The 115,343-nt window shown below is 68.1% G+C and carries 102 protein-coding genes, 4 tRNA genes and 1 pseudogene (1 of these 107 running past the window's edge); 81 read left to right on the top strand and 26 right to left on the bottom strand.

From position 1 onward, the window contains the following. From ACQE3C_RS11485 to ACQE3C_RS11430, 12 genes are all read left to right on the top strand, one after another. Positions 1–60, top strand: the end of a protein-coding gene (locus tag ACQE3C_RS11485) for an NADH-quinone oxidoreductase subunit D (protein ID WP_434539337.1). The gene continues 1,269 nt to the left of window position 1, outside the view; 60 of the gene's 1,329 nt are visible here — the last part of the coding sequence; the start codon falls outside the window, past its left edge; its stop codon occupies positions 58–60. Continuing rightward, positions 57–821 carry an NADH-quinone oxidoreductase subunit NuoE gene (gene nuoE, locus ACQE3C_RS11480; protein ID WP_434539312.1) on the top strand — a complete coding sequence of 255 codons (765 nt, stop codon included), beginning with the start codon at positions 57–59 and terminating at the stop codon, positions 819–821. Before ACQE3C_RS11485 ends, nuoE begins: the two co-directional genes overlap by 4 nt. Beyond that, entirely contained in the window at positions 818–2,164 is a 1,347-nt protein-coding gene (nuoF, locus tag ACQE3C_RS11475; protein ID WP_434539311.1) for an NADH-quinone oxidoreductase subunit NuoF, read from the top strand. Before nuoE ends, nuoF begins: the two co-directional genes overlap by 4 nt. After that, positions 2,161–4,623: an NADH-quinone oxidoreductase subunit G gene (locus ACQE3C_RS11470; protein ID WP_434539310.1), complete on the top strand. Its 2,463-nt coding sequence runs from the start codon at positions 2,161–2,163 to the stop codon at positions 4,621–4,623. Before nuoF ends, ACQE3C_RS11470 begins: the two co-directional genes overlap by 4 nt. Positions 4,624–4,634: 11 nt before the next feature. Next, entirely contained in the window at positions 4,635–5,987 is a 1,353-nt protein-coding gene (gene nuoH / locus ACQE3C_RS11465; RefSeq protein ID WP_434539336.1) for an NADH-quinone oxidoreductase subunit NuoH, read from the top strand. Next, the gene (gene nuoI / locus ACQE3C_RS11460) at positions 5,987–6,553 is read left to right on the top strand and encodes an NADH-quinone oxidoreductase subunit NuoI (RefSeq protein WP_434539309.1); all 567 of its coding nucleotides are present in this window, start codon (positions 5,987–5,989) and stop codon (positions 6,551–6,553) included. Before nuoH ends, nuoI begins: the two co-directional genes overlap by 1 nt. Next, on the top strand, positions 6,553–7,368 hold the full coding sequence (locus tag ACQE3C_RS11455; RefSeq protein WP_434539308.1) for an NADH-quinone oxidoreductase subunit J: 816 nt from the start codon (positions 6,553–6,555) through the stop codon (positions 7,366–7,368). Before nuoI ends, ACQE3C_RS11455 begins: the two co-directional genes overlap by 1 nt. Then, on the top strand, positions 7,365–7,664 hold the full coding sequence (gene nuoK, locus ACQE3C_RS11450; RefSeq protein WP_434539307.1) for an NADH-quinone oxidoreductase subunit NuoK: 300 nt from the start codon (positions 7,365–7,367) through the stop codon (positions 7,662–7,664). The genes ACQE3C_RS11455 and nuoK overlap by 4 nt, the downstream gene beginning before the upstream one ends. A 76-nt stretch (positions 7,665–7,740) precedes the next feature. Then, positions 7,741–9,588 (top strand): NADH-quinone oxidoreductase subunit L, encoded by a 1,848-nt coding sequence (gene nuoL / locus ACQE3C_RS11445; RefSeq protein WP_434539335.1) that lies wholly within the window; start codon positions 7,741–7,743, stop codon positions 9,586–9,588. Positions 9,589–9,604: 16 nt separating this feature from the next. Then, complete coding sequence (locus ACQE3C_RS11440; protein WP_434539306.1) at positions 9,605–11,122, top strand: NADH-quinone oxidoreductase subunit M; 1,518 nt, start codon at positions 9,605–9,607, stop codon at positions 11,120–11,122. Then, positions 11,119–12,696, top strand: coding sequence for an NADH-quinone oxidoreductase subunit NuoN (gene nuoN, locus ACQE3C_RS11435; RefSeq protein ID WP_434539305.1), 1,578 nt, complete (start codon positions 11,119–11,121; stop codon positions 12,694–12,696). The genes ACQE3C_RS11440 and nuoN overlap by 4 nt, the downstream gene beginning before the upstream one ends. A gap of 23 nt (positions 12,697–12,719) precedes the next feature. Continuing rightward, positions 12,720–13,694 (top strand): polyprenyl synthetase family protein, encoded by a 975-nt coding sequence (locus ACQE3C_RS11430; protein WP_434539304.1) that lies wholly within the window; start codon positions 12,720–12,722, stop codon positions 13,692–13,694. A gap of 84 nt (positions 13,695–13,778) precedes the next feature. Here the strand turns inward: ACQE3C_RS11430 and ACQE3C_RS11425 are convergent, their stop codons facing one another. From ACQE3C_RS11425 to ACQE3C_RS11405, 5 genes are all read right to left on the bottom strand, one after another. Beyond that, positions 13,779–14,396: a DUF1707 SHOCT-like domain-containing protein gene (locus tag ACQE3C_RS11425; protein ID WP_434539303.1), complete on the bottom strand. Its 618-nt coding sequence runs from the start codon at positions 14,394–14,396 to the stop codon at positions 13,779–13,781. A gap of 119 nt (positions 14,397–14,515) precedes the next feature. Further along, positions 14,516–15,250, bottom strand: coding sequence for a helix-turn-helix domain-containing protein (locus ACQE3C_RS11420; protein ID WP_434539334.1), 735 nt, complete (start codon positions 15,248–15,250; stop codon positions 14,516–14,518). A gap of 499 nt (positions 15,251–15,749) precedes the next feature. Next, positions 15,750–17,294 (bottom strand): hypothetical protein, encoded by a 1,545-nt coding sequence (locus tag ACQE3C_RS11415; protein WP_434539302.1) that lies wholly within the window; start codon positions 17,292–17,294, stop codon positions 15,750–15,752. 225 nt (positions 17,295–17,519) lie between these two features. Beyond that, positions 17,520–18,626 carry a 2-oxoacid:ferredoxin oxidoreductase subunit beta gene (locus ACQE3C_RS11410; RefSeq protein ID WP_434539301.1) on the bottom strand — a complete coding sequence of 369 codons (1,107 nt, stop codon included), beginning with the start codon at positions 18,624–18,626 and terminating at the stop codon, positions 17,520–17,522. Further along, entirely contained in the window at positions 18,623–20,569 is a 1,947-nt protein-coding gene (locus tag ACQE3C_RS11405; protein WP_434539300.1) for a 2-oxoacid:acceptor oxidoreductase subunit alpha, read from the bottom strand. The genes ACQE3C_RS11410 and ACQE3C_RS11405 overlap by 4 nt, the downstream gene beginning before the upstream one ends. A gap of 188 nt (positions 20,570–20,757) precedes the next feature. Here ACQE3C_RS11405 and ACQE3C_RS11400 point away from each other — a divergent pair, with 188 nt between their 5' ends. The 6 genes from ACQE3C_RS11400 to ACQE3C_RS11375 all read left to right on the top strand — a co-directional run bounded on the left by ACQE3C_RS11400 (position 20,758) and on the right by ACQE3C_RS11375 (position 25,931). Continuing rightward, positions 20,758–21,168, top strand: coding sequence for an NADH-quinone oxidoreductase subunit B (locus tag ACQE3C_RS11400; RefSeq protein WP_434539299.1), 411 nt, complete (start codon positions 20,758–20,760; stop codon positions 21,166–21,168). Next, complete coding sequence (locus ACQE3C_RS11395; protein WP_434539298.1) at positions 21,165–21,788, top strand: NADH-quinone oxidoreductase subunit C; 624 nt, start codon at positions 21,165–21,167, stop codon at positions 21,786–21,788. Before ACQE3C_RS11400 ends, ACQE3C_RS11395 begins: the two co-directional genes overlap by 4 nt. Positions 21,789–21,925: 137 nt before the next feature. Further along, positions 21,926–22,336 (top strand): NADH-quinone oxidoreductase subunit I, encoded by a 411-nt coding sequence (locus ACQE3C_RS11390; RefSeq protein WP_434539333.1) that lies wholly within the window; start codon positions 21,926–21,928, stop codon positions 22,334–22,336. Beyond that, positions 22,333–23,868: a polyprenol phosphomannose-dependent alpha 1,6 mannosyltransferase MptB gene (gene mptB, locus ACQE3C_RS11385; protein ID WP_434539297.1), complete on the top strand. Its 1,536-nt coding sequence runs from the start codon at positions 22,333–22,335 to the stop codon at positions 23,866–23,868. Before ACQE3C_RS11390 ends, mptB begins: the two co-directional genes overlap by 4 nt. After that, entirely contained in the window at positions 23,865–24,866 is a 1,002-nt protein-coding gene (locus tag ACQE3C_RS11380) for an enoyl-CoA hydratase/isomerase family protein (RefSeq protein WP_434539296.1), read from the top strand. The genes mptB and ACQE3C_RS11380 overlap by 4 nt, the downstream gene beginning before the upstream one ends. Positions 24,867–25,016: 150 nt before the next feature. Next, positions 25,017–25,931, top strand: coding sequence for a ribokinase (locus ACQE3C_RS11375; RefSeq protein WP_434539295.1), 915 nt, complete (start codon positions 25,017–25,019; stop codon positions 25,929–25,931). A 140-nt stretch (positions 25,932–26,071) separates the two neighbouring features. Here ACQE3C_RS11375 and ACQE3C_RS11370 read toward each other — a convergent pair whose 3' ends face one another. Next, positions 26,072–26,959, bottom strand: coding sequence for an exodeoxyribonuclease III (locus tag ACQE3C_RS11370; protein WP_434539332.1), 888 nt, complete (start codon positions 26,957–26,959; stop codon positions 26,072–26,074). 80 nt (positions 26,960–27,039) lie between these two features. Here ACQE3C_RS11370 and ACQE3C_RS11365 point away from each other — a divergent pair, with 80 nt between their 5' ends. Further along, the gene (locus tag ACQE3C_RS11365) at positions 27,040–28,008 is read left to right on the top strand and encodes an L-lactate dehydrogenase (RefSeq protein WP_434539294.1); all 969 of its coding nucleotides are present in this window, start codon (positions 27,040–27,042) and stop codon (positions 28,006–28,008) included. Positions 28,009–28,019: 11 nt separating this feature from the next. On the opposite strand, the gene ACQE3C_RS11360 is transcribed toward ACQE3C_RS11365, so the two are convergent. After that, the gene (locus ACQE3C_RS11360; RefSeq protein WP_434539293.1) at positions 28,020–30,581 is read right to left on the bottom strand and encodes a M66 family metalloprotease; all 2,562 of its coding nucleotides are present in this window, start codon (positions 30,579–30,581) and stop codon (positions 28,020–28,022) included. Positions 30,582–30,747: 166 nt separating this feature from the next. Between ACQE3C_RS11360 and ACQE3C_RS11355 the strand changes: the two genes are divergently transcribed. Both ACQE3C_RS11355 and ACQE3C_RS11350 read left to right on the top strand, forming a co-directional pair. Then, positions 30,748–33,447, top strand: a complete 2,700-nt coding sequence (locus ACQE3C_RS11355; RefSeq protein WP_434539292.1) for a helix-turn-helix transcriptional regulator — start codon at positions 30,748–30,750, stop codon at positions 33,445–33,447. 33 nt (positions 33,448–33,480) lie between these two features. Further along, positions 33,481–34,143 carry an SGNH/GDSL hydrolase family protein gene (locus ACQE3C_RS11350; RefSeq protein WP_434539291.1) on the top strand — a complete coding sequence of 221 codons (663 nt, stop codon included), beginning with the start codon at positions 33,481–33,483 and terminating at the stop codon, positions 34,141–34,143. 169 nt (positions 34,144–34,312) lie between these two features. Here the strand turns inward: ACQE3C_RS11350 and ACQE3C_RS11345 are convergent, their stop codons facing one another. Both ACQE3C_RS11345 and ACQE3C_RS11340 read right to left on the bottom strand, forming a co-directional pair. Next, positions 34,313–35,173 (bottom strand): class II fructose-bisphosphate aldolase, encoded by an 861-nt coding sequence (locus tag ACQE3C_RS11345; RefSeq protein WP_434539290.1) that lies wholly within the window; start codon positions 35,171–35,173, stop codon positions 34,313–34,315. Positions 35,174–35,342: 169 nt separating this feature from the next. Further along, on the bottom strand, positions 35,343–35,834 hold the full coding sequence (locus ACQE3C_RS11340; RefSeq protein WP_434539289.1) for a YajQ family cyclic di-GMP-binding protein: 492 nt from the start codon (positions 35,832–35,834) through the stop codon (positions 35,343–35,345). A 53-nt stretch (positions 35,835–35,887) separates the two neighbouring features. Between ACQE3C_RS11340 and ACQE3C_RS11335 the strand changes: the two genes are divergently transcribed. Next, a complete protein-coding gene (locus ACQE3C_RS11335; RefSeq protein ID WP_434539288.1) occupies positions 35,888–36,385 on the top strand; it encodes a hypothetical protein in 498 nt (165 codons plus the stop codon). Between the two features lie 99 nt (positions 36,386–36,484). After that, positions 36,485–36,569 (top strand) — tRNA-Tyr (locus ACQE3C_RS11330). 61 nt (positions 36,570–36,630) lie between these two features. Here the strand turns inward: ACQE3C_RS11330 and deoD are convergent. Beyond that, on the bottom strand, positions 36,631–37,341 hold the full coding sequence (deoD, locus tag ACQE3C_RS11325) for a purine-nucleoside phosphorylase (protein ID WP_434539287.1): 711 nt from the start codon (positions 37,339–37,341) through the stop codon (positions 36,631–36,633). Between the two features lie 79 nt (positions 37,342–37,420). After that, positions 37,421–37,972: a hypothetical protein gene (locus tag ACQE3C_RS11320; RefSeq protein WP_434539286.1), complete on the bottom strand. Its 552-nt coding sequence runs from the start codon at positions 37,970–37,972 to the stop codon at positions 37,421–37,423. Between the two features lie 279 nt (positions 37,973–38,251). On the opposite strand from ACQE3C_RS11320, the gene ACQE3C_RS11315 reads away from it, so the two are divergent. The 3 genes from ACQE3C_RS11315 (at position 38,252) to rpmG (ending at position 38,658) form a co-directional block, all read left to right on the top strand. Beyond that, positions 38,252–38,324: transfer RNA gene (locus ACQE3C_RS11315), tRNA-Thr, on the top strand. Between the two features lie 51 nt (positions 38,325–38,375). Next, a tRNA-Met gene (locus ACQE3C_RS11310) sits at positions 38,376–38,451 on the top strand. 36 nt (positions 38,452–38,487) lie between these two features. Beyond that, entirely contained in the window at positions 38,488–38,658 is a 171-nt protein-coding gene (rpmG, locus tag ACQE3C_RS11305; RefSeq protein ID WP_434539285.1) for a 50S ribosomal protein L33, read from the top strand. Positions 38,659–38,794: 136 nt separating this feature from the next. Here the strand turns inward: rpmG and ACQE3C_RS11300 are convergent, their stop codons facing one another. Beyond that, positions 38,795–41,308: a polysaccharide lyase family 8 super-sandwich domain-containing protein gene (locus tag ACQE3C_RS11300; protein WP_434539284.1), complete on the bottom strand. Its 2,514-nt coding sequence runs from the start codon at positions 41,306–41,308 to the stop codon at positions 38,795–38,797. 181 nt (positions 41,309–41,489) lie between these two features. Here ACQE3C_RS11300 and ACQE3C_RS11295 point away from each other — a divergent pair, with 181 nt between their 5' ends. The 15 genes from ACQE3C_RS11295 (at position 41,490) to ACQE3C_RS11225 (ending at position 59,837) form a co-directional block, all read left to right on the top strand. Further along, positions 41,490–41,912 carry an FAS1-like dehydratase domain-containing protein gene (locus ACQE3C_RS11295; protein WP_434539283.1) on the top strand — a complete coding sequence of 141 codons (423 nt, stop codon included), beginning with the start codon at positions 41,490–41,492 and terminating at the stop codon, positions 41,910–41,912. Beyond that, positions 41,909–42,322 (top strand): MaoC/PaaZ C-terminal domain-containing protein, encoded by a 414-nt coding sequence (locus ACQE3C_RS11290; RefSeq protein ID WP_434539282.1) that lies wholly within the window; start codon positions 41,909–41,911, stop codon positions 42,320–42,322. Before ACQE3C_RS11295 ends, ACQE3C_RS11290 begins: the two co-directional genes overlap by 4 nt. Before the next feature lie 5 nt (positions 42,323–42,327). After that, positions 42,328–43,476 (top strand): UDP-N-acetylmuramate dehydrogenase, encoded by a 1,149-nt coding sequence (locus tag ACQE3C_RS11285; RefSeq protein WP_434539331.1) that lies wholly within the window; start codon positions 42,328–42,330, stop codon positions 43,474–43,476. A 74-nt stretch (positions 43,477–43,550) separates the two neighbouring features. Then, a complete protein-coding gene (locus ACQE3C_RS11280; RefSeq protein WP_434539281.1) occupies positions 43,551–44,825 on the top strand; it encodes an aminotransferase class I/II-fold pyridoxal phosphate-dependent enzyme in 1,275 nt (424 codons plus the stop codon). 111 nt (positions 44,826–44,936) lie between these two features. Further along, positions 44,937–45,009: transfer RNA gene (locus tag ACQE3C_RS11275), tRNA-Trp, on the top strand. A 207-nt stretch (positions 45,010–45,216) separates the two neighbouring features. Next, positions 45,217–45,744, top strand: coding sequence for a preprotein translocase subunit SecE (gene secE, locus ACQE3C_RS11270; RefSeq protein ID WP_434539330.1), 528 nt, complete (start codon positions 45,217–45,219; stop codon positions 45,742–45,744). Between the two features lie 39 nt (positions 45,745–45,783). Next, positions 45,784–46,632: a transcription termination/antitermination protein NusG gene (gene nusG, locus ACQE3C_RS11265; RefSeq protein ID WP_434539280.1), complete on the top strand. Its 849-nt coding sequence runs from the start codon at positions 45,784–45,786 to the stop codon at positions 46,630–46,632. A gap of 159 nt (positions 46,633–46,791) precedes the next feature. After that, complete coding sequence (gene rplK, locus ACQE3C_RS11260) at positions 46,792–47,223, top strand: 50S ribosomal protein L11 (protein WP_434539279.1); 432 nt, start codon at positions 46,792–46,794, stop codon at positions 47,221–47,223. A gap of 107 nt (positions 47,224–47,330) precedes the next feature. After that, positions 47,331–48,038: a 50S ribosomal protein L1 gene (gene rplA / locus ACQE3C_RS11255; protein WP_434539278.1), complete on the top strand. Its 708-nt coding sequence runs from the start codon at positions 47,331–47,333 to the stop codon at positions 48,036–48,038. A 123-nt stretch (positions 48,039–48,161) separates the two neighbouring features. Further along, a complete protein-coding gene (locus ACQE3C_RS11250) occupies positions 48,162–49,256 on the top strand; it encodes a winged helix DNA-binding domain-containing protein (RefSeq protein WP_434539277.1) in 1,095 nt (364 codons plus the stop codon). A gap of 338 nt (positions 49,257–49,594) precedes the next feature. After that, positions 49,595–50,422: a C40 family peptidase gene (locus ACQE3C_RS11245; RefSeq protein WP_434539276.1), complete on the top strand. Its 828-nt coding sequence runs from the start codon at positions 49,595–49,597 to the stop codon at positions 50,420–50,422. A gap of 592 nt (positions 50,423–51,014) precedes the next feature. After that, positions 51,015–51,671 carry a 50S ribosomal protein L10 gene (gene rplJ, locus ACQE3C_RS11240; protein WP_434539275.1) on the top strand — a complete coding sequence of 219 codons (657 nt, stop codon included), beginning with the start codon at positions 51,015–51,017 and terminating at the stop codon, positions 51,669–51,671. A gap of 15 nt (positions 51,672–51,686) precedes the next feature. Next, the gene (rplL, locus tag ACQE3C_RS11235; protein WP_434539274.1) at positions 51,687–52,088 is read left to right on the top strand and encodes a 50S ribosomal protein L7/L12; all 402 of its coding nucleotides are present in this window, start codon (positions 51,687–51,689) and stop codon (positions 52,086–52,088) included. Between the two features lie 275 nt (positions 52,089–52,363). Continuing rightward, positions 52,364–55,840 (top strand): DNA-directed RNA polymerase subunit beta, encoded by a 3,477-nt coding sequence (gene rpoB / locus ACQE3C_RS11230; protein ID WP_434539329.1) that lies wholly within the window; start codon positions 52,364–52,366, stop codon positions 55,838–55,840. Between the two features lie 103 nt (positions 55,841–55,943). After that, on the top strand, positions 55,944–59,837 hold the full coding sequence (locus ACQE3C_RS11225; RefSeq protein ID WP_434539273.1) for a DNA-directed RNA polymerase subunit beta': 3,894 nt from the start codon (positions 55,944–55,946) through the stop codon (positions 59,835–59,837). A 190-nt stretch (positions 59,838–60,027) separates the two neighbouring features. Here ACQE3C_RS11225 and ACQE3C_RS11220 read toward each other — a convergent pair whose 3' ends face one another. After that, the gene (locus ACQE3C_RS11220) at positions 60,028–60,861 is read right to left on the bottom strand and encodes an endonuclease domain-containing protein (protein ID WP_434539272.1); all 834 of its coding nucleotides are present in this window, start codon (positions 60,859–60,861) and stop codon (positions 60,028–60,030) included. Positions 60,862–61,413: 552 nt separating this feature from the next. Between ACQE3C_RS11220 and rpsL the strand changes: the two genes are divergently transcribed. The 4 genes from rpsL to tuf all read left to right on the top strand — a co-directional run bounded on the left by rpsL (position 61,414) and on the right by tuf (position 65,938). Further along, positions 61,414–61,785 carry a 30S ribosomal protein S12 gene (rpsL, locus tag ACQE3C_RS11215; protein WP_434539271.1) on the top strand — a complete coding sequence of 124 codons (372 nt, stop codon included), beginning with the start codon at positions 61,414–61,416 and terminating at the stop codon, positions 61,783–61,785. Next, positions 61,785–62,255, top strand: coding sequence for a 30S ribosomal protein S7 (gene rpsG, locus ACQE3C_RS11210; RefSeq protein ID WP_434539270.1), 471 nt, complete (start codon positions 61,785–61,787; stop codon positions 62,253–62,255). Before rpsL ends, rpsG begins: the two co-directional genes overlap by 1 nt. A gap of 128 nt (positions 62,256–62,383) precedes the next feature. Further along, a complete protein-coding gene (gene fusA, locus ACQE3C_RS11205) occupies positions 62,384–64,486 on the top strand; it encodes an elongation factor G (RefSeq protein WP_434539269.1) in 2,103 nt (700 codons plus the stop codon). 258 nt (positions 64,487–64,744) lie between these two features. Continuing rightward, positions 64,745–65,938, top strand: a complete 1,194-nt coding sequence (gene tuf / locus ACQE3C_RS11200) for an elongation factor Tu (RefSeq protein ID WP_434539268.1) — start codon at positions 64,745–64,747, stop codon at positions 65,936–65,938. 82 nt (positions 65,939–66,020) lie between these two features. Here tuf and treY read toward each other — a convergent pair whose 3' ends face one another. Further along, positions 66,021–68,315 (bottom strand): malto-oligosyltrehalose synthase, encoded by a 2,295-nt coding sequence (gene treY / locus ACQE3C_RS11195; RefSeq protein ID WP_434539267.1) that lies wholly within the window; start codon positions 68,313–68,315, stop codon positions 66,021–66,023. A gap of 45 nt (positions 68,316–68,360) precedes the next feature. Here treY and gltX point away from each other — a divergent pair, with 45 nt between their 5' ends. Continuing rightward, entirely contained in the window at positions 68,361–69,863 is a 1,503-nt protein-coding gene (gene gltX / locus ACQE3C_RS11190; RefSeq protein ID WP_434539266.1) for a glutamate--tRNA ligase, read from the top strand. On the opposite strand, the gene ACQE3C_RS11185 is transcribed toward gltX, so the two are convergent. Continuing rightward, entirely contained in the window at positions 69,860–70,618 is a 759-nt protein-coding gene (locus tag ACQE3C_RS11185) for a siderophore-interacting protein (RefSeq protein ID WP_434539265.1), read from the bottom strand. The two genes, gltX and ACQE3C_RS11185, sit on opposite strands and share 4 nt — an antisense overlap. A 178-nt stretch (positions 70,619–70,796) precedes the next feature. Here ACQE3C_RS11185 and ACQE3C_RS11180 point away from each other — a divergent pair, with 178 nt between their 5' ends. Next, positions 70,797–72,491 carry a glutamine--tRNA ligase/YqeY domain fusion protein gene (locus ACQE3C_RS11180; protein ID WP_434539264.1) on the top strand — a complete coding sequence of 565 codons (1,695 nt, stop codon included), beginning with the start codon at positions 70,797–70,799 and terminating at the stop codon, positions 72,489–72,491. Here the strand turns inward: ACQE3C_RS11180 and ACQE3C_RS11175 are convergent. Then, a complete protein-coding gene (locus tag ACQE3C_RS11175; RefSeq protein ID WP_434539263.1) occupies positions 72,488–73,174 on the bottom strand; it encodes an exonuclease domain-containing protein in 687 nt (228 codons plus the stop codon). The genes ACQE3C_RS11180 and ACQE3C_RS11175 overlap by 4 nt on opposite strands. Positions 73,175–73,178: 4 nt before the next feature. Next, on the bottom strand, positions 73,179–75,056 hold the full coding sequence (locus ACQE3C_RS11170) for a DUF294 nucleotidyltransferase-like domain-containing protein (RefSeq protein ID WP_434539262.1): 1,878 nt from the start codon (positions 75,054–75,056) through the stop codon (positions 73,179–73,181). 45 nt (positions 75,057–75,101) lie between these two features. On the opposite strand from ACQE3C_RS11170, the gene ACQE3C_RS11165 reads away from it, so the two are divergent. From ACQE3C_RS11165 to rplO, 23 genes and pseudogenes are all read left to right on the top strand, one after another. After that, positions 75,102–75,926, top strand: a complete 825-nt coding sequence (locus tag ACQE3C_RS11165) for an SGNH/GDSL hydrolase family protein (RefSeq protein WP_434539261.1) — start codon at positions 75,102–75,104, stop codon at positions 75,924–75,926. Positions 75,927–76,227: 301 nt separating this feature from the next. Next, on the top strand, positions 76,228–76,539 hold the full coding sequence (gene rpsJ / locus ACQE3C_RS11160; RefSeq protein WP_259809982.1) for a 30S ribosomal protein S10: 312 nt from the start codon (positions 76,228–76,230) through the stop codon (positions 76,537–76,539). A gap of 14 nt (positions 76,540–76,553) precedes the next feature. Continuing rightward, positions 76,554–77,210: a 50S ribosomal protein L3 gene (gene rplC / locus ACQE3C_RS11155; RefSeq protein ID WP_434539260.1), complete on the top strand. Its 657-nt coding sequence runs from the start codon at positions 76,554–76,556 to the stop codon at positions 77,208–77,210. Then, on the top strand, positions 77,207–77,905 hold the full coding sequence (gene rplD / locus ACQE3C_RS11150) for a 50S ribosomal protein L4 (RefSeq protein WP_434539259.1): 699 nt from the start codon (positions 77,207–77,209) through the stop codon (positions 77,903–77,905). Before rplC ends, rplD begins: the two co-directional genes overlap by 4 nt. Then, entirely contained in the window at positions 77,902–78,210 is a 309-nt protein-coding gene (gene rplW, locus ACQE3C_RS11145) for a 50S ribosomal protein L23 (protein WP_434539258.1), read from the top strand. Before rplD ends, rplW begins: the two co-directional genes overlap by 4 nt. A 29-nt stretch (positions 78,211–78,239) precedes the next feature. After that, positions 78,240–79,076 carry a 50S ribosomal protein L2 gene (gene rplB, locus ACQE3C_RS11140; protein ID WP_434539257.1) on the top strand — a complete coding sequence of 279 codons (837 nt, stop codon included), beginning with the start codon at positions 78,240–78,242 and terminating at the stop codon, positions 79,074–79,076. An 18-nt stretch (positions 79,077–79,094) separates the two neighbouring features. Further along, entirely contained in the window at positions 79,095–79,376 is a 282-nt protein-coding gene (rpsS, locus tag ACQE3C_RS11135; RefSeq protein WP_434539256.1) for a 30S ribosomal protein S19, read from the top strand. A 26-nt stretch (positions 79,377–79,402) separates the two neighbouring features. Then, positions 79,403–79,879 carry a 50S ribosomal protein L22 gene (gene rplV / locus ACQE3C_RS11130; protein ID WP_434539255.1) on the top strand — a complete coding sequence of 159 codons (477 nt, stop codon included), beginning with the start codon at positions 79,403–79,405 and terminating at the stop codon, positions 79,877–79,879. 2 nt (positions 79,880–79,881) lie between these two features. Beyond that, entirely contained in the window at positions 79,882–80,697 is an 816-nt protein-coding gene (gene rpsC, locus ACQE3C_RS11125) for a 30S ribosomal protein S3 (RefSeq protein WP_434539254.1), read from the top strand. Positions 80,698–80,700: 3 nt separating this feature from the next. Then, positions 80,701–81,120: a 50S ribosomal protein L16 gene (gene rplP / locus ACQE3C_RS11120; protein WP_434539253.1), complete on the top strand. Its 420-nt coding sequence runs from the start codon at positions 80,701–80,703 to the stop codon at positions 81,118–81,120. Beyond that, entirely contained in the window at positions 81,120–81,347 is a 228-nt protein-coding gene (rpmC, locus tag ACQE3C_RS11115; protein ID WP_434539252.1) for a 50S ribosomal protein L29, read from the top strand. The genes rplP and rpmC overlap by 1 nt, the downstream gene beginning before the upstream one ends. 2 nt (positions 81,348–81,349) lie before the next feature. Then, positions 81,350–81,640, top strand: coding sequence for a 30S ribosomal protein S17 (gene rpsQ / locus ACQE3C_RS11110; RefSeq protein WP_434539251.1), 291 nt, complete (start codon positions 81,350–81,352; stop codon positions 81,638–81,640). Between the two features lie 328 nt (positions 81,641–81,968). Further along, positions 81,969–83,321 (top strand): FG-GAP repeat domain-containing protein, encoded by a 1,353-nt coding sequence (locus ACQE3C_RS11105; RefSeq protein WP_434539250.1) that lies wholly within the window; start codon positions 81,969–81,971, stop codon positions 83,319–83,321. Between the two features lie 859 nt (positions 83,322–84,180). Then, entirely contained in the window at positions 84,181–84,549 is a 369-nt protein-coding gene (gene rplN / locus ACQE3C_RS11100) for a 50S ribosomal protein L14 (protein ID WP_434539249.1), read from the top strand. A gap of 1 nt (position 84,550) precedes the next feature. Continuing rightward, positions 84,551–84,922: pseudogene (gene rplX / locus ACQE3C_RS11095) on the top strand (50S ribosomal protein L24); the annotation flags it as partial. A gap of 71 nt (positions 84,923–84,993) precedes the next feature. Further along, on the top strand, positions 84,994–85,641 hold the full coding sequence (rplE, locus tag ACQE3C_RS11090) for a 50S ribosomal protein L5 (RefSeq protein ID WP_434539328.1): 648 nt from the start codon (positions 84,994–84,996) through the stop codon (positions 85,639–85,641). 14 nt (positions 85,642–85,655) lie between these two features. Beyond that, positions 85,656–85,841, top strand: coding sequence for a type Z 30S ribosomal protein S14 (locus ACQE3C_RS11085; protein ID WP_434539248.1), 186 nt, complete (start codon positions 85,656–85,658; stop codon positions 85,839–85,841). A 160-nt stretch (positions 85,842–86,001) separates the two neighbouring features. After that, a complete protein-coding gene (rpsH, locus tag ACQE3C_RS11080) occupies positions 86,002–86,409 on the top strand; it encodes a 30S ribosomal protein S8 (protein WP_434539247.1) in 408 nt (135 codons plus the stop codon). Positions 86,410–86,432: 23 nt separating this feature from the next. After that, on the top strand, positions 86,433–86,975 hold the full coding sequence (gene rplF, locus ACQE3C_RS11075) for a 50S ribosomal protein L6 (protein ID WP_434539246.1): 543 nt from the start codon (positions 86,433–86,435) through the stop codon (positions 86,973–86,975). A 2-nt stretch (positions 86,976–86,977) separates the two neighbouring features. Next, positions 86,978–87,361 carry a 50S ribosomal protein L18 gene (gene rplR, locus ACQE3C_RS11070; protein WP_434539245.1) on the top strand — a complete coding sequence of 128 codons (384 nt, stop codon included), beginning with the start codon at positions 86,978–86,980 and terminating at the stop codon, positions 87,359–87,361. A 25-nt stretch (positions 87,362–87,386) separates the two neighbouring features. Then, complete coding sequence (rpsE, locus tag ACQE3C_RS11065; RefSeq protein WP_434539244.1) at positions 87,387–87,992, top strand: 30S ribosomal protein S5; 606 nt, start codon at positions 87,387–87,389, stop codon at positions 87,990–87,992. Beyond that, positions 87,992–88,174, top strand: a complete 183-nt coding sequence (gene rpmD / locus ACQE3C_RS11060; RefSeq protein WP_207475407.1) for a 50S ribosomal protein L30 — start codon at positions 87,992–87,994, stop codon at positions 88,172–88,174. The genes rpsE and rpmD overlap by 1 nt, the downstream gene beginning before the upstream one ends. A 1-nt stretch (position 88,175) precedes the next feature. Beyond that, positions 88,176–88,631: a 50S ribosomal protein L15 gene (gene rplO / locus ACQE3C_RS11055; protein ID WP_434539243.1), complete on the top strand. Its 456-nt coding sequence runs from the start codon at positions 88,176–88,178 to the stop codon at positions 88,629–88,631. Positions 88,632–88,697: 66 nt separating this feature from the next. On the opposite strand, the gene ACQE3C_RS11050 is transcribed toward rplO, so the two are convergent. From ACQE3C_RS11050 to ACQE3C_RS11015, 8 genes are all read right to left on the bottom strand, one after another. After that, on the bottom strand, positions 88,698–89,387 hold the full coding sequence (locus ACQE3C_RS11050; protein ID WP_434539242.1) for a lysoplasmalogenase family protein: 690 nt from the start codon (positions 89,385–89,387) through the stop codon (positions 88,698–88,700). 102 nt (positions 89,388–89,489) lie between these two features. Further along, complete coding sequence (locus tag ACQE3C_RS11045; RefSeq protein ID WP_434539241.1) at positions 89,490–91,085, bottom strand: hypothetical protein; 1,596 nt, start codon at positions 91,083–91,085, stop codon at positions 89,490–89,492. A gap of 24 nt (positions 91,086–91,109) precedes the next feature. Next, on the bottom strand, positions 91,110–92,498 hold the full coding sequence (pntB, locus tag ACQE3C_RS11040; RefSeq protein ID WP_434539240.1) for a Re/Si-specific NAD(P)(+) transhydrogenase subunit beta: 1,389 nt from the start codon (positions 92,496–92,498) through the stop codon (positions 91,110–91,112). 6 nt (positions 92,499–92,504) lie between these two features. Continuing rightward, positions 92,505–94,058: a Re/Si-specific NAD(P)(+) transhydrogenase subunit alpha gene (locus ACQE3C_RS11035; RefSeq protein WP_434539239.1), complete on the bottom strand. Its 1,554-nt coding sequence runs from the start codon at positions 94,056–94,058 to the stop codon at positions 92,505–92,507. 365 nt (positions 94,059–94,423) lie between these two features. Continuing rightward, positions 94,424–96,223 (bottom strand): ABC transporter ATP-binding protein, encoded by a 1,800-nt coding sequence (locus ACQE3C_RS11030; RefSeq protein WP_434539238.1) that lies wholly within the window; start codon positions 96,221–96,223, stop codon positions 94,424–94,426. After that, entirely contained in the window at positions 96,223–97,485 is a 1,263-nt protein-coding gene (locus ACQE3C_RS11025) for an ABC transporter permease (RefSeq protein WP_434539237.1), read from the bottom strand. The genes ACQE3C_RS11030 and ACQE3C_RS11025 overlap by 1 nt, the downstream gene beginning before the upstream one ends. Next, positions 97,482–99,044, bottom strand: coding sequence for an ABC transporter permease (locus ACQE3C_RS11020; protein WP_434539236.1), 1,563 nt, complete (start codon positions 99,042–99,044; stop codon positions 97,482–97,484). Before ACQE3C_RS11020 ends, ACQE3C_RS11025 begins: the two co-directional genes overlap by 4 nt. A gap of 400 nt (positions 99,045–99,444) precedes the next feature. After that, on the bottom strand, positions 99,445–101,139 hold the full coding sequence (locus tag ACQE3C_RS11015; protein ID WP_434539235.1) for an ABC transporter family substrate-binding protein: 1,695 nt from the start codon (positions 101,137–101,139) through the stop codon (positions 99,445–99,447). Positions 101,140–101,598: 459 nt separating this feature from the next. Here ACQE3C_RS11015 and secY point away from each other — a divergent pair, with 459 nt between their 5' ends. From secY to map, 3 genes are read left to right on the top strand one after another with little or no spacing between them, the layout of a single operon-like run. After that, a complete protein-coding gene (gene secY, locus ACQE3C_RS11010; protein ID WP_434539234.1) occupies positions 101,599–102,906 on the top strand; it encodes a preprotein translocase subunit SecY in 1,308 nt (435 codons plus the stop codon). Continuing rightward, on the top strand, positions 102,903–103,484 hold the full coding sequence (locus ACQE3C_RS11005; RefSeq protein ID WP_434539233.1) for an adenylate kinase: 582 nt from the start codon (positions 102,903–102,905) through the stop codon (positions 103,482–103,484). Before secY ends, ACQE3C_RS11005 begins: the two co-directional genes overlap by 4 nt. A 5-nt stretch (positions 103,485–103,489) precedes the next feature. Beyond that, a complete protein-coding gene (map, locus tag ACQE3C_RS11000; RefSeq protein WP_434539232.1) occupies positions 103,490–104,317 on the top strand; it encodes a type I methionyl aminopeptidase in 828 nt (275 codons plus the stop codon). A 7-nt stretch (positions 104,318–104,324) separates the two neighbouring features. On the opposite strand, the gene ACQE3C_RS10995 is transcribed toward map, so the two are convergent. After that, positions 104,325–105,476, bottom strand: a complete 1,152-nt coding sequence (locus ACQE3C_RS10995; protein WP_434539231.1) for a GNAT family N-acetyltransferase — start codon at positions 105,474–105,476, stop codon at positions 104,325–104,327. A 522-nt stretch (positions 105,477–105,998) separates the two neighbouring features. On the opposite strand from ACQE3C_RS10995, the gene ACQE3C_RS10990 reads away from it, so the two are divergent. From ACQE3C_RS10990 to ACQE3C_RS10955, 8 genes are all read left to right on the top strand, one after another. Beyond that, positions 105,999–107,423 (top strand): DEAD/DEAH box helicase, encoded by a 1,425-nt coding sequence (locus tag ACQE3C_RS10990; protein WP_434539230.1) that lies wholly within the window; start codon positions 105,999–106,001, stop codon positions 107,421–107,423. A 136-nt stretch (positions 107,424–107,559) separates the two neighbouring features. Continuing rightward, entirely contained in the window at positions 107,560–108,576 is a 1,017-nt protein-coding gene (locus tag ACQE3C_RS10985; RefSeq protein ID WP_434539229.1) for a zinc-dependent alcohol dehydrogenase family protein, read from the top strand. Further along, on the top strand, positions 108,576–110,723 hold the full coding sequence (locus tag ACQE3C_RS10980) for a prolyl oligopeptidase family serine peptidase (protein ID WP_434539228.1): 2,148 nt from the start codon (positions 108,576–108,578) through the stop codon (positions 110,721–110,723). The genes ACQE3C_RS10985 and ACQE3C_RS10980 overlap by 1 nt, the downstream gene beginning before the upstream one ends. Beyond that, positions 110,720–111,391, top strand: a complete 672-nt coding sequence (locus tag ACQE3C_RS10975) for an IMPACT family protein (protein ID WP_434539227.1) — start codon at positions 110,720–110,722, stop codon at positions 111,389–111,391. Before ACQE3C_RS10980 ends, ACQE3C_RS10975 begins: the two co-directional genes overlap by 4 nt. An 81-nt stretch (positions 111,392–111,472) precedes the next feature. Beyond that, on the top strand, positions 111,473–111,844 hold the full coding sequence (locus tag ACQE3C_RS10970) for a DUF1707 SHOCT-like domain-containing protein (protein WP_434539226.1): 372 nt from the start codon (positions 111,473–111,475) through the stop codon (positions 111,842–111,844). 7 nt (positions 111,845–111,851) lie between these two features. Beyond that, entirely contained in the window at positions 111,852–113,138 is a 1,287-nt protein-coding gene (locus ACQE3C_RS10965) for a neutral zinc metallopeptidase (protein WP_434539225.1), read from the top strand. 32 nt (positions 113,139–113,170) lie between these two features. Further along, positions 113,171–113,953 carry a hypothetical protein gene (locus ACQE3C_RS10960; RefSeq protein WP_434539224.1) on the top strand — a complete coding sequence of 261 codons (783 nt, stop codon included), beginning with the start codon at positions 113,171–113,173 and terminating at the stop codon, positions 113,951–113,953. A gap of 184 nt (positions 113,954–114,137) precedes the next feature. Continuing rightward, positions 114,138–115,343: IS110 family transposase (locus tag ACQE3C_RS10955; RefSeq protein WP_434538698.1), on the top strand; the 1,206-nt coding region annotated here is incomplete at its 3' end.

Here is a 115,343-nt window from a genome sequence, read left to right as displayed (position 1 = left end):
TCCGACGTGGTGGTCGCGGTGGCGTCCATCGACCCTGTTCTCGGAGGTGTTGACCGATGAGCGGTCACGAGTTCCAGTCCCACTTCGACGACCCCCAGGTGCCCGGCACGGGCGGGGTCGACTACGCCGACACCAGCTCCAACATCGACGAGACCACCATCGAGGAGATGCGCCAGATCGCGGCCCGCTACCCGCAGCCGCGCTCGGCGCTGCTGCCGATGCTGCACCTGGTGCAGAGCGTCGACGGGCGCATCTCGCCGCGCGGCATTGAGGTCTGCGCCGAGGTGCTCGGCATCACCACGGCCCAGGTCTCGGGCGTGGCGACGTTCTACACCATGTACAAGCGGCGCCCGGCCGGCCAGCACCACGTCGGTGTCTGCACCACGGCGCTGTGCGCGGTGATGGGTGGCGACCTGCTGCTCGAGCACGTCGAGAACCGGCTCGGCATCTCCGAGAACCAGACCACCCCCGACGGCAAGATCAGCCTCGAGCGCCTCGAGTGCAACGCGGCCTGCGACTTCGCCCCGGTGATGATGGTCAACTGGGAGTTCATGGACAACATGTCCCCCGAGAAGGCCGACGACCTGATCGACAAGCTGGTCAACGACGAAGAGGTGCACTCCACCCGCGGGGCCCGGATCACCTCCTGGCGTGAGGCCGAGCGGGTGCTGGCCGGCTTCCCCGACGGGCGCGCCGACGAGGGCCCGACCGCCGGGCACGCCTCCCTGGTCGGTCTGGAGATCGCCCAGCGTGAGGGCTGGACCGCTCCCGCCGCCGACGCGGTGCGTGAGCCTGCCTCGCCGAAGGAGGAGGGCAAGTGAGCATCGACAAGCTGACCCCGGTGCTGAGCGCCAACTGGGGCGAGGACCGGGCCTGGAAGCTCGAGAACTACGAACGTCGTGGCGGCTACCAGGCGTTGCGCAAGGCGGCCACGATGGCCCCCGACGACATCGTCAACGAGGTCAAGGCCTCCAACCTGCGCGGTCGCGGCGGGGCGGGCTTCCCGACCGGCATGAAGTGGAGCTTCCTGCCCAAGGACAACCCGAACCCCACCTACCTGGTGGTCAATGCCGACGAGTCGGAGCCGGGTACCTGCAAGGACATCCCGCTGATGATGGCCAGCCCCCACACCCTGGTCGAGGGCGTGATCATCTCGGCGATGGCCACCAAGGCGGTCTATGCCTTCATCTACGTGCGCGGTGAAGTGCTGCACGTGATCCGCCGCCTGCAGCAGGCCGTGCGCGAGGCCTACGCCGCCGGCTACATCGGCAAGGACATCCTCGGCTCGGGCCGCGACCTCGAGGTCGTCGTCCACGCCGGTGCCGGTGCCTACATCTGCGGTGAGGAAACCGCCCTGCTCGACTCCCTGGAGGGTCGCCGGGGCCAGCCGCGGCTGCGTCCCCCCTTCCCCGCCGTGGCCGGCCTGTACGCCAGCCCGACGGTGGTCAACAACGTCGAGTCGATCGCCTCGGTGCCGGCCATCATCGCCAACGGTGAGGGCTGGTTCAACGCGATGGGCACCGAGAAGTCGCGTGGCCACGTGCTGTACTCGCTGTCCGGCCACGTCAAGACCCCCGGCCAGTTCGAGGCCCCGCTGGGCACCACCCTGCGTGAGCTCATTGACCTGGGTGGCGGCATGCGCGAGGGCCACCAGCTGAAGTTCTTCACCCCCGGTGGTTCCTCGACCCAGATCCTGACCGCCGACAAGGTCGACCTGCCGCTCGACTACGAAGAGATGGCGGCGGCCGGCTCGCTGCTCGGCACCCGCGCCCTGCAGATCTTCGACGAGACCACCTCGGTGGTGCGCACCACGCTGCGCTGGGTCGAGTTCTACAAGCACGAGTCCTGCGGCAAGTGCACCCCCTGCCGTGAGGGCACCTGGTGGCTCGTCCAGACCCTGCGCAACCTCGAGGCCGGTCGCGGCACCGAGGGTGACGTCGACAAGATCCTCGACGTCTGCGAGAACATCGGCGGACGATCGTTCTGCGCCCTGGCCGACGGTGCCGTCGCCGCGGTGACCAGCGCGGTCAAGGAGTTCCGCAGTGAGTTCGAAGCCGGGTACACCACCCCGGCCTGGGAACTGTTCCCCTACGAGAAGAGCGCCCTGTTCGCCAAGCCGGCTGCCGCCGCCGCGGACACCCAGAAGGAAGGTGCCCACGCATGAGTGTCGACGCGAAGTCCACGACCGAGGCCACCGAGGTCGACAAGCGCGAGGACCTGGTCACCCTCACCATCGACGGCATCGAGGTGAGCGTGCCGAAGGGCACCCTGGCCATCCGTGCGGCCGAGGCCGTCGGGATCGACATCCCGCGCTTCTGCGACCACCCGCTGCTCGACCCGGTCGGCGCCTGCCGCCAGTGCATGGTCGAGATCCCCGATGCGGGCAACGGGCGCGGCTTCCCGAAGCCGCAGGCCTCCTGCACCATCGAGTGCGCCCCCGGGATGGTGATCAACACCCACCTGACGTCCCCGGTCGCCAAGAAGGCGCAGGAGGGCATGCTCGAGTTCCTGCTGATCAACCACCCACTCGACTGCCCGATCTGTGACAAGGGCGGCGAGTGCCCGCTGCAGAACCAGTCGATGAGCCACGGCCACGGCGAGAGCCGCTTCGAGGGGGTCAAGCGCACCTTCCCGAAGCCGGTCAACGTCTCCGCGCAGATCCTGCTCGACCGGGAACGCTGCGTGCTGTGCGCCCGCTGCACCCGCTTCTCCGAGCAGATCTCCGGTGACCCGTTCATCGCGCTGGTCGAACGCGGTGCCCTGCAGCAGATCGGCACCTACCAGGACGACCCCTACGACTCCTACTTCTCGGGCAATGTCATCCAGATCTGCCCGGTGGGGGCGCTGACCAGCACCTCCTACCGCTTCCAGTCGCGTCCGTTCGACCTGGTCAGCACCACCACCACCTGTGAGCACTGCGCCGCCGGTTGTGAGCTGCGCAGCGACCACCGCCACTACCAGGTCAAGCGCCGCCTGGCCGGGAACCTCCCCGAGGTCAACGAGGAGTGGAACTGCGACAAGGGTCGCTTCGCGTTCCTGTCGGGGCGTGGGGACGACCGGCTCACCGCCCCACTGGTGCGCCGCGACGGTGAACTGGTGGTCTCGAGCTGGCACGAGGCGATCGACGCCGCGGTCGCCGGCCTGCAGGCCGCCGGTGATTCCGTGGGCGTGCTGCCCGGTGGCCGACTGACCCTGGAGGCCGCCTACGCCTACAGCCGGTTCGCCCGCGCGGTGCTCGGCACCAACAACATCGACCACCGCTCCCGAGTGCACACCACCGAGGAGGGCCAGTTCCTGGCCAACCGGGTCGCCGGGCGCGACCTGGCCGACTCGGTGACCTACGCCGACCTCGAACGGGCCAAGCGCGTCGTGCTGGTCAGCTTCGAACCCGAGGACGAGTCCCCGATGGTCTTCCTGCGGCTGCGCAAGGCCAACCGCAAGAACCGCACCGAGGTGCTCACCCTGGCCCCGTACCTGTCGCGCGGCTCGCAGAAGCTGAACGCCCAGCTGGTCGCGACCGTGCCCGGCACCGAGGCCCAGGTCCTGGGCACCCTCAAGGACCAGGGCCTGCTCGACGCCGACACCATCGTGCTGGTGGGGGAGCGGGCCAACCTGGCCCAGGGCACCCTCACCGCCGCCGCCCACCTGGCCGACGAGACCGGGGCCCGGCTGGCCTGGGTGCCGCGTCGCGCCGGTGAGCTCAGCGCGATCGAGGCCGGCTGCCTGCCGCACCTGCTGCCGGGCGGTCGTCCGGTCAGCGACCCCAGCGCCCGCGTTGACGTGGCCGCTGCCTGGGGCACCGCCTCGCTGCCCTCGTCCGAAGGCCTGGACGCCGACGCCATCGTCGCGGCCGCGGCCGACGGCGGGCTGAAGGCGCTGGTCGTCGCCGGTGTGCAGCCGGAGGACTTCCGCATCCCCGCCGCCGTGCTGGAGGGACTGGAGGCCGCCGACTTCGTGATCAGCATCGAGAACCGCCGCAGCCAGGTCAGCGAGCGCGCCGACGTGGTCTTCCCGGTGGCGCTGCTCGAGGAACACGCCGGTACCTTCCTGAACTGGGAGCACCGGCGCGGGCGGGTCAACACCGTCATCCGCCACCAGGTCGCCCCGATGACCGACATCCGGGTGCTGGCCGCGCTGGCCGATGCCCTCGGCAGCGACCTCGGCTTCCGCGGTTCGCGCGACGCGCTGGCCTCCCTCGACGAGCTCGGCGGCTGGGACGGGGAGCGGGCGCCGCTGGCGCAGGCCCCGGCCACCCCCTATGAGCCGGCCGGTGAGGGCGACCTGACCCTGGCCACCTGGCGGGTGCTGCTCGACGAGTCGGCCGCCAACGACAACGAGCCCGACCTGATGGCCACCGCGCCGCGCCCGGTGATCCGGCTGGCGCCGGCGACCGCCGAGGCCCATGGCCTGGCCGGGGCCGGGCAGGCGACCCTGGTGCTGACCGGGGGCGAGCTCACCCTGCCCCTCGAGGTCGTCGAGGGCATGGCAGAAGACGTGGTGTGGGTGCCGCTGCACAGCGCCACCGACCCTGGCGGGTCGGCTGGGCAGGACGGCACCGTGACGGCCAGCGCGCTGGGCGCTGTCGCCGGTGACCGAGTCCGACTCGTGGGAGGTGCGGCATGAACCCCGTGGAACTGATGCCGTTGGAGGCAGTGTTGCCACCCGACCCGTGGTGGATCATCCTGATCAAGGTTGTCGGGATGTTCGTGCTGCTGCTGGTGTGGACGATCTTCAACGTCTGGTACGAACGGCGCGTGGTGGCCAAGATGCAGCACCGCCTCGGCCCCATCATGAACGGTCCCTTCGGCCTCGGCCAGGCGCTGGCTGACGGTGCGAAGCTGATCTTCAAAGAGGACTTCCGCCCCACCAAGACCGACAAGTGGGTGTTCAACCTGGCCCCGCTGCTGACCGGCATGGCGGCCTTCACCGCCTGGTCGGTGATGCCGCTGGGCGGCCAGGTGCGGATGTTCGGCGTCGAGACCCGGCTGCAGCTGACCGACCTGCCGGTCGGCATGCTGTTCATGTTGGCGATCGCCTCGATCGGCATCTACGGCATCGTGCTGGCCGGGTGGGCGTCGAACTCGACCTACTCGCTGCTCGGCTCGGTGCGCTCGGCCGCGCAGATGATCTCCTACGAGGCCAGCATGGGCCTGGCATTGGTGGGCGTGTTCATGTTCGCCGGCTCCATGAGCATGTCGAACATCGTCGAGAGCCAGGCGCAGACCTTCACTATCGCCGGTTTCAACACCGGCCTGCCGCAGTGGAACGCGGTGCTGCTGCTGCCCGCCTTCGTGATCTACCTGATCTCGATGGTCGGCGAGACCAACCGCGCCCCCTTCGACCTGCCCGAGTGTGAGTCCGAGCTGGTCTCGGGCTACCTCACCGAGTACTCCGGTTTCCGTTACGCCATGTACTTCCTCGCCGAGTACATCAACATGGCCACCGTCTCGGCCATCGCCACCACCTTGTTCCTCGGTGGCTACCGGGCGCCGTGGCCGTTCAACCAGGTCGAGTGGCTCGATTCCGGCTGGATGGGCCCGGTGTGGTTCATCCTCAAGGTGCAGCTGCTGATCACCGGCTTCGTGTGGCTGCGCGGCACCCTGCCCCGCTTCCGTTACGACCAGTTCATGAAGCTGGGCTGGAAGTGGCTGATCGAGATCGCCCTGGCCTGGATCGTGGCTGTCGCGCTGCTCAAGGTGGGCCAGCGTGAGGGCTGGTTCTCCGGCCCGGTGTTCTTCGTGATCGTCGGTGTGATCGCGGTGGCGCTGCTGGCGCTGATCCTGTGGGGCGGCGGCACCCAGGAAGAGACCAAGCCGGCGCAGGTCGACCTGAGCGAACCGTTCGACCCGTTCGCCGGTGGTTACCCGGTGCCCCCGTTGCCCGGCCAGACCCTGCCCGAAATGGCAGGCGTGCTGAGCGGCTCGACGGTGGCTGAGGACGAACCCGACACGTCCGAGGCGTCGTCGGTGAAGGGAGACGAGTCCTGATGGGCTTCAAAGAACAGTGGGGTGGTTTCGGGATCACCTTCAAGACGATGTTCCGCAAGACCTTCACTCAGAACTACCCGCACAAAGGTGAGAAGGTCACCGCACCCCGGTTCCACGGCCGCCACCAGCTCAACCGCTGGCCCGACGGGCTGGAGAAGTGTGTGGGCTGCGAGCTGTGTGCCTGGGCCTGCCCGGCCGACGCCATCTACGTGGAGGGCGCCGACAACACTGAGGAAGCCCGCTTTTCACCCGGTGAGCGCTACGGGCACGTGTACCAGATCAACTACCTGCGCTGCATCTTCTGCGGCCTGTGCATCGAGGCGTGCCCGACCCGCGCGCTGACCATGACCAATGAGTTCAAGCTGGCCAACACCAGCCGCGAGTCGTTGATCTACACCAAGGACGAACTGCTCGCCCCGCTGCTGACCGGCATGGAGGAACCCCCGCACGCCCGCCGGCTCGGGCCCGACGAGCAGAGCTACTTCCTGGGCCTGCCGCCCACCGGAAAGCCCGACAACCGCACCCCCGTCCAGACCCCCGATGCACCGAAGGGAGGCGACAAGTGATGTTGCTCCCACTCGTGAGTGGCCAGGCAGTGGCCTTCTGGATCGTGGCCCCGATCATGGTGATCTGTGCCCTGGGCATGGTGATGAGCCGCAAGGCGGTCCATTCGGCGATCTGGCTGGTCGGCATGATGATCGGCCTGGCGGTGCTGTACGCCTCACTGGCCTCACCGTTCCTGTTCGTCGCCCAGATCATCGTCTACACCGGCGCCATCATGATGCTGTTCCTGTTCGTCGTGATGCTGATCGGTGTCGACACCTCCGACTCGGTCATCGAGACGATCAAGGGCCACCGCATCGCCGCGACCTTCGCGGCCATCGGCTTCGGCCTGCTGCTGGTCTCGCTGGCCGGGCGGGCCGTGAACACCCCGCCGCAGGGGCTGGACGCCGTGATCTCGCGGTTCCCGAGTTCGGTGCACGCCCTGTCCGACCTGCTGTTCGGCCGCTACGTGGTGGTCTTCGAGGCCACCGCCGCGCTGCTGACCATCGCTGCGGTTGGTGCGATGGTGCTGGCCCACGGTGAGCGCCTGATCCCCAAGCTGGGGCAGAAGGAGACCGCCGACAAGAAGATGGCGGCCTACGCCAAGGACGGCACCCACCCCGGCCCGATGCCCAATTCCGGTGTCTACGCCCGCTTCAACGCCATCCACGCCCCGGCGCTGCTGCCCGACGGCAGCGTGGCCGAGACCTCGGTCTCGAAGATCCTCAGCGAGCGCGGCGCCTACGTCGATGCCAACGAGCTGCGCGCCCCGTCCGAGGCGACGTTCAACGCGATCAGCACCGACAACTCGCCGAACAACCGGGAGGAACTCGAATGAGCACCAATGCCTACCTGATCCTCTCGGCCATCCTGTTCACGATCGGGGTGCTCGGCTTCCTGGTGCGACGCAACGCGCTGGTCGCATTCATGTCGATCGAGATCATGCTGAACGCCTCGAACCTGGCCTTCGTCAGCTTCGCCCACCACCACGGTGGGCTGGACGGGCAGGTCGCCGCCTTCTTCGTGATGGTTGTCGCCGCCGCAGAAGTCGTGGTCGGCCTGGCGATCATCGTGACCATCTTCCGTACCCGCCGCTCGGCCTCGGTCGACGACGCAAACCTGCTGAAGTTCTGAAGGGGTAGGCGTGTATTTCCTCGAAACCGTCACCGAGCCGGTCGCTGCCTCGGGATTGTTCGGCCTGGCCTGGCTGATGATTGCCATTCCGCTGGTGATCGCCGGCCTGCTGCTCGTGGGTGGCAGGGCCACCAACGGGTGGGGCCACTACCTCGCCACCCTGGCGCCGATCGCCTCCTTCGTCATCGGCGCACTGCTGTTCGTCGACCTGCTGGGTCGCGACACGTCCCAGCGGGCCGTGGAGGTCCCGGTCTACCAGTGGTTCACCACCGGCAACTGGACCTTTGAGGTCAGCCTGCTGGTCGACCAGCTGTCGATCCTGTTCGTGCTGCTGATCACCGGCGTGGGTTCACTGATCCACATCTACTCGATCGGCTACATGGCCCATGACGAGAACCGTCGCCGGTTCTTCGCCTTCCTGAACCTGTTCATCGCCGCGATGCTGCTGCTGGTGCTGGCCGACAACTACCTGCTGCTGTTCATCGGCTGGGAAGGTGTGGGCCTGGCGTCCTACCTGCTGATCGGCTTCTGGCAGCACAAGGACTCCGCGGCGAAGGCCGCGAAGAAGGCCTTCGTGGTCAACCGTGTCGGTGACCTCGGCATGATGATGGCGATCGGGCTGATGCTGGCCCAGGTCGGGTCGGTGAAGTTCACCGACGTCGCCGAGGGCATCGGTGCGGTGGAGCCCGCCTGGGTGGTCCTGCTGGGCTTCCTGCTGCTGGCCGGTGCCTGCGCCAAGTCGGCCCAGGTGCCGCTGCAGTCGTGGCTGCTCGACGCGATGGAGGGCCCGACCCCGGTCTCGGCCCTGATCCACGCCGCCACCATGGTGACCGCCGGTGTGTACCTGATCGTGCGCAGCCACCCGATCTACGCGCTGGCCCCCGAGGCCGCGCTGGCGGTGGCGATCGTCGGCACCGTGACCCTGCTGTTCGGTGCCTGGATCGGTACCTCGAAGGACGACATCAAGAAGGTGCTCGCCGGCTCGACCATGAGCCAGATCGGCTACATGATGCTGGCCGCCGGCATCGGCCCCGCCGGTGCGGCGTTCGCCATCTTCCACCTGATCACCCACGGCTTCTTCAAGGCCAACATGTTTCTGGGTGCCGGTTCGGTGATGCACGGCATGCACGACGACGTCGACATGCGCCGCTACGGTGGCCTGGCGAAGTACATGCCGATCACCTTCGTCACCTTCGGCCTGGGCTACCTGGCCATCATCGGGTTCCCGTTCACCAGCGGTTTCTACTCCAAGGACCACATCATCGAGGCGGCCTGGGACAAGCACCTGGCCTTCGGTGTGCTGGCCCTGCTCGGTGCGGGCATCACCGCCTACTACATGACGCGGTTGATGATGATGACCTTCTTCGGCGAGAAGCGCTGGAAGGACGACGTGCACCCGCACGAGTCGCCCTGGGTGATGACCGTGCCGCTGATCGTGCTTGCCGTGCTCAGCATCGGCGCCGGTGTGGTCATGAACGGCTGGATCACCACCTGGCTGGCCCCGGCCGTCGGCGACGACCACCCGCACACCACCGGCCTGCTGCACATCACCCCCGTCGGCTGGGCCACCATGGCCACCGTCGCCGTGGGTGTGCTGATCGGCTGGGTGCTGCACCGCCGCGACATCCCCTGGACCGAGCCCCACACCCGCAACCCGCTGGTGCTGGCCGGTCGTCGGGACCTGTTCGGTGATGACGTCAACCTGTACGCGTTCCAGCGCCCCGGCGAGAAGGCCGTCGAAGGCCTGGTCGCCTTCGACGACGTGGTCGTCGACGGTGCAGTGCGCGGCAGCGCCGGGGTGTTCACCGGCCTGTCGACCGCGCTGCGGCGCGTCCAGAACGGCTACGTGCGCAGCTACGCCCTGACCATGATCGTTGGTGTGCTGCTGCTCGCGGCTGCCCTGTACCTGGGCCACCTGGCCTGAGGGGGAGGAAGAAGAAATGGGATTCCCCTTGTTGACCGTCCTGGCGCTGCTGCCGCTGGTCGGGTCGCTGGTCACCTTCGCGCTGCGCGGCGCTGCCGCGCGGTACGCGGGCCTGGTGTTCTCGCTGGGCACCCTGGTGCTCGGTGTCTGGGCCTTCATCGCGGCGCGGGGCACCGACCTGTCCGAGACCTACGTCTGGATCAAGTCGATCGGCGCCTACTACGCGCTGGGTGATGACGGCCTGACGATGACCATGGTGCTGCTCACCGTCATCGTCGTCCCGATCGTTATGCTCGCCGAGTGGCGGGTCGGTGACTCCTCGCTGGCCCACGGCAAGGACTCGAAGTGGGGTTCGGGTGTCTTCTTCGCCCTGGCCCTGATGCTGGAAAGCTTCGCGCTGTTCTGCTTCATGAGCGTCGACACGCTGCTGTTCTACCTGTTCTTCGAGGCCACCCTGATCCCGATGTACTTCCTCATCGGTGGCTGGGGCGGGCCCAAGCGTGGTGCGGCCGCGATGAAGTTCCTGCTGTACTCCTTGGCCGGCGGCCTGGTGATGCTGTTCAGCGTGGTCGGTGTCGGCGCCGAGTCGGCGGCCCAGGGCAAGCTCAGCTTCCTGGTCAGCGACCTGGCGGCGCTGGACTTCGACTCCACCATGGGCACGTGGCTGTGGGCCGGGTTCTTCATCGCCTTCGCGATCAAGGCCCCGATGGTGCCCGTGCACACGTGGCTGCCGGACACCGCCGAGCAGGCTCGTCCGGGTGCCTCGACCCTGCTGGTCGGCATCCTCGACAAGATCGGCACCTTCGGCATGCTGCGGTTCTGCCTGCAGATCTTCCCGGAGGCGAGCAAGTGGGCGACCCCCGCGATCCTGGTGCTGGCGCTGGTCAGCATCATCTACGGCGCCATGATGGCGATCGGCTCGAAGGACCTGCTGCGCCTGATCAGCTACACCTCGATCAGCCACTTCGGGCTGATGGTGATGGGCATCTTCGCCTTCACCACCACCTCGATCACCGGCACCGGCTACTACATGCTGGCCCACGGCTTCTCGACGGCCGCCCTGTTCCTGGTCATCGGCTTCCTGGTCGACCGCCGGGGCAGTGCCCTCATCCGCGACTTCGGCGGCGTCCAGAAGAAGGCCCCGCTGCTGGCGGGCACCTTCCTGGTCGCCGGGCTCTCGGCGCTGTCCCTGCCCGGTACCGCCAGCTTCGTGGGTGAGTTCCTGGTGCTGGTCGGCACCTGGCAGCGGCACCCGGTGATCGCGGCCATCGCCTGCCTCGCCATGGTGCTCTCGGCGCTGTACGTGCTGCTGGCCTACCAGCGGACGATGACCGGGCCGGTCACCGACCAGGTGGAGGCGACCATCACCAGTGACCTGGGGGCGCGGGAGCGCACCGTCGCAGGTCTTCTCATCGCACTGCTGCTGGTCTTCGGGTTCTATCCCAAGCCCGTCACAGACGTGCTCGACACCTCATCGAAGGACACCATGTCGCAGATTGGCATGACCGATCCCAGCACGGGAGGCAACCGATGATCACCATGCTCGAGGTGCAACTGAACTACGGTGCACTGGCCCCGCTGATCATCCTGTTCGCCGCTGCTGCGGTGGGGGTGCTGATCGAGGGCGTGATCAAGCAGGGCCTGCGCGACGAGGCCCAGATGATCGTCGCGGCCCTGGGCCTGCTCGGGGCGCTGGCGATGACCATCCAGAACTGGCGCAACGAGGTCTTCGGAGTGCGTGCGCTGGGGTCGGTGACCACGGATGGGCCGACCTACTTCATCTGGGCGCTGCTGCTGGTGGTGACCATCCTGGCGATGCTGCTGATGAGCGAGCGCCGGCTGAACAAGGGGACGACCAACTTCACCCCGATGGCCTCCTCGGTGCCGGGTTCGGCCAATGAGGCGAAGGCCTTCGAGGTCAAGCACGAGCACACCGAGGTGTACCCGTTGGTGCTGTTCTCGACCTTCGGCATGATGCTGTTCGCCTCGGCGAATGACTTCATCACCATGTTCGTCGCGCTGGAGGTCTTCTCGCTGCCGCTGTACCTGCTCTCGGGGATGGCTCGTCGTCGTCGCCTGCTGAGCCAGGAAGCGGCGCTGAAGTACTTCCTGCTCGGGTCGCTGACCTCGGCGATCTTCCTGTACGGCACCGCGCTGCTGTACGGCTTCTCGGGGTCGCTGCGCCTGAGCGACCTGGCCACTGCGATCCAGAACAACCCCGACTCGAGCCCGGCGCTGCTGTACGGCGGCACCGTGCTGGTGCTGGTGGGCCTGCTGTTCAAGATCGGCGCCGTGCCGTTCCACGCGTGGACCCCCGACGTGTACATGGGTGCCCCCACCCAGATCACCGCCTACATGGCGGTCGCGACCAAGGCGGCTGCCGTCGTGGCGATGCTGCGGGTGCTGTTCGTGGGTCTCGGGGCCATCCGGTGGGACTGGCAGCCGGTGGTGGCTGCGCTGGCGGTGCTCACCATGCTGGTGGGTTCGGTCGTGGCGCTGAGCCAGTCCGACATCAAGCGACTGCTGGCGTACTCGTCGATCGCGCACGCGGGCTTCCTGCTGGTGGCGATCGCCGGTGCGGTGACCCCGGAGACCCACCCGAACGCGTCCGTGGGTTCGGTGGCGTCGATCCTGTTCTACCTGACCGCCTATGGCCTGGCGACGCTGGGTGCGTTCGCCATCGTCATGATGGTGCGCAAGGCCGGTGGTGAGGCCAACAACCTGGCGGCTTGGACCGGGCTGGGGCGCAAGCACCCGTTTATCGCGGCGCTGATGACGCTGTTCATGCTGAGCTTCGCCGGCATCCCGCTGACCGGTGGGTTCATCGGCAAGCTGCAGGTGTTCCTGGCCGGGTGGGCCGGTGGCTACGCCTGGCTGGTGCTGGTGGCGGTGCTGATGAGCCTGGTCGCGGCGTTCTTCTACCTGCGGGTCGTGGTGGTCATGTTCTTCCGTGAGCCCGGGGTTGAGGCCGAGGGTGTGACCGTCGATTCGCCGAGCTGGATGACCTGGACTGTGATCATCGTGTGTGCGCTCGGTACGCTGGCCCTTGGCCTGTGGAGCGAACCCCTGGCTGAGCTGGCGATCAGCGCTGCCGAGTTCCTCCGCTGAGGAACACCTTCGAAAGGAATCCTGTGACCGAATCGGGCGACGAGGCGTTCTCGACCCTGGTGGCCGAACGCCTCGCCCTCGTGGAGCAGCGGCTGGAGGAACTCGCCGGGGCCGACACCCCGTTCGTGACCGAGGCCGCGAACCACATCATTGCTGCCGGCGGCAAGCGGTTCCGTCCGCTGCTGGTGGTGCTGGCCAGTGCCGTGGGGAATGAGCCCGACGTCGAGGACCTGGTGAAGGCTGCGTGCGTGGTGGAACTGACCCACGTGGCGAGCCTGTACCACGATGACGTCATGGACGAGGCCGACCTGCGCCGTGGGGCGGCCTCGGCCAACGCGCGGTTCGGGAACTCCGTGGCGATCATGGTGGGGGACTACCTGTTCGCCCGGGCGTCCACCACGGTGGCCACGCTCGGGGTGGAGTACGTCACCCTGCAGGCGGAGACCTTCGCGCGGCTGGTGCAGGGGCAGATCGCCGAGACCCGTGGGCCCGGTGAGGGGGAGGACCCGCTGCAGCACTACCTGCAGGTCATCGCCGACAAGACCGGGTCGCTGATCGCTGCCTCGGCGATGTTCGGCGGGATGGTCTCGGGGGTGTCGCCGGAACACCTGGAGTCGCTGCGGCTGTTCGGTGAAGAGATCGGGCTGGTGTTCCAGCTCTCGGACGACGTCATCGACATCACCAGTGAGGTGACGGGCAAGACACCCGGGACTGACCTGCGTGAGGGGGTCGAGACCCTGCCGACGCTGCTTCTGCGGCGCTCGGACGACCCGGCTGACCGTGACCTGGTCGCCGCGATCGACGCTGACCTGAGTGATGATGCCGAGCTGGCGGCGGTGCTGGAGCGGCTGCGGGCGCACCCGGTGATCGACCAGGCTCGCGACGAGGTGCGCCGGCGGGCGGAGGTTGCTCGTGGGCACCTGGCGGGGTTGCCCGAGGGGAATGCAAAGCGGGCGCTGTTGAAGGCGTGTGACGACATCGCCACGCGCGTGGCCTGAGGTTCTTCGGGGCAGTGGCCCGGGGCCGTGCGGGCTCTGTGGGTCTGTGGGTCCGTGGTCTGTGGGTCAGCCCGGGACTGTTGATCAGTCGTCGTCCTCGACCTGACGGATCACCTCGACTGCGCCCATCAACGCGACCCCGTTCACGGTAACGACCGGAGCGTCCGGGGCCAGTTGGTCGGGGTCGACCGGGTCACCACCGGTGCCGACGGCGCCCAGCACGGGGATCCCCTGGACACGGACTCGGACGTCCGGCGGGACGACGATACGGATGCCGCCCATGATCGCGACGGCAGTGATGGTGACCTCCCGAGAGGCGAACCTGGCCTCGCGCAGGTCGATGGTGACCGCACCCCAGAAGGCAAAGGCGACGTGCTGGGGGGCGAGGGTCCAGTCGCCACTCTTGACCGCGGCGGACAGGATCGCGAGAGACACCGGGCTGCCGCTGGCCGACGAGGTGGTCGGTGCGGGTACGCGCTGACGTGGTGGCGGCAGCGGAGCCAGTTCGGTGGGAGGAGTGAGCGTCAGGTCAGCCACGAGCGGCGCCAGGTCTGAGGCGTGGACGGCGACCAGGGCCTGGTCGGTGCGCTCAGAGTGTTCCTGGTGGGTGAGCTGGCCGGCCGCGTAGGCCTGGTCGAGTACCCGGGTCACCTGGGCACGTTCTGCGTCGCCGACGCGCATGGGTGGTGACTGTGGGTCCATGGGGCCAACGTACCGTCCTCAGCCGTTCACCGGTTCGCACTGGCAGGGACAGTCGGTGGGACAGCCCGGGGTGACGGACCTCCGAACGTGGTTCCCCGGGCCGAAGCACTCGTGGGTTCTCAGCCGTTCACCGGTTCGCACTGGCAGGGACAATCTGTGGGACAGCCGGGGTGCTCGTGGCATTCCACCGTGCAGAAGCACGGTTCTGGTGGAGTGATCGGCCAGCGAAGTAGGCGAGCCCTCGTGCGGGCGCGCATGTCGGACGTGAAACAGTCTCGCCAGTGTTGGAAGTCGCGCAGGGTGGGGATGTCATGACAGCGCCGATGCGCCAGGACACCGTGGTAGGGGACGTGGCCGGGCGCGCCCACGACGGGAACGCCGTGGTCGGCCAGCCACTGGCGGTGCCGATCTCGAGTTACACGACGTGGGGCGTGCACGGAACGGGTGGTGTATCCCCAGTTGCCGGAGTCCGTCAGGCCCCAGATGGTTTCGTGCCACAGGTGGACGTCGAGGTGGGCAGGGACGCGTCGCCCAGCCCGGTCACGAAGTGGCTCACTGGGGGCTGGCTCGATCGGCTGGTCCTGGTCGTCGACCATGGCGAGGCGGTAGCCGGCCAGTGCCACCACGGCCGCCAGGACATCGGCAGGAGGCATCCGGGTGCCGTTCTCCCAGCGAGCCACGGTGCTGGGAGAGACCTGGAGCAGGGCAGCGAGGTCCCGCTGTGACAGGTCGGCGACACGTCGGCAGCGCAGCAGGATGCCGATGACGTCGAACTGCGCGGCGGGTGATGCTGGTGATGCGGATGATCCGCCGTCCGGCGTTGTCGGAGCCGAATTCGCCCAGTCGTCTCGCATGGTCGCCCTTACTCCGCGGCCTGCCCAGTGGCCTTCGGTCACCAGCAGCACTCGAGTTGTCATTGGTGGTTATCGGTGGTTCTCGGTAGCCATCGGTCGTCGGCGACCGACGGTGGTGACATCATCCTGCCGCCCGCCACTGACAAGACTTGCGCCCGCCGATGGTCGACGGGATCAGGAGGCCTGCCCCGCCAGCTGGAACCTGGTCAACACCCGGTGAGCCGTGCTGTGCAGCGGGACCCACGAGGCAGAGCGCCACCCCAGGCATGCCCGGCGACCCCTCCTTCCGGACACTCTGCGTTTGCTGACTCTCTGTCAGCAAACACAGAGGAAGCTGACGTAGCCCCCAGAGAGGGGGTCGGGAGGGTCGGGGCTGGTGGTCCGGTGAGCTGGCAGTCAGGGGAGTTGGTGGTCAGGGGAGTTGGTGGTCAGGGGAGTTGGTGGTCAGGGGAGTTGGCGGTCACGGGAGCCAATAGGTCGTGGTGGCTCGGCCCAAACGTCAGACGTTGCGCCACTCGATCTTGATCAGCGACTCATTGGTCACTGTCATCACCGCGGTGGCGATGGCGCGTGACTCCACGGGGCTGTTGTTCAGTCGGCCCTGGTCGGTGAACACCAGTGACAGGGTGAACGATGCGTTGACCGTCACCTCGGCCTTCGAGAGGTCGGTGGCCACCAGTCCCGAGCGCGCCGGGGTCACCGGGTCCCCGTTCAGGGTCCAGGTCACGGTGCCAGGCACCACCGGCTTGGACGAGCCGTAGTTCATGGGGCAGTTCGCCGGGGCGAGTTCCTTGCGCGAGGTGCACTGGGTCAGCGAGGTGGTGACAGCCTTCTTGAACGCCGCCGTGCCCGCCTCGGTGAGCAGCGGGGTCACCGGGTGGCTGGTGGTGTCGGAGTAGCCCAGGTGCAACACGGTCAGTGAGTCCGTCGCGGCGAAGCTGATGAAGGGCAGCCCCGTGGTGACCTGGTAGGCGCCGGGGAACAGTTCCAGGGGCGTGTCCCAGTCCAGACGTACTCCATTGACGATCAGGGGCACGTTGGTGACGCTGGTTCCCTGCATCCGGAACGTGACGGTCGTCTGGGCCATCTCCCAGGAGCCGGAGTCGAGCTTGCGCACCCGGAACCGGGTCGAGACCTCCTGGTCACCCAGCTTGTAGGTCGCCGGGATGTCAGTGGCATTCTCGTCGGTGGTCGGCACGTTCACCTCGGTGATGGGTGCCGCCTTCAGCGCCTCGGCGTACGCCTCCCGGGTCATCAGGGCGGTCGACCCTGCACCGCCCAGCGGGCCGAGGCTGCGGGCCGCATCCACGTCACCGGCAGCCAGCGCCTGCAGGTACTGGCGCACCACTTCGTCTCCGCGCACCACCTGCACGGACGCTGTCTGGGTGACCGGGACCTTCACCGCCTCGTCCTCGACCGGGGTGCGGAAAAAGCTCACGTAACCCACGCCCGCCGCCACGGCGAGCAGGACCACTGCGAACGTCCACCCGAGCACACGGGTGATCGGCAGCTTCGGCCGGGTGCGTTGGCGCACCTCGGGTGGTGCCTGGAAGCGGTCTTCGGGCAGGGAGTAGGCCGAGTAGTCCTGCGGGAACTGCTGGCTGTCGAACTGGGGGAAGGTCGGCACCTCGGAGGCACTGATCGGGGGGATCGACGACGGCGTGCCCGTCTGCTTGGCCCAGTTCGCGTCGTTGACCCAGCTCGCCGGCGGGGTGGTCCCGGACGCGGGTGGGCGCCCCACCAGGTGGGTGGCCTCCCCATCACCGTCGTCGGGGACGGGCGCCGGTGCCGCCGGGCGGGGACGAAGAACCGTCGCGTCATGGGCCGGGGGAGCGCCGTGGGGGCTGGCGCCCGAGGGGGGTGTCTGGGGTCGGTAGACCGTGGCATCGTTCGCCGGGGGTGCGCCGTGAGGATCAGCCCCTGAGGGACCGGGGGCCTGGGGCCGGTAGACCGTCCCCTCGTCCGGGCCGGGCCCGCCCTGCGCTCCAGCAGCCTGGGGGCGGTAGACCGTGGCGTCGTCAGGTCCAGTCTCGCCGTGCTGCATCGACGTCCTCTCCGCGGGTGGGTACTGCGGTCAGGTTACCCGAGCACCTGACCATGGGCTCCCAAGTGGATGGGTCCACCAGCCCCGCGGGCCCCGGCTCCTGCCACGGTTCCAAGCAGACAGGCCCCCAGCCCACTCCCAGCCCAGGAGAGCAGCCCCGGGAGCTCAGCACGGGAGCTCAGCCCCGCGACACCCGCCCCGCACCGGGAGTCAGCGCACCGGGACTCAGCGCACTGTCCAGGTGTCCGAACCCGCCAACAGCCCCTGCAGCTCCGCCGCATCATCGTGTTCGTCACCACCACGCGCCAGCCGCACCTGGTCACGAGCCTGGTCGTCATAGGCCGGCCGCTCCACATCGCGGAACACCCCGATCGGCGCCTGGTGGATCACCCCGGTGTCAGTCAGTCGCGACAGCTGGAACGCCAGCCCCGGGTCGTCGCGGTGCACGTCGTGCCGTAGCACCGCGTCCAGCCCGACATCGGCAACCTGCTCCACCCGCAGCTGCCCGTCAGCACCCATCACGACGCCCTTGGACTGCTCCTGGCCGAAGAGGATCGGCTCCCCGTGCTCCAACGGGATCACCGCATCCGCCGCCTCCGGGCCCTTCAGGTGCTCGAACGCACCATCGTTGAAGATCGGGCAGTTCTGGTAGATCTCCACCAGCTTCGCCCCACGATGGTTCGCGGCAGCCTTCAGCACACTGGTCAGGTGCTTGCGGTCGGAGTCGATCGTCCGGGCCACGAAACTCGCCTCGGCACCCAACGCCAACGACACCGCATTGAACGGCGCATCCAACGACCCCAGCGGGGTCGACTTGGTCACCTTGCCCAACTCCGAGGTGGGGGAGTACTGCCCCTTGGTCAACCCGTAGATCCGGTTGTTGAACAACATGATGGTCATGTTCACGTTGCGCCGCAGCGCATGCATCAGGTGGTTCCCGCCGATCGACAGCGCATCGCCGTCACCGGTCACCACCCACACCCCGAGGTCCGGACGAGCCGTCGCCACCCCGGTGGCGATCGCCGGCGCCCGGCCATGGATCGAGTGCATCCCGTAGGAATCGACGTAGTACGGGAACCGGGCCGCACACCCGATCCCGGAGATGATCACCGTGTTCTCCCGCTTGATCCCCATCTCGGGCATCAACCCCTGGAACGCGGCCAGGATCGCGTAGTCACCGCACCCGGGGCACCAGCGCACCTCCTGGTCACTGGTGAAGTGCTTGCGGGTCAACGGCTCCAACTGCAGCGGCACCCCGGCCAGGCCCTTGAACCGGGCTTCGACCTGGGCGGCTCCAGCCGCATCGTCAGTGTGTCGATCAGTGGCGGTCACGCCGTCTCCTTCGGGGCTTCGGGGCCGAGCGAGTCGATGCGCTCGGTCAGCTCGGCGGCCAGGTCACTGGGCGAGATCGGCAGGCCACGCACCCGGCTGACGCATTCGGCGTCCACCAGGTACTGCGCCCGCAGCATCATCGTGAACTGGCCGAGGTTCATTTCCGGCACCACGACCTTCTCGTAGCGCCGCAGGATCTCGCCGAGGTTCGCCGGCAGCGGGTTCAGGTGCCGCACATGGGTCTGGGCGACATGCCGGTGGCTGGCCCGCACTCGCCGCACAGCCGCGGTGATCGGCCCGTACGTGGACCCCCAACCCAGCACCAGCACCCGGGCCTCACCGGTCGGGTCGTCCACCTCGAGGTCGGAGATGTCACGCACCACCCCGGCGACCTTCTCGGCCCGCGCATGGATCATCGCCTCGTGGTTGGCCGGGTCATAGGACACATTGCCGGTCCCGGCAGCCTTCTCGATACCACCCAGGCGGTGCTCCAGCCCCGGCGTCCCCGGGATCGCCCACGGCCGGGCCCCGTTCTCGTCGCGCAGGTAGGGCAGGAACTGCTCGGTCCCATCAGCGGCCACCGAGTTCGGGCCGGTCGCGAACCCCGGGTCAATGGGCTCAATGCTCGCCAGATCGGGCACCTGCCACGGCTCGGCCCCATTGCCCAGGTACCCGTCGGACAACATGATCACCGGCGTGCGGTACTTGATGGCGATCCTGCACGCCTCCAGCGCCGTGTCAAAACAGTCCGACGGCGACTTGGCCGCCAGCACCGGCACCGGCGCCTCACCGTTTCGTCCGTACATGGCCTGCAGCAGGTCAGCCTGCTCGGTCTTGGTCGGCATGCCCGTCGACGGCCCCGCGCGCTGCACGTCGACCACCACCAGCGGCAGCTCAGTCATCACACCCAGGCCGATGGTCTCACCCTTCAGCGCCAGGCCCGGGCCGGAGGTGGTGGTCACCCCCAGCGCACCGGCGAACGAGGCACCCAGTGCAGCGCCCACGCCCGCGATTTCGTCCTCGGCCTGGAAGGTGATCACATTGTGGGCCTTGCGGCGGCTCAACTCATGCAGGATGTCCGAGGCCGGGGTGATCGGGTAGGACCCCAGGAACAACTGCAGCCCCGCCTTGTGCGCGCCGGTGATCAACCCGTAGGCCGTGGCCAGGTTCCCGGTGATCTGGCGGTAGTCACCCGGCGGCATCGGCGCCGGTGAGACCTCGTAGCGCACCGCGAACTCCTCGACCGTCTCGCCGTAGGCGTACCCGGCCTTGAACGCGGCAATGTTCGAGTCCCGCAGCTGCTCGCGGGTGGCGAACTTCGTCTGTAGGAACCGGATCGTCGAGGCGGTGTCGCGGCTGTACAACCAGGTCAGCAGTCCCAGCGCGAACATGTTCTTCGCGCGGCTGCCGTCCTTGCGGCCCAGGCCGAACTCGCTGACCGCACCGATCGCCAGGCCGGTCAGGTCGAGCGCCACCAGGTGGTAGCCCTGCAGCGAATCGTCCTCCAGCGGGTTGGTCTCGTAGCCCACCTTGGCGAGGTTCCGCTTGGTGAACTCAGCAGTGTCGACGAGCAACAACCCGCCATGCACCAGGTCGGCCAGGTTGGCCTTCAACGCGGCCGGGTTCATCGCGATCAGCACATCGGGACGATCCCCGGGGGTCACGATGTCGTAGTTGGCGAAGTGCAGCTGGAAGCTGGACACCCCCGGCAGCGTGCCCTGCGGCGCACGGATCTCAGCCGGGAAGTTCGGCAGGGTCGAGATGTCATTGCCGAAGACCGCCGCCTCTGCGGTGAACCTGTCCCCGGTCAACTGCATGCCGTCGCCGGAGTCTCCCGCGAAGCGGATCACCACCCGGTCCAGCGTGTGAACGCTGTGGGGACGGCGAAGGTGGGGTGCGACGTAAGCGTCCTGCGTCACGGCTCTTCTTTCTCGACGACTCATCGGTGCACCGGGTCTCCGGGCGCACTCGCCAAGACTACCCGCTGGAGAATTGGCCGCCACGCCTGTCGTCCGCCCGCTGTCGTCGGGTCTGCGCGACGCCCCGACCACCCGGACGAACACCCCGGCGCCGCTGCCGGACCTCGCCCGGGGCGAACCCAGGAACGGGCGTCCCGGCTACGCTGGGGCGCGTGCAGATTGTGGACTGGTACTCGGACGCCTCGGTGGTCGTGGTCGACCTGGCGTTGGCGTGCTGCGCCGTCGAGTCGGAGTTCGCCGTCCCCGAAGGCGCCCCGCAGCTGAGTGAGGTGCCCCAGGGAGCTCTCGTCGTCGCCATCGTCTCGGGGACCCTCACCGATGCCGTCGCGCCGCTGGTGCACCAGACCATCCTCGACCTCGGCCCCGACGTGCACGTGGTCAGCTTCGGCGCCTGCGCCGCAGCCGGCGGACCCTACTGGGACTCCTACTCGGTCACCAAGGGCGTCGACCAGTTGGTGAAGGTCGACCACTACATCGCCGGCTGCCCACCACCCCCGCACAGCCTGGCCGCACACATCGACACCCTGCGCGCCGGTCTGGTCCCCACAGGCGGACGACCATGATCACCAGCCCGACCGGCGGCGTCGGGCCCGGGATGGGACCCGACGACGAGGTCCGCCAGGTCGACCGCGCCCAGTGGACCACCGCCGTCGCCGACGCGCTGGCCGGCGGCCACGACTGGTTCGACTCCCTGCACGCCGTCGACGAGATCGGACGACCCCGCCCCGACGGTGAGCACCTCCGCGTGGTCTGCCGGTTGGTCCGCTGGGACGACGGGGTGCCCACCGGCCTGCAACTGCACACCACCGTGCCCCGCGAGGCGCCGGTGCTCGACTCCCTGGCCGGGGTCGCTCCCGGCGCCGTCTGGCACGAGCGGGAGGCCCACGACTTCTTCGGCATCAGCTTCCCCGGTGGGGACGACACCCCTCTGTTGTTCCACCAGCCCGCCGGCGTCGAGCCGCTTCGTCCGATGTTGAAGGACGCGGTGCTGGCCGCCCGCGCCGTGCAGCCGTGGCCCGGGTCGAAGGACCCCGACGACGCCGCCGGCGCCAGCCGACGTCGGATGGCCCCGGCCGGAGTGCCCGACGCCGAGGTCTGGGGCCACCGGGAACCCGGCGACCCCGCACCGGCGGGCGAGGTCGCCCAGGCGCTGACCGGCGGACGAGTCCGGAGACGCCGATGAGCGCTTTTCTCCCTGCGGGGGATGACCCCCTGCACCCCCACGGGCACCCTGCGGGGGATGACCCCCTGCACCCCCACGGGCACCCTGCGGGGGATGACCCCCTGCACCCCCACGGGCACCCTGCGGGGGATGACCCCCTGCACCCCCACGGGCACCCTGCGGGGGATGACCCGCCGGCGCACGGCTCGATCAGGCTCATCGAGGACAAGTGCACCTCCTGCATGATCTGCGTGCGGGAATGCCCAACCTGGTGCATCCACATCGAGTCACACAGCGAGGAACTGCCGCCGACCGCACCCGGCCACCCCAGCCGCGGGCGGGAACGCCGCCACAACGTGCTCGACAGCTTCGACATCGACTGGTCACTGTGCATGTACTGCGGCATCTGCATCGAGGAATGCCCCTTCGACGCCCTGGAGTGGGCCGGTCCGCACGTGCCCGGGGTGGATTCCCGCCAGGCCCTGGTCCATGACCGTTCCATCCTCACCAGCACCCACCAGCTGCACACCCAGCCGCAGCCCGACCCCGCCCCGGGGCAGCAGCCGTGAGCGCAGCAACCGACGTCGGCCGCAGCGCCGGTTGGCTGCGTCGCCAGGCCGCCGCCCGCTGGGACCAGCTCATCTCCGCCTGGCGCATCGCCCCCGTCCGCCGGGGATTCGTCGGCACGGTCCTGATCACCATCGGCTCATTCACCCCCGCCTACCTCCCGCAGGCCTCACCGTTCTGGCCGCTGATGCGCTGGGCCCACCTCGACAACCCCGTCTTCAAGGTGCTCGGCACCCTGCTGGTGCTGGGGGGCGTCGGCCTGCTGGTCTCGGCCTGGTTCCGGCTGCGCCCCTGGGGCGACGACCGCGACGTCGAGCTGTACCGCCACGTGCGGCACTGGGCGGTGCTGCTGATCTGGGGCGCCCCGTTCCTGCTCGCACCCCCGATCTTCAGCCACGATGCCTACTCCTACGCCGCGCAGGGCTGGCTGATCCACAACGACATCAACCCCTACGAACAGGGCCCCGGCGTGCTGCCCGGCGGGTTCGCCGACCAGGTCGCCTGGGTGTGGCGGTTCACACCCGCGCCCTACGGCCCGTTGGCACTTCAGCTCAACCACCTGCTGGTCGACCTGAGCGGCTTCGACCCCTACATCTCGGCGCTGATGATGCGGATCCCCGCGATCATCGGGGTGGCCCTGATCGGGATCTTGCTGCCGCGGCTGGCACTGCTCTACCGCGTCGACCCGGCCCGGGTCGCCTGGTTCGGCACCCTCAACCCCGTGCTGGTCATCGACTTCATCGGCGGCGCCCACAACGACTCACTGATGATGGGCCTGGTCGTGCTGGCCATCTGGATCACCCGGGTCGTCGGCTGGGGCTGGGTGCTCGGTGCCGCGCTGGTCGGGGTCGCCGCCGCCATCAAGCAACCCGCCCTGCTGACCGCCTACGCGCTGCCGCTGATCCACCGGCCCTGGCGCAAACTCGAGATCGGTGACACCCTCGACGTCATCGCCCGCGCCATGGCCAGCCTCGGCCTGGCCATCGTCACCTTCTCGCTGATCTCCTGGTGGACCGGGCTCGGGTTCGGGTGGCTGAACGCGGTCAACGTGCCCGGCCTGGTGGTCACCGTCAGCCCCTTCACCGTCATCGGGCAGGCCCTGTCCTTCCTGTTCGAACTGCTCGGCTGGACCAGCGGCGCCGAACTGGCCGTGCGCATCTCCCGCTCGATCGGCCTGATCCTGGCCGCCGGCACCGTGGCTGTGCTCGCCGTCACCGTCGCCCGCCGCAAACCGATCAACTTCCTCGCCTACTCCTACCTCGCCGTGGCCTTCGGCGCGCCCGCACTGCACTCCTGGTACGTCCTGTGGGGCGGACTGCTGCTGCCGCTGACCAAACCCTCGGAGCGCACCATCCGCGTCGCGGTGTGGACCACTGTCGTCCTGCTCAGCTACGCCGCGGTGAACCTGGCCGTCCGCAATGGCTTCCTGTCGTTGGGCGTGGCCGCGATTGGGCTGTACTACTGGCTGAGCCACACCGAGGACCGCAGGGCCCGCCGACGCCTGCGCCGACAATCCACGAAGGAGCGCCCATGAGCACCCCGACCACCCCCGGTGGGACCACCCCCGGTGGGACCGACCCCGAGGTCATCACCCCCGAGGTCATCACCAGCGTGCAGAACGGCATCGGACGTATCGAACTGAACCGCCCCCGCGCCATCAACGCCCTCACCCGCGACATGCTGGTCACCATCCAGCAGGCCGTCGACGCCTGGCGCGAGGACGACGAGGTCACCCGCATCGAAATCACCGGACGAGGGGAGCGTGGGCTGTGCTCCGGCGCCGACGTGCGGGCCCTGCGCCAGCAGCTGGTCGACGGAGACCTGGCCGGCGCGGTCGAGTTCTTCGACATCGAGTACCCGCTCAACGCCGACCTCGCGACCTACCCCAAGCCGGTCTGGTCGGTGATGGACGGCATCACCATGGGCGGTGGGATGGGGCTCACCCTGCACGGCACCCGCCGCATCGGCACCCACACCACCCAACTGGCGATGCCCGAGGTCGGGATCGGCCTGTTCCCCGACGTCGGAGCCACCTATGAACTGTCCCGGATGCCCGGCGAAACCGGCACCTGGATGGCACTGACCGGCAACCCGGTCGATGCCTCGTCCGCGTTGTGGGCCGGGCTGCTGGACGAGACCGATGAACTGCGCACCCACCCGGACGACTCGTGGCTGGCCACCAACCGCAGCTGGATCGACGAGTGCTTCGCCGGCGACGACCCGGTGGCCATCCTGGAGCGGCTCGAGGCCCACGACCACCCGGAGGTAGCGGCCACCCTCCAGGTCATCCTCGGACGCTGCCCGCTGTCGGTGGCGGTCGCCCTCGAACTGGTGCGCCGCGCTGCCCACCAGCCCAGCGTGGCCGACGTGCTGCAGATCGACCGGGTGCTGGCCGGCAACTTCTTCGCCGACACCGAGTTCATCGAAGGCGTCCGGGCACAGCTGGTCGACAAGGACCGCAACCCCCGCTGGCGCCACGCCCACGTCGGTGAGGTCACCCGGGCCGAAGTGCTGGCCATGTTCGGCGAGTAAACCCACGCGCTCAGCCGGACGCGGCGCTCGGATCGCTGACGCCATCCGCCAAGTGGGTGTCCAACTCCACTCTGTCCCCCCTGCCGCGACCCCGCCGGCCCGTGCCAGACTGAGGGCGGCAGAGGTTCATGAACAAAGGAGTGGAACCAAATGACTGCAAAGATCCTGCTCGTCGGCAGCGTGATGATGGACCTGATCCTCAGGTGCGAACGGGCTCCCGAACCGAGCGAGAGCGTCCTCGGTCACGACTACCGCAACGCCCCGGGTGGCAAGGGCAGCAATGCGGCTGTCGCCGCCGCCCGCGCCGGGGCCCAGGTCGCGGCCTACGCATCGGTCGGCAATGACAGCAACGGCGACTACCTGATCGAGCGCTGGCAGGAAGCCGGCATCGACACCACCCACACCCTGCGTCGCGACGGCAACACCGGATTCGTGGCGATCACCCTCGAGGACAACGGCCAGAACCGGCTGATCATCTTTCCCGGCGTCAACATGGAAACCCCGCCCGACAAGCTGGAAGAGGCCTTGGACGCGGGTGCCGATGCGATCCTGCTGCAGTTCGAGATCCCGGACGCCACGAATGCGCGCGCCATCGAGCTGGCCAACGAACGCGGCATCATCACGGTGCTGGATGCCGGTCCCGCCCGTACGGACGGCCTCCACGGTCTGCCTCCGGTGACGGTCCTGTCGCCCAACGAGACCGAGACCAAGGCTCTGGTCGGCATCTACCCGACCGATGAGGCGTCCTGCCTGGAAGCCGCGCAGAAGCTGCAGGAGAAGAACGGCTGCAAGTACGTGCTGCTCAAGCTCGGTGAGCGTGGGTCGTTCGTCTACGGCGAGGGCATCGCCCAGCTGGTACCGCCGTTCCAGATCGAGAATGTCGACCCGACCGCTGCGGGCGATGCCTTCACCGGCGCTTTCACGAAGGCCTTCGTCGAGACCGGCGACATCCTCGAGGCGGCTCGCTACGGCAATGCCGCCGGTGCGCTCACCTGCACCAAGCTCGGCGCCCAGCCGTCGGTGCCGACCGCCGAGGAGATCGACGCCCTCCTCGCCAGGGGCTGACACCCACCCACACACCCGCATGCCCTACAACGGTGCACTTGCCCCTGTTCTGGAACAGGGGCAAGTGCGCCGTTCAGGGGCAATTGGAGGGTGGATGGCGGGTTCTCAGCAGCCACCACGGGGCCCGGGACGCCCGGCCCTCAGCCGATCACGGCCGGGTCGTAGACCACCGTCACGGGGGCGTGGTCACTGATCCGGGCCTCGTAGCTCGCATCCCTCTCGGTGCCGGCCTCGAGCGCCAGCTTCGCCAGGCCGGGGCTGGCCAGGTGGTAGTCGATCCGCCAGCCCTTGTCGTTGGTGAAGGCCTGCCCGCGCCACGACCACCACGACCAGGGGCCGGCCACCCCCGGGTGCAGGCGACGCACCACGTCGACCAGTGACCGCGACGAGACGAAGCCGTCCATCCAGGCCCGTTCTTCCGGCAGGAAGCCGGGGTTCTTCACATTCCCTTTCGGGTTGGCCAGGTCGTCGGCGGTGTGGGCAATGTTGATGTCACCCATCAGCAGGTACTCCCGGCCCCGCGCCTTCGCCTCGCGCCGGGCCCGGGTGACCTGCCGGACGAAGCCTTCCAGGAAGGCCATCTTCGCCTCATAGGCCGGTTCGGTCTCGTCGAAGGGGCTGCCGCCCTTGGGCACGTACACCGAGGCCACCGTCAGCGGCTGGTCGGCCAGGTCCACCTCGACATAGCGGCCGTGGCCCGCGAAGTGCCGCAATTCCCGCGCCAGGGCCCCGACCGGCTGCTCCACCTCGGTCAGGCCGGCGCTGGTGGCCAGCGCCACCCGAGGTTCCCACGAGCGGACGGATGCGACCGGGCGGCGGGTGAGCACCGCGACGCCGTTTCGTCCGGGGATGGTGCCGCTCTGGTAGGCCAGGTGACGATCACCCAACCACTCCAGCGGCAGGTCGGCCAGTGAGCAGCGCATCTCCTGCAGGGCCACCACATCGGGGTTGGACCGCTCCAGCCAGGCGGTCAGCCCCCGCCGGGTCGCCGCCCGGATGCCGTTGACGTTCAGGGTCGAGACACGCAGGGCAGCCGAGAGCATGACCGCGACCATATCGCCTGATCCCCGAAGCCCGGGAATGGGGGGGTCGGCCATAGGCTGGGGGCGTGGACACTACCTCGAAGCTCACCAAGCTCAGCGTCGTCGGTTCAGGTGCCGTGGGCACCGCGGTCGCCTACGCCTCCATCATCCGCGGTTCGGCGAACCGGGTCGCCCTCTACGACATCAATGAGGCCAAGGTCACCGCCGAGGCCAAGGACATCGCCCATGGCACCCAGTTCACCGACATCACCGATGTCACCGGCAGCAGCGACCCCGCCGTGGTCGAGGATTCCGATGTCGTCGTGATCACTGCCGGCGCCAAGCAGGACCCGGGGCAGACCCGCCTCGACCTGGCCACCCAGAACGTCAAGATCCTGCAGTCGATGCTGCCCGCCCTGCTCGAGCACGCCCCCGACGCGGTCTACGTGCTGGTCACCAACCCCGTCGACGTGCTCACCTACGAGGCCCAGAAGATCTCGGGCCTGCCGGTGGGCCGGGTGCTCGGCTCGGGCACCCTGCTCGACACCTCCCGGCTGCGCTGGATGCTGGCCCGCAAGGCCAAGGTCGCCCAGTCCAACGTGCACGCCTCGATGCTGGGTGAACACGGTGACACCGAGTTCCCGGTGTGGTCCTCGGCCACCATCGGCGGCATCCCGCTGCGCGAGTGGGAGGAGGACGGTCGTCCGGTGTTCACCGACACCGTGCTCGACGAACTGGCGAAGTCGGTCACCAATGCCGCCTACGAGGTGATCGAGGGGAAGGGGGCCACCAACTACGCCATCGGGCTGGCCGGTGCCCGCCTGGTCGAGGCGATCGTGCGCGACGAACAGGTCATCCTGCCGCTGTCGACCGTGCTCAGCGACTACCGCAGCATCTCCGACGTGGCGCTGTCGGTGCCATCCCTGGTCGGACGAGGTGGTGTCAGCGAGGTCTACGAGGTGCCGATGTCGGTGGCCGAGCGCAAGCAGCTGCACCACTCGGCGGCCACCCTCAAGGCCGCCATCCAGCAGGTGAAGGCGGACCTCGAGGGCTGAGGCGGGGACCACTACCCGCAGACGGTGGCCACCCTGGGCCCGGTGCCCGGGTGGCCGGGGTTGCCGGCATACCCGTCAGCGGTGCGGACCACGATGATCGAGCTGAAGGTCCCAGTGGTGGTCGAGCCCTTGGAGGCCAACGTGTCGACCACCAGGACCCCCATGTAGCTGGGCACCTGGCTCGGCGGCTGGCCCGAGTTGCCCGGCGCCCCGGTGAATGTGGTGCCGCAACTGGTGACCGGCGTGGTGGTCGGGAGAGTGTTCACCGTGGGCACGAAGCCCTTGAAGGATGAGTTACCGCCCGACTGCTGGTTCGCCGTCGTCCACGAACTACTCCACCACGTCAGGTTGTTCGGTGTGGCCTCGAGTGCGCTCGCGCTGACCACGAAGGCACCATCGGCCGGGAACGCGAACACGATCACCTCGGCCGATGCCTCCGAGGGTTCGTAGTAGGTGTCCCCGGCGAAGGCCGCCCTCAGGGTGGTCGGGCCGAGGCTCGAGGCGGGCACCGACGTCAGGGTGCACGAGACCGCACCGGACGACGCGACGGTGCCCGTGCAGGTCTGGGCCCCGAGGGTGAAGACCACCTGCTGGCCCGACGGGACGGTGGGCACCACCCCGTCCTCCAGCAGGGTCGCGCTCAGCGTCACCGCCCCCTGCCCGGCCAGGATCGCGGTCGGCGTGGTCAGGCTCGTCGCCGTCTGCTCCCGGGTGACGGTGAACGTCGCGGAGTCACTCGACTGCTTGAGCAGGTCATCACCGGCCCAGTCGGCGGTGACCGTGGTGCTCTTCGGGGCCTGGCTGATCGTGATCGTGCAGGTCGCCACCCCGGACGGGTCAGTCGTGCCGGTGCACGAGTCCGCGGTCACGCCACCGATCCGGAAGACCACGTCGCGGTCGGCGACCGGTTCGGTGCCCCTGGTCAGGGTGGCCGTCATGGTGGCCTCGTCGTGGTAGTCGGTGCTGGTCACCCCGGTGTAGGTCAGCGTGGTCTCCAGTGGCAGGGTCAGGATCTTCAGGCTGTCGGTCACCGTCAGCTCATGGCCCCCGGGTTCGATGCCGGACCCAGGGATCGTCACCAGGTCCTTCGCGATCGCGCCCCGGCCCACCCCTCCGGTGAGGAAGTTGATCCGTGACCAGTCCGACGGGCTGCCGGCCAGCAAGCCCTGCTCACCGTCACCGTTGACGTCGAAGCCGGTGCCACCATCGGAGGTCTTGAAGTTGCAGCTGAAGTCGACCGGCCGCAGGGCTGCCTGTTGGTAGGTGGTGTCCCCGCAACGATAGGCGGTGCCGGAGCCGCTGGAGTTGGTGCCCAGGTTGATGCCATCGGCTTCGGTCAGCCCCGTCTCGATGACGCTGAGAGTCGTCTCGCGCGAGTAGTCCCAGACGAACGACCCGTTGCGCAGCACCCCGGACATCTGCCAGGCGTAGTTCATCACCGACGGGTAGTTGGGCTTGTAGTTGACCTCGTCCTCGCCGCCGTGCGGCAGCCCCAGGATGTGGCCGAGCTCGTGCATGAACGTGCCCGTCTGCTGGTTCTGGCCGCCCGCCCCGCCGCCGCTGGTGAGGGTCACCATGAACACGAGTTTGTTGCCGAGCGCCAGGCCGCTGGTGAGGTCATCGCTGACCGGGTCGGTGGTGACGTCCTGGGCCAGGACGGCCCCGGCGATGGCGTAGTGGAAGATCGATAGTCGTCCGGTGGGCACGAACTCGTCGCGCGTCAGGGTGAGCGCATTGGTGGCGTCGTAGTCGCCGTCCGGGTTCATGGTCAGCAGGTACTTGCTCCAGGGCAGTTGGGTGGACCGGGACAGCGAGCCCCACAGGGCACCGCCCGGGGTGATCGTCGAATCAGGTCCGGCGTCGACGATCAGGGTGATGCCCGGACGAGTCGCCCCGCGGTAGGTCACCGGGGACTGGTCGAAGGCCCGGATGACATCGTCGATGGCTGCCTGCCGCAACGACTGGTCGCGGGGGGCGGCCGGGTTGGTGTCGACCATCCGGTCCATGTGCACCAGCACATTCGGACGATCCAGGGTGACGCCCATCTGGGGCAGGTTGATGAACTGGGGAGCCATGCCACCGCCGGGATCGATGGTGACCCCGTTCTCCTTCCAGGCCCGGGGAATGCCGTCGCAGGCCGAGTCGCAGGCCAGGGTGACCCGGCGGTCCTCGATGACGCCGCCGGACTGCGCGACGTACCCCGCGGGTGCGGTCTCGTTGAAGGTGTCGGCGCCGACCAGCGGGTTGGAGTAGAACAGGGTTCCCGTCGTCTGGCTGATCTCCATCCGGAAGTTGATCCTCAGCTGGGTGTCCAGGCTGAGGTCGCAGTCCTGGGTGGCGAAGTGGATGGCCTGGTCGGGCTCCACTGTGTGCGGGCCGGCGCCGCCATCGGTGAAGCAGCCGAGTACCTGCGCCGTCATCTGGATGGTCTGGTCGGTGCGGTTGAAGATCAGCAGGCTGATGGTCTCCAGTGCCGCCCGCGCCGGCACCGCGGTCAGCGTGAGCGAGCCGACCAGGCTGACGAACAGGGCCAGGACCGTCAGGATCGGGCGAGGACGTCGTTGGGCATGCATGGTGGTGCCTCCTGTGGTGATGTGGCCACACTGCCCACGGCCCGGAAAAAGAACATCCCCCGTCCGGGGGAGCGGAGTTATCCTGAACCCATCCCCCCACCCATCACCCATCCCCCCACCCATCGTGGCCACCGGTCGCGGTGTACCCCGGCGCAGGAGGGGTGCCATGACACGGCGCCACGCACCCGCGACCATCGGTCGTGGGACGACCATTGCCCAGGTCTGTGGCTGGTTGGCCGCCGGTGGTGACCTGGTGACGCTCACCGGGCCCGGCGGAGTGGGCAAGACCCAGGTGGCCGCCGACGTGGTGGCCAGGCTGCACAGCCGCGGGTGGCTGGTCTGGTGGCGCGACCCGGTCGAGTGGGGTGGGGGCCGGGTGCTGGCGCGGATGCTCGACCGGCTCGGCGATCGGGAGCGGGCCGCGCCCAAGCTGCTCGTCCTCGACGGTTGCGACCACCACCTGCCCCAGGTCCCCGACTGGATCCGCCAGGTCCCCGGGCGGGGGCCGCAGGGTTGGGCGGTCCTGGTGACCAGCCGGACGCCGCTCGGTGCCCCCGGCGAACGGGTGGTGCCGCTGTCACCACTGACGCAGGACGAGGCGGTGCAACTGTTCCAGGAACGCTCCAGCGGCTGGGGCGCCACCCTGCGACGCGACGCCGCCGAGGACGCACTGACCCGGGAACTGGTCAGGCGACTCGACGGCCTCCCCCTGGCCATCGAACTGGCCGCGGCCAGGTGCCGGTCACTGGGGGTGGGGCAGGTCCTGACGGACCTCTCGTCCGGCCTGGGGGTGCTGTCCGGCAGTGACGTCGGCGGCCCGGTGCGCCACCGGACGATGCAGGCCACCATCGCCTGGTCATGTGATCGGCTCGGCCGCGACGAGCAGGTGCTCCTCCGGCGGCTCGCGGGCCTGGCCGCAGGGGCCCGGATGAGCGACATCGAAGCAGTGGCGGGCCACGACCTGGGTGCCGGACGGGTCCACGACGCCGTCGACGGGCTTGTCCGGCAGTCGCTGCTGGTCGCCGAGGAGGGTGGCGGCGCACGCAGCTACCGCATGCTCGAGGTCATCGGACTGTTCGCCCGCCGCCAGCTCGAACGCTCCGGCGAACTGGGTGACGTGCAACGACGCCACGCGCTCCACTTCCAGCAGGTGGCCGCCGCCGGGGCATCGACGGACTCGCTGGGCAACATCGAACGGGCCATCGACACCCTGCTGGCCGGTGGTGACCTGGACCTGGCTGCGCGGGTGCTGTGGGACACCCAGCACCTGTGGGGCAACGCCCGCCCCGAACTCGCCGAGGCGATGCTGGCCCGGGTGCTGCCCGCGTTCAACGAGGACACCCACCTGTTGGTGACCGGTACGGCCGCCGCCACGATCCACCTGGACTGCGCCGACCTGCCGGCCGCCATGGCCGCAGCCCGGACCGCACTGGAGGCGGGCGACCGGCTGGCCGGTGCCCCCGGTGACCCCGGTGACCTCGTGCTGCGACAGGCCCACGCCAGGGCAGCGACCTACGTGGCCGCCCTGCCGGCCGTCAGGGCGCCGGTCACCGCCGAACGGGAACTCGCTGCGGCCCATGCACGTTGCCTCGCCGCAGACGATGCCTACGGGGCCGACTTCGCGCAGGTCTGGCGGGCGGGCAGCGTCGGCATCTTCCAGGGACGGATCGCTGAAGGCATGGACCTCGCCCGCCAGGCACTGGACCGGGCGAGGAGGTCGGGCCAGCCCACCCTCATCGTCTGGGCGGCCAGCGTCCTGGCCGAGGGGTCCGCCCAGCGCGGCCTGCTGGACGAGGCAGAGGCCCACGCCGACACCGTCGAGGCGGTCCTGGACCATGCCCGGCCACCCGGCCGGGCGCCGACGCCGTCCCTGCCCCGGATGCTGGCCGCGCTGGCCCGCGGGTACGCCAACCTGTTGCGCGGCGCCGAGCCGATCCCCGGCGCCGACCTCGCCGCCCTGTCCAGGGCCAGTGAGCAGGACGGGAACGCGTTCGAGGCCTACCGCTACCGCTACCTGGGGGCCCTGGACGGGCTGCGCCGCCGGGACATCGGGGCAGCAGTGGCCGACCTCCAGGTGGCGGCGCGACTGACTGAGCACTCCGGTGGCTGGTTCCACCCGATGACCACTGCCGCCGGGGTACTGGTGAGCGTGGCCGGTGACGACCTCGAGGCTGCCGACCAGTGGTTGGCCCGGGTCGGCGAGCACGCCTCGGCGACCGCCGACTTCGGCGTCCGGGTCGCGGTGGGGCGCTGCCTGCTGGCGCTGTGCCGCCAAGACTCCGCCCGGGCCGAACAGGTCGCCCAGGAGGCCCTGGGCTGGGCCGTGGGGGAGGGGCTCGCCCTCGAGACGGTGCAACTGCTGGAACTGCTCGCCCTGGCCTGGGGAGAACCCCGCGCCGTGGACGCCGTGCGCCTGGTCGGTGCTGCCACCCACCTTCGTCGATCCTCCGGGATCAGATTCGGGCCGCCCGTGATCGGCGACCGGGTCAGCACACAGGTGGCCCACTGGCGTGACGTGATCGGCCCCGAGGCGTTCGCCGAGGCCTGTGCCGAGGGTGCCCGGCTGGACGCCCGTGCCGCCCACCAGTTCGCGCATCGCCGGCGGGGGCGCCGGCAACGACCCGGCCACGGCTGGGATGCGCTGAGCCCGGCGGAGCTGGCGGTGGTGCGGGCCGTCGCCGAGGGGCTCACCAACCCGCAGATCGCCACCCGGCTGCTGGTCTCCCCCGAGACGGTCAAGACCCACGTCAGTCACGTGTTCAACAAGCTCGGTGTCTCGCGGCGCGCGCAGGTGGCGGCGATGGCGGCCGACCACCAGCACGACGTGGCCGACGTCAGTAGGGTCAAACCAAGCAATGAGGCTTGACCCGCGAGCAATGACGCTTGACCTGGAGGAAATGTGACCACCAAGAACATCCTGTGTTTCGGAGACTCCTTGACCTACGGCTGGGTGCCCGTCGCTGAAGGCGTGCCCACCACCCGCTACGACCCCGATGTCCGCTGGACCGGTGTGTTGGCGAAGGCCCTCGGCGAGGGCTACAAGGTCATCGAGGAGGGCCTCAGTGCCCGCACCACCGCCGTGGACGACCCGACCGACCCGCGGCTCAACGGCTCGAAGTACCTGCCCTCGGCGCTGGCCAGCCACCTGCCGCTCGACCTGGTCATCATCATGCTGGGCACCAATGACACCAAGCACTTCTTCCACCGCACCCCGCAGGACACCGCCGTCGGCATGTCCCTGCTGGCCGGCCAGGTGCTGGGCAGCGCCGGGGGAGTGGGCACCGTCTACCCGGCCCCGAAGCTGCTGATCATGTCACCGCCGCCGCTGGCCGAGCAGATGGGCCACCCGTGGTTCAGCGTCATCTTCGACGAGGAGTCGGTGGAGAAGTCGAAGGAGCTCGGCCCGCTGTACGCCGCGCTGGCCGACTTCATGAAGGTCGACTACTTCGAGGTCGGGGCCGTGCTGACCACCGACGGTGTCGACGGCATCCACTTCACCCCCGAGAACAACAGGGTCCTCGGTGAGGCGCTGGCCGACAAGGTCAAGGACATCCTGGCCTGATCCACGTCCCAGCGCACCACGGCCAGGTCGTCCGGGGTGGGCCGCGGCACCGTACTCAGCCGCCGCACCCGGCCCACATCGCTACTTGCCCTACAAAACTGCACTTGCCCCCGTTCCGGAACGGGGGCAAGTGCAATTTTCAGGGGCAAACAGCCACTTCGGACGAAGGTCAGGCGACCTGGCCCTCGTAGAGGCACTGCACCAGCTCGTCCACGTTGTTCTGCACCGCGTTGCGGGCAGCCACGGTCACCGGGGCCATCACGTAGGTGCTGGGCTCATCGACCAGCAGCTGCTTGACGGCCTCCAGGGCGGCCTTGTCGGCGTAGGTGTAGTAGTTGATCTTCTGCACGCCGCGGTTGATGCACTCGCGGTACTCGGCCGGGCTGAGCCCCGAACCACCGTGCATGACGATCGGCACACCGGCGCGCTCACGCAGGGTCGAGATCAGGTCGTAGTTGATCTTCGGCTCGGCCTTGTACAGCCCGTGCACGGTACCGAACGAGCAGGCCAGCGCGGTCACACCGGTTTCGGCCACGAACTCGGCGGCCTGGTCGGGGTCGGTGTACAGCGAGGTGTCCCCCACACCCTCGGCGCTGTCCACACCGTCCTCACGGCCGGGCATGACGCCCAGTTCACCCTCGACGCCGTGGCCGTACTCGTTGGCCAGCTCGACGACCTCCTTGGTCTGGGCCAGGTTGTCCTCGAAGGGCAGCCGCGAGCCGTCGAACATGGCCGAGTTGAACCCGATCTCGAAACCACGACGGACGAAGTCGATCGACTCACCGTGGTCGACGTGCACCACCAGCGGGGCGCTGGAGCGCTTGGCCAGCTCGAGCATCGCCGGGCCGATGTCGTCGATGGAGACCACCGGGTCGTGCACCTCGGCGTGCTGCAGGATCATCGGCACACCGTGCTTCTCGGCGACCTTGATCGTCGCCAGCAGCAACTCGAGGGTGGGGGTGTTGATCGCGGCGATGCCGCAGTTGTTCTTCTCGCCATAGGCGAGGGCTTCCTTGAGGCTGATGAGCATGCTGAATCCTTGTCTGGGGACGGCGTAGCGCAGCCGGCACTGGGCTCGGCCACGCAGTTGATTCTAGGGGGCGCAGGTGGGCGCGCCCGGGCCGGGGGCAGGGCTGGTCGGGGGCGCGCCAGGCCGGGCGGGCCGACCTGGTGGTGCGCAGGCCCACGGGCAGCCGACCTCAGCGGTAGTTGGTGAACTGCACCGCGAAGTCGTAGTCAGCGGCCTTGATCATCCGCTGGACCTCCTGCAGGTCGTCACGCTTCTTCGACGAAATGCGCAGCTCGTCACCCTGGATCTGGCACTTGACGCCCTTGGGGCCCTCATCGCGCACCAGCTTGGAGATCTTCTTCGCGTTCTCCTGGCTGATGCCCTCGCTGGTCGTGGCAGTGATGTGCCACTGCTTGCCCGACAGTCGCGGTTCGCTGGCGTCGACGGCCTTGAGGTTGATGCCGCGCTTGATGAGCTTGGTCTGGAACACGTCCCAGATCGCCTTGACCCGCTCCTCACCGTTGCTGACCATTTCGATCGCATCGCCGGACCACTTGATGGTCGAGTCGGTGTTCTTGAAGTCGAACCGCTGGGAGATCTCCCGGGCGGCCTGGCCCAGCGCGTTGTCGACCTCCTGCCGGTCGACCTTGCTGACCACGTCAAATGAGCTTTCCGATGCCATGCAGGCCATGCTAGCCATTCGCCTCGTCGCAGGCCCTTGAATAGGCTGTGAGCATGACCCGGATCACCTGGAAGACCGTCGACCACGCGGCCACGAGGTGGTCAGCCGTGATGGCCGTGGCCTCCGTGATCGCTGCCATCGTGGTGGCGCTGCGGTTCGTGGCCGGTGAGCTGATCGAGGCCATCTTCGGCACCGTCCTGCTGCTGGTGATCCTGATCGGCTGGTGGGCGATGAACCAGTTGCGTGATGCCCGGGTCACCATCGACGAGACCGGCATCCGCCGTGAGGGGCGCGGCGGCTTCGCCTGCACCTGGGCCCAGATCACCAAGGTCGGCGTCGGCGCGGGCATGGTCGGTGGGGACGCCCCCTACCTGCTGATCGGCACCACCAAACGCCGCAGCCACAACAGCATCATCCCGGCGGCCGGGGCGGGCTACGGCAAGGCCACCGCCGCTGCACCCATCGACCCCCCACTGGTCGACCAGGTCGAACAACTGCTGGCCGCCAAGGGCGTGCTGCGCACCGAGGAACAGTGGGCCGCAGGGGCCTGACCCGGCGCTCGCCCGCCCCGTCCGAAGTCGAGCGGCGCGTGAATTGTTCCCCTCGGCGTCGATGGGCTATCGTTGTCGATCGCTGGGCTTGCCCAGCACGGCAGGTTGCCCGAGCGGCCAATGGGAGCGGACTGTAAATCCGTCGGCTTTGCCTACGTAGGTTCGAATCCTACACCTGCCACCAGCCCCCGAAATCGAATGGATTCCGGGGGCTGTTTGCTTGCCCAGGGCGCCGGACGAGCGGCTCAGGCGAGCAGTGCGGCAGCGCCCAGGGCCAGGGCCCGCTGGAAGTTGTTCTCCCGCTCCTCGGCGGACATGTCCTGGGAACTGTCGAACAGGTGGTCGGAGACGGTCAGCACGCTGAGCGCCTCGCGCCGGTGCCGGGCGGCGGCGAAGTACAGGCCGGCGGCCTCCATCTCGACACCCAGGGTGCCCAGGTCGGCCAGCGTCTTGACGATGTCGGGCCGGGTTCCGTAGAAGAAGTCGGACGAGAAGACTGCGCCCACCTTGGCATCGATGCCGGCGGCAGCTGCCGCCTCGGCCGCGCCGCGGACCATCGGGTAACTGGCGGCCAGGCTCAACGTCAGGCCGGGGGCCTGGATGGTGGCGACCTGGGAGTTGGTGTGGGCCGACAGCCCGATCACCACGTCGCGCACCTTGACGTCGTCGGCGATACCGCCGCAGGTGCCGACCCGGCAGATGCGCTGCACGCCGTACTCCCGGTAGAGCTCCTCGGCGTAGATCGAGATCGACGGGATGCCCATGCCGGAGGCCATCACGCTCATCGGGGTGCCGTACCAGGTGCCGGTGAAGCACTCGATGCCACGCACCTCACTGACGACACGGAAGTTGTCGAGGTGGCCCTCGGCGATGCGGCGGGCCCGACGCGGGTCGCCGGGCATCAGGACCAGCGGGGCGATCTCACCTGGCTGCGCGGTGATATGGGGAGTGGGCATCGGGGTCCTTTCGGCGGTGGTAACAGCACTTCAGCTTAGGAGCTCCGGGGCGGCTGGGCGACGGGTGACGCCGGGAACTTCAGCCGATGTTGTGCCGCTCTGTATCAGGGGAAGGCTGCATCCACGGTCCCAGTGCAGAGAAGAGAAGTAGTACGAAGCCGGCGGTGACTCCCGTCCAACCCGCGCTGGCCGCGCTGCCGGTGACCAGAGCCCCGATCGCGCCGGCGACTCCGACGAGCATGAGACAGAGTGCGAGCCACCGGAAGACTGGAAGGCGGAACGCGCTGGCGAACGGCAGGAAGTGCGCGCCCACGACGAAGACGACCCAGGGAAGCACGAGTTGGGGCAAGGAGAGAGCGTTCGTCAGCAGGGACGCTCCCACCGGGATGGCCAGGGCCATGGCGGCGACGCAGATCCCGTAGGTGCGCATCGCGGTGCGACTGGGCGGTCCTGCGCCGGGCGCGGTCCGACGAATGACGGCGACCGCGATCACGGCGAGGAATCCCAGGGCGGCAAGGATGCGCCACACGAGGGTGCCCGGGACCTCGGCGGCGTTCACGAGTACGAACACCAGCCCACCCACCGCGCCGATGATTGAGCCGATGGGTATGGGTCGTGAGGGTTCCGCCATGCACTCAGGCTACTCACAGCGAGTGCAACAGCGATCCGTGGATCCAGATCGTGACGAGTTTGTCGAGGAGGGACACAACCTTCCACTTAAGGCCGGGGTCGGCCAATGAAACGCTGTTGTGCGGCTTTGGGTGGAGGTTCTGCACCAGGGGCCCGCGCGGCGGCTCTCGATTTCCCATCCGGGCCACCCACCCACTAGCCTCATCTCGCAGCACGCTTCGCCCCAAACGAACGCGTTTTGCACAGCGGCCGAGGGTCCGGTAAGGTTTTTCTTCGGCTTGCCCCTATAGCTCAGTAGGCAGAGCGTCTCCATGGTAAGGAGAAGGTCTGCGGTTCGATTCCGCATGGGGGCTCGGAACGGAAGTGGCCCCGGGTTCTGGTCCCGGGGCCGGTTCCATCCAAGCGGCGGGGTAGCTCAGGTGGTAGAGCAAGCGGCTCATAATCGCTGTGTCACGGGTTCAAGTCCCGTCTCCGCTACCACACCAAGGCAGTACACCAGCATCGAAGAGGGACATCATGGCCAAGAAGTCGTCGGACATCCGTCCGAAGATCACGCTCGCTTGCGTGGACTGCAAGGAGCGCAACTACATCACCAAGAAGAACAAGCGCAACGATCCTGATCGTCTGGAGCTGAAGAAGTTCTGCCCCAAGTGCCACGCGCACACTGCGCACCGCGAGACCCGCTGAGTCCCGCACCCAAAGGCTGAGAAGGGCCGCCCGCGTTGCGCGGGCGGCCCTTCTCGTTGAATCGGACGACGCGGTCGCCGGCGCCTGCGAGACTTCAGGCTACGGGCTGCGCAGCTGGTTCACCGGTGCCGTGCGCTCAACGCTTCTGCAGGGTCGCCACGTGACTGGCCCCGTGGGACTGGAAGGTGTTGACCTCGAGGCGGGTCTTGTTCGGCTTGGCGTCGATGCTCACCGTGTCGTCACTGCCGGCCGCGGCGAACCTGCCGTCGATCTCGACGGTGATCGAGCGCTGGTTGAACACCGGGTCGCTGACCGCGACCTGGACGCTCGATCCCTGGTCATGGACGACCACCGACGCGGCCCCCTTCACGCGCAATCCCGCCACCTGGTGGGAGCGGCCGTCATAGGTGTTGATCATGGTCAGTCCGAGCCCGGTGTGCCGCACGGCCTGGGCGACGGTCGAGTTGGTGACCACCTCGATCGGACGAGCAGCTGCCGTCTGGGCCGCGCTCGCCCCGGGCAGCAACATCCAGGCGTAGGAGGCGAACCGCCCGGCCGGGGTCACGCTGCCGAGGGAGAAGACCTGCTTGGTCACCGCGGTGGCCGCGCTGCCGGTGCGCACGTCCCGATGGGTCCCTGAGCGTGTGGCCAGGGACACCTCGGCGTCAGTGGGGGACAGGTACCGGTAGCCGACCTGGGCACCGGTGGTGGCGTTGTGCCAGTGCGCCCAGTCCAGGCCCTGGTGGGCCCCGACCCCGACCGCCCCGCCCCGGGCCCCGCCCTGCACGCTCACCCGGTCACCGGTGGCGGCGATGCGGGCGTCGACGGTGCTGGTCACCGCCCGGGTCCGGTCACCGATGCCGGCCGAGAGCACCACGATCTCGTCGTCGAACATGAACCATGATCGACTGCCCTGCGCGTTGGCGTAGCTGACGAAGTCCGGCGGCAGCTGGCCGCGCTGCGCGGCGAGCCTGGCCGCATCGTCCGACAGCACCAGCGAGGCGGTCGCGTAGTTGCCCAGCGCCGCCCCGCCCGAGTGCTGGTTGGTGCCCAGCGGGAAGTAGACGTACTCGTTCTGCGAGACCGAACTCGAGGTGAACCCCTGCTCGGGGTTGTCGTACCAGAGCACCCCGTACAGCTCCGGGATCGTGCCGCGCTCCTCCACCGGGGCCGAGGTCCCGGGCCTGCCGTAGGGGGAGACGACGACCTGCTCGTCCACCCCGAACGCCTGGGACTGGTTCTGGCCCGACAGGTACAGCTGGTGCGCCCCGTCGCCGCTGAACCACGGCCGCAGGTTCTCACCCGACATGTACTCGTACTTGCTGATTCGCTCTGAACTGCGCGACAGGCTGAAGCCGTAGCCGGGCCGCAGGTGCACATTGCGCTCCATCGCGTTGAATGCGTGGGTCGAGACCTCGGCCACCAGGTTCTTCGCGACCACCGACTGGTCGGCCAGGATGTCCAGGTAGCGCAGGATGCTCAGCGGCGAGACGAAGCCGGCCGTGTTCACCGTCACCCGGGTCACGGCGGCCAGGTACTTCACCCACGCCTTCATCGCCTCACCGTCGCTGCCGGGCAGGTAGTAGGCCAGGTCGGCCGCGGACTCGATGACGCCCACCACGTCGGTGTAGCCGGAGGTGGTCCGCGAGACACCACGGCCCTTGACCGACTCCATCATCCAGCCCTCGTAGATCACCGGGGCGAAGCCCTCGGCCACCCAGCGGTTCACGATCGGCACCAGGGTGGCGGTGGCGTCCCAGGCGGTGCCCTGCAGCACCTTGATCGTCTGCACGGAGCGCTGCAGCAGGATCTTGCCGTAGCTGCCGGTGTAGGCCACCGAGGCGTGCTGGATGAACGAGCCGTCGGCGTAATGGCCGTCGGTCACCCCGTGCACCAAATGGTATGGGTCGACCGTGGCGTAGACCGTGGCCCCGTCGGAGACGGCCTTCTCGATGCGAGCCGTGTCACCCAGCACCGCCCCCTGGATGATCCGGTTGCCGGTGATGTCGGCCAGGTTCGCGCCGGTGTGGAAGCGCGACTCGAGGTCGACGTCACCGTCGCGACCGGCGCGCAGGTACTCGTCCATGGTGGCGACCAGGCCGAGCAGCAGGTCTCGGTGCTGGGTACGGAACAGCGGGGCCAGGTAGGCCAGGATCTTGGCGAGGTGAGTCGGGTAGCCGATCTCCCAGTTGAACCAGTTGCCGTAGTAGCCGGCTGACTGGTTGGCCAGCCAGCGCTGCTGCACGGTCGCCACCGCGGCGATCACCCGCTCCTGCAGCTCGGTGTTGCCGAACAGGTCGGCCGGTGCTCCCGGCAGCACGGTGGCCAGGGCGATCTCGGACAGGCGCAGGAATGTGGCAGTGATGTTCGGGTCAGAAGTGCCCAGCGGCAGCGCGCGGAACACGCCATTGGCCGCGGCCGGGTCGAGGTCGGCGATCCGGGAACGGGCCGTGTTCACCAGCGCGTTGACCTTGGCCCGGGCGCTCGGGTGGGCATTGCTCGCCGCGGTGCCGGCCTGGATCTCGACGAAGTTGCGGATCAGTCGATCATGGTCTGTGGGGGTGTCGGCCAGGGCGGTGCTGCGGTGGCCGAGCAGGCCCGCCGAAGCGGCCCCGCCGGCAGTGGCGGCCATGAATGTACGTCGTCGCATGAGTCCTCCTCAGGGTCACGTGCCATTCAACGCGGCGCTGCCGCCCCTCGCCCGGGTAACCCGATTTCGCTTGTCACCAGTGAGCGAAAGCGCTTTCCAAGGGTGTGGGTTCACCGTCCACGGGAGCCACGCCAACCGGGCACGCACCCCGCGCAGCGTCGGCGACAACTAGGCTGTCGGTATGCCGATTTCACCCGACCACGTGGGGCGCAGCTACCCCTCGGCCACCCTGTACCGGGTCAGCCGCGCCAAGATCGAGGAGTTCAGCGCCGCGATCTTCGACGAGCACCCCGACTACCGGGCCGAACCGGCCATCGCCCCGCCCACCTTCGCGATGGTGATCGCCGCCCAGGCCTGGCAGGCAGTCTTCGACGACGCCGACCTGGGCCTGGCGCTGAAGCGACTGGTGCACACCGACCAGCGGCTGAGCTTCACCCGCCCGCTGCGCGAGGGTGACCTGGTCGAGGCGGTCGCCACCATCGACAAGGTCCGCAACCGCGGCGACATCGACCTGGTCACCCTCAGCGTCACCCTCAGCGTCGAGGGCGACGATGTCTGCGTGGCCACCTCGAGCCTGATGCACACCCGGGAGGCCCAGTCATGACCACCGCCCGCAGCGTCGCCGTGGGCGACCAGTTGCCCACCCGCGAGGTGCGGCTCACGCGCCCCGACGTCGTGCGCTACTCCGGCGCCTCAACCGACTTCAACCCGATCCACTACTCCGACCGGCACGCCCGGGCCATCGGCCTCGACGGGGTCATCGCCCACGGCATGTGGACGATGGGGGCCGCGCTCGCCGGCGTCCTGGACTGGGCCGGCGGCCCCGACCACCTGGTCAGCTACTTTGTCCGGTTCACCAAGCCGGTGCCGGTGCCCGACACCGACGAGGGCACCCTCGTGCGGTTCAGTGCCGTGGTGAGCGCGGTCGACGACGGCGTGGCGACCATCACCGTCGAGGCCCATTGCGGCGATGACAAGGTGCTGGGCGCCGCCCGGGCGGAGGTCCGGCTGTGAGCGGGCTGCAGCCGGGTGAGGACCTGGTGATCGACCTGGGTCCGTTCGAGGACGAGTCGGCCTGCGAGGTGGAGCGCATCGACCTGCCCACCCGCGACCACGCCGCGGTGCCCACCTCGACCCGGCTTGCCGACCACACCACCCTGCGACTCGGCGGCCCGGCCCGCGAGCTGGTGGTGGCCACCACCGAGGCAGAGGTCGTCGCCGCGGTGACCGAGGCCGACGCCGCCGGCACCCCGGTGCTGATCCTGTCGGGCGGCTCCAACCTGGTCATCGGCGACGACGGCTTCGACGGGCGGGTGGTGCGCATCGCCACCCGCGGCATCGACGTCGAGACCTCGGCCTGCTACGGCGCCCAGGCCAAGGTGGCCGCCGGTGAGAACTGGGACGACTTCGTCGCCCTGTGCGTCGAGCGCGAATGGATCGGCGTCGAGACCCTGTCCGGGATCCCCGGGCTGGTCGGTTCCACCCCCATCCAGAACGTCGGCGCGTACGGCGCCGAGGTCAGCCAGGTCATCTCGCGGGTGCGCACCCTCGACAGGCGCAGCGGCCACTTCAAGACCTTCTTCCCCGGCGACTGCCAGTTCAGCTACCGCAACAGCCTGTTCAAGCAGCACCCCGACCGCTACGTCATCCTCGAGGTCACCTTCCAGATGCTGACCGGTCCGCTGTCGGCGCCGATCCGTTACCCGGAACTCGCCCGCACCCTGGGCGTCGAGGCCGGCCAGCGCGCGCCACTGGGCGAGGTCCGCGACCAGGTGCTGGCCATCAGACGCAGCAAGGGCATGGTGCTCGACGAGTCCGACCACGACACCTGGAGCGCCGGTTCGTTCTTCACCAACCCGATTCTCACCCCGGACGAAGCAGCGACGCTGCCCGCCGAGGCCCCGCGATTCGAGCAGCCTGACGGCCGGGTCAAGTCGTCGGCGGCCTGGCTGATCGCCCACGCCGGCTTCGAGAAGGGCCACCGCCTGACGGCTCGTCCGGATGCCCCCGTGTCGCTGTCGACCAAGCACACCCTGGCGCTGACCAACCGCGGGGGAGCGACCAGCGCCGACCTGGCCGAACTGGCCCGTGAGGTCCGTGACGGGGTCGAGGCGAAGTTCGGGATCCCGCTGGTGCCCGAACCGGTGCGGGTGAACTGCGACATCTGAACCCCGGTCCCAGCTGGGTGTCGTCCATCTGAACGCGGCGCGGGGCAGCGGCGACGGACTGGCAGGATGTCCCCATGACCTCTCTGCATGACCTGAGCGCCGACCAGTTGACCGCCCTGCTCGCCGAACAGCAGGCGAAGTACGCCGAACTCGGCGCGGCCGGCCTCAAGCTCGACCTCACCCGCGGCAAGCCGAGCCCCGAACAGCTCGACCTGTCCAACGACCTGCTCACCATCGACGTGCAGGCCACCTCCGCTGACGGGGTCGACGTGCGCAACTACGGCGGCCTGCAGGGCAACCCCGCCCTGCGCGCCATGTTCGCCGAACTGCTCAACGTGCCCGCCGACTCGATCATCGCCGGCGGGAACGCCTCGCTGACGATGATGCACGACACCGTGGTGCAGGCCCTGCTCTACGGTGTGCCCGGCGGTGAGGGCCCGTGGAAGGATCAGCAGGTCAAGTTCATCGCCCCCGTACCCGGCTACGACCGCCACTTCACCATCTGCGCGAAGCTCGGCATCGAGATGATCCCGGTCGAACTCGGTGAGCACGGCCCCGACCTCGACGAGGTCGCCCGCCTGCTGGCCGACCCTGCCGTCAAGGGCATGTGGGCGGTGCCGATGTACGCCAACCCCAACGGTGTGGTCTACGACGAGGCCACCACCCGCGCGCTGCTCGAACTGCCCGCCGCGGCCCCCGACTTCCGCATCTGGTGGGACAACGCCTACGCCCTGCACCACCTGACCGACGACGAACCGCGCCCGATCGACGTGGTCTCGCTGGCGGCCGAGGTCGGCAACCCCGACCGTGTGCTCGCCTTCGCGTCCACCTCGAAGGTCACCTTCGCCGGTGCCGGGGTCGGCTTCCTGGCCACGTCGAAGGCCAACCTGGGCGCCTACCTGGACGGCCTGGGTGCCGCCACCATCGGCCCCGACAAGGTCAACCAGCAGCGCCACGTGCAGTTCTTCGGTGACGCCGAGGGTGTGCGTGCCCTGATGCGCCGCCAGCGTGACCTACTGGCGCCGAAGTTCGCAGTCGTCCTCGACGCCCTGGTGTCGCGACTTGGGGACTACGGGTTCGCCCGCTGGACCCAGCCCGCCGGTGGCTACTTCGTCAGCCTCGACGTGCTCGACGGGACCGCCACCAGGGTGGTGGAACTGGCCAAGCAGGCCGGCATCGCGCTGACCCCGGCCGGCGCTTCGCACCCGCTGGGCCACGACCCCCACGACCGCACCATCCGGATCGCACCGAGCTTCCCGCCGCTGGGTGACCTGCAGACCGCGATGGACGGCCTGGCCACCTGCGCGCTGCTGGCCGCCGCCGAGAAGCTGGCCGACCAGCAGGCCTGAACCCGGTGTCCACCGTGCCGGACGGCTCGTTTCGACTCCGAGCCTGATGGCCCTATACTCTTCTTCTTGGTGGCACTCGCCGCGGGTTCGCCCGCGGACGTGGGCCATCGAAGGGCAATAGCTCAATTGGCAGAGCAGCGGTCTCCAAAACCGCAGGTTGGGGGTTCAAGTCCCTCTTGCCCTGCGATGCAGGATGGTTTCGTCCTGTTGACCAGCCAGCATCCGCCCAGGTGCCTCTGGGTGCGACCAAAGGAACGATGTGACCAACGACAAACTGCAGCCGCAGGACGAGGCGGGGGACGACGAAATCCTCGACTCACCCGAGGCAGACCAGTCGCAGGCCATCGACGCTGAGGACGCCACCGAGGACGCGGACACCCCCGACGAGGACATCCTTGATGAGGACGTGCTTGACGAGGAACCCGAGGCGGACGAGGACCCGGCCGGTGAGCAGTTGGCCGCTGAGACCGACGAAGACGCTGACTACATCGTGGTCGACGACGAGGCCGAAGAACTGACCGAGGCTGACGACACCGTCGACGACACCCCCGACAAGGGTGACCCCGAAGACATGGTCATCGACGACGAGGAGCAGCTGGCCGAGGCCGAAGCAGTCGCCGCCAAGGCCAAGTCGAGTCGTCCGGCCAAGCGCAAGGTGACCACCGCGCCGGTCAAGAAGGACAAGGCCACCCCGAAGCAGGCCGACAAGGTCAAGAGCAAGACGGCCGAGAAGAAGCGCACCGGCCCGGCCGGTTTCGTCAAGCAGTCGGCGGCCGAGCTGAAGAAGGTCATCTGGCCCAACGGTGACCAGGTGCGCGAGTACTTCCTGGTCGTGCTGATCTTCGTGCTGCTGGTGATCGGTTTCGTGAGCCTGCTCGACCTTGGCTTCGGACGATTGCTGCTGTGGGTGCTGACCTGATCGCCCCCTGTCGACCCTTTCCCCGAATGAGAGTTTCCCGTGAGCCAAGATTCTGAGTTTGATCCGACCGCCGAGAACGACATCGAAATCGACCTCGGCGCGCTCGAGGCCGAGCCCGAAACCGAGGACACCGGTCTGAACCTCGACTTCGGTGACGACGAGCGGACCACCGACGACGTCGAGCTGAACCTCGACTTCGGTGACGCCCAGCCCGAGGACAGCGCCGAGGACGAGGGTGAGTCCGCCCCCGAAGAGGCCGACGACGCCGAGGCCGCGCTGGAGAACGCCCTGGAGCAGCTGCGCGGCGAACTGCGCACCAAGCCGGGGGAGTGGTACGTCATCCACACCTACTCGGGCATGGAGAACAAGGTCAAGCAGAACCTGGACGCCCGCGCCCAGACCCTCGACCAGACCGACTACATCTTCGAGACGATCGTGCCCACCGAGACGGTCGACGAGATCCGCAACGGGGTCAAGAAGCAGGTCACCCGCGTCGTGCTGCCCGGCTACGTGCTCGTCCGGATGGACATGACTGAGGACTCGTGGGCCACCGTGCGCCACACCCCCTCGGTGACCGGCTTCGTCGGCCACGCCAACGACCCGCTGCCGCTGACCCTGGCCGAGGTCGAGAACATGCTGACCCCCTCGGTCAAGGCCCGCGTGGCCGCCGAGACCGTCGGCAAGCCTTCGCCGAAGACCAAGAAGAAGGTCGAGGTCATGGACTACCAGGTCGGCGACTCCGTCCAGGTCGTCGACGGTCCCTTCGCCGGCGTGCACGCCTCGATCACCGAGATCAACCCGAACAGCCAGCGGCTCAAGGCCCTGGTCGAGATCCTCGGCCGCGAGACCCCAGTCGACCTCGAGTTCAGCCAGATCCAGAAGCTCTGATTTCCCTCTCGCCCCGTTTTGGGGGAAGATGGGGAGTCGGCTCCCAGGAGCCGCAGATTTTTCGTGCCCCGCTGCGGGGTGCGAACCTGCCCGGGATCGTCCGGGTGAAACACACCGGGCTGCGCACTGCAGCCTGAACCACAACGAAGGACCCACCACATGCCTCCCAAGAAGAAGGTGGCGGCGCTCGTCAAGGTTGCCTTGAACGCGGGTGCTGCAACTCCGGCCCCTCCGGTCGGTACCGCCCTCGGCCCGCACGGCGTCAACATCATGGAGTTCTGCAAGGCGTACAACGCCCAGACGGAATCCCAGCGTGGCAACGTCGTCCCGGTCGAGATCACCATCTACGAGGACCGGACGTTCACGTTCATCCTCAAGACCCCGCCGGCTGCCGAGCTGATCAAGAAGGCCGCAGGCCTCAGCAAGGGCTCTGCGGCCCCGCACACCGACAAGGTCGGCAAGCTGACCGCTGCCCAGGTGCGCGAGATCGCCGAGGCCAAGATGCCCGACCTCAACGCCAACGACGTCGAGGCTGCCATGAAGATCGTTGCCGGCACCGCCCGTTCCATGGGCGTCACGGTCGCCGAATGACCCCGGGCCGGTGACGAACACCGGCTTCCTGCCCTGGGAGGGCCCGCGCGCCCGGACCAGGAACTGGTCGGCCGAACCCCGCGTTCGGCCATGAGAAAGGAACCAGAATGAAGCGCAGCAAGGCTTACACGGCCGCCGCCGAGAAGGTGGCTGCCGATCAGTTGTACACCCCCGAGGCAGCCGTCGGCCTGGTCAAGGCCGGCGCCTCGGCGAAGTTCGACGAGACCGTCGACGTCGCGATGCGACTGGGTGTGGATCCCCGCAAGGCTGACCAGATGGTGCGTGGCACCGTCAACCTTCCGCACGGCACTGGCAAGACGGCTCGGGTCCTCGTCTTCGCCACCGGGCAGAAGGCCGAAGACGCTCTCGCAGCCGGTGCCGACGAGGTCGGTGCCGATGAGCTGATCGAAAAGGTCAACGGCGGCTACCTCGACTTCGACTCGGTCGTGGCCACCCCCGACATGATGGGCAAGGTCGGTCGCCTGGGCCGCGTGCTCGGCCCCCGCGGCCTGATGCCGAACCCCAAGACCGGCACCGTCACCATGGACGTCGCCAAGGCTGTCTCCGACATCAAGGGCGGCAAGATCGAGTTCCGCGTCGACCGCCACTCGAACCTGCACTTCCTGATCGGGAAGGCCTCGTTCACCGAGCAGCAGCTCGCCGAGAACTACTTCGCCGCCCTCGACGAGATCCTGCGCCTGAAGCCCAGCACCTCGAAGGGCCGCTACATCAAGAAGATCGTGGCCAGCTCGACCATGGGCCCCGGCGTCCACGTCGACCCCGCCCGCGTCAAGCCGGCCACCGACGAGGCCTGATCACCCAGCTGTCCTGCACGAGCCCGCGACCCCCGTGGTCGCGGGCTCGCGCATTTCTCGTGTGTTGATGTCGAGGTTCGCGTGATGTCGTGACCGGCCCGCTGGGCACGTAGCATCGCAGCCATGCCTGATGCCGCGCTCGGACGCGCCCGCCTGCTCGCCCAAGGACTGGTCACCCGGCCCCATGCGAGCCCCCAGCAGGCCGTCTCGGCCTTCGTTGCGATGCAGGGCCAGGACCTGCCCGGGGTGATCTCATCAGTCGCGCTGCGCACCGCCTCGGGATCGTCCGACGACGTGCTGGACGCGCTGAACGCAGGGGACCTGGTGCGCGGCTACCCCATGCGGGGGACGGTCTTCCTGATGGCCCGCGAGGACGTGCTGTGGGTCAGCGAACTGTGCAACGCGGGCGCACTGCAGGCGGCGGTCAACCGGCGCAGCGACCTGGGCCTCGACGAGGACCTGGTCGAACGTGCCCGGCAGGAGGCGCTGACGGTGCTGCCCGAGCACGAGACCGGGCTGTCGCGCAGTGACCTGTTCGCCCGCTGGGAGGCGCTGGGGGTGCCGACGGACAAGGGACGCGGCTACCACGTGCTGGCCCACCTGATCGGCCGGGGCGATCTGGTGCACGGACCGTGGAACGGGACCGACCAGAACATCGTCTCGTCCGCCCAGTGGATCGGCCCCGGCCACGACCTCGAGGCGCGGTTCAACGGCGACCGGGTGGCCGCGACCGCCGACCTGCTGGGCCGCTACCTGGCCAGCCACGGCCCGGCCTCCCACCAGGACTTCGCCTGGTGGACGAAGCTGCCGCTGCGTGACATCCGGGCGGCGTGGCCGCTGATCAGCGCCGACTTCGAGTCCGGGACTGATGAGGAGGGTGTGGAACGCCACTGGCGCCCCGGCCTGTTGAGCGAGGTGCAGGCCGAGCGGGCGGCACTGCGCAAGCCGCTGCTGCTGCCGGGCTTCGACGAGTTCATCCTGGGCTACAAGGACCGGTTGTTCGCCCTGACCCCCGAGCAGCACCAATTGCTTGTGCCTGGCAACAACGGGGTGTTCGGGCGCAGCCTGGTCATCGACGGCACGGTCCGGGGCCTGTGGAAGCGCGGTGGTCGTCCGGGTCGTCGCACCCTGGAGCTCGCCGAGTTCGCGCCCCTGGCCAAGGCCCACGCCGCCACCGTCCGCCGCCGGTTCTCGGAGTTCCCCTTTCACGCCGACTGACACCCGGTCCGCAGCCCAAATTGGCGTCTGCAGCCCGTATGAGTCTGCGGGTCTGTACGACGTGCAGACTCATGGACGCGCCGCAGACGGCGGCAGCGGCTGCAGACGCCGCGTCCAGGGGCATGTACGAGTGCTGCCCGGGCTCCTCCACGTGTGTGAGGTCACCCCTGCGACATTGCGAAGCGGCGCTTTACAATCAGGAACCCCAAGAAGGCTGTGAGCAGATTGAGTTTTGCCTGAGAAAGCTCAGCCGGTTTACAGTAGAGCGTCGTCGGTCATCCGACAACCCAACCAAAGTGCAGTGTTGGGCCGCGATAAACGCCACTGTAGGGGGACACATGTCCAAGATCCGCAACACCGTCGTCGCCCTGGCCGCCGCTGTGGCGCTGGGCGCCGGGACGACCGTGGTGACCGCACCGCTGGCCAGTGCCAGCGCCTGCACGGGCACCGCGAACGTGTATTGCTCGATGGAGTGGGCCGGCAAGATCGGTTCCGAGGCCCTGCAGGGCGCCTCGAACAACGACGTCACTGCCCTCCAGAACGCGATCCAGCAGTTGCAGCTGGGCATCAAGATCACCGGCACCTTCGACGACCAGACCCTCGCCTACGTGCTCGAGTACCAGAAGCAGCGCGGACTGACCCAGTCCGGCGAGGCCGACACCGCCACCGTGACCGCCCTGCGCAACGGCGCCGGCCCGATCGCGATGACCAACCCGTCGATGGGTGGCAAGGTGCCCCTGAAGACGGTGGACCGCGACATCGCCAAGCCACTGCCGACCCCCACCCCGACGCCGACCGCCACTCCCACGCCGGTCCAGAGCGCTGCCGCGAAGGCCGTCGCCTACGCCTACGCCCAGATCGGCAAGCCCTACGTCTACGGTGCGACCGGCCCGAACTCCTTCGACTGCTCCGGCCTGACCGGTGCTGCCTGGAAGAGCGCCGGCGTCAGCGTCCCGCGCACCAGCTACGCCCAGCTGTCGGGCCTGAAGTCGGTCTCGAAGTCGGCCCTGCAGCCTGGTGACATCATCGGTTTCTACTCCGGTGGCCACGTGGGCATCTACGTGGGCAACGGCGAGGTCATCCACGCTTCCCGCCCCGGCGTCCCGATCAAGAAGGTCCCGATGTCGCAGATGCCGTACTACAAGGCAGTGCGCCCCGCGGCCTGATCGGCCCCGAGCACACGTCAACGGTGGCGAGCCTCCCCATGCCGGGGACGGTTCGCCACCGTTTGGCATTCCCCGTCCAAGGCGGACGACGCGTCTGCGGCGTCCCACGGCCTGGTGCTGCGTGACCAGACGGTGTGCGGCGTGACCAGACGGTGTGCTGCGTGACCAGACGGTGTGCGGCGTGACCAGGTTCGTCCGTTTGCAGCCCCTACCGCCGTCTGCGGCGTGAACCTGCGTCTGCACGTCGTACAGCCCCGCAGACTCAGGGACGGCCTGCAGACGGCAATTCGGGCTGCAGACGTGGGGACGGGTTGCAGACGCCCACCCACATGCCGGCGATTTGGTGCGTCGGGGCCGGTCAGGTAGTCTTCTCGGGTACCAAAGACCGCCGGTGGAGTGATCCCCAAGGTCCGACCCGCAAGGTTCGGACGCCTGCGTAGGTGAAACCGAGGAAGTCCATCGTGCCTGGCAACAGGTTCATGGCCCAGCCCCGCGCTTGCCTGCGCCGGGGCTTTTTTCATGTCACGCCGGGCCCACGGGCCCCGCCACCTGGTCGACGGAACACCATCCAGAGAAGTGGGAAGGAGACCCAATGGCGAGGCCTGACAAGGTGGCCGCGGTCGCAGAGCTGAAGGAGAAGTTCACCAGCTCGCAGGCCGTTGTGCTCACTGAGTATCGCGGACTCTCGGTGGCTCAGCTGAAGGACCTTCGTCGGTCCCTCGGTGCAGATGCCACCTACGCCGTTGCGAAGAACACCCTGACCAAGCTTGCGGCCAAGGACGCTGACATCGAGGGGCTCGACGAGCACCTCGTCGGCCCCACGGCCCTGACCTTCATCAGCGGGGACATTGCCTCCGTGGCGAAGGGTCTGCGTGATTTCGCAAAGGACAATCCGCTTCTGGTGATCAAGGGTGGCGTCATGGACGGTCGTGTCCTCGACGCCGATGAGGTCAAGAAGTTGGCCAACCTCGAGTCCCGTGAGGTCCTCCTCGCGAAGCTCGCCGGTGCCATGCAGGCCAACCTGCAGCGCGCCGTGTTCCTGCTTGCCGCTCCGCTCAACCAGGCTGCTCGTGCCCTGGGTGCGCTGGAGACCGCCGCGCAGGCAGACCCGTCGGTCATCGGTGGGGCCGGTTCGGCTCCCGCTGCTGACCAGGCCCAGGAGCAGGGCAGCGCTGATGAAGCCGCTGCCGACACCGCCGCTGCTGCGGCATCCACTGAAGATGCCGCCCCCGCGGCCGCAACCGAGTAAGGAAGGACGCCAACCATGGCTAAGCTCACCAACGAAGAGCTGCTCGACGCTTTCAAGGAAATGACCCTCATCGAGCTCAGCGAGTTCGTCAAGCAGTTCGAGGACGCCTTCGGTGTCTCCGCTGCTGCCCCCGTCGCCGTTGCCGCTGCCGGTGCCCCGGCCGCTGCTGCCGGCGGTGGCGATGACGCTGCTGCTGACGCTGGTTCGGACGAGGTTGACGTCATCCTCGAGTCGGCCGGCGACAAGAAGATCCAGGTCATCAAGGAGGTCCGCGCCCTGACCAGCCTCGGCCTGAAGGAAGCCAAGGACCTCGTCGAGTCGGCCCCCAAGGCCATCCTCGAGAAGGCCAAGAAGGAAGACGCCGAGAAGGCCAAGGAGGCCCTCGAGGCCGCCGGCGCCACCGTCTCCTTCAAGTGACACCAGGGGGCTGCCGGGCACTCGTCCGGCGTTGACCCCACCGCTCGAGGGCGGTCCATCCACCGTGATGGGCCGCCCTCGAGGCATGTCCGGGCCCGCGTGTCGAGTGGCATCCCGGACGAGGATGCGACACACTGGACGGCCCCCGATTTGCGTGGTGCGGCAATCTTGACGTACTGTGAACTCTTGCCCTATCGCAACTTGCGCCCCGCGTTTGGACGCGGGCCGTCCTGCATGCACACTTCTGCGTGTTGAGTTCTTGGAAGGAACGCACCTTGGCCGCCTCGCGCACTGCGTCGAAGAACACCAACGTCATCTCCACCAGCGGACGAATCTCCTTCGCGAAGATCGCCGAACCCCTCGAAGTACCGGATCTCCTGGAGATCCAGACCGCCTCATTCGACTGGCTGATCGGCAATGAGGTCTGGCAGGCCACCGTCGATGCCGCCCTGGCCGAGGGTCGCACCGATGTCAATCCCAAGTCGGGGCTGGAGGAGATCTTCGAGGAGATCTCCCCGATCACCGACCTCGCCGAGACCATGTCGCTGTCCCTGCGCGACCACCGGTTCGAGGAGCCCAAGCACACCATCGAGGAGTGCAAGGACAAGGACGTCACCTACTCGGCGCCGCTGTTCGTGACCGCTGAGTTCATGAGCGACATCGACGGCGTCATCAAGTCCCAGACCGTCTTCATCGGTGACTTCCCGCTGATGACCCCCGAGGGCACCTTCATCATCAACGGCACCGAGCGCGTGGTCGTCTCGCAGCTGGTTCGTTCGCCGGGTGTCTACTTCGAGCAGACCCCGGACAAGACCTCCGACAAGGACCTGTTCACCGCGAAGATCATCCCCTCCCGCGGCGCCTGGCTCGAGTTCGAGGTCGACAAGCGTGACCTGGTCGGCGTGCGCCTCGACCGCAAGCGCAAGCAGAACGTCACCGTGCTGCTGCAGGCCCTGGGCTGGAGCCGCGACCGGATCATCGAAGAGTTCGGCCAGTACGAGTCGATGCGCCAGACCCTCGAGAAGGACCACATCCAGACCCAGGACGAGGCCCTGCTCGACATCTACCGCAAGCTTCGTCCGGGTGAGCCCCCGGCACGTGACGCCGCGCAGACCCTGTTGAACAACTACTACTTCAACGAGAAGCGCTACGACTTGGCCAAGGTCGGGCGCTACAAGGTCAACAAGAAGCTCGGCCTGGAGCTGCCCTTCGACCAGCAGGTGCTGACCGAGGAGGACGTGGTCGCCGCGATCCACTACGTCTGCGCCCTGCACGAGGGCCGCGAGACCCTGGACAACGGGGTCATCGTCGAGGCCGACGACATCGACCACTTCGGCAACCGTCGCCTGCGAACGGTCGGCGAGCTGATCCAGAACCAGCTGCGCACCGGCCTGGGCCGCATGGAGCGCGTCGTGCGTGACCGGATGACCACCCAGGACATCGAGGCGATCGCCCCGCAGACCCTGATCAACATCCGCCCGGTGACCGCTGCGCTGAAGGAATTCTTCGGCACCTCGCAACTGTCGCAGTTCATGGACCAGAACAACCCGCTGGCCGGGCTGACCCACAAGCGTCGCCTCTCGGCGCTGGGCCCCGGTGGTCTCTCGCGTGACCGCGCCGGCATGGAGGTCCGTGACGTCCACCCGTCGCACTACGGCCGCATGTGCCCCATCGAGACCCCTGAAGGCCCCAACATCGGCCTGATCGGCTCGCTGGCCTCCTTCGCGCGGGTCAACGCCTTCGGGTTCATCGAGACGCCCTACCGCAAGGTCGTCAACGGTGTGGTGACCGACCAGATCGACTACCTCACCGCTGACGAAGAGGACCGCTACGTCATCGCCCAGGCCAACGCGGCCGTTGACATCGAGGGCAACCTCATCGAGGAACGCGTCCTGGTGCGCATCAAGCACGGCGACGCCGACGAGGTGCCGGCCGACGAGGTCGAGTACATGGACGTGTCCCCGCGCCAGATGGTGTCGGTGGCCACCGCCCTGATCCCGTTCCTCGAGCACGACGACGCCTCCCGTGCCCTCATGGGTGCCAACATGCAGCGACAGGCTGTCCCGCTCCTGCGCAGCGAGGCCCCGATGGTCGGCACCGGCATGGAGTACCGCGCCGCGACCGACGTCGGTGACGTCACCCTGGCCGCCAAGCCGGGCGAGGTCGTCTCGGTCTCGGCCGACCTCATCGAGGTGGCCAACAACGACGGCACCAACTCGGTCTACCGGATGCGCAAGTTCGAGCGTTCGAACGCCGGCACCTGCATCAACCAGCGCCCGCTGGTCACCCCCGGCCAGAAGGTCGAGGCCCGCACCCCGCTGGCCGACGGCCCCTGCACCGACGGTGGCGAGATGGCCCTGGGTCGCAACCTGCTGGTGGCGTTCATGCCCTGGGAGGGCCACAACTACGAGGACGCGATCATCCTGTCGCAGCGCCTGGTGCAGGACGACATCCTCACCTCGATCCACATCGAGGAGCACGAGGTTGATGCCCGAGACACCAAGCTGGGCCCCGAGGAGATCACCCGCGACATCCCCAACGTCAACGAGGACATGCTCGCTGACCTGGACGAGCGCGGCATCGTCCGCATCGGTGCCGAGGTCGGCGCCGGCGACATCCTGGTCGGCAAGGTCACCCCGAAGGGCGAGACCGAGCTGACCCCCGAGGAGCGTCTGCTGCGTGCCATCTTCGGTGAGAAGGCCCGCGAGGTGCGCGACACCTCGATGAAGGTGCCCCACGGCGAGACCGGCACCGTCATCGGTGTGCGGGTCTTCGACCGCGAAGAGGGTGACGAGCTGGCCCCCGGTGTGAACCAGATGGTCCGCGTCTACGTCGCCCAGAAGCGCAAGATCTCCGACGGCGACAAGCTCGCCGGGCGCCACGGCAACAAGGGCGTCATCTCGAAGATCCTGCCTGTCGAGGACATGCCCTTCCTGGAGGACGGCACCCCCGTCGACATCGTCCTGAACCCGCTGGGTGTTCCTTCGCGAATGAACATCGGGCAGGTGCTCGAGAACCACCTGGGCTGGATCGCCAAGACCGGGTGGGACCTCACCGAGGCCGAGGGGGAGTGGGCCGACCGCATGCGCGAAGTGGGCCTGAGCCACGTCGAGGGCAACTCGCGACTGGCCACCCCCGTCTTCGACGGTGCCTCCGAGGACGAGATCGCCGGTCTGCTCGAGAACAGCCTGCCGACCCGCGACGGCAACCGCCTGGTCGACCGTGACGGCAAGGCCCGCCTGTTCGACGGCCGTTCCGGTGAGCCCTACCCCGAGCGCATCGGCGTCGGCTACATGTACATGCTGAAGCTGCACCACCTGGTCGACGACAAGATCCATGCCCGTTCGACCGGCCCGTACTCGATGATCACCCAGCAGCCGCTCGGCGGCAAGGCGCAGTTCGGTGGCCAGCGATTCGGTGAGATGGAGGTGTGGGCGCTGGAGGCCTACGGTGCCGCCTGGGCGCTCCAGGAGCTGCTGACCATCAAGTCCGACGACGTCCCCGGACGCGTCAAGGTCTACGAAGCCATCGTCAAGGGCGAGAACATCCCCGAGCCCGGCATCCCTGAGTCGTTCAAGGTGCTGGTCAAGGAGATGAAGTCCCTCTGCCTGAACGTCGAGGTCCTCTCCAGTGACGGCACCGTCGTGGAGTTGCGAGACTCCGAGGACGATTTCCGTTCGGCCGAGGACTTCGGCATCGACCTGTCACGGCGCCCGGGAAGTGATTCCTTCGCTGGTGTCGACGAAGTCTGAGGACCCTCAGACCTGACCCTCAGACGATCGTCATTCCGGGGTGCGGGCGACCACCCACCCGCACCCCACCATCACCTGCAGCAACAGGGGAAAGAGAAGCAACGTGCTTGACGTGAACTTCTACGATGAACTCCGCATCAGCCTGGCCACGGCTGACGAAATCCGTGAGTGGAGCCACGGCGAGGTCAAGAAGCCCGAGACCATCAACTACCGCACGCTCAAGCCCGAGCGCGACGGCCTCTTCTGCGAGAAGATCTTCGGTCCCACCCGTGACTGGGAGTGCGCCTGCGGCAAGTACAAGCGGGTCCGCTTCAAGGGCATCATCTGCGAGCGCTGCGGCGTCGAGGTGACCCGTTCGAACGTGCGTCGTGACCGGATGGGCCACATCGAGCTGGCCGCGCCCGTCACCCACATCTGGTACTTCAAGGGTGTCCCCAGCCGACTGGGCTACCTGCTCGACATCGCCCCGAAGGACCTGGAGAAGGTCATCTACTTCGCGGCGTACATGATCACCGCTGTCGACGTCGAGGCCCGCCACCGTGACCTGTCCTCGCTCGAGGCCAAGGTCATCACCGAGAAGGGCCAGCTCGAGAAGCGCCGTGACGCCGACGTCAACGCCCGCATGGCCAAGCTGGAAGAGGACCTCGCCCAGCTGGAGTCCGAGGGTGCCAAGGCAGACATCAAGAAGCGGGTGCGCGACGGCGCCGAGAAGGAGGCCAAGCAGATCCGCGACCGCGCCCAGCGCGACCTGGATCGGCTTGAGGCCGTCTGGACCCGCTTCAAGGGCCTGAAGGTCCAGGACTTCGAGGGCGATGAGATCCTCTACCGCGAGATGAAGTCGCGCTTCGGCAAGTACTTCGAGGGCTCGATGGGCGCCGAGGCGATCAAGAACCGCCTGGCCAGCTTCGACCTGCAGGCCGAGGCCGAGAACCTCAAGAACACCATCCAGACCGGCAAGGGCCAGCGCAAGACCCGTGCGCTGAAGCGCCTCAAGGTGGTCTCGGCGTTCCTGGACGGCCGCAACTCGCCCATGGGCATGGTCCTCGACGCCGTGCCGGTCATCCCGCCGGACCTTCGTCCGATGGTGCAGCTCGACGGTGGTCGCTTCGCGACCTCCGACCTGAACGACCTGTACCGCCGCGTGATCAACCGCAACAACCGCCTCAAGCGACTGCTCGACCTCGGTGCGCCCGAGATCATCGTCAACAACGAGAAGCGCATGCTGCAGGAAGCGGTTGACTCGCTGTTCGACAACGGACGACGCGGTCGTCCGGTGACCGGGCCGGGCAACCGCCCGCTGAAGTCGATCTCGGACATGCTGAAGGGCAAGCAGGGCCGTTTCCGCCAGAACCTGCTGGGCAAGCGCGTCGACTACTCGGGCCGTTCGGTCATCGTGGTCGGCCCGCAGCTGAAGCTGCACCAGTGCGGCCTGCCCAAGACCATGGCCCTGGAGCTGTTCAAGCCGTTCGTCATGAAGCGACTCGACGACCTGAACCACGCCCAGAACATCAAGTCGGCCAAGCGCATGGTCGAGCGCCAGTACCCGGTGGTGTGGGACGTCCTCGACGAGGTCATCCGCGAGCACCCCGTGCTGCTGAACCGTGCACCCACCCTGCACCGCCTCGGCATCCAGGCGTTCGAGCCGCAGCTCATCGAGGGCAAGGCGATCCAGCTGCACCCGCTGGTCTGCACCGCCTTCAACGCCGACTTCGACGGCGACCAGATGGCAGTCCACCTGCCGCTGTCGGCCGAGGCCCAGGCCGAGGCACGCATCCTGATGCTGTCGACCAACAACATCCTCAAGCCGGCTGACGGCCGCCCGGTCGCGCTGCCGAGCCACGAGATGATCATCGGCATGTACTTCCTCACCCAGAACCTGGACGCGCTCAAGGGTGAGGGCCGCGTGTTCAGCTCGGTCGCCGAGGCGATCATGGCCCAGGATGCCGGCGAGCTCGACATCCGCGCCAAGGTGCGCATCCGCGTCGAGAACTACGTGCCCGGTCCCGGCTCCGAGGTGGCTGTGCGCCCCGACGGTTCGGCCGTGCTCGAGACCACCTTGGGCAAGGTGCTGTTCAACGAGGCGCTGCCGGCGAGCTACCCATTCGTCGAGCGCCACGTGGGCAAGAAGCAGATCGGCCAGATCGTCAACACCCTGGCCGACACCTACTCGATGTCGGTGGTGACCGAGACCCTGGACAAGCTCAAGGACCTCGGCTTCCGCTGGGGCACCCGTTCGGGTGTGACCGTCTCCATCGGTGACGTGCAGACCCCGCCGACCAAGCCCGAGGTGCTGGCCGGCTACGAGGCCAAGGCGTCCAAGATCGACAAGCTCTACGAGCGTGGTGCGGTCACCGAGGACGAGCGTCGTCAGGAGCTCATCCAGATCTGGACCGATGCCACCGCCGAGCTGACCCAGGCGATGGAGAAGAACTTCACCGAGACCAACCCGATCTACATGATGGTCCACTCGGGTGCCCGAGGGAACATGACGCAGATGCGTCAGATCGCGGCCATGCGAGGCCTGGTGGCCAACCCGAAGGGTGAGATCATCGCCCGGCCGATCAAGTCCAACTTCCGTGAGGGCCTGTCGGTGCTGGAGTACTTCATCTCCACCCACGGTGGCCGCAAGGGTCAGGCCGACACCGCACTGCGGACGGCCGACTCGGGTTACCTGACCCGTCGACTCGTCGACGTCAGCCAGGACGTGATCATCCGCGAGGAGGATTGCGGTACCGAGCGCGGACTGCCCAAGCCCGTCGCCGAGGTTGACGAGGCCGGCACCCTGGTGCTGCACCCCAACGTCGAGACCGCCATCCACGCGCGGACGCTGGCCAGCGATGCCACCGACGCCGAGGGCAATGTGGTGGTCGCTGCCGGCACCGACATGGGTGACGTCGAGATCCAGCAGCTGGTCGCCGCCGGCATCAGCCAGGTCCGGGTGCGTTCGGTGCTCACCTGTGACGCCGCCACCGGCACCTGCGCGAAGTGCTACGGCCGTTCGCTGGCCTCGGGCAAGCTCGTCGACGTGGGCGAGGCCGTCGGTATCGTGGCCGCCCAGTCGATCGGTGAGCCCGGTACCCAGCTGACGATGCGTACCTTCCACACCGGTGGTGTGGCCGGCGACGACATCACCCAGGGTCTTCCCCGTGTCATCGAGCTCTTCGAGGCCCGTACCCCCAAGGGCAAGGCCCCGATCACCGATGCCGAGGGCACCCTGGAGATCGTCGAGGAGAACGGCCGCCGCACCCTGGTGCTGCACCGTTCCGACGGCGGCGAGGACATCTCGTACCCGATGCCGCGCCGCGCGCGTCTCGAGTTCGACGACGTCAAGGGCAACCCGGTCGTGATCGAGGACGGCATGCGGGTCAGTGCCGGGCAGCAGCTCAGCGCCGGTACCCTCGACCCGCAGGACGTCCTGCGCGTCAGCGGTCTGCGCAAGGTGCAGGAGCTGCTGGTGGACGAGGTCCAGAAGGTGTACGCCACCCAGGGTGCGCCGATCCACGACAAGCACCTGGAGATCATCATCCGCCAGATGCTGCGTCGCATCACCGTCATCGACTCGGGCGAGACCCAGCTGATGCCCGGTGACCTGGTCGACCGCCAGACCTTCGAGGCTGCCAACCGCAAGGCCACTTCGGAAGGCGCTCGTCCGGCTGAGGGTCGTCCGGTGCTGATGGGCATCACCAAGGCCTCCCTGGCCACCGAGTCGTGGCTGTCGGCCGCCTCGTTCCAGGAGACCACCAAGGTGCTCACCGACGCCGCCATCCACGGCAAGTCGGACTCGCTGCGCGGGCTGAAGGAGAACGTCATCCTCGGCAAGCTCATCCCGGCCGGTACCGGCCTGGAGCGCTACCGCAACATTCGCGTGGAGCCCACGGCCGATGCCAAGGCGACCGCCTACACCATGACCTACGACCCGTTCGACTACGACTTCGGGTCCGGTTCCGGTGCGGCGGTGCCGCTGGACGACCTGGACTTCGGCGACACCATGCGCTGATCGTCCACCCCTGACCGGACCGACCTGCATTCTGTGCCACTGCGCACGGGATGCAGGTCGGTTCGTCGTTGGGGGACGTGTGGCTCGTCCGCTGGGGCCGGCCAACCTGCACTTCTTGCACGTGGGCAACGAATGCACCTGCTGGGCCCCTGACGGGATGCATTCCTTGCACACACGCAATGACTGCACCTCAGGCGACCTCGGCCAGCCAGGCGGCGCCAAGGTTGGACACCCGCCCGCGCCACCCACCGGCACGCAGCGCTGCCCCCACCCTGAGCACCAGGCTCGTCGGGTCACGCAGGGCGGCCGCGGTGACGCGGATGACGGTCCATCCCAGTCGCTCCAGTTGCTCGTAGCGGCGGATGTCTGATTCCCATTGGTCAGCATTGGTGAGGTGCTGCTGCCCCTCGTACTCGAGGACGACCCGGTACTGCGGCCACGCGAAATCCACTCGTCCGATGAACCTGCCCACCGGGTCGAGCACCCGGAACTGGACCTGCGGGGCAGGCAGCCCGGCGGTGTGCACCATCATCCGGGTCCTCGACTCCCGCACCGACCCCGAGTCCGGCACACTCAGCTGCCAGCCCAGTGGTCGACGCGCCGCCAGGGCAGCGTGGTCGTCCGGGCCCAATCGGTTCGTCCGGCGCAACTGGTCGATCGTGACCACCTCATCGGTCAGCCTCAACTGCGCGTCCTCGAGGGCATCGGTCACCGTGGCGATGCCATCGGACGAGCGGCGATCCACCGGGACCGTCACGATCCCGGTGCGACTGACGCGCCGCGAGGTGGCCAGCCAGACGGGGGAGTCCGAGCCAAGAGTCGCGCCGCGCACCCGCAGGGCGGTGACCCCGGTGACCGTGGCGCCCGGGACGGCCACCAGTGCGGCGGCCACCAGCACGGGCAGGGTGGGGGCGAGGTCCGCGTCGACGTAGACGCCGTGGAACAGCCGCCGGAACTTCGGCCCGTGGAGTTGGCCGCGGGTGATGCCTGCCAGTGCGGCAGTCGTGGGAGTCAGGATGCGCATGTCGGCCATGGTGCCTCGCGAAATGGTCGGTTCACGGGTTATCCACAGGTGCTTGGATGGACTGGTGTGCTGTCCACAGCAGCGGACGACGGGCCCGAAAGCTGCACTCTTCGCACGTGGGCAACGAATGCACCTCGTCGGAGCGCGACGGGCTGTATTCCTTGCGCTGGTGCAAAGAATGCAGGCTTGGCGTCCGTGGGGCGGGCGCCAGCGGCCGCGGGGCAGGGGGGTGACGCTGGTGAGGGGCCAGCGGGCGTCGGGCAGGCTCGTCCGGCGCTGTCATGCCCCCGCACGGCACCGTTTTGCTCCTACAGGGGTCGGCGACTATCCTTGTGGGGTGTGCTCGGAGTTGCCCGAGCATCTGTGCGTGCCCTGGCTAAGATCTGAGCCCCCAGTTGCAGGGGAAGGCTCGGTCAAGGCGGAAGAGTTCGCACTGCGTTCACTGCTTCGCGAGCTGACGGGTAACGGTGGCTCTCGCTCGCAGTCGTGGATGCACAGCCAGGGAATCAACCTCAGAGGTTCCAACCTCGGAAACGAAAGAGATACCAGCCGGTGCCTACAATCCAGCAGTTGGTCCGCAAGGGCCGCACTGAAAAGGTCAGCAAGTCCAATGCTGCCGCGCTGAAGGGCTCGCCCCAGCGCCGCGGCGTGTGCACTCGTGTGTACACCACGACCCCCAAGAAGCCGAACTCCGCGCTGCGCAAGGTTGCCCGCGTGCGCCTGTCGTCCGGTGTCGAGGTCACTGCCTACATCCCCGGTGTCGGGCACAACCTGCAGGAGCACTCGATGGTGCTCGTGCGTGGCGGTCGTGTGCGTGACCTTCCCGGCGTCCGTTACAAGATCATCCGCGGCGCCCTCGACACCCAGGGTGTCAAGGGACGCAAGCAGGCTCGCAGCCGCTACGGCGCGAAGAAGGAGAAGTAATGCCTCGCAAGGGTCCGGCGCCGAAGCGCCCGGTCATGGTCGACCCCGTCTACGGGTCGCCCCTGGTCTCCCAGCTCGTCAGCAAGATCCTGATGGACGGCAAGAAGACCGTCGCCCAGGACATCGTCTACACCGCCCTCGAGGGCACCCGCGCCAAGACCGGTGTTGACCCGGTCCAGACGCTGAAGAAGGCGCTCGACAACATCAAGCCTTCGCTCGAGGTGAAGTCCCGCCGCGTCGGTGGCGCCACCTACCAGGTGCCGATCGAGGTGAAGCCCGCCCGCGCGACCACCCTGTCGATGCGCTGGCTCGTCTCCTTCAGCCGCGCCCGTCGCGAGAAGACCATGGCCGAGCGCCTGATGAACGAGATCCTGGACGCCTCCAACGGTCTGGGGGCATCGGTCAAGCGCCGCGAGGACACCCACAAGATGGCCGAGGCCAACCGCGCCTTCGCCCACTACCGCTGGTGATCGGCTGCCCCCTCACTCCTGGGCCCCGCACGGGGACCCACGCGGGCGAGGGGGCATTTCGCTGTCACGGCAGCGGCCCACTACTCTGACTTTCGCACAAACCAACTGAGATTTGAGGTTGAAGGCCAATGGCCACATCCACCGACCTGGGCAAGGTTCGCAACTTCGGCATCATGGCCCACATCGATGCCGGCAAGACGACCACGACCGAGCGCATCCTGTTCTACACGGGCATCAACTACAAGATCGGTGACACCCACGAGGGCACCGCCACCATGGACTGGATGGAGCAGGAGCAGGAGCGTGGCATCACGATCACCTCTGCTGCGACCACCTGTTTCTGGAAGGAACACAAGCTCAACATCATCGACACCCCCGGGCACGTCGACTTCACCGTTGAGGTGGAGCGCAACCTGCGAGTGCTCGACGGTGCCGTGGCCGTCTTCGACGGTGTGGCCGGTGTCGAGCCGCAGTCGATGACCGTGTGGCGCCAGGCCGACAAGTACAACGTGCCGCGCATCTGCTACGTGAACAAGCTTGACCGCACCGGTGCCAGCTTCGACCACGTGGTCAAGACCATCCGCGAGCGCCTGCACGCCACCCCGATCATCATCCAGCTGCCGATCGGTGCTGAGGCCGACTTCCTCGGTGTCGTCGACCTGATCGGCATGCGCGCGCTGACCTGGCGCGGCGAGACCGTGGTGGGCGAGGACTACGAGGTCGAGGAGATCCCCGCCGACCTCGCTGACAAGGCCGCCGAGGCCCGTGAGGAACTGCTCACCCAGCTCGCCGACCTGGATGACGAGTTCGCCGAGAAGTACCTCGAGGACGAGGACGCCATCACTACCGACGACCTGCACCACGCCGTGCGTCGCGTCGTGCTGGCCGGCAAGGGCAACGCCGTGGTCTGCGGCTCGTCCTTCAAGAACAAGGGCGTTCAGCCCCTGCTCGACGCCGTGATCGCCTACCTGCCGGCCCCGACCGACATCCCCGCCATCAAGGGCTTCAAGCCCGGTGACGAGTCGGTCGAGATCGAGCGTCACCCCGACGACAAGGACCCGCTGTCGGCGCTGGCCTTCAAGATCGCCGCCGACCCGCACCTGGGCAAGCTCACCTTCGTCCGCGTCTACTCCGGCGTGCTGAAGTCGGGCGAGTCGGTGCTCAACTCGGTCAAGGGCAAGCGCGAGCGCATCGGCAAGATCTACCAGATGCACGCCAACAAGCGTGAAGAGGTCGAGTCGATGGGCGCCGGCATGATCTGCGCCGTGATGGGTCTGAAGGACACCACCACCGGTGAGACCCTGTGCGACCAGGCCAACCCCGTCGTCCTCGAGTCGATGGAGTTCCCGGCACCGGTCATCGAGCAGGCCATCGAGCCCAAGACCAAGTCCGACCAGGAGAAGCTGGGCACCGCGATCCAGCGCCTCGCTGAAGAGGACCCGACCTTCCGCGTCCACACCGACGAGGAGACCGGCCAGACCATCATCGCCGGCATGGGTGAGCTGCACCTCGACGTGCTGATCGACCGCATGAAGCGCGAGTTCAACGTCGAGGCCAACATCGGCAAGCCGCAGGTGGCCTACCGCGAGACCCTGCGTCGTCCGGTCAGCAAGGTCGAGTACACCCACAAGAAGCAGTCGGGTGGTTCGGGCCAGTTCGGCAAGGTCATCATCGACCTTGAGCCGACCGAACCCGGCTCGGGCTACGAGTTCGTCAACGCCGTCACCGGTGGCCGCATCCCCAAGGAGTACATCCCCGCGGTGGACGCCGGCATCAAGGACGCGATGACCTCCGGTGTGCTGGCTGGCTACCCGGTCGAGGACATCAAGGTCACCCTGCTCGACGGCGCCTACCACGACGTCGACTCCTCCGAGCTCGCCTTCAAGATCGCCGGTTCCATGGTGTTCAAGGAGGCCGCGCGCAAGGCCGACCCGGGTCTGCTCGAGCCGATGATGGCCGTCGAGGTCACCACCCCCGAGGACTACCTGGGCACCGTGATCGGTGACATCAACGGTCGTCGTGGCCAGGTGCAGTCGATGGACGAGGAGCACGGCAACCGTGTCGTCCGCGCCCTGGTGCCGCTGTCGGAGATGTTCGGCTACGTCGGTGACCTGCGCTCCAAGACCTCGGGCCAGGCGTCGTACTCGATGGAGTTCGACTCCTACGCCGAGGTGCCGAAGAACGTGTCGGACGAAATCGTCGCGAAGGCTCGCGGCGGCTCGGCCGAGTGACCTGGGCCTGACCCACGTCCGCACGCCGCTCGGTGCGGCGCGCACCCCGGAAACCAACCCCGGGTGCGCGACCACCGGGCGGCCCCGGCCGGCCGGCAGCCATCTCATTTGACTACCGGCACGGCTTGAAGAAAAATAGGTCGGGTGACCCAGCCTTGACCAAGGCAGGAATCCGTCCACAGCCTGTCGGGAAGACGTCCCGCAGGAGACCACGAGCGCCCCGCGTCCCAGCGTGGGTACCATCCAGAAGGAGCCCCAGTGGCAAAGGCCAAGTTCGAGCGGACCAAGCCGCACTGCAACATCGGCACCATCGGACACATCGACCACGGCAAGACCACTCTGACCGCGGCGATCTCCAAGGTGCTGCACGACACCTACCCGGACCTCAACGAGGCTTCGCCGTTCGACGCGATCGACAAGGCCCCCGAAGAGCGTCAGCGTGGTATCACCATCTCGATCGCTCACATCGAGTACCAGACCGAGGCGCGCCACTACGCTCACGTTGACTGCCCCGGCCACGCCGACTACGTCAAGAACATGATCACCGGCGCTGCCCAGATGGACGGCGCGATCCTCGTGGTTGCCGCCACCGACGGCCCGATGCCGCAGACCCGCGAGCACGTGCTGCTGGCCCGCCAGGTGGGCGTCCCCGCCATCGTCGTCGCCCTGAACAAGTGCGACATGGTGGACGACGAGGAGCTCATCGAGCTCGTCGAGATGGAGGTCCGCGAGCTGCTGTCGAGCCAGGAGTTCGACGGTGACAACTGCCCGGTCGTCCGCGTCGCCGCTTTCCCCGCCCTTCAGGGCGACGAGAAGTGGGCCGAGTCGATCCGCGAGCTGATGGCCGCTGTGGACGAGTACATCCCGCAGCCCGAGCGTGAGACCGACAAGCCCTTCCTGATGCCCGTTGAGGACGTCTTCACCATCACCGGCCGTGGCACCGTGATCACCGGTCGTATTGAGCGCGGCATCGTCCGCACCGGTGAGACCGTTGACATCGTCGGCATCGCCGAGGAGAAGCAGACCACCACCGTGACCGGTGTTGAGATGTTCCGCAAGATCCTCGACGAGGGTCGCGCCGGTGAGAACGTCGGCCTGCTGCTCCGCGGCACCAAGAAGGAGGACGTGGAGCGCGGCATGGTCGTCATCAAGCCGGGTTCGACCACCCCCCACACCGACTTCGAGGGCAACGTCTACGTGCTCACCAAGGAGGAGGGTGGCCGTCACAAGCCGTTCTTCTCTAACTACTCGCCGCAGTTCTACTTCCGCACCACCGACGTGACCGGTGTGGTCGAGCTGCCCGAGGGCACCGAGATGGTCATGCCCGGTGACAACACCGACATGACTGTTCACCTGAACAAGCCCATCGCCATGGAGGACGGCCTGAAGTTCGCCATCCGCGAGGGCGGCCGCACCGTCGGCGCCGGTCGTGTGACCAAGATCCTCAAGTGATCTGACCAGCTTCACCAGCAAGGCCCGCACCCCCTGGGTGCGGGCCTTGCTGTTTCCCCGCCGACCCCGCCCGGCGGTTGGCTCAGTCGCGGACGAGCAGCGCCACCGGCAGGTGCTCGAGCACCTCGGCCAGCCGGACGACCGGGCCGGTGCGCCGGCCGCTGAGCACGTCGGTCCACGTCCCGCCCAGGGTCAGGCTCGCATCGCCCCAACCGCCTCCGCGGGCCAGGGTCGCCGGCATCCGGGTGGCCAGGGTGACAGCCCCGCCGCGGTCGAAGGCGACCAGGTGCGCTGACAGCGGCCCGCCGAGCGTGAGCGGCTCGTAGCCGGTGAACAGCTCCGGGGCCGCGCGGCGCAGCCGCAGCGCATGCTCGACCACCCAGTGCTTGGCATGGTCGGGGTTCGGGTGCCCGATGACCAGCGGTGAATGGGCCGCCTCGCGCAGCCGGTCGAAGTCCGGCAGGCGCCGGTTGTCCGGGTCGACCAGACTGTCGTCGAAGACCTCGGTGCCCCAGTACACATCGGGGATTCCCGGCATGGTCAGCTGGACGAGCTTCTGCGCCAGGCTGGTCGCCACCGCAGGGGCGGCCAGCAGCTCACCCAGGGCCTGCCACCGGGCTTCCAGCTCGGGGGAGTCGTAGGCCAGCTCGATCGCGTCGTGGACCAACTGCTCGAACTGCTCGTCCGGGTCGGTCCATGAGGTGTGCACCCCGGCCTCACGCATCGCCTTGGTGGCATAGGCGTGCAGGCGTTCAGGCTCGATGGGCCCGGTGGCGGCCAGGGTCTGGCCCAGCAGGTAGGCCAGTGGCCCATCGGGGATGTCGCCCTCCTGCAGGAAGGCCGACAGCCACCCACTCACCCGCTCGGGGAACTCGGTCATCGCGGCCAGCCAGGCCCGGATGTCCTCGCTGCGCTTGGTGTCGTGGGTCGACAGGGTGGTCATCGAGTGTGGCAGTTCCTGCTGGCGGCGGGTCATGTCGGCGTGGAAACCGTCGAGGGTGGTGGCGAACCGGCTCGGGTGCCCACCGACCTCGTTGGCCCCGATGAACCTGCTGTAGCGGTACCAGGCGGTGTCCTCGAGCCCCTTGGCGGTCAGTGCCCCGGTCAGCTGTTCGAACCGGCGGGCCGCCTCGGTGGTGACGTCAGCCAGGCTGGGGGCCAGCGCGTCGATCTCGGCGACCAGGTCCGCCCGGGTGCGCCGCGCCACCGCCAGAGCCGCGTTCAGCGGTCCGCTGACCTCGGGCAGGTAGCTGCGGTAGACCGGCACATGGACCGCCACCTCGGCCAGCGCCTCACCCAGCCGCTCCGGCTCGAAGCCAGCAACAACAGGCTCGGGCAGGGCCCGCAGGATCCGGGTGACCTCCGAGCCGAATGAGGAGTCGATCATGGTCCGCTTGCCGACCAGGACATGGTCCTCGGCGCTGAGGTGGTCGCCGGTCAGCAACTGGTAGCGGTTGGTCAGGTAGGCCTCGTTGTCGGGTTTGGTGAACAGCCGGTTCACCTCGGCCAGCGCGTCATAGCCGCTGGTGCCGTCGATCGGCCAGTCCGGCAGTGGTTCACCATCGCCGAGGATCTTCTCGGCCAGCAGCCAGATCGAGTCCCCGACGCGGGCACGCAGCCGGCGGAAGTACTCCCCGGGGTCGCTCAGGCCGTCGGGGTGGTCGACCCGCAGTCCTTGCACCTCACCGCGGTCGACCATGGCGAAGATCCGCTCATGGGTGGCCTCGAAGACCCGTTCGTCCTCGATGCGCAGCCCAGCCAGCGAGTCGACGGTGAAGAAGCGGCGGTAGTTCAGTTCGGTGCTGGCCAGCGGCCATGGCGCCAGCCGGTAGTGCTGCCGCCCGGCCACCTCGCGGGGGTCGTCACCGGGGTTGGCTGACCCCGGCGCGGTCGGGAGTCGCAGCCCGCCCAGCCGCAGCTCGTCGGCCGCCTCGGACAGGCTCAGCGACGACAGGTCGCCGTCCTCGCCGAGCACCGGCAGCAGGATCGGGGCGCGCGACCAGTCGATGTCGAACCAGTGCGCATACTGCGAATCGCGGCCCTCGCTCAGCACGCTCCACCAGAACGGGTTCTGGGCGGGGTCGCTGATCCCGCAGTGGTTGGGCACGATGTCGAGCACCACCTTGAGCTGCGCCTCCTGCGCAGCCCGGACGAACCGGTCCCAGCCCTCCTCGCCGCCGCGTTGCGGGTCGACCTGGCGGCAGTCGACCCAGTCGTAGCCGTGGTCGGAACCGGTGGTGGCCGTCAACACGGGGGACAGGTACACCGCATCGATGCCCAGCTCGACCAGGCGTGGCAGGTCGGCGGCGGCATCGTCCAGCGTGAACTGCTGGCTGATCTGGTAGCGGTAGGTGGAGGTCGGCAGGTCGCGAGTCACGCCCCCGAGCCTAGCCATCCTGATGTCGATAGGCTGTGCCCCATCATGACTGAGCCTGCATTTGCCCCTGCCCGCACGCGCGTGGCACCCAGCCCCACCGGTGACCCGCACGTCGGAACCGCCTACATGGCACTGTTCGACCTGGCCTGGGCCCGCAAGACCGGCGGCGCGTTCGTCCTGCGCATCGAGGACACCGACCGGGCCCGCCTGGTCGAGGGCAGCGAACAGCAGATCTTCGACTCGCTGAAGTGGCTCGGGCTGGGCTACGACGAGGGCCCCGACGTCGGCGGCGAGCACGGCCCCTACCGGCAGTCGGAACGCTTGGAGACCTACCGCCCGTTCGTCGACCAGCTGCTCGCCGACGGGCACGCCTACTACTGCTGGTGCTCCTCGGAGCGCCTGGCCGAGCTGCGCGCTGAGCAGCAGGCCAGCAAGCAGTCGGTGACCGGCTACGACCGGCGCTGCCTGGGGCTCACCCGAGAGCAGCGCGCAGAACTGCCCGGGTTCAGCGAGGCGCCCGTGGTGCGGATGCTGGTTCCCGACGACATCGAGCTCGACTTCGACGACATCATCCGTGGCCGGGTCCGCGCACCGCGCCCCGACGACCAGGTCATCCTCAAGGCCGACGGGTTCCCGACCTACCACCTGGCCGTGGTGGTCGACGACCACCTGATGGGCATCACCACGGTCGTCCGCGGTGAGGAATGGATCTCCTCGACCCCCAAGCACGTGCTGCTGTACCGCTGGCTCGGCTTCGAGATGCCGCAGTTCGCCCACATGCCGCTGCTGCGCAATGAGAACAAGTCCAAGATCTCCAAGCGCAAGAACCCTGCCGCCCGGCTGCTGTGGTTCCGTGAGCAGGGCTACCTGCCCGAGGCGCTGCGGAACTTCCTGCAGCTGCTGGCCTACCCGCCGGTGGTCGAGGACGACGGCAGTGAACGCGAAGTGGTCAGCTTCGAGGAGTTCATCGAGGGCTTCGACTGGACCCGGATCAACACCGTGGGGCCCATCTTCGACGTCAAGAAGCTGGACTGGCTCAACGGGCTCTACATCCGCAACCTGCCCACCGACGAGCTGGCCGAACGCATCATCGAGCACCAGCTGCACACCGGTGCCTGGGCCGAGGTCGATGACGCGACCCGCGAGCTGGTCCGTCGGGCCACCCCGCTGGTCAGCCAACGGATGACCCTGCTGGGCGATGCCGCGCCCGCGATGGCCTTCCTGATGAGCCCTGACGACGACCTGGTGCTGGACGAGGCCGCCGTGGCCTCGCTGAACGATGACGCCACCCAGGTGCTGGAGGCCGGCATCGCCGCCCTGGAGGGGCTGGACGACTTCACCGCCGAACCCATCCAGGCGGCGCTGCGCGCAGCGCTGGTCGAGGGTCTGGGGCAGAAGCCGAAGTTCGCCTTCGCCCCGCTGCGGGTGGGTGTGAGTGGTGCCAAGGTCTCCCCGCCGCTGTTCGAGTCGATGGAGATCCTGGGCAAGGACTCCACCGTGGCGCGGCTGCGTCGACTGCTGGCCACGCTGGGTGGGGGCGCGGGTTAGACCCGACCCACCTCGGTGCGCTTCTCGGCCTGGAACTGGTCCTCCACGCGGCCCCTGGCCCAGTAGCCCGACAAGGACAGCCGGTCCTTGTCGAGCCCCAGCGGGGTGAACACCGGTCGCAGCGCCCTCATCGAGCCGCGCTCACCGTGGGCGAAGATGCTGACGTCGCCGAGCGCTGCCCAGTCCAGGTCGCGGACCTGGTCGGCGAGCCGCTCGGCCCGGTAGTCCTCATCACCGCGGACGAGCCAGCGCACCTCGACACCGTCGGGGTGGCGCAGGTCCAGGGTGTGCTCGCAGGCCTCGATCACGACCAGCCCGCGGGCATCGGTGGGCAGCCGCTCGAGTCCGGCGGCGATCGCCGGCAGGGCCGACTCGTCGCCCAGGAACAGGTGGAAGTCCGCCTCGGTACGCGGCGACCAGGCCCCACCGGGGCCCCGGGCGAGCACGACCTCACCGGGTTCGGCGGCGGCCGCCCAGGGGGCGGCGAGCCCCTCGTCCCCGTGGACGACGAAGTCGAGGGCGAGCAGGTCGTCCTCGATGGTGCGCACCGAGTACGTGCGGGTGGTGGGTCGTTCGCCCTCGGCCGGGGGAGTGCTGACCGGGCCGTGGTCGTCGAACAGCAACTTGACGTAGGAGTCACTGAACTCGCCGACCTGGAAGCCCTCGGTGCTGAACCAGACCCGCACCAGGTCGGGGTGCAACTGTTCGCGGCGCACCACCGTCAACCGGGCCAACGGTTTGGCCGGTCGGTTCATGCCGCCCGGATGCTCACTCACACGCCATCGCCCCCAGCAAGATCATTGAATTACGTGACACCTCCGTGACCTTATCAGGCAACTGAGGCAAGCCTAACCTCCAGCCCGTCGTGGACAGGGCCCCGTGACCCCCACGGCGGCTGCAGTGACAGGTGCGATTGCGGCTAGGCTTCGGCCCATGACCAAGCCTGCCGGTGCCTCTGACTTCATTCGCGACATTGTCGAGCGTGACAACGAGAGTGGACTGTTCGGTGGGCGAGTCCAGACCCGGTTCCCACCCGAACCCAACGGCTACCTGCACATCGGCCACGCCAAGGCCATCCACCAGGACTTCGAGACCGCCCTGGCCTTCGGTGGGGTGTGCAATGTCCGCTTCGACGACACCAACCCCGACACCGAGGAGTCGGAGTACGTCGACTCGATCCTGGCCGACATCGCCTGGCTCGGCTACGAACCGGAGAACATCTTCTTCGCCTCGGACTACTTCGAGCAGCTCTACGAATGGGCCCGCGAACTGATCCGCCGCGGTCTGGCCTATGTCGACGACCAGGACGGTGAGACCATTTCGGCGCAGCGCGGCGGCTTCGGCAAGCCCGGCATCGAGAGCCCCTACCGGGACCGCCCCGTCGAGGAGAGCCTCGACCTGCTGGCCCGGATGCGCGCCGGCGAGTTCGACGACGGGGCACGCTGCCTGCGGGCCAAGATCGACATGCAGGCCGACAACATGTGGCTGCGTGACCCCGTGCTGTACCGCATCCGCCGGGCGCCCCACCACCGCACCGGTGACGCGTGGTGCATCTACCCGACCTACGACTGGGCCCACGGCCAGTCCGATGCCATTGAGGGTGTCACCCACTCGATCTGCACGATGGAGTTCGACGTCCATCGTCCGCTCTACGACTGGTGCCTGGCGAACCTTCCCCTGCCGGGTGACACCCCCAAGCAGATCGAGTTCGCCCGCCTTGAGTTCACCCACATCGTCACCTCCAAGCGGCGACTGAAGAAGCTCGTGGACGAGGGGGTCGTCGAGGGTTGGGACGACGCCCGGATGCCGACCCTGTCGGGCCTGCGCCGCCGCGGCTACCCGGCGGCCGCGATCCGGGAGTTCTGCACCGAGATCGGCACCGCCCGCACCAACGCCCGCCACGCCATCGAGGCGCTCGAGGCCGTGGTGCGCCGCCACCTGAACAAGACCGCCCAGCGTCGCATGACCGTGCTGCGCCCCCTGAAGCTGGTGCTGACCAACTGGCCCACCGATGCCGAAGGCAACCCGGTCGTGGAGTACTTCGAGGTCACCAACAACCCCGAGAACCCCGACGACGGCACCCGCAAGGTCGCCTTCAGCGGTGAGCTGGTGATCGAGGCCGACGACTTCGCGCTCGACCCGCCGCCGAAGTTCTTCCGCCTGGCCCCGGGCCGGGAGGTGCGCCTGCGTGGTGCCTACCTGGTCACCGCCACCGACGCCGTCACCGACGCCGACGGCAACGTGGTGCAGGTCAACGCCACCTACGACCCCGCCACCCGCGGCGGTGACGCCCCCGACGGCCGCAAGGTGAAGTCGACCATGCACTGGGTCTCGGTGCCGCACTCGGTGCCGGTCACCGCTGCACTCTACGACCGGCTGTTCACCGCGGCGGTACCCGGGGAGGCCACCGGCGAGGCGCTCGACGACCTGAACCCCAACTCCCGCGAACTGCTCACCGACGCGGTCGGTGAGGCAGTGCTGGCCGAGGTCGCGCCCGGCCAGGTCGTCCAGTTCGAGCGGCTCGGCTACTTCGCCAAGGACGCCGACGCTCCCGGGCTGTTCCACCGCACGGTTGGGTTGAAGGACGAGTGGGCGGCCATCCAGAAGCGGCAGGCCCAGGGCGGCTAGCGCTGCAGGTCGCGCAGGGTGGTGCCGACCCCCGGCTCCTGGGCCAGGGCCAGGTACAACTCGGCGCAGGCCAGCGCATCGGTCAGCGCATCGTGCGCCTTGTAGACCGGCAGGCCGTAGCGCGCCCGGGCCGCCCACAGCCGCAGCGCTGAGCGGGGTGGCTCCTGGCTGGCATGCGTGGCCAGCAGCCGGTACTGAACCTGCATCGTGTCGACGGCCGTCAGCACGAGTGGGCGCCCGAACACCTCACGGCAGGCCCGTTCCAGGAAGCCGGTCTCCATCGGGGCGTAGTGCGCCAGCAGGGCCCGGCCCCGCAGCGCCTGTAGCAGTTCGGCCAACCCGGCGGCCAGGCTTACGCCCTCCTGCTCGGCCACGTCGTCGGTGATGCCGTGGATGGTCGCGCTGTCACCCACCTCGGCCCCGGTCCTGATCATGATCCGTCGGGCCCCGGCCAGGGTGATCGCGTCACCGTCGACCGGGACGAAGCCGATCGACAGGATCGCCCCGGTGGGCGCGTCGAGGCCGGTGGTCTCCAGGTCGACGGCCAGCAACGGCAGGTCGGCGAGCCGGGTGCTCGGGGCCGGCAGCGGCACCGACAGGTAGTCACGCAGCGCCCCCTCGGGTGTCTTGGCCAGGGCACGCTTGCGGCGGCTGTCGAGCGGGCGCAGGTCGAGGAGGGCCATCGGTTCAGACCAGGTGCGTCTGGTGGAGGTGGGCCAGGCTCTTCAGCGCTCGTCCGATGACGGTGAACGCCTCCCGCAGGGTCCGCTGGTCCAGCGCGTTCAGGGTCTTCGGGTCGAGGTGGTTGTCGGGTGTGGCGCCGCGGCGCAGTTCCTCGGCCTGGTGGTGCAGCCGCAGGTGCTGGATGAACTCGGCAGCATCGACCAGCGCCGCGGCCTGCCGTTCGTCCAGCCGCCCGGCGCCGGCGGCCAGCCTCAGCCGGGCGTCGGTGGCGGTCTCGGTGCTGCCCAGCGCCAGCGCATGCACCCGCGCCAACTGGATGATCGCGTGGCTGGCGGCCTTCAGGTCGAGGGTGTCGGCATGCTCACCGCCGTGTTCCAGTACGAACCCCTTGAAGAAGCCCAGCGGGGGAGTGTAGGCCACCGCCTGGGCGGCCAGGTGGGTCAGGAAACGGGTGGCCCCGGGGGTCTGGGTGGCCAACCAGCCGAGCAGGTCGTCGACCAGGGCATGGCGGCCGTGCACGGCGCGGGCGTCGAAAAAGATCTGCGCGTGCAGCACCTCGAGGCCATCGGGTTCGTTCAGCCAATGACTGATCTGGCGGCGCCACTGTGACGAGGTGAAGCACCACTTGGTGGCCATCACCTCACCACGGCACCGCGGGAAACCGGCGGCCTCCAACCCCTCGACCACTCGTTCCGCCACCCGGGTGAACCACGCCCGGCCCTGTTCCGAGAGGTGGTCAGCGGCATCGTCGAGGACGATGCAGTGGTCCTGGTCGGAGCCGAGCCGACCCTCGTGGCGGGCCTGTGACCCCAGCGCCACCCAGGCCCAGGCCACCGGCACCCCGTCGACGGTGGGGGCCGGCCCGAACTCCGCTTCGGCCAGGCCGATCAGGGTCGAGGTGGCGGCATCGCTGATACTGCCCAGCAGGCGACTGATCTCGGCCGCCGAGGCATCGGCCTCGATGTACTCGGCCACCAACCGGGGGATGCGAGCACAGACCCGCGCCACCCCCTCGGCGTCGTGCTGCCGGGCGATGTCGGCGGCCAGGTAGATCGGGTGGGCCCGGTCGAGCCGCATCATGTCGCCGCTGGAGACCAGGCCCAGCACCTGGTCGCCCTGGGTCACCGGCAGGTGGTGGATGCCCTTCGAGGTCATGATCAACATCGCCTCGAAGGCGCGGGCCTCGGGTTCGATCGTGATCAGGTCGCGGGTCATCACCGCGCTGACCGGCTCATCGCCGGATCGTCCGACCGCGACGACCTTGGAGCGCAGGTCACGGTCGGTGACGATGCCCACGAGGCGGTTGTCGTCGACCAGCAGCAAGGCCGAGACCTTGTGGGCCGACATCACCTGCGCCGCTTCTCGGATGCTGATGGTCGATTCGGCCTGCACCGGCCGGCGGGTGACCAGGGCCCCGACCCGGCGCCCCAGCGACACCTCCCCGGTGCGTGACTGTTTGGCCCGCTGTGCGGCCCCGGCCAGGCGGTGGGCTGCGGTGGCCCGGAAGTAGGCGCCGAATGCGTCGTCCTGTTCTGCCAGGGCCCGGAAACCCTCGGAATCGATGACCACCACCAGGGTGTCTTCGATGGCACGCACCAGCAGCGGGGACGTCTCGGTCGAGAGCACCGACTGGACGCCGAAGATGCCACCGGGGCCGAGCCGCTCGACCAGGCCACCGGAGGCATCGGTCAGGTCCACCCCGCCCGACCGCACCACGTGCACGTTCGAGTTGGGGTCGCCGGAACCGTAGATGAGGGTGCCGCGGCGGTAGTAGCGCAGCACGGCTGTGCCGGCCAGCGCGTCGAGGCGGCCGGCGGGCAGGTGGTCCCACGGGGCGTGGGCAGCGAGGAAGTCGCGAACTTCCCGGACCTCGATGTCCATGGGACCGACCTTAGAGCAGGCCCATGGCGGTCGTATCATCGGGGCATGCCCCTCAGTCGTCGTCGCGCCGTGGTCGTGGCAGGTGCCGCCGCCCTGGCCGCGGCCGCCGCCACGGGGACTGCTGCGTGGCAGTTCGCCCAGGGGCACCAACCCACGTCGTCCACCCTCGCGCCGAGCGCCCAGGGTGCCTCGGCAACCCCGCACGAACCGGACGAGCCGGGTGGCGAAACCCTGCTGCGGGCCGGGGCCAGGGTGCTGTTCCAGGGGGACTCGGTCACCGACGCCCGCCGCGACCGCGCAGACCTGCGCCCCAACACGCCCCAGGGACTGGGGGAGGGTTATGCCTGGCTGGTCGCCGGCGCTGCCCTGGCCGAGCGCCCCGACGACGGGCTGCAGTTCTTCAACCGGGGCCTCAGCGGCAATGTCACCGCCGACCTGCTGGCCCGCTGGGACCAGGACACCATCGCGCTCGCGCCGGATGTGGTCTCGGTGCTGGTCGGGATCAACGACTACTGGAACCGTCACCGCGTCAGCGGCTATGTCGGCTCGCCCGACACCTACCACTTCGAACTGGCCCAGTTGATCACCCGGACCCGTGAGGCCCTGCCGGGCGCAGCGATGGTGATCTGCGAACCCTTCGTGCTGCCGGCCGGACCGGTGACCCCGGTGTGGGTGCGTGAGTTCGCCGACTACCAGCAGGCGGCCGCCGACCTGGCCCAGGTTCACGGGCTGCGTTTGGTGGGCTTCCAGGCCGCCCTGGACGAGGCCCTCGAGCGGGAACCGGCCACACATTGGCTCTACGATGGGGTGCACCCCACCGCCGAGGGGGCGCAGTTGTTGGCCCGGGAGTGGGCCCGCGCGCTGAGATGAGCGGCCGGATTTGGAATCGGGCGCCCACCCATGACAGAATCCTCAAGTTGCTCCGAGCAGGGGTGGCTTGTGTTGTGCCGAGGACTGACCCGTTCCAGCGGGTATTGGCCGGGTGCGCCGAGCCCTTCTGGCGCGTGTGGTGTGTAGCCGCGGGGCCTTCATCCTGAACGTGGAATGGGATGATTCGGGCCCGCAGCAGTGCGACACACCCGACCGCGTGGGTCGGAGAGAGACAGCCGGTGAGAGCCGGACGCGAGAGCCGGAAAACCGGTCAGTAGCAGGGACGAGAGAAGGAACTACTGTGGCGGGACAAAAGATCCGCATCAGGCTCCGGGCCTATGACCACGAGGTCATCGACTCGTCGGCGCGCAAGATCGTCGACACGGTGACCCGGACGGGTGCCAAGGTTGCCGGCCCTGTGCCGTTGCCGACCGAGAAGAACGTGTTCGTCGTGATCCGTTCGCCCCACAAGTACAAGGACAGCCGCGAGCACTTCGAGATGCGTACGCACAAGCGGCTCATTGACATCCTTGACCCCACGCCGAAGACAGTCGACTCGCTGATGCGCCTCGACCTGCCGGCTGGTGTCGACATCGAGATCAAGCTTCCGTGAGGTTGGTGAACACAATGACTGAACGCAAGGTAAAGGGCATTCTGGGCACCAAGCTCGGGATGACGCAGCTGTGGGACGCCGACAACAAGGTCGTGCCCGTGACCGTGGTCCAGGCCGGCCCCTGTGTCGTGACCCAGGTCCGCACCCCCGAGAAGGACGGCTACAACGCCGTGCAGCTCGGCTTCGGTGCCATCAAGGCGAAGAAGGTGACCAAGCCCTACGCCGGCCTGTTCGCCGCCGCCGATGTCACCCCGCGCAAGAACCTGGTGGAGCTGCGCACCACCGACGCCAGCGAGTACACCCTCGGCCAGGAGATCACCGCCGAGACCTTCGCGGCTGACGACCTGGTTGACGTCACCGGCGTCACCAAGGGCAAGGGCACCGCCGGTGTCATGAAGCGCCATGGCTTCCGCGGCCTGTCCGCCGGCCACGGTGTGCACCGCAAGCACCGCGCCCCCGGCTCCATCGGTGGCTGCTCGACCCCTGGTCGAGTGTTCAAGGGCCTGCGCATGGCCGGCCGCATGGGTGTGGCCAAGACCACCGTCCAGAACCTGTCGATCCACGCGGTCGACGCCGAGCGTGGACTGCTGCTGGTCCGCGGCGCCATCCCGGGCCCCAAGGGCTCGCTGGTTGTCGTCCGCAGCGCAGCCAAGAAGGGTGATGTGGCATGAGCGAGCTCACCGTTGACATCCTGACCGCTGAGGGCAAGACCTCCGGCAAGGCCGACCTGCCCGCCGAGCTGTTCGATGTCCAGACCAACATCCCGCTGATCCACCAGGTCGTGGTGGCCCAGCAGGCTGCCGCCCGCCAGGGCACCCACGCCACCAAGACCCGCGGTGACGTCCGCGGTGGCGGCATCAAGCCGTGGCGCCAGAAGGGCACCGGCCGCGCTCGTCACGGTTCGCGCCGTTCGCCGATCTGGTCCGGTGGTGGCGTCGCACACGGCCCGCAGCCGCGCGACTACAGCCAGCGCACCAACAAGAAGATGATCGCGGCCGCCATTCGTGGCGCCCTGTCCGATCGCGCTCGTGACGGTCAGGTCTTCGTGATCGACAGCATCGTCACCGGCGAGACCCCCTCGACCAAGGCAGCCCTGGCCGCCATCGCCCACGTCGGTGATGTCAGCCGTCTGCTGGTCGTGCTCGACCGCGAGGACGACCTGGCCTGGCTGAGCCTGCGCAACGTGCCCACCGTGCACGCGCTGGCCGTCGACCAGCTGAACGCCTACGACATCCTGGTCAACGATTCGGTGCTGTTCACCAAGGCAGCCCTGGACGTCTTCACCGCCGGCCCCACCAAGGGCAAGTCGGTCAAGGCCGTCGCCACCGAGTCCGAGGCCGCAGAGGCTGAGGAGACCACCAAGTGAGCGACTTCAAGATCAAGGACCCGCGCGACATCCTGCTCGCGCCCGTGGTCAGCGAGAAGAGCTACGGCCTGCTCGACGAGAACAAGTACACCTTCATCGTCGACCCGACCGCCAACAAGACCGAGATCAAGATCGCCGTTGAGCAGATCTTCGACGTCAAGGTGCTCAGTGTGAACACCATCAACCGCCAGGGCAAGGCTCGCCGTACGCGCTACGGCATGGGTCGGCGTGCGAGCAGCAAGCGCGCCATCGTGACCGTCGCCGAGGGCCAGCGGATCGACATCTTCTCCGGCCCGGTCGAGTGACCCGGCACCGAAAGGACTGACGAGACCTCATGGCAATCCGCAAGTACAAGCCCACGACCCCCGGCCGCCGTGGTTCCAGCGTCGCTGACTTCAGCGAGGTGACCCGCTCCACCCCGGAGAAGTCGCTGCTGGTGGCCAAGCCGAAGACCGGTGGCCGCAACAACTCCGGCCGCATCACCACCCGCCACATCGGTGGTGGCCACAAGCAGGCCTACCGCCTGGTGGACTTCAAGCGCTACGACAAGGACGGCGTGCCGGCCAAGGTCGCTCACATCGAGTACGACCCCAACCGCACCGCCCGCATCGCGCTGCTGCACTACGCAGACGGTGAGAAGCGCTACATCATCGCCCCGGCAGGGCTCGGCCAGGGTGCCGTCGTCACCGCCGGCGAGGGTGCTGACATCAAGCCCGGCAACAACCTGGCGCTGCGCAACATCCCGGTCGGCACCACGGTGCACGCCGTGGAGCTGCGTCCCGGTGGTGGGGCCAAGCTCGGCCGTTCCGCCGGCGCTTCGATCCAGCTCGTGGCCCGCGAGGGCAAGTACGCCACCCTGCGCATGCCTTCGGGCGAAATGCGCATGGTCGACGTGCGCTGCCGCGCCACCATCGGTGCTGTCGGCAACGCCGAACAGTCGAACATCAACTGGGGCAAGGCCGGCCGCAGCCGCTGGAAGGGCATCCGCCCGACCGTGCGTGGCGTGGTCATGAACCCGATCGACCACCCGCACGGTGGTGGTGAGGGCAAGACCTCCGGTGGTCGTCACCCCGTCTCGCCCTGGGGCAAGCCCGAGGGCCGCACCCGCGACAAGAACAAGGCGAGCAGCCGACTCATCATCCGTCGCCGCAAGTCCGGCAAGAAGCGCTGATAGGGAGCCTGAAGAACTATGCCACGCAGCCTGAAGAAGGGCCCCTTCGTCGACGAGCATCTCGCCAAGAAGGTTGATGCCCAGAACGAAAAGGGCACCAAGAACCTGATCAAGACCTGGTCGCGTCGCTCGATGATCGTGCCGGAAATGCTCGGCCACACCATCAGCGTGCACGACGGTCGCAAGCACGTCCCGGTCTTCGTGACCGAGGCGATGATCGGCCACAAGCTCGGTGAATTCGCGCCGACCCGCACGTTCAAGGGTCACGTGAAGGACGACAAGAAGAGCCGCCGGCGCTGAGCCAGCGAGACAAGGATCGAGAGAGAATGAGCAACCAAGAACGGCCCAGCCGTCGCGCTGCACTGCTCGGGGATCGTCCTGGCTCGTACGCCATCGCGCGTCACGTCCGGATGAGCCCGACCAAGGTGCGCCGCGTCGTCGACCTGGTGCGCGGAATGGACGTCCAGGATGCCCTGGTCGCCCTGCGTTTCGCCCCCCAGGCCGCCTCCGAGCCGGTGTACAAGGTGGTGGCTTCGGCCGCCGCCAACGCCGAGCAGACCGAGGCCCTGCGCAGCGATGACCTGTACATCTCCCAGGCGTTCGTGGACGAGGGCGTGACCATGCGTCGCATCCGTCCGCGCGCCAAGGGTTCGGCCAGTCGCATCCTGAAGCGCGCCGCCCACATCACCGTGGTCGTCGAGCCCCGCGATGCGCGCCCCGAACCGAAGAAGACCAAGACCGGTGGCAAGGCCAAGGTCGCTGAGACGGCTGCTGCCGACACCGAGAGCACGAAGGAGGACTGAGCATGGGCCAGAAGATTCATCCCACAGGCTTCCGCCTCGGTACGTCCACTGACCACACCACCCGCTGGTACGCCGACAAGCAGTACGCCCAGCTGGTCGGTGAGGACGTCAAGATCCGGGAGTACCTGACCAAGAGCCTGGAGCGCGCCGGCGTCAGTTCGATCGAGATCGAGCGCCGCAGCGAGCGGGTCACCATCTTCCTGCACGCCGCACGCCCCGGCATCGTCATCGGCCGCAACGGTGCCGAGGCGGAGCGGGTCCGTGGCGAGCTGGAGAAGATCACCGGCAAGCAGATCCAGCTGAACATCCTCGAGGTCAAGAACCCCGAGATCGATGCCCAGCTGGTCGCCCAGGGGATCGCCGAGCAGCTGAGCGCCCGCGTCGCCTTCCGTCGCGCCATGCGCAAGGCCCAGCAGACCGCCATGCGCGCCGGTGCCCAGGGCATCCGGATCAAGTGCTCTGGCCGTCTGGGTGGCGCTGAAATGAGCCGCTCCGAGGGTTACCGCGAGGGTCGCGTGCCGTTGCACACCCTGCGTGCCGACATCGACTACGGCTTCTTCGAGGCCCGCACCACCTTCGGTCGCATCGGTGTCAAGGTCTGGATCTACAAGGGTGAGGTTTCCGGGTCGCGCACCGAGCGTGCCGCCCAGAAGCAGGCCCGCCAGTCTGCCCCCGGCGGACGCCAGCGCCCGTCCCGTCGTCCGGGTCGCGGCGAGGGCCGTGGGGATCGTCCGGAGCGCGGCGGACGCCGTCGCGCCGAAGCAGCCGAGGGCTCCGCGCCCCAGGCTGCGCCCAGCACCGAGAACGCAGGAGCCTGATTCATGCTGATTCCTCGTCGCGTCAAGTACCGCAAGCAGCACCACCCCAAGCGTGATGGCATGGCCAAGGGTGGCACCAAGCTGGCCTTCGGTGAGTACGGCATCCAGGCCCTGGAGTCCGGCTACTTGAAGAACCGCCAGATCGAGGCTGCTCGTATCGCCATGACCCGCCACATCAAGCGTGGTGGCAAGGTGTGGATCACCGTCTACCCCGACCGCCCGCTGACCAAGCACCCCGCCGAGTCCCGCATGGGTTCCGGCAAGGGCTCGCCCGAGTTCTGGGTGGCCAACATCAAGCCGGGACGGGTGCTGTTCGAACTGTCCGGTGTGCCGGAGGACGTGGCTCGCGAGGCCCTTCGCCTGGCCATCCACAAGCTGCCCTTCAAGGCGCGTTTCATCAAGCGTGAGGCAGGTGAGATCTGATGGCTACCACCAAGGTCACTGCAGCCGAGCTGCGTGGACTCAGCCGTGAGACCCTGAACGACAAGGTCCGTGAACTGAAGGAAGAGCTGTTCTCCCTTCGTTTCCAGGGCGCCACCGGCCAGCTGGAGAACAGCAGCCGTCTGCGCGAGGTCCGCAAGGACATCGCCCGCATCTACACCGTGCTGCAGGAGCGCAACCTGGGCATCGAGTCGGAACCTGAGGAGTGAGCATGAGCGAGAACACCCAGTCCGAGGGCGCCCAGACCGCCGAGCGCAACGCTCGCAAGGTCCGCGAGGGCATCGTCGTCTCGGACAAGATGGACAAGACCATCGTCGTCGCCGTCCAGGAGCGTGTGAAGCACGCCCTCTACGGCAAGGTCATGAGCCAGACCACCAAGCTCAAGGCCCACGACGAGAACAACGAGTGCGGCATCGGTGACCGCGTGCGCGTCATGGAGACCCGCCCGCTGTCGGCCACCAAGCGCTGGCGCCTGCTCGAGGTCGTCGAGAAGGCCAAGTGAGCCCGGTTCGCTGAACCTGACCACGTCACCTACCGCCCGTCCTGCACCTGCAGGGCGGGCGGTACTGCTGTGTGCGGGCTGTGGTGGTCGTGTTCGGGGTGATCGGACGAAGGTCTCAGTGGTTCGTCCGGTTCGTGGGTGGACAGGTCGTTGGGTCGACAGGGCGTGGGTGATCTGGGCCGTGGGTGAACAACAGGTGTCCGGCGGATGAGAACGTTCTCATCTACTGCTCACGGGGAGTCTCCGGGAGGTTTCCTACGCTCAGGCCAGGAGCCGAACCCCCTCGGCGTCACCCGTTCGTCCACTGTTCGAGAAAGGACCTGGACCCATGAAGAAGGTTCTCCACCTGGTGCTGGCGGGCGCGCTCGCCGCCGGCGGCCTGGTTGCGTCTGCGGATGCCGCGGCCGCCGATATGGTCTGCAGCAACCGCACCCTCAGCGGCACCATCAGCGACAACGTGATCGTCCCCGCCGGTGCCAGCTGCACCCTGTCCAACGCTCGCGTCGACGGCGACGTCAAGGTCTACCGCGGTGCCAGCGTCACCGTGACCGGTTCGACCATCGACGGCAACATCCAGGGTGAGGAGGGCTCGGCTACCATCCGGGTCACCAACACCACTGTCGACGGCGACATCCAGGGCAAATACCACACCAATGTCACCGTCAATGGCGGCCGCGTGATCGGCAACATCCAGCTCAACGAGGGCGGCTCGGCCACCGTGTCGGGGGTGCGGATCAACGGTGACCTGCAGTCGTTCAGCAACCGTGGGGCCCAGAGCTTCACCGGCAACACCATCGACGGCAACCTGCAGTGCAAGTCGAACGTGCCCCCGCCCACCGGCGGCAACAACACCGTGCGCGGCAACATGGAGGACCAGTGCCGCAACCTCACCAGCCCGGTAACCCCGCCCACCAATCCCGGTCCGTCCAGCCGTGGCGACTTCACCGGTGACCGGATCGCCGACCTGCTCGCCGTCGACCAGCAGGGCAGCCTGCACCTGTACCGCGGCACCACCAGTGGCACCTTCGGCGCCGGCACCCGCGTGGGCGGTGGCTGGAACAACTTCAACTGGATCGGCCTGCTGCCCGATGCCAACCGCGACGGCAAGGACGACCTGCTCGCCCGGCACAACAACGGCACCCTCTATGTCTACTACGGGCAGGGCAACGGCAACTTCTCCAGTGGCGTGCAGGTCGGGCGCAACTGGAACGGCCTGAGCCAGATCTCGGTTGTCGGCGACATGAACGGTGACGGCACCAACGAGGTCGTCGGCATCGACGCCAACAAGAACCTGGTGCGCTACACCTTCACCACCGCCCGCGGCATGCACGGTGCTGCTGTCATCGGCAAGAACTGGGGCGGCATCACCCACCTGATCGCCGTGGGATCGGTGAACGGTGACCGCTACGCCGACCTGGCCGGCATCACCACCACCGGGGCGCTATGGACCTACTACACCAACCAGACCGGCAAGATCGTCTCGCAGAAGCAGACCGGCCACGGCTGGACCGGCTGGACGCTGGCCTTCTCACCCGGTGACTTCAACCGGGACGGCCACAACGACCTGGTCGGACGCAACCCCGCCGGCCAGCTGTACACCTACCTCGCCAACGGCAAGGGCGGCTGGAACGCCGCGAAGCTCGCCGGCACCGGCTGGAACGGCATGCGCCTGATGGCGTGATCTTTGTCCTCGCTCCGCTCGGACGCGCGGCCAATACCAGGTTCGTGGCGCGCTCGCTCGTCCTTCGCTCGCTTGCACGAGGGCTTCGCTCGTCCCTCGCTCAGCCGGGCCGCGGTGGGGGCGGGTGCGCGCAAACCCTGCGGGGTCAAGGCCTTCCGTGACTGGCATCGAACTGATTGGCGGGTCCTGCATTCGTGCAGGGCCCGCTTGTGCGTCCAGAGGGCAAGGTGGCGTTTGGAGTGCCTGCCTTCGTCCGCAGCCCCAATCGGCGTCTGCGGTGCGGGGCTGTGTCTGCACGTCTGTGCGACGTGCAAACGCATGTTCGGGCTGCAGACGGGGACTGGCGTCGCAGACGTGGGTTCGGGCTGCAGACAGAAGGCTGACGGCGGGTGCGCTGGTAGGCAACCTGCACTCTTTGCGCAGGCGCAAGGAATGCGCCTCGTCCGGGTGGGGCGACCTGCAGTTCTTACCCGGGTGCAATGAATGCGCCTCGTCCGGGTGGAGTGGGCTGGATTCGTTGCCCAGGCGCAGAGAATGCACGTCGGACGAGCGGCTGGGGCCCAGCTGGGGGAGCAGCCGAGCCCACGCGACGCCGAATTGGTCAGGTTCGGGTCGTGGGGTACGCTTGTCAGGTTGCCCGAAGTCTGTGCCCTCGGGGCATCGCTGGTCTGTGTGCGAAGCAGGCCCGCACCGGGGGGACCTTTCATCGGAGATCAACGCCCCTGACAGCTGTGCAGGTCCTGGCCTGCCCATTGTCTCGGGTGCCCTCTGGCAAAATCCAGCGGGCCGGAAAACCATGCCTCACCAGGCCGCTCGTCCCACGGGGCGTGAGGGAACCAGCGAGGTTCAAGGAGAAGCAATGATCCAGCAGGAGTCGCGCCTCAAGGTCGCCGACAACACTGGTGCCAAGGAGCTCTTGTGCATCCGTGTTCTCGGCGGAACCGGGCGCCGCTACGCGCACGTGGGTGACACCATCGTGTGCTCGGTCAAGGACGCCATCCCCGGCGGCAACGTCAAGAAGGGCGACGTCGTCAAGGCTGTCATCGTCCGCACCACCAAGGAGCACCGTCGTCCGGACGGCTCCTACATCAAGTTCGACGAGAACGCCGCGGTCATCCTGAAGGCCGACGGGGAGCCCCGTGGCACCCGTATCTTCGGCCCCGTCGCCCGTGAACTGCGCGAGAAGAAGTTCATGCGCATCATTTCGCTCGCCCCGGAGGTGATCTGACATGAAGTCGCTGCACGTCAAGAAGGGTGACCGTGTCAAGGTCATCAGCGGCAAGCGTGAGGACAAGGGCAAGATCGCCGAAATCCTCTCGGTCGACGTGGCCCGCCAGCGGGTGACCGTCGAGGGCGTCAACATCGTCAAGCGCCACCTCAAGGACACCGCCAATGCCCAGGGCCAGCAGGTCAAGGGCGGCATCGTCAGCTCCGAGGCCCCGATCCACGTCTCCAACGTCCAGCTCGTCACCAAGGTTGAGGGCAAGGACGTCGTGACCCGCGTCGGCTACCGCCGCGAAGAGGTCACCAAGACCCGTCCGGACGGCTCGGAGTACACCACCACCCGCTCGGTGCGCTACCTCAAGAAGGACGAGGCCAAGTCCACCAAGAAGGCTGAGTCCACCAAAAAGGCTGACTCGAAGGCGAAGGAGGCTGACAAGTGAGCACCGACGTGACTGAGGCCCCCCAGGCCACCCAGGAGCGCGCGCCGCGCGAACTGCCCCGGCTGAAGAAGAGGTACCGCGAGCAGATCGTCGGAGCCCTCAACGAGGAGTTCAAGTACGCCAACCCCATGCAGATCCCCGGTCTGGTCAAGATCGTGGTCAACATGGGTGTCGGTGAGGCTGCGCGTGACTCCAAGATCCTCGACGGCGCCATCCGCGACCTGACCGCCATTACCGGCCAGAAGCCCCAGGTCACCAAGGCCCGCAAGTCGATCGCCCAGTTCAAGCTGCGCGAGGAGCAGCCGATCGGCTGCCACGTCACCCTTCGCGGTGACCGCATGTGGGAGTTCGCCGACCGCCTGCTGACCCTGGCCCTGCCCCGCATCCGCGACTTCCGCGGCCTGAATGGCAACCAGTTCGACGGCAACGGCAACTACACCTTCGGTCTGACCGAGCAGGTCATGTTCCTCGAGATCGACCAGGACAAGATCGACCGCGTCCGTGGCATGGACATCACGTTCGTCACCTCGGCCACCACCAATGAGGAGGGCAAGGCGCTGCTGAAGCACCTCGGCTTCCCGTTCAAGGCTGTCGACGATCCCAAGAAGGTCAAGACCAAGCGTGGCCCGGCGTACTACGCCAAGAAGAAGAAGTGAGCTGAGGAGAACCGATGGCCAAGACTGCTCTCAAGGTCAAGCAGAGCCGCAAGCCCAAGTTCGGCGTGCGTGCGTACACCCGTTGCCAGAAGTGCGGACGACCCCACTCGGTCTACCGCAAGTTCGGCCTGTGCCGCATCTGCCTGCGTGACCTCGCCCACCGTGGCGAGCTGCCCGGCGTCACCAAGTCCTCCTGGTGATCCACCGGGGTCGGTGCGCGAGCACCGGCTCCACCCCTGGTCGGTCCTGTCCGGACCGGCCACGGCCCCGGGAATGTCCCGGGACCACAACCCCTGACGCAAAGGGTCCGTGACCCGGTGGACCGGCACGTGAAACCGTTGCGAGAAAGAGGCACTAGCCATGACCATGACTGATCCCATTGCGGACATGCTCACCCGTCTGCGCAACGCCAACCAGGCGTACCACGACCAGACGAGCATGCCGCACTCCAAGATCAAGGTCGGTATCGCCGAGATCCTGAAGTCCGAGGGCTACATCCAGGACTACCAGGTCGTCGAGCCGAAGGAGGGCGAGGTCGGCAAGACGCTGACCATCACCCTGAAGTACGGTGACACCCGCCAGCGTTCGATCGCCGGCGTTCGTCGCATCAGCAAGCCCGGCCTGCGCGTCTACGCGAAGTCGACCGGTCTCCCCAAGGTCCTGGGCGGCCTGGGAATTGCCATCATTTCGACCTCGCAGGGGCTGCTGACTGACAAGCAGGCCCACGAGAAGAGCGTCGGCGGCGAAGTGCTCGCCTACGTCTGGTGACGAGAAGGTAGAGGAGGAAAGCAATGTCACGAATTGGCAAGCTCCCGATCACCGTTCCGTCCGGTGTCGAGGTGAGCATTGAAGGCAACAACGTCGCAGTGAAGGGCCCCAAGGGCCAGCTCAGCCACGTGGTGCCCGAACCCATCACGGTGGGCAAGAACGACGAGGGCCAGATCGAGGTCGCTCGTCCGAACGACGAACGCAACAGCCGAGCCCTGCACGGCCTGACCCGCACCCTGGTCAACAACATGGTGATCGGTGTGACCGAGGGCTACGAGAAGAAGCTCGAGATCGTCGGCGTCGGCTACCGCGTCGCCGCCAAGGGCCCGACCACCCTGGAGTTCGCGCTCGGTTTCAGCCACCCCGTCGTGGTGAACGCCCCCGAGGGAATCACCTTTGCGGTGGAGTCGCCGACCAAGTTCTCGGTGCAGGGCATCAGCAAGCAGGCGGTGGGCGAGGTTGCTGCCAACATCCGCAAGCTCCGCAAGCCCGAGCCCTACAAGGGCAAGGGTGTCCGTTACGCCGGCGAGCACGTCCGTCGCAAGGTTGGAAAGGCTGGTAAGTGATCATGGCCAGTACCCTGGGATACAAGAAGTCACTTGCGGCCAAGACCGCCCTGCGCAACCGCCGCCAGGCGCGTGGCCGCAAGCGGATCGCCGGTTCTGCCGAGCGTCCCCGCATGGTCGTCACCCGTTCGTCGCGCCACCTGTTCGTTCAGGTCATCGACGACGTGGCCGGCCAGACCCTGGCCAGCGCCTCGACGATGGAGGCCGACGTCCGTTCGGCCAGCGGCGACAAGTCCGAGAAGGCTGCCGCCGTCGGCAAGCTGGTCGCTGACCGCGCCAAGGCTGCCGGCATCGAGCAGGTCGTCTTCGACCGCGCCGGCAACAAGTACCACGGTCGGATCGCCTCGCTGGCTGCTGCAGCCCGTGAAGCCGGTCTGGACTTCTGAGCAACACGACGAAAGGTAAGAAGCGATGAGTGAAAACACCCAGCGCCGCGGTGGCGGTGCAGGTGAGCGTCGCGGCCGTGATGACCGTCGTGGCCAGGCGCAGAAGGAACCCAAGGACCAGTACCTTGAGCGAGTGGTGGCCATCAACCGTGTGGCCAAGGTCGTCCAGGGCGGACGCCGGTTCAGCTTCACGGCCCTCGTGGTCGTGGGTGACGGCGAAGGCACCGTGGGCGTCGGCTACGGCAAGGCCAAGGAAGTTCCCGCGGCCATCTCGAAGGGCGTGGAGGAAGCCAAGAAGAACTTCTTCCGTGTCCCGCTGATCCAGAAGACGATCCCGCACCCCGTCCAGGGTGAGAAGGCCGCCGGCGTGGTGCTGCTGCGCCCGGCGACCCCCGGTACCGGTGTCATCGCCGGTGGCGCTGTGCGCGCGGTGCTCGAGTGCGCCGGTGTGCACGACGTCCTGTCGAAGTCCCTGGGCTCGGCCAACGCCATCAACGTGGTGCACGCCACCGTTGCTGCGCTGAAGGGCCTCGAGCAGCCCGAGGACGTCGCCCGTCGTCGCGGCATGCGCGTCGAGGACGTGGCCCCGGCCGGCCTGCTGAAGGCCTCGCGTGAGGAGGTGGCTCACTGATGGCACGCCTGAAGGTGACCCAGGTGAAGTCGGGAACCGGCTTCAAGCAGAATCAGAAGGAGACCCTGCGTTCGCTCGGTCTCAAGCGCATCGGTGACGTCGTGGTGAAGGAGGACCGCCCCGAGATCCGTGGCATGGTCCAGACCGTTCGCCACCTCGTCACCCTGGAAGAGGTGGAATGACATGGCGCTGAAGCTCCATCACCTGCGTCCTGCCCCCGGCGCCAAGACCGAGAAGACCCGTGTGGGTCGCGGTGAGGGCTCCAAGGGCAAGACCGCCGGTCGCGGTACCAAGGGAACCGGTGCCCGCAAGAACGTCCCCGAGTCGTTCGAGGGTGGCCAGATGCCGCTGCACATGCGTCTGCCCAAGCTCCGCGGCTTCCGCAACCCCTTCCGGGTCGAGTACCAGACCGTGAACGTCGGCAAGCTCGGCGAACTGTTCCCCGAGGGTGGCGAGATCACCACCGAGGACCTGGTCCAGGCCGGTGCCGTCCGCAAGGGCCACCTGGTCAAGGTGCTCGGCAGCGGTGAGCTGTCGGTCGCGCTGACCGTGAGCGCCGACGCCTTCTCGGCTTCGGCCAAGCAGAAGATCGAGGCCGCCGGTGGCACGGTGAACGAGCCCGCCACCGAGACCGAGTGACCTGAGCAGTACAAGACTGACGGCCGGTCCCCCTTGGGGGGCCGGCCGTTGTCGTCAGTGCAGAACCTACCTTTCGGCCTGCTGGTACTGGCGCACCAGCCCGATCGCCAGCAGCAGCAGCGCCAAGCCGTAGAAGACCATCACGGCGCTGGAGGCGGGCTTGGTGTACACGAACGCCCCGAGCAGGCGCGCCCCCAGGATTGAGTCGCTGATGATGAAGCACAGGGCACCCGCCAGCGCCACCGGGTGCACCGAGGCGGTGACCGCCATCAGCACCAACAGCACCGCATACAGCGTCATCGGCCCCAGCAGCGAGCGTTCAATGCCCGGCAGCGCCGCCAGGTAGGTCAACAGTCCCACCGCGTAGGCCGCGAGCACCCCGGCCACCACCTTGGTGCGGGGCAGGTGCCAGTCGACCCACCGCCAGAACGCGGCGACCAGGAACAGCTGGCCCACTGCGAACGCCCCGATCATCGCCAGGGTCGTCGATTCCTCGGACATGAACCGCGGCAGCAGGTCGCCGGCGAAACAGGCCACCATCGCGATGGTGCCGAGCACCCGGGTGATGCCCCCGGTGTAGAGCGCCACGATCAGCGTGGCCGTGCCCGACATGGTGAGTTGGCCGAGCGTCGACAGGTCTGCTGACTGCGTCCAGATGCCGGCTTGGTTCACCACCAGTGCCGTGAGCAGCAGGACGACACCAATCAGCATCGGTGTCACACTCCTGTGGACGGTCTGCGCGGGGGCGGTGGTCACAAGTCGTTCCTATCACCGGACGAGGGGGGAGGCCAGTTTCTCAGGATGCCAGTCTCTCAGGTCCGGCGGTCTCGCGGGCCGGTGTTTTCCGCCTCGTCCGGTTCAGGGGATGTCGCAGCGGACCGCCACCAGCCCGGTCAGCGGCAGGTGGTGGCAGTAACGGTCGCCACCGGCCAGGTTGATGACGGTGTTGCCGGCCTGCTTGGTCTCGGTGTTGATCGACAGGTACATGATGTAGACGGTCGTCCCGCGCCGGGTACTGATCCCCTGGGGGAACTCCCCGCGGGTGAGCACGCGGTCCTCGCCGAAGACCTGCCGGGCACCCTCGGCCCCCTCGGGCAGTCCGCTTCCGGTCAGCCACAGCGCCGACCCGTTGCCGATGTAGGTGAACCCCGGCTCGCTGTGGCGGAGGTCGGCCAGGTAGTGCACCGCCGCGTGGAAGTCGGTCTTGTAGGGCTGGGCCACCTCACGGGTCACCCCGGCCAGCAGCACCAGCTGGGTGCAGGCCAGCAGCATCGCCAGGCGTTGCGTGGGGGCCGAGCACAACCACAGCACCACCGCCCAGGTGAGCGCCGGCACCACCACGATCATGTTCCGCAGCGTCCACAGGTGCACCACCTGGCTGACCAGCAGCATCCCCACCACCACGACGACCACCAGCAGCGCCAAGGTGGCCGCCGCACCGACCAGTTCGTCGGGGCGGTGGCCGGACGGGGACGCCGGCTGCGTGGTGGGGGAGTCCCCGCCGTCGGCCGGTGAAGGCTCCTCGTCGGACGAGGGCGGGACCGCGGCCGACGGGCGGGCCACGCACCGCACCGCGACCAGCATCGCGACCAGCGCGGCGCCCAGCCAGATCGTCCATTCGAAGCCACCGGCGAAGATCTCGAGGCCGGCGAGCCCATAGGTGGCCGACAGCAGCTGTTGGACGTCGGCCAACCCCGGGGCCCAGATCCAGGTGGTGCCCGACGCGAACGCGGGAACAAACGCCAGGCCATGGGCCAGCCACAACCACTGCGGCGCCGTCCCCACCAGGACCAGCGCCGCGGCGCGCAGCAGCGGCAACCGCCCCAGCAGTACCAGCACCGCGAACACAGCCGCGGCCAGCACCATGCCGAACAGGTGCGTCGCCGAGGCCAGCAGGGTCCAGCCCAGCAGCTGCCACAGGTGCACGTGGGGCCGCCCGGGGTCGAGCCACCAGGCCAGCAGTGACGCGGTCAACCCCGCAGCGGCCAGGTGCAGCAGGGCATAGGAGCGCACGTCCTGGGCGTAGACGATCGCCATCGCACACGACGCGGTGGCTGCGCTCAGCGCCAGCAGGACGCGCCAGTTGAGGTGGCGGCGCAGGGTCAGCACGGGTACCACCAACGCCAGCAGGGAGAAGCCGATGCTGAGCAGGCGGGTCCACTCGGGGGCGGTGCCACCGATCCTCGTCCAGCCCCACAGCAGGATGGCGAACAGCGGCGGGTGCACCTCGGTGCGAGCCGACTGCCACAGGTTCTGGAACGACCCGGCGGTCTGGCGCACCGAGAACAGCTCATCGGTCCAGTAGCTCTGGAACGACGGGGCGGCCAGCCGCAGCACGAGGCCCCACACGATGGCCGCCACCAGCAGCCCGACCCACCACCGGCTGCTGTCGAGCGCCGTGCGTCCCCGGGCCACCAGTCGGCGGCCCGGGGTCGGGCGGGCGGCGTCAGGCATGGCCATCAGCGTAGTGCCCCCGGCTCACAGCGCCGCGATGATCTCCTGCACCTGCGCCTTCGCGTCGCCGAACAGCATCGCCGAGTTCTCCTTGAAGAACAGCGGGTTCTGCACACCGGCGTAGCCGGGGTTCATCGAACGCTTGAACACGATCACCTGGCGTGACTTCCAGACCTCGATCACCGGCATGCCGGCGATGGGGGAGTCCGGTTCGTCGAGGGCGGCCGGGTTGACGGTGTCGTTGGCGCCGATCACCAGCACCACGTCGGTCTGCTCCAGGTCGTCGTTGATCTCGTCCATCTCGAGGACGATGTCGTAGGGCACCTTGGCCTCGGCCAGCAGCACATTCATGTGCCCGGGCAGGCGCCCGGCGACCGGGTGGATGCCGAAGCGCACGTCCTTGCCGGCATCCCGCAGCCGGCGGGTGAGGTCGGCGACCGGGTACTGGGCCTGGGCCACCGCCATGCCGTAGCCGGGGGTGATCACGATGCTCGAGGCGTCCATCAGCATGCGGGCCACCTCGTCGGCCTTGACCTCACGGTGATCGCCGTAGTCCCGGGCCTCACCACCGCCACCGGAGGCACCTTCTCCGAAGCCACCCAGGATGACCGAGATGAACGAGCGGTTCATGGCCTTGCACATGATGTAGGACAGGATCGCACCCGAGGAACCGACCAGTGCGCCGGTCACGATCAGCAGGTTGTTGCCCAGCATGAAGCCGGCCGCAGCGGCCGCCCAGCCGGAGTAGGAGTTCAGCATCGAGACGACCACGGGCATGTCGCCGCCGCCGATGCTGGCCACCATGTGCCAGCCCAGCGCGAAGCCGAGAACGGTGATGATCACCAGGGCCCAGATGTTGGGGCTCAGGGTGAACCAGACCGTGCAGCCGATCGCAGCCAGCAGCATGGCGAGGTTGATCAGGTTGCGCTGGGGCAGCATCAGCGGCCGCGACGACATCTTGCCGCTCAGCTTGCCGAAGGCCACCACCGAACCGGTGAAGGTGTAGGCGCCGATCAGGACGCCCACGCCGACCTCAATGAGGTGGGCGACGGTGTTGTGGTCGGTGTCGAGGTAGCTCGCGATGCCGACCGCGACCGCAGCCAGGCCCACGAACGAGTGCAGCATGGCGATCAGCTGCGGCATGCCGGTCATCTCGACCTTGTTGGCCAGCCACAAGCCGATGGCCGAACCGATCAGCAGCGGCACCGCCAGCAGCACCAGGGTCATTACCCAGCCGCGCTCGGAATGGTCGATGGCGTAGAAGAAGGTGGCGGCCCCGGCGATGGTCATGCCGGCCATGCCGTACCAGTTGCCGACCCTGGCCGTCTCGTGCTTGGACAGCCCGGCCAGGGCGAGGATGAACAGCAGGGCCGCGATGATGAAGGCGGTCTGGATGATTGATTGTGCAGTCATGACAGATCAGCCCTTCTGGAACATGGCGAGCATCTTGCGGGTGACCAGGAAGCCACCGGCAACGTTGATGGACGCGACGAAGATCGCGATCACCGCCAAGATCGTGACGGCCAGGTTGGACGAACCGACCTGGAGGATGGCCCCGACCATGATGATGGCGCTGATGGCGTTGGTCTCGGCCATCAACGGGGTGTGCAGCGCATGGCTGACGTTGCTGATCACGTAGAAGCCGACGACGATGGCCAGCATCAGCACCATGAACTGGGTCAGCAGGCCGACCGGCATGAACGAGCCCAGCAGGGCGAACACCGCCAGGCCGAGCCCCACGCCGAACAGCTTGCGGTGCTGCTTGATGCGCGCCAGCTCAGCCGGGTCAACCTCCTTGACGGCCGGGGACGGGGCGATCTCGTGCGGGGTCGGCAGCGGTGCCGCCGACACTTTCACCGGTGGTGGCGGCCACAGCACCTCGCCCTCGTGGGCCACCGTCATGGCCCGGACGACCTCGTCGGACAGGTCGAGGACCGGGGTGCCGTCCTTCCCGGGGGTGACCAGCTTCATCAAGTTGACCAGGTTCGTCCCGAACAGCTGGGACGCCTGCCGGGGCAGGCGCCCGGCCAGGTCGGTCCACCCGACGATCGTGACACCACTGTCGGTGACCACCCGCTCGTCGGGGACGGTCAGCTCGGTGTTGCCGCCGGTGGCTGCCGCCATGTCGACGATGACGCTGCCGGGCTTCATCTCGGCGATCATCTCGGCGGTCAGCAGGATCGGGGCGGCCTTCCCACGAATCTGGGCGGTGGTGATGACCACATCGGCCTGGGCTGATTCGGCGGCATACATCTGGGCGGCCCGCGCGGCCTGGTCGGCGGTCATCTCCTTGGCGTAGCCGTCGGAGGAGACCTGGTCGTCGACCGCAGCCACCTGGACGAACTCCGCACCCATCGACTCGATCTGCTCGCCCACCTCGGGTCGGACGTCGAAGGCGCGGACCTGGGCTCCCAGCGCACCAGCGGTGCCGATCGCGGCCAGCCCGGCCACCCCGGCGCCGGCGACGAAAACCTTGGCGGGTGGCATCTTGCCGGCGGCGGTGACCTGGCCGGTGAACACGCCACCGAACTCCTCGGCGGCCTCGACCACGGCCCGGTAGCCGGCGATGTTGGCCATCGAACTCAGCACGTCCAGGGACTGGGCGCGCGAGATGCGCGGCACCGCGTCCAGGCTCATCGCCGTGATGCCCCGCTCCGCCAGCTCCTGCACCATCGCCGGGTGGGAGCCGGGGTCGAGCATCGAGACCAGCAGCGCTCCCGGGCGGATGAGGGCGATCTCGTCGGCGGTGGGCGGGTCACAGACGAAGATGACGTCGGCGCCCCACGCCTGGGCAGCGGTGCCGATCGTGGCACCGGCGTCCACATAGGCCTGGTCCGGGAAGAAGGACCGGTTGCCCGCCCCTTGCTGGACGACAACCTCATAACCCAGGCGCAACAGCTGGGCGGTGGTGGTGGGGGTGGCGGCAACGCGGGTCTGGGTTGGCCTGCTCTCCAGCGGTACGCCGATCAGCACGAGGAACCTCCTACAGGGCGGGGCTTCGGGGTCCCCACTTCTCCTCAGGTGACATTAGCCACGTTCCCGCCGCCCCCGGGTGGACCCCCCTGCAAATGGGGGTGAGGGCCATGTGCTCCCACCCGCGAAGTGCTCCCCGCGGAGACGCTCCCACCGGCGAGCTGCTTCGTCCGAGGTGTGTCACACCTCTATTTGCCCTACTACGGTGCACTTGCCGCCGTTCCGGGACAGGGGCAAGTGCACCGTTCAGGGGTAGGTGGGGATTCGGACTGCAGACATGACTGTGGCCCGCGGGTTTCCCCACGGGCCACAGGCAATCAGCGGACGACCACCTCAGCGGACGACCACCTCAGCGGACGAGCGGTTCAGCTGACCACGTCCTTGAGCATCTGGTCGCGCAGCTCGCGACGCTTGCGCTGCTCCTCGGGGTCGGGCACCGGCACCGCGGCGATGAGTCGCTTGGTGTACTCGTGCTGCGGGTTGTTCACGATCTCGGCGGTGGGGCCGATCTCGACCAGGTGGCCGTGGCGCATGACCGCGATCCGGGTGCTCAGCATCTCGACGACGGCCAGGTCGTGGCTGATGAACAGGCAGGCGAAGCCGTACTCCTCCTGCAGGTTCTGGAACAGCTTCAGCACGTTGGCCTGCACCGAGACGTCCAGCGCCGAGGTCGGCTCGTCGGCGATCAGCAGCTTGGGCTGCAGGGCCAACGAGCGGGCGATGCCGATGCGCTGGCGCTGGCCACCCGAGAGCTCGTGCGGGTAGCGGTTGCGCATCGAGCGGGGCAGTTCGACGCTGTCGAGCAGGGCCTCCACCCGCTGCGAGAGCTCCTTGCCACGGATCTTCTCGTGCAGGAACAGCGGCTCACCGATCGACTCACCGACCGGCAGTCGCGGGTTCAGCGACGAGCCGGGGTCCTGAAAGACGATGCCGACTTCCCTGCGGAAGGGGAACAGGTCCTTGGACTTGGCGTGGGTGATGTCGCGGCCGTTGACGTGCAGGCTGCCCTCCACCACCGGCAGCAGCGCCACAGCCGCTCGTCCGATGGTGGTCTTGCCCGAACCGGACTCGCCCACCAGGCCGACGACCTCACCGGGGTCGACGCGCAGGTTGATGTCCTTCGCGGCGCGGAAGGCGGGCCGGCGCCCCTGCTTGGGGTACTCGACGACCGCATTCTCGAACAGCAGGGCGGGGGTGACGTCCTCGGGCCCCGGTGCCAGGGGGACAGACGTGCCCTCCTCGGCGATCAGGGTGGTCACGCGGCTGTGGTCGTGGGTCTCGGTGGTCGAGCCCAGGTGGGGCACCGAGTCGAGCAGCTGACGGGTGTAGGGGTGCTGCGGGTTGCCGAAGATCTCACGGCTGGTGCCGTGCTCGACGACCTCGCCGTCCTTCATCACGATGATCTTGTCGGCCATGTCGGCGACCACACCCATGTCGTGGGTGATCAGGATGATGCCGGCATCAACCCTGCGGCGCAGCTCGTTCATCAGCTTCAGGATCTCGGCCTGCACCGTCACGTCCAGCGCCGTGGTCGGCTCGTCGGCGATCAGCAGCGCCGGCTCGCACGACAGCGCCTGGGCGATCATGATGCGCTGGCGCTGGCCACCCGAGAGCTGGTGCGGGTAGGAGTTGAACCGCACCTCCGGCTCGGGGATCTCCACCAGTCGCATCAGCTCCAGCGCCCGTTCCTTGGCGTCGTGGGGGCTGATGATGAAGTGGTTGCGGATCGTCTCGACGATCTGGAAGCCCACGGTGTACAGCGGGTTCAGCGCGGTCATCGGTTCCTGGAAGATGACCGCGATCTCCTTGCCGCGGACCTCCCGCAGGCGGGTGCCGCTGAGGCCGACCAACTCGGTGCCACGCATCTTGGCGGACCCGGAAGAACGCCCGTTCGGGGGCAGCAGGCCGACCAACGACATGGACGACTGGGTCTTGCCCGAACCGGACTCACCCACGATCGCCAGCACTTCACCGGCCTTGACGGTGTAGTTCAGCTTGTTGGCCGCGGTGAACCAGTCGTTGTTGACCCAGAAGTTGACGCTGAGGTCCTTCACCTCGAGGATCACCTCGCCGCGGGTGACCTGTTGGTCGCTCAGGAGGTCCAGGTTCGTCCGCTCGTCGACGGTGGCGAAGTCGCTGCTGGTGCTGTCAAAGGTTTCAGTCATCACTTGGCCCCGTTCGAAGTGGCGGCGTCGGCTGCCTGGTCCCGCTCGGCTTCCTCAGCCTTCTGGGCGAAGGCCCGGTCCATCTTGGCCTGCGACGGGATGCGCTTGGTGCGCGGGTCGAAGGCGTCACGCAGGCCGTCACCGATGAAGTTGACGCTGAGCGCGATCAGGATGATGAACAGGCCCGGCCACCAGAACAACCATGGACGAGTGCTGAACGCACCCTGGTTCTGCGAGATCAGTCGACCCAGCGACACGTCGGGGCTGACGATGCCGAAGCCCAGGTACGACAGCGCGGTCTCGAGCACCACCGCGGTCGACATCAGCAAGGTGATGTTGACGATGATGATGCCCATCGCGTTGGGCAGCATGTGCTTGGTGATGATCCGGAAGTTGCTGGCACCGGCCACCCGGGCGGAATCGACGAACTCGCGTTCCCGCAGGCTGAGGAACTCGGCGCGCAGCAGGCGGGCCATGCTCGGCCACAAGATCAGGCCGAGCGCGATCGCCAGCTCGACCGGCATCCAGTCACGGATGAACTCATCGACCCTGGGTGACAGGTTCAGCTTGGTGGGCAGCGTGTAGACCAGCTTGCCGAGCACCGCACCCACCACGATGACGGGCAGGGTGATCACAGTATCGGTCAGGCGCATCAGCAGCTGGTCGACCCAGCCGCGGTAGTACCCGGCCAGCGACCCGATGGTCACACCGACCAGAAGCACGATGGTGCCCATTACGACCATCACCATCAGCGAGGTCTGGATGCCCTCCATCACCTGGGCGTAGTTGTCGTAGCCGATCTCGTTCTGGCCGAAGGGGAACTGGCCGAAGGTGAACCAGTTGCCGCCGGAGCCGCCCAGCCAGAACGGCAGCTTCATGGTGGGGACGCCACGGTTCTGGACGTCGAAGATCGCGTTGGGGTTCTGGTTGTGGTATAGCCCGTCGATCGGGCCGATCCCCATGGACAGCACGCTGATCAGGATGATCACCGCGAAGGTGAGCATGCCGGCGATCGCACCCAGGTGGCGACGAAAGCGACGCCACACGATCTGGCCCTGGGACAGGCCCTGGGTCTCCTTGAGCTCACCGACACCCTCACCGCGACCGTGGGCGGAGGCATGCGCGTTCTCGTCCAGCGCTTCCAGTGGGCCCTCGTCGTGGACGAAGGTCTCCCCGGCGGGGGAGGAGTCCCCGGGGTGCCCGCGGGTCTCGGCCATCCGGTCGAGTTCGTCCTGACCGTCGTAGTTCTGGTTGTCGTTCATGCGTTCACCCGAATTCGAGGATCAAGAAGGCCGTAGAGCAGGTCAGCCATGAGGTTGGCCAGCATCGCGAGCGCGCCGGTGAAGAGGATGTAGATCATGACGGGGTCTATCTGGTTCGTGCCCAGGTGGTCGATGAAGAATTTGCCCATGCCCGACCAGCCGAAGATGGTTTCGGTGATCACCGCGCCACCCAGCAACGACACGATGTCGACGGGGATGATCGAGGCCAGCGGCATCAGGGCATTGCGCAGGGCGTGGCGCACGATCACGACTCGTTCCGACAGGCCCTTCGACCGGGCGGTGCGGATGTAGTCCTGGGACAGCACCTCGAGGGTGGCGCCACGCTCGTAGCGCACGTAGCCGGCGAAGCTGATCAGCACCAGCGCCATGGTGGGCAGCAGCAGGTGGGTCCAGCGGTCAATGGTGACCAGCCAGTAGTTCTCGTCGAAGGCCGGGGTGCGGGCGCCGATGGTGGCGATCGGACGACCGCGGATCTCGCGGTGGCTGAAGTAGGGCGACCAGTTCTTCAGCACCTGGTCGACGTAGATGAGCGCCGCGATGATCACACCGGTCAGCGCGGCGCCGCGCATGGAGACCCCGCGGTCGTCCCCGCCGAACAGCCAGCCGACCACGCAGCCCACGACGATGGTGACCAGCAGCAGGCCGAGCAGGGTGGCGCTGCCCTCGGACAGGCCCCAGAACAGCTCACGACGCCACACGACGCGCCAGTGGTAGAAGAGATACTGCAGCGGGTAGTACAGCGCCAGCCCGATGGCGACCATGGTCAGCGACGAGTACAGCGCGCGGCGGTTCTTCAACCCCGCGAACACCAGCGTGACGCAGTAGGCGAGGCCGAGCCCGGCCAGGCCGACGCCGATGATGCCCAGGAAGGGGTTCTTGATCCACCCGGTGACGATGGCCAGGGTCAGCAGGCCGAAGGTGACCAGGAAGGCCGAGCCGAAGGTGATCAGGCGACGCCTCATGTCCCCGCCCAGCGCGCCGGCCCAGAACAGGCCGGACAGCACCCCGGTGATGACCAGCGCCGGCCAGTTCGGCACCGGGTTCGCCAGGTAGTTGTTGAGCCCGATCGCCAGGTACTCCTTCAGCAGCACCGCCACCCAGAACACGGGCAGGGCGTAGAGCACGAATGAGATCAGGGTGATGGTGTAGTCGAAGGCGGTGTACTGGCGCAGCGCCGAGACGACACCGATGATCACGCCGACGATCAGCGCCAGGAAGGTGGCGGTGGCGACCAGCTGCACCGAGGTCATCATGGCCGGGCCGAGCATGTCGTTGACCTTCTGGCCGGTCATCCACGCGTCGCCGAAGTCACCGCGAAGCACGCTGGTCAACCAGTCCCAGTAGCGCACGGTCCAGTGCTCGTCGAGGCGCAGCATGTCAATGCGGCGCTGGATCAACTGTTCTTTGTTCAGGGCGGTGGACTCGCGCAGGTCCGAAAGGGGATCGAGCGCGAGTGCCAGCAGGCCGTAGGCCACGAACGAGATCACGAACAGGATCCCGATGGCCAGGCCAAGTCGCCGCAGCAGGAAGCGAATCATGCGCACCTTCGACTAGGAGAACGCCCCTGGCGGGGCGTGTACGGGGGCGCGGCCTGCGGCTCCACATTGAGGGTTGCAGGATCCGGGGCCGTGCCCAGAACGGAAGAGATTCTGCCCTACTGTAGCGACGCATTGCGCTCGACGGGGTTACGGGTTGGCAACGACGGCTCGAGTCTCAGCCGATTGTCAAGGGATTTCACCCTGCGGGCCAGGTTGTGCAAGGCGCCCGGACGAGCGGTGAGCCGGATGCGACACGGGGACCGGAAACGGCAGGGGGCCGGACGCGACACGGGGCGGGAAACGGCCGGCAACCCGGCCGGACATGACAGTGGGGCGCCCGCCGTGGCGGACGCCCCACTGGGGGATCAGGCTGACGCGGATGCGTCAGTGATCATGTGGCTCAGGCCACCTCCCACTCCCAGAAGTTCCAGAAGATGGTGGGCGAGATGGTGGTCTTGGAGACGTTCGACACGGAATCGTCGAAGGCCATGATGCCGGGGAACTGGAAGATCGTCACACCGAAGGCATCGTTGACGAGGTGCTTCTCGACCTCGATCGTGATCTCCTTCTGGCGCTGCGGATCGGTCTCCACCAGCAGCTCGTCGTACAGCTTGTCAACCTCGGCGTTGGAGTAGCCGCCGTAGTTGTTCTGGCCGTTGGTGATGTAGTTGGCCTGCGACTCGGCCACGGCGGTGCTGGTCGACTGCCAGCCGAACAGCGAGGCGTCGTAGGTCTTGTCGCCCAGCTTCTGGCCCCACTGCGGGTTGCCGTTGTCGACGATGGTGAAGCCCGCCTGCTCGGCCGAAGCCTTGATCAGGGCGAACTGCGCCTCGCGACGGACGTTGCCCTTGCCGTACAGGATGCGCACGCTCGGGTTGGTCACGCCGGCCTCCGCCAGCAGGGCCTTGGCGCGCTCGATGTCAACGGTGCCGTAGACGTCCTTCTGACCGTTCTGGTCGACCGACTCCTGGTAGTTCGGCGAACCGGGCAGGTTGATGAAGGAGTTGCGGACCTCGGCGTCGGGCATCAGCGGGACGATGATCTTGTCGACGATCTCCTGGCGGGGGATGGTCAGCAGGAACGCCTGGCGCACCTTGAGGGCCTTCTCGGCGTCGCCACCGTAGCTGGCCGGGTCGAACGGACCGTTGTTGTTGAAGGTCAGGTCGACGTGCTCGTAGGTGGCGTCGTAGCCGGTCTCGGTGGTGATGCCGGCGGTGCCCTCGAGGGACTGCAGGATGTCCGCGGTCGACTGCGGGTTGATGATCTGCACCTCACCGTTCTTCAGCGCCGACACCGCAGCAGCGGGGTCCTCGTTGTAACGGATCGTGATGCGGTCGACCTGGGGCTTGTTCTGGCCCTCGTAGGCGTCGTCCGGCTCCAGCACGACGTGCTGGTTCTCGACGAACTCGGTGATCTTCATGGGGCCGTTGTGGACGAGCAGGTTTGCGTCCTCCGCAGCGGGCATGGAGACGAAGTTCCAGTCGGAGTTCCAGGAGTTGGCCAGCTTCGACAGGGCGGAGTTGTCCTTGTTCTGGAACGCGTCGATGACGGCCTGGGCGCCGGCGGTGGCGTCGGTCTCACCCAGGGCGCGGGCAGCCAGCACGTGGGCGGGCAGTCCGGGGCTGATCAGCGACTTCTCCCAGTCGGCGTACGGCTTGGAGTAGGTGTAGGTGAGCGACTTGCCGTCGTCACCGACCACCGGGAAGTCGGTGATCAGGGCCCAGCTGGGGCTCGAGGCGTCGAAGTAGACGTCGCCGTCCTCGGATTCCTTGAGGGTGCCGTCCTCGTTCTCGATGTCGCTGGTGTCCTCAACGTTGTTGTACAGGCCCGAGATGGCGCCGTGGCTCAGGATGAGGTCAGCGGCGGTGACGGGGGTGCCATCAGACCACTTGGCGGTGGGCGCCAGGGTCAGCTTGATGGTCAGCGGGTCGTCCGAGACCTTCTCGTAGGTGCCGAAGGACTCGTTCTTCACCAGGTTGAGGTCCCGGTCGTAGTAGTTGAACGAGTCGTTCATCATGTAGATGATGTTGGCGTTGGCGGTGGCGTTGCCGAACGAGGTGTTGCTGTTCAGCGAGTAGAGCGGCTGGTTCCACATGACCGCGACGCTGCCACCCGAACGCGACTGCGTCGTGTCACTGTCAGGGTCTTCCTGTGTGGGTGTGCTGCAGGCACTCAGGACCAGCGAACCGGCCACGAAGAGTGCGGCAACCCCCATGAGCTTCTTGCCCAATGTTCCTCCAAAGGGATGGACACCGCGAAACGTTGCGGATGTCAGGTGTGCAGCGACCGTATACCGAGTAGCGCCCCCGAATCACGCCGCCCCCCGTCCTCGTGAGTGGATCGTTACAAAGATGACAATCGGGGCCCCGCCCGGTCACGGGCAGGTCACGATGGCAGCGTTCCCGGCCTCGGCAGGGACGACGGGTTCCGCGGTGATCGGCGTTTGCGGGAACTTGCCCGGGAGTTGATAGGCTGCCGAAGCTGCCATGTGGCTGCGTCCAACCGGGTGCGCCCCAAGCCGACCTGACACAGATCTCACGAGAGAAGAGCCTGGATGCTTTCCGCCTTCGCCAACGTCTGGAAGTCCGCAGACTTGCGCAAGAAGATGCTGTTCACGCTGATGATCCTGGCGATCTTCCGCGCGGGCTCGGTGATCCCGACCCCCAACGTGAACCTGGCCCGGGTGGACCAGTGCCGCCAGATCGCCGAAGCCGGTGCCCAGGCAGGTCTCTACTCGATGATCAACCTGTTCTCGGGTGGTGCGCTGCTGCAGCTGTCGATCTTCGCGCTCGGCATCATGCCCTACATCACCGCCTCGATCATCCTGCAGCTGCTGACCGTGGTCATCCCGCGGCTCGAGGCGCTGAAGAAGGAAGGTGCGGCCGGCACCGCGAAGATCACCCAGTACACCCGCTGGCTGACCCTGTTCCTGGCAGTGCTGAACTCCACCGCCTTCGTGACCCTGGCCGTCAACGACCAGCTGTTCCCCGGCTGCACCGGCATCGTCTACACCACCGACATCTTCCCGATCGTGGTGATGGTGCTCACCATGACCGCCGGCACCGCCGTCATCATGTGGATGGGTGAGCTGATCACCGACCGCGGCATCGGTAACGGCATGTCCATCATGATCTTCACCCAGATCGCCGCCCAGTTCCCCGCCGCCCTCTGGGGCCTCAAGGCCGCCCGCTCCGGCGCCAACGGCTGGTTCGTCTTCGGGGCGGTGCTGGCCATCTCGCTGCTGATCATGCTGGTCATCACCTTCGTCGAGCAGGCGCAGCGGCGCATCCCGGTGCAGTACGCCAAGCGCATGGTGGGCAAACGCCTGATCGGTGGCACCACCACCTACATCCCGCTGAAGGTCAACCAGTCCGGTGTGATCCCGGTGATCTTCGCCAGCTCGATCCTGTACCTGCCGGTGCTGTACTCGACCTTCCGTCCCGAGAGCCGGTTCTCGCAGTGGATCGCGGCGAACTTCGCCACCGGCACCCACTGGAGCTACAACCTGATCTTCTTCCTGCTCATCATCGGGTTCTGCTACTTCTACATCTCGATCACCTTCAACCCGGTCGAGATCAGCGACAACATGAAGAAGTACGGCGGCTTCATCCCCGGCATCCGCGCCGGCAAGCCCACCGAGGACTACCTGGCCTATGTGCTGAGCCGGCTGACCGCCCCGGGCTCGCTGTACCTGGGCATCATCGCGCTGATCCCGACCCTGGTGTTCATCTCGATGGGCGCCCAGCAGAACTTCCCCATGGGTGGTGTCTCCATCCTCATCATCGTCGGCGTGGCCCTTGACACTGTGAAGCAGATCGAGAGCCAGCTGCAGCAACGCAACTACGAAGGATTCTTGAAGTGAACCTGCTGATCATGGGCGCCCCCGGCGCGGGCAAGGGAACCCAGGCCTCGCGCATCGCCGCGCGCCACGACATCCCGGCCATTTCGACCGGCTCGATCTTCCGCGAGAACATCGCCAACGGCACCCAGCTGGGCCTTCAGGTCAAGCAGATCATGGACGCCGGCCAGCTCGTCTCCGACGAGATCACTGACGCCATCGTGGCCGACCGGCTCACCCACGACGACGCCGCCAATGGTTGGCTGCTCGACGGCTACCCCCGCAACCTGCACCAGGTCGAGGCGCTGGACGAGCTGCTGGCTGCCTCTGACCTCTCGCTCGATGCGGTGATTTCGCTGCTGGTCGATGAGGACGAACTGGTCGAGCGGCTGCTGAAGCGCGCCGAGATCGAGGGTCGTTCCGACGACAACGAAGAGACCATTCGCGCCCGCATGAAGGTCTACTCAGAAGAGACCGAGCCGCTGCTGAGCACCTACAGTGACCGGGGGCTGCTGGTCGAGGTCACCGGTGTCGGCAGCGTCGACGAGGTCACCGAGCAGATCCTGGGCGCCCTGGACGAGTTTCTCGCCGCCAAGAACTGACCGTCGTGTTCACCCGCGGCATCGAGGTCAAGACCCCCGGCCAGCTCAAGAAGATGCGCCAGGCGGGCCTGGTCGTTGCCCGCACCCTGACCGCGCTGCGCGAGCACGTCGTCGCGGGGGTCACCACCGGCGAGCTCGACGCCATCGCCCGTGAGCTGCTCGCCGAGGCCGGGGCCACCTCGTCCTTCCTGGGCTACGGCGCGCGGTGGGGGACACCCTTCCCGGCCGTCACCTGCATCTCGACCAATGACGAGATCGTCCATGGCATTCCCGGTGAGCGCGTGCTCGCCGACGGTGACCTGGTCTCGGTCGATTTCGGGGCGATCCTGGACGGCTGGCACGGGGACGCAGCGCGCACCTTCACCGTTGGGCAGGTGAGCCCTGAGCATGCCGAACTGTCCCGGGTCACCGAAGAGGCCATGTGGGCCGGTATCGGTGCGGCCCGGCTCGGTGGCCGCATCGGTGACATCGGTGCTGCCATCGAGGCGAGCATCGTGGCGGCCGGCAGCTACGGCATCGTCCGGGAGTACACCGGCCACGGGATCGGCTCGCAGATGCACATGGAGCCCGACGTGCCCAACTGGGGCAGGAAGGGCCGCGGGGCGAAGATCGTCGAGGGCATGGCATTGGCGATCGAACCCATGGCCACCCTCGGCACCGAGGACACCGTGGAACTCGACGACGAGTGGACCGTGGTCACCGCCGACGAGTCCTGGGCCTCCCACTGGGAGAACACCATCACCGTCACCAGGCAGGGGCTGTGGGTGCTCACCCTCGAGGATGGCGGCGAGGCCGAACTGACCGCCCGCGGGCTGCCCTTCGGCCCCCTGTGAGCCCCGGTCAGCCCAGTTTCTTCTGCCACGCCCCGGCGACACCGGCGGTCAGATAGCCCAGCTGCTCGTTGATCGCCCACATGTAGTCGTTCTCCCCGGCATTCCAGGTGTGCACCCGCTTCGACCGGGGCCACCGGGCCCGTGCCCCATGGACCGCCTCGAGCTTGATGGCCATGCCCAGGCCGTGGCCGCGGTGCTCGGGGGCCACCACCGTCACCCCTTGCCAGACGGGTTCGGGCAGCTCGGGGGTGGTGATCAGCTGGGTGAGCCCGGCCAGGTCGCCGCTGGCCAGGTGGCGCACCGCCACCGACAGGGAGTCCTGGTGGCGGTGGCGCTCCCGGTCACTGTCGAGCACCCGGTCAGCGGTGATCACCTGCGGGTTGTAGTCGATGTCGCCCATCGGGGTGGTGGCCTCGAAGTCGGTCAGCAGCTTGCCGACGTCCGGGGCCAGCGCCGGGTCGATGGGCCCGGCCCAGGTCACCAGTTCGTAGCCGTCGGCGACCTGCGGTCGTCCGAGGGTTGCCGGGTCGTCGGGCAGGGTCTGCACCGAATGGCGCTCACTCTGGGCCAGGTGGTAGCCGTGCCCCTGGGCGAACCGGGTCGCGGCATCGTCGACCGGCACCCCGAACGGCCCTTCGGCAGGCATGACCAGTTCCCCGGTCTGCGCACCGGTGTGGGTGGAGAAGCCGCCGACGGTCGTGCAGCCCCACTGGCGGGCAAGCTCCTCCAGGCTCGACTGCACGAGGGTGCCGACGCCGCGGCGACGCCACTGCCTGTCGACCCACAGCTCGACCTCGTCGAGCAGGTGCGGGTTGTCGGTGAACTCCAGTGACACCTCGGTGCCGCCGACCACCTGGGTATCGTCCAGCTGGGTCTCGGGCAGCACCAACGGGAACCCCTCGGGTGAGGTGCCCAGGCCGGAGACCTCCCGGTCGAGGGCGCACACGACCCTCGTCCGCCGGTACTTCTGGAAGTTGAGCCTGAACATGATCTTGTGGGGGAAGTCTGCGAAGTCGCCATGACCGAACACGTCGAACCAGACCTGGTTGGCAGACCGGGTGTAGCGCTCGAGCAGGTCGGCGATGGCGCCGGGCTCACCCGGTGTCCCGTCCGCCGCGGTGGGCGGGGCGTCCACGAGGACGATGAACGGTGTTGGCATGGGTCAAGTGCATACCTGTGACGCCCGCGACGCAATGGATTTTCCCAGGTAGGGGGAGCGCTCTCCTGTGGTGGGTCTGGCGATACCAGGGTGTCGGCCTGCGGTCCAGGAACCTGCATCCTTTGCGTGGGTGCAGGAGATGCGCCTCGCCAGCCCTGGACGACCTGTATTCCTTTGCGTGAATGCAAGGAGTGCAGGCCAGCGGATCCGGACGCGCACCCGGCCACCCGCACGAGCCGTCCCGACTGCAAGAGCTCTCCTGGCCGCGGCGCGAGCGCGTCGTCCGGACGAGGGGTCCACGCTCCGGCGGGCCTGCCCACCGAATGCTGGTAGACTTTCAACCACTTGTGGGGTTCATCCCACCTGCGTCGTAGCACGCGTCCTCCTTCGCGAGAAGTTGAGGGACTTGTCCACGGCGATCGATCGCGGCCACCGCCGCGCTCGCCGACTGCGTAGTCGCCCCCTGGCCGACCGGGAGCTCCCGGGACGGTGTTGGGTGCCTGCGCTGAGCACGAAAGACTCATGACTCACTCCACCTTCGCCGAACTCGGCGTGCCCACTGTCCTGGTCGACGCCCTCAAGGGCATGGACCGGACGACCCCCTTCCCGATCCAGGCCGACACCCTGCCCGACACCTTGGCCGGACGCGACGTCCTCGGCCGCGGCAAGACCGGCTCCGGCAAGACCCTGGCCTTCGCCATCCCGCTGGTCGCCGCGCTGGCCGGACGCCGCAACGCCAAGCCCCGCGGCCTCGTCCTGGCCCCGACCCGTGAGCTGGCCACCCAGATCACCGCCACCATCGACCCCCTGGCCAAGGCCGTCGGGCTGAACGTCACCACCATCTTCGGTGGCGTCTCCCAGTACCGCCAGGAGGTTGCCCTGCGCCGCGGCGTCGACATCATCGTGGCCTGCCCCGGGCGCCTCGACGACCTGATGAAGCAGGGCATCGCCCACCTCGACCAGGTCCAGGTCACCGTGCTGGACGAGGCCGACCACATGGCCGACCTCGGTTTCCTGCCCGTGGTCACCCGCATCCTCGACAAGACCCCGCGCGGCGGGCAGCGGATGTTGTTCTCGGCCACCCTCGACAACGGCGTGGACAAGCTCGTCCGCAAGTACCTGGCCGACCCGGTCATGCACTCGGTCGACGAGGCCAACTCGCCGGTGGCGAAGATGACCCACCACGTCTTCGAGGTCGCTGACGCCGACAAGGCCGACCTGGTTCGCACCCTGGCCTCGGGCACCGGCCGACGCATCCTGTTCACCCGCACCAAGCACCAGGCCAAGAAGCTGGCCAGGCAGCTCACCGCCAGCGGTGTGCCAGCGGTCGACCTGCACGGGAACCTCTCCCAGAACGCCCGCGACCGCAATCTGGGCGCCTTCAGCGACGGCTCGGTGAAGGTTCTGGTCGCCACCGACGTCGCTGCCCGCGGCGTGCACGTCGATGACGTCGAACTGGTCGTCCACGTCGACCCGCCGGTTGAGCACAAGGCCTACCTGCACCGTTCCGGGCGCACCGCCCGCGCCGGTTCGGCCGGTGACGTGGCCACCGTGATGCTGCCCTCGCAGCGCGCCGACACCCGCCAGGTGCTGCGGCGCGCCAAGATCGACGTGCAGGCGCAGCGGGTCACCGCGCAGGACGAGCCCGTGCGGGCCCTGGTCGGTGAGGTCGCCCCCTATGTCGAGCCGACCCTCGGCGGTCCCGGCTCCGGCAACGAACCCCGCCAGCCCCGTCCCGCGGGTCGTGGCCAGTCCGGTCGTGGCCAGGGTGGTCGTGGTTCCGGTGCCCGTGGCCAGGGTGGCGCCCGCACCTCGTCCGGCCCGGCCTCGGGGCACGGTTCGTCCGGCCCCGCCCAGGGTCGTCGGCGACAGCGCCCCGGCTCCGGCGGCACCGCCGGTGCCGCCAACGGCCACCAGGGCGGACGAGGGCGTCACCGCGCCGCCTGAGCCCGAAGTCGCGGACGCGCAGGTTCTGTCACGGATCCTTCACTGGTGGCGTGGATTCCGGGTGGGAACCTGCGCATCCGCCAGGGCTCTGGTGGTGCCGGGTGACCCGGTTTGTGGCGAGTGCTTGGATGGGACCATGCGCGGAGCCATTATCCATTCAGCCGGTGACGTCCGGGTCGAGGATCGTCCTGACCCGACGATCCTGGAACCCACCGACGCCATCATCGAGGTCAGTGCCACCTGTGTCTGCGGCTCGGACCTGTGGCGCTACCGCGGTGACACCCCGGTGACCAAGCCCAGGCCGATCGGCCATGAATCCTGCGGTGTGGTGGTCGAGGTCGGCTCCGCGGTGACCAGCGTGAAGCCCGGTGACTTCGTGATCGCCGCGTTCTACTCCTGCGACGGCACCTGCGCCCACTGCCGGGCCGGGTTCAGCTCGGTCTGTGCGAACCTGGACTCGCTGGTCGGCTGCCAGGCCACCCACGTCCGCATTCCCCAGGCCGACGGCACCCTGGCCGTCACCCCTGAGCATCCCAGCCCCGACCAGCTGGCCGACCTGCTCACCCTCTCCGACGTGATGGGCACCGGCTGGCACGCGGCGCTGATGGCCGGGGTCCGCCCCGGGATGACGGTGGCCGTCGTCGGTGACGGCGCGGTTGGCCTGTGCGGGGTGCTCGCGGCCGGCGAGCTCGGCGCCGAACGGATCATCGCGATGAGCCGCCACGCCCCTCGCCAGCAGCTGGCCAGCGAGTTCGGGGCCACTGACATCATCGCCGCCCGGGGCGCCGAAGGGGTGGCAGAACTCCATGAACTGACCGACGGCATCGGCGCCGACGCGGTGCTCGAGTGTGTCGGCACCGGTCCCGCGATGGAGCAGGCGATCGCTAGTGCTCGTCCCGGTGCGATGGTCGGGTTCGTCGGCATTCCCCACGGCATTGTCCTCGACATGCCGACCCTGTTCGGCCGCAACGTCGGGGTGCGCGGTGGCATGGCCCCGGTGCGCAACTACCTGCCCGACCTGCTCGAGCGGGTCCTGGCCGGACGCATCCACCCCGGCCGGGTCTTCGACGCGACCTACCCACTGGAGGACATCGCCGAGGCGTACCGGGCGATGGCCGAGCGTCGCGTGATCAAGGCGCTGGTGATGCCCTGATGCGCCCGCCCGCCACCGACCGCGACGACGTGGTCGAGACCCTGCACGGCCACCGGGTCGCCGACCCCTACCGCTGGCTGGAGGACCCCGACTCTGCACGCACCCGCGGCTGGGTGGCCGACCAGCGCGACTACTTCGACCAGGTCTTCGCCGGCATCGGGCAGCGCGACTGGTTCACCACCACGATGAACACCATCCTGCGCCAGCCCCACGCCGGGCTGCCGTCACGCCAGCACGGTCGCTACCTGCGCCGGGTGCGCACCGCCGACCAGGACCAGGACGTCCTGGTCGGCGCCACCAGCCTGGACGACCTGCTCGACGCCCCGGCCGAACTGCTGGACCCAAACACCTGGTCCAGCGATGCCACCACCTCGCTGGGTGCCGCCCGGGTCAGCCCCGACGGACGCCTGCTGGCCCACGGCATCAGCGAAGCCGGCTCGGACTGGACCCGCATCGCCCTGCTCGACCTGACCACCGGCACCCTGCTCGAGGAAACCGTGATGGCCAAGTTCAGCGCGCCCACCTGGTTGCCCGACTCGTCCGGGTTCCTCTACCTGTCCTTCCCCGACGCCGGGCGCACCGAGGGCACCGAGACCCGGGCCGTGGCCGGCGGCCACCTGATGCTGCACCGCATCGGCACCGATCCGGAAACCGATGCCGACCTGCTCAGCTTCCCCGACGACCCCCACCTGATGGTCTGGCCACAGGTGTTCCGTGACCGTGGTCGCGAGTGGGTCGTCCTTGGGTTGCGCCGGGGCACCAACCACAGCAACGCCGTGTGGGTGGCACCGGTCCTCGACGGTGCCACTGGTCCCGAGCGCCCCGAGCCCGCCTCGCTGGGGGAGTGGCGGGTGCTGTTCGCCGACCACGACCATGGCCGGTTCCCGGTCGGCGTCCTCGACGGCGAACTGCTGCTGCACGTCACCGACCACCCGCTCGGCCGGGTCATCGCGGTGACCCTGCCCGACGGCGCTCAGGACACCGCCGGGACGCGGCAGCGGCTGGTCGTCGAGGCCGACGAGCACGCCCTGGAAGATGTCGTGCTGGCCGACGGCATCCTGCTCACCCATCACCTGGTCGACGCCCAACCCCGGCTGCGGCGGTGGACGAGCAACGGCGAACTGCTGGGTGACGTCGACCTGGCCGGCGCCGGTGCCCTGCTGGGCGTGGCCGCCGAGGACGACGACCCCGAGGTCTTCCTGGCCACCAGCTCGGTCACCCACGTCCTGACCAGCTGGCGGCTGGACGCGGTCACCGGTGAACTGCGCCAGGTCGGTGGGGTTGTGTCGAGCTGGCACCCGCCGGAGGTCACCACGACCCGCCACCGCGCCACCAGCACACCGGCGCGGACCGCCGGGCCGGACGCACCCCCGGTGCAGGTGCCCTACTTCCTGGTCAGCCCCGCCGACGCCGCCCCGGGGCCACGCCCGACCCTGCTGTACGGCTACGGCGGGTTCTCCATCCCCGTGCTGGCCGACTACCGGGCGGGCTGGGGCGCCTGGCTGGCGGCCGGCGGCAACCTGGTCATCGCCAACCTGCGCGGCGGCTCGGAATACGGGCAGGACTGGTACGACCAGGGCCGGCTGGCCAACAAGCAGAACGTCTTCGACGACGTGATCGCGGTCGCGGAGCACCTGGTCGCCACCGGCCGGACCACCCCCGCGCAACTGGCCGTATACGGCCGCAGCAACGGTGGCCTGCTCGCCGGCGCTGCCCTGACCCAACGCCCCGACCTGTTCGCGGCGGCCATCCCCCAGGTGGGCGTGCTCGACCTGCTGCGCTTCCACACCTTCACCATCGGGGCCGCCTGGACCAGCGACTACGGCGATCCGGGCGTGGCCGAGGACTTCGAGACGGCACTGGCCTATTCGCCGCTGCACAACATCCACCAGGGCACGCAGTACCCGGCCACCCTGGTGGTCACCGGCGACCACGACGACCGGGTCGTCCCGGCCCACTCGCACAAGTTCACCGCCACCCTGCAGGCCGCCCAGCGCGACCCCGGGGCCGCACCGGTGGTCACCCGCGTCGAGGTGTCCACCGGGCACGGGGTCGGCAAACCCGTCGGCATGCAGGCCGCCGAATGGGCCGACCTGCTGGCCTTCGCCGCCCACCACACCGGCCTGGACCCGGTCGCCGGCCAGTGATCACCAGACTTCGTCCAGACCCCCGCCACGCGTGGGACGGTGACCTGGCGGCCTCGGCCACCAGCGAACTGGAGATCCGTCGCTCCCGGTTCATCAGCCACCTGGCCCGGTGCGCGGACGAGGGGCAGGCACGTGGCTTCGTCGAGGCCGTCCGCGAGCGTTACCCCGACGCCCGGCACCACTGCTCTGCCTATGTCGTGGCGGTCGCCGGGGCGCACGACGTCGAACATTCCTCTGACGACGGTGAGCCGGCCGGTACCGCCGGACGACCGATGCTCGACGTGCTCAAGGCCGCTGACCTCGGCTGCGTCTGCGTCGTGGTGGTGCGCTACTTCGGTGGGGTGCTGCTGGGCACCGGGGGACTGGTGCGGGCCTACACCGACGCCACCCGTGAGGTGCTGACCGGGCTGCCCGTGGTGCGCAGCCGGGCCCGGCAGCTGCTGGAGGTCGAGGCCGAACACGGTGACGCGGGGGTACTCGAGCACGGCCTGCAGCAACTCGGCCTGGCTCCGCTGACCCGGGAGTACACCGGGCGGCTGACCCGGTTCACGGTCGCGGCGGCCGATGCGGATGAACTCGGCGCGCGGATGTCGGAGCTCAGCGCCGGCCGCGCGGCGGTGCACCTTCTCGGGCCCATCGAGGTGGAGGAGCCCGCCGGGACGCTGTGAGCCGCCGGACTGTCGAGCCGGATCCTGGGCGGGGATGGACCGGGGCGTCCGAGGTGCTTGCCGAGTTCGTAGACTGGCAGGGTGAGCAACCTGCCGATTTCGTCCAAGTACCACAGCCAGGCCAACGAGCCCGTCTCCGATGCCGAGCGTGAAGACCTGGGCAAGCGACTCAATGACGAGTTCGCCAAGGGCACCATCGACGCCGACCACTACCCCCAGCTGCTCGACCGGGTCTACGAGGCGAAGACCCTGGGTGAACTCGTCCCGGTGGTGGAGGCGCTGCCGGTCAAGCAGACCTACGACCAGCCCGGGATCGTGGCCCAGGCCGGGGGCCCCGCCGCCGGTGAACTGACCCAGCCCCGCAACGCCAAGAAGCTGGGCTGGTACATGATCGGCGGGTCGTTCATCTTCGGTGTGCTCATGCTTGCCCTGCTGATCGCCGTGGTGCTCTGAGCCGGTCGTGAACGACCAGCGGCCCGAGGACTGGTGGCCCTACCGGGGCCCCGTCGAGGGTCCGCCGGCCGACGACCAGGCCGGGGCCGGCGACCCGACCGAGTACCTGCCCCCGGTCGTTGACGGCCCCACCCAGGTGCTGCCGGGTGCCGGGCCGGAGCCCACCCTGGAGTACCCGCCCCCGCCCCAGTGGGCAGCGCCGAAGCCCCAGTGGGCAGCGCCGCCGCAGCAGTGGTCGGGCCAGGCCGCCCCGCGGCCACAATGGCAGGGCTCGCCCCAGGGGTTCACGCCCCCGCAGGGAATGGGGCAATGGCCTGCGCCGCCGCCGGCCCCAGCACCCCCGACCACACCGCCGCCGCCCCGCCGCGCGGGCAGGGCGGTGGCCGTGCTCAGCCTGTTCGTGGTGCTGGGCGTGGTCGCCGGGGTCGCGGTCTCCGGGTTCTTCGACCGCCGCGACAACTCGGCGCAACCCACCACTGCCGCCACCACGTCGTCCATCCCGACCGTGAGCCCGACACCGACGCCCACGCCCACCCCGACACCGAGCCCGTCGGCGACCTCGACCTGGACGCCGTTCCAGGTGCCCTCGACCACCTGGGCCGAGTTGCCCACCCCGACGCCCACCACCCGCGCCCAGCGCACCCTGCAGGCCAACCCGCTCTACGACCTCGAATTCCCCGTGGCGACCACCTGCCCCACCATCGGCACCGACATCGCCCTGAACTCGCAGTTCCGGGAGGTCTCCCAGCAGGTGCTCGACTGCCAGCACACGGCCTGGGAACCGGTCTTCGAGCAGTTGGGCCTCGACCTCGACAAGCCCGAACTGGTTACCTTCCGCGGCTCGGTCCAGACCGCCTGCGGCACGGTGGACGACGAACAGTCCTTCTACTGCCCGGCGACCTCGACGATCTACCTCAGCGAACAGCGCTTCGAGTCGTCCCAGGACTGGTGGCGGCTCCACTTCGCCAACACCATCGTCCACGAGTACCTGCACCACGTGCAGTCGGGTGCCGGCATCCTCGATTCCGCCTACGGGGTCGAGCTGGACGAGGACGAACGCACCCGCCGGGTCGAGCTGCAGGCCTACTGCATGACCTCCCGGATGATGCTGATCACCCCGGGCTTCGAGTTCGAGGAGGACGACTACCTCGTCCTGAAGCAGTGGACCGGTGAAGGTGGCTCCGAGACCCACGGCAGCGTGGCCTCACGTCAGCACTGGTGGCTGCGCGGCCTGGACCAGCAGACCCCGGCCGGGTGCAACACCTGGGTCGTCGCTGCCGACCAGGTCACCTGACCGGCCGAACCCCGACACGGGATACTGGAGCGGTGAGCCAGTACCCGCCCCAGCGACCGCCATGGCCGGCCCAGCCGCCCCGGTCGCAGCCGACGTGGGGAGCCCAGCGGCCCCCGCAGCAGAACTGGGGCGCACAGCCGACCTGGGGAGCGCAGCCGCCCCCGCAGAACTGGCCCCCGCAGCAGAACTGGGTCCGTCCGGGGTCGGCACCGAACCGCCCCCCGTTCGGGCAGCCCCCATTCGGCCAGCCCCCGTCCGGGGCGCCGCGGCCCCCGCGCAGGAACAACACCCCGGTGGTGATCGCCGTGGGTGCCGTGCTGGTGGCCAGCCTGTTCACGATCATCGCCCTCGGGTCCGGACCCAGTTCCTCGACGGTGGCCACCACGCGCCAGTCGACCACCTCGACGACCACCAGCGCCTCGACCACGCCGAGCAGCCCGACCAGCACGCCACCCACCACGACCACCCAGTCGCCGACCACCAGCCAGCCGCCCACGACCAGCCAACCCCCGACCCCCGACCCGACGGGCCTGGCGGTGCTGCCCGAACGGTCCTGGGACCAACTGCCGGGACCACACTCGACCCACCAGAACTGGGTGACCCTGCAGCAGAGCAGGCTCTACGGCTACGACATCCCGGCCATGCGCTGCCCCGACCTGCCGCCGACCCTGAACTCACAGGAACAGTTCCGCACCTGGGCGACCAACACCGTGAACTGCCAGCACAACGGCTGGGCCTCACTGGTTGACCATTGGGGTGGACGAGGCGAATCGTCTTGTCTGCACCCCGGGTCCATCGGGCCACTGCCAGGCTGAGCGAGTCGCCCTTCGGGGACGACCTGGCTGAGAGTTGCAGGGCTCGGTGGCCCGGGACGCGCAGATCGGCCATAGGGCTATGCGCCAAGGACCCGGCAAGGTCCCGGAGCGCCTCAGTGAGCGACCGACCGTCACGTCCCGGACCGGAGTGCTGAATCCGTGGGCTGACGGAAGGAGCACTCTCATGATTGAGGCTACGCCCACCTACGCCGGGATCGACTGGTCCTGGCAGCACCACGCGCTGTGCATCGTCGACGACGACGGACAGCGCATCGAGGAAGCAACCGTGCCGCACACACGGCCCGGGTTGACCAAGATCACCACCCTGCTGCGTCGCCATGGCGTGGAACGGATCGGGATCGAGCGCGGCGACGGACCGGTGGTCGAGCACCTGATCCGCGACGGGTTCGAAGTCGTCGTGATCAGTGCACGGCAGGTGAAGTCACTGCGTGCCCGCTACGGCTCCGCGGGGAACAAGGACGACCGGTTCGACGCGTTCGTGCTGGCCGACGCGTTGCGCACCGACGCCGGTCGCTGGGCGATCGTGCAACCAGACAGCGAACAGACGATCGCGCTGCGGATGCTGGTGCGCGCCCGCCACGATCTGATCGATCACCGGATCGCCGTGCACAACCAACTGCTCGCAGTGCTGCAGCACAACTTCCCCGGCGCGATCGGCCTGTTCAGCCAGCTCGACATCCCCATCAGCCTGGCGTTCCTGCGCCGATTCCCCAGCGAAGCCAAAGCAGCCTGGCTCAGCGAGCTGCGGATGGCGCACTGGCTCAAGGCCAACGCATACTGCGGCCGCCACACCCCGACCCGGCTGGTCGACCACCTGCACGAAGCTGCGACCGGCCGCGTCAGCGGCGCGGCAGCCGAAGCCAGCGAGGTCATCGTGCTGACCCTCGTTGATCTGCTCGCCACCCTGCGTGATGAACAAGCCCGGCTCGAGGCCCGGATCAAGGAAGCACTCCTGGCTCACCCCGACGGCCCGATCTTCCAGTCCCTGCCCCGCGCCGGGACCGTCCGCGCAGCCACCCTGCTGGCCGAGATCGGCGACTGCCGGGCCAGGTTCCCCGACCCCCCAGCACTCGCCGCAGCCGCCGGCGTCGCACCATCGACCAGGCAGTCCGGCAAGCACCTCAACGTCGCCTACCGACGCGGCTGCAACAAACAACTCCGGGCAGCACTGGTCGACTGGGCCCAAGACACGCCCCGCGCGAACGCCTGGGCACGCGACACCTACGACCGCGCCCGAGCCCGCGGCTGCCGACACCCCCACGCAGCAAGAATCCTGGCCCAAAACTGGACCAGGATCCTGTGGCGCTGCTGGCACGACCACACGCCCTACAACCCCGACCTACACGGCCGACTCAACAGCCTCCTGACG

Origin of the sequence: Aestuariimicrobium sp. Y1814 (genome assembly GCF_050113895.1) — a bacterium.
Classification (GTDB): Bacteria; Actinomycetota; Actinomycetes; order Propionibacteriales; family Propionibacteriaceae; genus Aestuariimicrobium.
Note: the sequence above shows the minus strand (reverse complement) of the source record. Positions and strands in the feature narration are given on the sequence as shown.

Bases quoted from the DNA above. Each gene is read 5' to 3' on its own strand.
- ACQE3C_RS10985 (WP_434539229.1), top strand. From the start codon at position 107,560: ATGCGCGGAGCCATTATCCATTCAGCCGGTGACGTCCGGGTCGAGGAT.
- ACQE3C_RS11025 (WP_434539237.1), bottom strand. From the start codon at position 97,485: ATGAACGACAACCAGAACTACGACGGTCAGGACGAACTCGACCGGATG.
- rpsH (WP_434539247.1), top strand. From the start codon at position 86,002: ATGACCATGACTGATCCCATTGCGGACATGCTCACCCGTCTGCGCAAC.
- rplA (WP_434539278.1), top strand. From the start codon at position 47,331: ATGAAGCGCAGCAAGGCTTACACGGCCGCCGCCGAGAAGGTGGCTGCC.
- rplJ (WP_434539275.1), top strand. From the start codon at position 51,015: ATGGCGAGGCCTGACAAGGTGGCCGCGGTCGCAGAGCTGAAGGAGAAG.
- ACQE3C_RS11440 (WP_434539306.1), top strand. From the start codon at position 9,605: ATGGGATTCCCCTTGTTGACCGTCCTGGCGCTGCTGCCGCTGGTCGGG.
- nuoK (WP_434539307.1), top strand. From the start codon at position 7,365: ATGAGCACCAATGCCTACCTGATCCTCTCGGCCATCCTGTTCACGATC.
- fusA (WP_434539269.1), top strand. From the start codon at position 62,384: ATGGCCACATCCACCGACCTGGGCAAGGTTCGCAACTTCGGCATCATG.
- ACQE3C_RS11420 (WP_434539334.1), bottom strand. From the start codon at position 15,250: ATGCGAGACGACTGGGCGAATTCGGCTCCGACAACGCCGGACGGCGGA.
- ACQE3C_RS11360 (WP_434539293.1), bottom strand. From the start codon at position 30,581: ATGCATGCCCAACGACGTCCTCGCCCGATCCTGACGGTCCTGGCCCTG.
- ACQE3C_RS11245 (WP_434539276.1), top strand. From the start codon at position 49,595: ATGTCCAAGATCCGCAACACCGTCGTCGCCCTGGCCGCCGCTGTGGCG.
- gltX (WP_434539266.1), top strand. From the start codon at position 68,361: ATGACTGAGCCTGCATTTGCCCCTGCCCGCACGCGCGTGGCACCCAGC.
- ACQE3C_RS11470 (WP_434539310.1), top strand. From the start codon at position 2,161: ATGAGTGTCGACGCGAAGTCCACGACCGAGGCCACCGAGGTCGACAAG.
- rplF (WP_434539246.1), top strand. From the start codon at position 86,433: ATGTCACGAATTGGCAAGCTCCCGATCACCGTTCCGTCCGGTGTCGAG.
- rplC (WP_434539260.1), top strand. From the start codon at position 76,554: ATGACTGAACGCAAGGTAAAGGGCATTCTGGGCACCAAGCTCGGGATG.
- ACQE3C_RS11290 (WP_434539282.1), top strand. From the start codon at position 41,909: ATGACCACCGCCCGCAGCGTCGCCGTGGGCGACCAGTTGCCCACCCGC.
- secY (WP_434539234.1), top strand. From the start codon at position 101,599: ATGCTTTCCGCCTTCGCCAACGTCTGGAAGTCCGCAGACTTGCGCAAG.
- nuoL (WP_434539335.1), top strand. From the start codon at position 7,741: ATGATTGCCATTCCGCTGGTGATCGCCGGCCTGCTGCTCGTGGGTGGC.
- ACQE3C_RS11380 (WP_434539296.1), top strand. From the start codon at position 23,865: ATGAGCACCCCGACCACCCCCGGTGGGACCACCCCCGGTGGGACCGAC.
- rpsG (WP_434539270.1), top strand. From the start codon at position 61,785: ATGCCTCGCAAGGGTCCGGCGCCGAAGCGCCCGGTCATGGTCGACCCC.
- rplK (WP_434539279.1), top strand. From the start codon at position 46,792: ATGCCTCCCAAGAAGAAGGTGGCGGCGCTCGTCAAGGTTGCCTTGAAC.
- rplV (WP_434539255.1), top strand. From the start codon at position 79,403: ATGAGCAACCAAGAACGGCCCAGCCGTCGCGCTGCACTGCTCGGGGAT.
- ACQE3C_RS11395 (WP_434539298.1), top strand. From the start codon at position 21,165: ATGATCACCAGCCCGACCGGCGGCGTCGGGCCCGGGATGGGACCCGAC.
- pntB (WP_434539240.1), bottom strand. From the start codon at position 92,498: ATGACTGCACAATCAATCATCCAGACCGCCTTCATCATCGCGGCCCTG.
- rpsS (WP_434539256.1), top strand. From the start codon at position 79,095: ATGCCACGCAGCCTGAAGAAGGGCCCCTTCGTCGACGAGCATCTCGCC.
- nuoE (WP_434539312.1), top strand. From the start codon at position 57: ATGAGCGGTCACGAGTTCCAGTCCCACTTCGACGACCCCCAGGTGCCC.
- ACQE3C_RS11415 (WP_434539302.1), bottom strand. From the start codon at position 17,294: ATGCAGCACGGCGAGACTGGACCTGACGACGCCACGGTCTACCGCCCC.
- rplO (WP_434539243.1), top strand. From the start codon at position 88,176: ATGGCGCTGAAGCTCCATCACCTGCGTCCTGCCCCCGGCGCCAAGACC.
- nuoN (WP_434539305.1), top strand. From the start codon at position 11,119: ATGATCACCATGCTCGAGGTGCAACTGAACTACGGTGCACTGGCCCCG.
- rpsC (WP_434539254.1), top strand. From the start codon at position 79,882: ATGGGCCAGAAGATTCATCCCACAGGCTTCCGCCTCGGTACGTCCACT.
- ACQE3C_RS11295 (WP_434539283.1), top strand. From the start codon at position 41,490: ATGCCGATTTCACCCGACCACGTGGGGCGCAGCTACCCCTCGGCCACC.
- rplL (WP_434539274.1), top strand. From the start codon at position 51,687: ATGGCTAAGCTCACCAACGAAGAGCTGCTCGACGCTTTCAAGGAAATG.
- ACQE3C_RS11250 (WP_434539277.1), top strand. From the start codon at position 48,162: ATGCCTGATGCCGCGCTCGGACGCGCCCGCCTGCTCGCCCAAGGACTG.
- rpmC (WP_434539252.1), top strand. From the start codon at position 81,120: ATGGCTACCACCAAGGTCACTGCAGCCGAGCTGCGTGGACTCAGCCGT.
- rplR (WP_434539245.1), top strand. From the start codon at position 86,978: ATGGCCAGTACCCTGGGATACAAGAAGTCACTTGCGGCCAAGACCGCC.
- ACQE3C_RS10980 (WP_434539228.1), top strand. From the start codon at position 108,576: ATGCGCCCGCCCGCCACCGACCGCGACGACGTGGTCGAGACCCTGCAC.
- deoD (WP_434539287.1), bottom strand. From the start codon at position 37,341: ATGCCCACTCCCCATATCACCGCGCAGCCAGGTGAGATCGCCCCGCTG.
- rpmG (WP_434539285.1), top strand. From the start codon at position 38,488: ATGGCCAAGAAGTCGTCGGACATCCGTCCGAAGATCACGCTCGCTTGC.
- rpsQ (WP_434539251.1), top strand. From the start codon at position 81,350: ATGAGCGAGAACACCCAGTCCGAGGGCGCCCAGACCGCCGAGCGCAAC.
- ACQE3C_RS11405 (WP_434539300.1), bottom strand. From the start codon at position 20,569: ATGAGTCGTCGAGAAAGAAGAGCCGTGACGCAGGACGCTTACGTCGCA.
- ACQE3C_RS11045 (WP_434539241.1), bottom strand. From the start codon at position 91,085: ATGCCTGACGCCGCCCGCCCGACCCCGGGCCGCCGACTGGTGGCCCGG.
- ACQE3C_RS11105 (WP_434539250.1), top strand. From the start codon at position 81,969: ATGAAGAAGGTTCTCCACCTGGTGCTGGCGGGCGCGCTCGCCGCCGGC.
- ACQE3C_RS11340 (WP_434539289.1), bottom strand. From the start codon at position 35,834: ATGGCATCGGAAAGCTCATTTGACGTGGTCAGCAAGGTCGACCGGCAG.
- ACQE3C_RS11015 (WP_434539235.1), bottom strand. From the start codon at position 101,139: ATGTGGAACCAGCCGCTCTACTCGCTGAACAGCAACACCTCGTTCGGC.
- rplB (WP_434539257.1), top strand. From the start codon at position 78,240: ATGGCAATCCGCAAGTACAAGCCCACGACCCCCGGCCGCCGTGGTTCC.
- rplN (WP_434539249.1), top strand. From the start codon at position 84,181: ATGATCCAGCAGGAGTCGCGCCTCAAGGTCGCCGACAACACTGGTGCC.
- ACQE3C_RS11020 (WP_434539236.1), bottom strand. From the start codon at position 99,044: ATGATTCGCTTCCTGCTGCGGCGACTTGGCCTGGCCATCGGGATCCTG.
- rpsE (WP_434539244.1), top strand. From the start codon at position 87,387: ATGAGTGAAAACACCCAGCGCCGCGGTGGCGGTGCAGGTGAGCGTCGC.
- ACQE3C_RS11320 (WP_434539286.1), bottom strand. From the start codon at position 37,972: ATGGCGGAACCCTCACGACCCATACCCATCGGCTCAATCATCGGCGCG.
- rpmD (WP_207475407.1), top strand. From the start codon at position 87,992: ATGGCACGCCTGAAGGTGACCCAGGTGAAGTCGGGAACCGGCTTCAAG.
- ACQE3C_RS11085 (WP_434539248.1), top strand. From the start codon at position 85,656: ATGGCCAAGACTGCTCTCAAGGTCAAGCAGAGCCGCAAGCCCAAGTTC.
- ACQE3C_RS11165 (WP_434539261.1), top strand. From the start codon at position 75,102: ATGCCCCTCAGTCGTCGTCGCGCCGTGGTCGTGGCAGGTGCCGCCGCC.
- ACQE3C_RS10995 (WP_434539231.1), bottom strand. From the start codon at position 105,476: ATGCCAACACCGTTCATCGTCCTCGTGGACGCCCCGCCCACCGCGGCG.
- ACQE3C_RS11180 (WP_434539264.1), top strand. From the start codon at position 70,797: ATGACCAAGCCTGCCGGTGCCTCTGACTTCATTCGCGACATTGTCGAG.
- ACQE3C_RS11455 (WP_434539308.1), top strand. From the start codon at position 6,553: ATGTTGCTCCCACTCGTGAGTGGCCAGGCAGTGGCCTTCTGGATCGTG.
- ACQE3C_RS11170 (WP_434539262.1), bottom strand. From the start codon at position 75,056: ATGGACATCGAGGTCCGGGAAGTTCGCGACTTCCTCGCTGCCCACGCC.
- nuoI (WP_434539309.1), top strand. From the start codon at position 5,987: ATGGGCTTCAAAGAACAGTGGGGTGGTTTCGGGATCACCTTCAAGACG.
- ACQE3C_RS11030 (WP_434539238.1), bottom strand. From the start codon at position 96,223: ATGACTGAAACCTTTGACAGCACCAGCAGCGACTTCGCCACCGTCGAC.
- ACQE3C_RS11425 (WP_434539303.1), bottom strand. From the start codon at position 14,396: ATGGACCCACAGTCACCACCCATGCGCGTCGGCGACGCAGAACGTGCC.
- ACQE3C_RS11345 (WP_434539290.1), bottom strand. From the start codon at position 35,173: ATGCTCATCAGCCTCAAGGAAGCCCTCGCCTATGGCGAGAAGAACAAC.
- ACQE3C_RS11280 (WP_434539281.1), top strand. From the start codon at position 43,551: ATGACCTCTCTGCATGACCTGAGCGCCGACCAGTTGACCGCCCTGCTC.
- ACQE3C_RS11335 (WP_434539288.1), top strand. From the start codon at position 35,888: ATGACCCGGATCACCTGGAAGACCGTCGACCACGCGGCCACGAGGTGG.
- ACQE3C_RS11185 (WP_434539265.1), bottom strand. From the start codon at position 70,618: ATGAACCGACCGGCCAAACCGTTGGCCCGGTTGACGGTGGTGCGCCGC.
- ACQE3C_RS11375 (WP_434539295.1), top strand. From the start codon at position 25,017: ATGACTGCAAAGATCCTGCTCGTCGGCAGCGTGATGATGGACCTGATC.
- ACQE3C_RS11175 (WP_434539263.1), bottom strand. From the start codon at position 73,174: ATGGCCCTCCTCGACCTGCGCCCGCTCGACAGCCGCCGCAAGCGTGCC.
- ACQE3C_RS11355 (WP_434539292.1), top strand. From the start codon at position 30,748: ATGACACGGCGCCACGCACCCGCGACCATCGGTCGTGGGACGACCATT.
- ACQE3C_RS10990 (WP_434539230.1), top strand. From the start codon at position 105,999: ATGACTCACTCCACCTTCGCCGAACTCGGCGTGCCCACTGTCCTGGTC.
- ACQE3C_RS11220 (WP_434539272.1), bottom strand. From the start codon at position 60,861: ATGCGCATCCTGACTCCCACGACTGCCGCACTGGCAGGCATCACCCGC.
- rplD (WP_434539259.1), top strand. From the start codon at position 77,207: ATGAGCGAGCTCACCGTTGACATCCTGACCGCTGAGGGCAAGACCTCC.
- ACQE3C_RS11300 (WP_434539284.1), bottom strand. From the start codon at position 41,308: ATGCGACGACGTACATTCATGGCCGCCACTGCCGGCGGGGCCGCTTCG.
- rplP (WP_434539253.1), top strand. From the start codon at position 80,701: ATGCTGATTCCTCGTCGCGTCAAGTACCGCAAGCAGCACCACCCCAAG.